Source organism: Streptomyces cylindrosporus (assembly GCF_022698165.1).
In the GTDB taxonomy this organism is placed as follows: domain Bacteria; phylum Actinomycetota; class Actinomycetes; order Streptomycetales; family Streptomycetaceae; genus Streptomyces; species Streptomyces cylindrosporus.
Window position 1 is genome coordinate 678,238 of sequence record NZ_JALDAY010000002.1, and the last position, 113,769, is coordinate 792,006.

General features: G+C 71.3%; 100 protein-coding genes and 1 pseudogene (1 of these 101 only partly in view). 41 read left to right on the forward strand and 60 right to left on the reverse strand.

All coding sequences use genetic code 11. The annotated features are described in order from the left end of the window. The 7 genes from MQP27_RS08170 to MQP27_RS08200 form a co-directional block, all read right to left on the reverse strand. A protein-coding gene (locus tag MQP27_RS08170) for a PQQ-dependent sugar dehydrogenase (protein ID WP_242762971.1) crosses the window boundary here: on the reverse strand, nt 1–241 show its 5' end (the start). The gene continues 2,258 nt to the left of window position 1, outside the view; the window shows 241 of its 2,499 coding nt (coding positions 1–241); the start codon lies at nt 239–241; its stop codon lies off the left edge, out of view. A 123-nt stretch (nt 242–364) separates the two neighbouring features. After that, nucleotides 365–1,363, reverse strand: coding sequence for a sugar phosphate isomerase/epimerase family protein (locus tag MQP27_RS08175; RefSeq protein ID WP_242762974.1), 999 nt, complete (start codon nt 1,361–1,363; stop codon nt 365–367). Nucleotides 1,364–1,377: 14 nt separating this feature from the next. After that, a complete protein-coding gene (locus MQP27_RS08180; protein WP_242762976.1) occupies nt 1,378–2,586 on the reverse strand; it encodes a Gfo/Idh/MocA family protein in 1,209 nt (402 codons plus the stop codon). 82 nt (nt 2,587–2,668) lie between these two features. Further along, nucleotides 2,669–3,709: a substrate-binding domain-containing protein gene (locus MQP27_RS08185; protein ID WP_242762978.1), complete on the reverse strand. Its 1,041-nt coding sequence runs from the start codon at nt 3,707–3,709 to the stop codon at nt 2,669–2,671. 47 nt (nt 3,710–3,756) lie between these two features. Further along, complete coding sequence (locus MQP27_RS08190; protein ID WP_242762980.1) at nt 3,757–4,776, reverse strand: ABC transporter permease; 1,020 nt, start codon at nt 4,774–4,776, stop codon at nt 3,757–3,759. Beyond that, a complete protein-coding gene (locus MQP27_RS08195) occupies nt 4,773–6,290 on the reverse strand; it encodes a sugar ABC transporter ATP-binding protein (protein WP_242762982.1) in 1,518 nt (505 codons plus the stop codon). Before MQP27_RS08195 ends, MQP27_RS08190 begins: the two co-directional genes overlap by 4 nt. A 104-nt stretch (nt 6,291–6,394) precedes the next feature. Beyond that, a complete protein-coding gene (locus MQP27_RS08200) occupies nt 6,395–7,576 on the reverse strand; it encodes an ROK family transcriptional regulator (RefSeq protein WP_242762984.1) in 1,182 nt (393 codons plus the stop codon). Between the two features lie 213 nt (nt 7,577–7,789). On the opposite strand from MQP27_RS08200, the gene MQP27_RS08205 reads away from it, so the two are divergent. After that, a complete protein-coding gene (locus MQP27_RS08205; protein WP_242762987.1) occupies nt 7,790–8,989 on the forward strand; it encodes a low temperature requirement protein A in 1,200 nt (399 codons plus the stop codon). Here the strand turns inward: MQP27_RS08205 and MQP27_RS08210 are convergent. The 4 genes from MQP27_RS08210 to MQP27_RS08220 form a co-directional block, all read right to left on the reverse strand. Next, nucleotides 8,968–9,645 carry a GntR family transcriptional regulator gene (locus MQP27_RS08210; RefSeq protein ID WP_242762990.1) on the reverse strand — a complete coding sequence of 226 codons (678 nt, stop codon included), beginning with the start codon at nt 9,643–9,645 and terminating at the stop codon, nt 8,968–8,970. The two genes, MQP27_RS08205 and MQP27_RS08210, sit on opposite strands and share 22 nt — an antisense overlap. Nucleotides 9,646–9,785: 140 nt before the next feature. Continuing rightward, nucleotides 9,786–10,724, reverse strand: a complete 939-nt coding sequence (locus MQP27_RS08215) for a beta-ketoacyl-ACP synthase III (RefSeq protein ID WP_242762992.1) — start codon at nt 10,722–10,724, stop codon at nt 9,786–9,788. A gap of 152 nt (nt 10,725–10,876) precedes the next feature. Further along, nucleotides 10,877–11,011 (reverse strand): MFS transporter small subunit, encoded by a 135-nt coding sequence (locus MQP27_RS50860; RefSeq protein ID WP_278195756.1) that lies wholly within the window; start codon nt 11,009–11,011, stop codon nt 10,877–10,879. Continuing rightward, on the reverse strand, nt 11,004–12,314 hold the full coding sequence (locus MQP27_RS08220; protein WP_242762995.1) for an OFA family MFS transporter: 1,311 nt from the start codon (nt 12,312–12,314) through the stop codon (nt 11,004–11,006). Before MQP27_RS08220 ends, MQP27_RS50860 begins: the two co-directional genes overlap by 8 nt. Nucleotides 12,315–12,575: 261 nt before the next feature. On the opposite strand from MQP27_RS08220, the gene MQP27_RS08225 reads away from it, so the two are divergent. Genes MQP27_RS08225 through fdhD form a run of 5 tightly spaced genes read left to right on the forward strand, consistent with a single transcriptional unit; the run spans nt 12,576 to nt 18,998 of the window. Further along, nucleotides 12,576–13,547: a 2-dehydropantoate 2-reductase gene (locus tag MQP27_RS08225; protein ID WP_242762998.1), complete on the forward strand. Its 972-nt coding sequence runs from the start codon at nt 12,576–12,578 to the stop codon at nt 13,545–13,547. Further along, a complete protein-coding gene (locus MQP27_RS08230) occupies nt 13,544–15,463 on the forward strand; it encodes a molybdopterin oxidoreductase family protein (RefSeq protein ID WP_242763001.1) in 1,920 nt (639 codons plus the stop codon). Before MQP27_RS08225 ends, MQP27_RS08230 begins: the two co-directional genes overlap by 4 nt. A gap of 4 nt (nt 15,464–15,467) precedes the next feature. Then, complete coding sequence (locus tag MQP27_RS08235) at nt 15,468–17,285, forward strand: NADH-ubiquinone oxidoreductase-F iron-sulfur binding region domain-containing protein (RefSeq protein ID WP_242763004.1); 1,818 nt, start codon at nt 15,468–15,470, stop codon at nt 17,283–17,285. Next, entirely contained in the window at nt 17,282–18,142 is an 861-nt protein-coding gene (locus tag MQP27_RS08240; protein ID WP_242763006.1) for a 2Fe-2S iron-sulfur cluster-binding protein, read from the forward strand. Before MQP27_RS08235 ends, MQP27_RS08240 begins: the two co-directional genes overlap by 4 nt. 7 nt (nt 18,143–18,149) lie before the next feature. Next, nucleotides 18,150–18,998, forward strand: coding sequence for a formate dehydrogenase accessory sulfurtransferase FdhD (gene fdhD / locus MQP27_RS08245; RefSeq protein WP_242763008.1), 849 nt, complete (start codon nt 18,150–18,152; stop codon nt 18,996–18,998). Nucleotides 18,999–19,068: 70 nt separating this feature from the next. On the opposite strand, the gene MQP27_RS08250 is transcribed toward fdhD, so the two are convergent. Next, nucleotides 19,069–19,878 (reverse strand): LysR family transcriptional regulator, encoded by an 810-nt coding sequence (locus tag MQP27_RS08250; protein ID WP_242763017.1) that lies wholly within the window; start codon nt 19,876–19,878, stop codon nt 19,069–19,071. Between the two features lie 128 nt (nt 19,879–20,006). Here MQP27_RS08250 and MQP27_RS08255 point away from each other — a divergent pair, with 128 nt between their 5' ends. Next, nucleotides 20,007–20,726, forward strand: coding sequence for an SDR family oxidoreductase (locus tag MQP27_RS08255; RefSeq protein WP_242763019.1), 720 nt, complete (start codon nt 20,007–20,009; stop codon nt 20,724–20,726). A 3-nt stretch (nt 20,727–20,729) separates the two neighbouring features. Here MQP27_RS08255 and MQP27_RS08260 read toward each other — a convergent pair whose 3' ends face one another. Both MQP27_RS08260 and MQP27_RS08265 read right to left on the reverse strand, forming a co-directional pair. Further along, entirely contained in the window at nt 20,730–21,254 is a 525-nt protein-coding gene (locus MQP27_RS08260; RefSeq protein WP_242763021.1) for an isochorismatase family protein, read from the reverse strand. Between the two features lie 32 nt (nt 21,255–21,286). Continuing rightward, nucleotides 21,287–21,730, reverse strand: coding sequence for a MarR family winged helix-turn-helix transcriptional regulator (locus MQP27_RS08265; protein WP_242763023.1), 444 nt, complete (start codon nt 21,728–21,730; stop codon nt 21,287–21,289). Between the two features lie 82 nt (nt 21,731–21,812). On the opposite strand from MQP27_RS08265, the gene MQP27_RS08270 reads away from it, so the two are divergent. The 5 genes from MQP27_RS08270 (at nt 21,813) to MQP27_RS08290 (ending at nt 27,166) form a co-directional block, all read left to right on the forward strand. Next, nucleotides 21,813–22,730 carry a quinone oxidoreductase family protein gene (locus MQP27_RS08270; RefSeq protein ID WP_242763025.1) on the forward strand — a complete coding sequence of 306 codons (918 nt, stop codon included), beginning with the start codon at nt 21,813–21,815 and terminating at the stop codon, nt 22,728–22,730. 155 nt (nt 22,731–22,885) lie between these two features. Then, nucleotides 22,886–23,158, forward strand: coding sequence for a hypothetical protein (locus tag MQP27_RS08275; RefSeq protein WP_242763027.1), 273 nt, complete (start codon nt 22,886–22,888; stop codon nt 23,156–23,158). Between the two features lie 34 nt (nt 23,159–23,192). Continuing rightward, on the forward strand, nt 23,193–23,951 hold the full coding sequence (locus tag MQP27_RS08280) for a collagen-like domain-containing protein (protein ID WP_242763029.1): 759 nt from the start codon (nt 23,193–23,195) through the stop codon (nt 23,949–23,951). 121 nt (nt 23,952–24,072) lie between these two features. Beyond that, a complete protein-coding gene (locus tag MQP27_RS08285; protein ID WP_242763031.1) occupies nt 24,073–25,947 on the forward strand; it encodes a sialidase family protein in 1,875 nt (624 codons plus the stop codon). A 10-nt stretch (nt 25,948–25,957) separates the two neighbouring features. After that, the gene (locus MQP27_RS08290) at nt 25,958–27,166 is read left to right on the forward strand and encodes a DUF5005 domain-containing protein (protein ID WP_242763033.1); all 1,209 of its coding nucleotides are present in this window, start codon (nt 25,958–25,960) and stop codon (nt 27,164–27,166) included. On the opposite strand, the gene MQP27_RS08295 is transcribed toward MQP27_RS08290, so the two are convergent. Further along, nucleotides 27,105–28,130, reverse strand: coding sequence for a bile acid:sodium symporter family protein (locus tag MQP27_RS08295; protein WP_242763627.1), 1,026 nt, complete (start codon nt 28,128–28,130; stop codon nt 27,105–27,107). The genes MQP27_RS08290 and MQP27_RS08295 overlap by 62 nt on opposite strands. A gap of 181 nt (nt 28,131–28,311) precedes the next feature. Between MQP27_RS08295 and MQP27_RS08300 the strand changes: the two genes are divergently transcribed. Next, nucleotides 28,312–29,184 (forward strand): LysR substrate-binding domain-containing protein, encoded by an 873-nt coding sequence (locus tag MQP27_RS08300; RefSeq protein ID WP_242763042.1) that lies wholly within the window; start codon nt 28,312–28,314, stop codon nt 29,182–29,184. A 172-nt stretch (nt 29,185–29,356) separates the two neighbouring features. Here MQP27_RS08300 and MQP27_RS08305 read toward each other — a convergent pair whose 3' ends face one another. Continuing rightward, nucleotides 29,357–30,364, reverse strand: coding sequence for an Lrp/AsnC family transcriptional regulator (locus MQP27_RS08305; protein ID WP_242763044.1), 1,008 nt, complete (start codon nt 30,362–30,364; stop codon nt 29,357–29,359). A 118-nt stretch (nt 30,365–30,482) separates the two neighbouring features. Here MQP27_RS08305 and MQP27_RS08310 point away from each other — a divergent pair, with 118 nt between their 5' ends. Together MQP27_RS08310 and MQP27_RS08315 are read left to right on the forward strand one after the other, a co-directional pair. After that, nucleotides 30,483–31,982, forward strand: coding sequence for an MFS transporter (locus tag MQP27_RS08310; protein ID WP_242763046.1), 1,500 nt, complete (start codon nt 30,483–30,485; stop codon nt 31,980–31,982). Nucleotides 31,983–32,232: 250 nt separating this feature from the next. Further along, on the forward strand, nt 32,233–34,059 hold the full coding sequence (locus MQP27_RS08315; RefSeq protein WP_242763630.1) for an AMP-dependent synthetase/ligase: 1,827 nt from the start codon (nt 32,233–32,235) through the stop codon (nt 34,057–34,059). A 29-nt stretch (nt 34,060–34,088) separates the two neighbouring features. Here MQP27_RS08315 and MQP27_RS08320 read toward each other — a convergent pair whose 3' ends face one another. The 8 genes and pseudogenes from MQP27_RS08320 to MQP27_RS08355 form a co-directional block, all read right to left on the reverse strand. Beyond that, the gene (locus MQP27_RS08320) at nt 34,089–36,122 is read right to left on the reverse strand and encodes a PQQ-dependent sugar dehydrogenase (RefSeq protein WP_242763060.1); all 2,034 of its coding nucleotides are present in this window, start codon (nt 36,120–36,122) and stop codon (nt 34,089–34,091) included. Then, complete coding sequence (locus MQP27_RS08325) at nt 36,122–40,618, reverse strand: glycosyl hydrolase family 28 protein (RefSeq protein WP_242763063.1); 4,497 nt, start codon at nt 40,616–40,618, stop codon at nt 36,122–36,124. Before MQP27_RS08325 ends, MQP27_RS08320 begins: the two co-directional genes overlap by 1 nt. 12 nt (nt 40,619–40,630) lie before the next feature. Next, nucleotides 40,631–41,410 carry a heparin lyase I family protein gene (locus MQP27_RS08330; RefSeq protein ID WP_242763066.1) on the reverse strand — a complete coding sequence of 260 codons (780 nt, stop codon included), beginning with the start codon at nt 41,408–41,410 and terminating at the stop codon, nt 40,631–40,633. A 4-nt stretch (nt 41,411–41,414) separates the two neighbouring features. Next, nucleotides 41,415–42,605 carry a glycoside hydrolase family 88/105 protein gene (locus tag MQP27_RS08335; RefSeq protein ID WP_242763069.1) on the reverse strand — a complete coding sequence of 397 codons (1,191 nt, stop codon included), beginning with the start codon at nt 42,603–42,605 and terminating at the stop codon, nt 41,415–41,417. Further along, on the reverse strand, nt 42,602–43,678 hold the full coding sequence (gene pqqE / locus MQP27_RS08340; protein WP_242763072.1) for a pyrroloquinoline quinone biosynthesis protein PqqE: 1,077 nt from the start codon (nt 43,676–43,678) through the stop codon (nt 42,602–42,604). The genes MQP27_RS08335 and pqqE overlap by 4 nt, the downstream gene beginning before the upstream one ends. Further along, nucleotides 43,675–43,914 (reverse strand): pyrroloquinoline quinone biosynthesis peptide chaperone PqqD, encoded by a 240-nt coding sequence (gene pqqD, locus MQP27_RS08345; RefSeq protein WP_242763075.1) that lies wholly within the window; start codon nt 43,912–43,914, stop codon nt 43,675–43,677. Before pqqD ends, pqqE begins: the two co-directional genes overlap by 4 nt. Before the next feature lie 398 nt (nt 43,915–44,312). After that, nucleotides 44,313–45,023 (reverse strand): annotated as a pseudogene (pqqC, locus tag MQP27_RS08350) (pyrroloquinoline-quinone synthase PqqC); the annotation flags it as partial. A gap of 22 nt (nt 45,024–45,045) precedes the next feature. Then, nucleotides 45,046–45,165 (reverse strand): pyrroloquinoline quinone precursor peptide PqqA, encoded by a 120-nt coding sequence (locus MQP27_RS08355; protein ID WP_242763632.1) that lies wholly within the window; start codon nt 45,163–45,165, stop codon nt 45,046–45,048. A 342-nt stretch (nt 45,166–45,507) separates the two neighbouring features. Here MQP27_RS08355 and MQP27_RS08360 point away from each other — a divergent pair, with 342 nt between their 5' ends. Then, nucleotides 45,508–46,344: an aldo/keto reductase gene (locus MQP27_RS08360; protein ID WP_308289916.1), complete on the forward strand. Its 837-nt coding sequence runs from the start codon at nt 45,508–45,510 to the stop codon at nt 46,342–46,344. A 79-nt stretch (nt 46,345–46,423) separates the two neighbouring features. On the opposite strand, the gene MQP27_RS08365 is transcribed toward MQP27_RS08360, so the two are convergent. Further along, nucleotides 46,424–47,035 carry a hypothetical protein gene (locus MQP27_RS08365; RefSeq protein WP_242763078.1) on the reverse strand — a complete coding sequence of 204 codons (612 nt, stop codon included), beginning with the start codon at nt 47,033–47,035 and terminating at the stop codon, nt 46,424–46,426. Between the two features lie 193 nt (nt 47,036–47,228). Here MQP27_RS08365 and MQP27_RS08370 point away from each other — a divergent pair, with 193 nt between their 5' ends. Then, nucleotides 47,229–47,924, forward strand: a complete 696-nt coding sequence (locus MQP27_RS08370) for a glycoside hydrolase family 75 protein (RefSeq protein WP_242763080.1) — start codon at nt 47,229–47,231, stop codon at nt 47,922–47,924. Between the two features lie 123 nt (nt 47,925–48,047). On the opposite strand, the gene MQP27_RS08375 is transcribed toward MQP27_RS08370, so the two are convergent. Beyond that, the gene (locus MQP27_RS08375) at nt 48,048–51,515 is read right to left on the reverse strand and encodes an nSTAND1 domain-containing NTPase (protein ID WP_242763090.1); all 3,468 of its coding nucleotides are present in this window, start codon (nt 51,513–51,515) and stop codon (nt 48,048–48,050) included. A 113-nt stretch (nt 51,516–51,628) separates the two neighbouring features. On the opposite strand from MQP27_RS08375, the gene MQP27_RS08380 reads away from it, so the two are divergent. Next, nucleotides 51,629–53,164 (forward strand): glycosyltransferase family 39 protein, encoded by a 1,536-nt coding sequence (locus MQP27_RS08380; protein ID WP_242763092.1) that lies wholly within the window; start codon nt 51,629–51,631, stop codon nt 53,162–53,164. Nucleotides 53,165–53,265: 101 nt separating this feature from the next. Here the strand turns inward: MQP27_RS08380 and MQP27_RS08385 are convergent, their stop codons facing one another. Beyond that, nucleotides 53,266–54,207 carry a class I SAM-dependent methyltransferase gene (locus tag MQP27_RS08385; protein ID WP_242763096.1) on the reverse strand — a complete coding sequence of 314 codons (942 nt, stop codon included), beginning with the start codon at nt 54,205–54,207 and terminating at the stop codon, nt 53,266–53,268. Between the two features lie 183 nt (nt 54,208–54,390). Between MQP27_RS08385 and MQP27_RS08390 the strand changes: the two genes are divergently transcribed. Next, a complete protein-coding gene (locus MQP27_RS08390) occupies nt 54,391–55,155 on the forward strand; it encodes a phytanoyl-CoA dioxygenase family protein (RefSeq protein ID WP_242763098.1) in 765 nt (254 codons plus the stop codon). 108 nt (nt 55,156–55,263) lie between these two features. On the opposite strand, the gene MQP27_RS08395 is transcribed toward MQP27_RS08390, so the two are convergent. Both MQP27_RS08395 and MQP27_RS08400 read right to left on the reverse strand, forming a co-directional pair. Continuing rightward, nucleotides 55,264–56,982, reverse strand: a complete 1,719-nt coding sequence (locus tag MQP27_RS08395) for a glycoside hydrolase family 6 protein (protein WP_242763102.1) — start codon at nt 56,980–56,982, stop codon at nt 55,264–55,266. Between the two features lie 30 nt (nt 56,983–57,012). Beyond that, nucleotides 57,013–58,419 carry a cellulose binding domain-containing protein gene (locus MQP27_RS08400; protein ID WP_372511143.1) on the reverse strand — a complete coding sequence of 469 codons (1,407 nt, stop codon included), beginning with the start codon at nt 58,417–58,419 and terminating at the stop codon, nt 57,013–57,015. A gap of 348 nt (nt 58,420–58,767) precedes the next feature. Between MQP27_RS08400 and MQP27_RS08405 the strand changes: the two genes are divergently transcribed. The 3 genes from MQP27_RS08405 to MQP27_RS08415 all read left to right on the forward strand — a co-directional run bounded on the left by MQP27_RS08405 (nt 58,768) and on the right by MQP27_RS08415 (nt 65,186). Beyond that, complete coding sequence (locus MQP27_RS08405) at nt 58,768–61,686, forward strand: glycoside hydrolase family 48 protein (protein WP_242763108.1); 2,919 nt, start codon at nt 58,768–58,770, stop codon at nt 61,684–61,686. Between the two features lie 269 nt (nt 61,687–61,955). Then, on the forward strand, nt 61,956–64,619 hold the full coding sequence (locus MQP27_RS08410) for a cellulose binding domain-containing protein (RefSeq protein ID WP_242763111.1): 2,664 nt from the start codon (nt 61,956–61,958) through the stop codon (nt 64,617–64,619). Nucleotides 64,620–64,763: 144 nt separating this feature from the next. Next, nucleotides 64,764–65,186, forward strand: a complete 423-nt coding sequence (locus MQP27_RS08415) for a hypothetical protein (RefSeq protein ID WP_242763114.1) — start codon at nt 64,764–64,766, stop codon at nt 65,184–65,186. A gap of 45 nt (nt 65,187–65,231) precedes the next feature. Here MQP27_RS08415 and MQP27_RS08420 read toward each other — a convergent pair whose 3' ends face one another. Together MQP27_RS08420 and MQP27_RS08425 are read right to left on the reverse strand one after the other, a co-directional pair. Then, on the reverse strand, nt 65,232–67,109 hold the full coding sequence (locus tag MQP27_RS08420) for a rhamnogalacturonan lyase (RefSeq protein ID WP_308289917.1): 1,878 nt from the start codon (nt 67,107–67,109) through the stop codon (nt 65,232–65,234). Nucleotides 67,110–67,148: 39 nt separating this feature from the next. After that, on the reverse strand, nt 67,149–68,120 hold the full coding sequence (locus tag MQP27_RS08425; RefSeq protein WP_242763117.1) for a helix-turn-helix transcriptional regulator: 972 nt from the start codon (nt 68,118–68,120) through the stop codon (nt 67,149–67,151). Nucleotides 68,121–68,182: 62 nt separating this feature from the next. On the opposite strand from MQP27_RS08425, the gene MQP27_RS08430 reads away from it, so the two are divergent. Beyond that, nucleotides 68,183–68,662: a hypothetical protein gene (locus MQP27_RS08430; protein ID WP_242763119.1), complete on the forward strand. Its 480-nt coding sequence runs from the start codon at nt 68,183–68,185 to the stop codon at nt 68,660–68,662. Further along, nucleotides 68,659–69,126 (forward strand): hypothetical protein, encoded by a 468-nt coding sequence (locus tag MQP27_RS08435; RefSeq protein WP_242763122.1) that lies wholly within the window; start codon nt 68,659–68,661, stop codon nt 69,124–69,126. The genes MQP27_RS08430 and MQP27_RS08435 overlap by 4 nt, the downstream gene beginning before the upstream one ends. Here the strand turns inward: MQP27_RS08435 and MQP27_RS08440 are convergent. Continuing rightward, nucleotides 69,104–69,853, reverse strand: a complete 750-nt coding sequence (locus MQP27_RS08440) for a class I SAM-dependent methyltransferase (RefSeq protein ID WP_242763124.1) — start codon at nt 69,851–69,853, stop codon at nt 69,104–69,106. The genes MQP27_RS08435 and MQP27_RS08440 overlap by 23 nt on opposite strands. A gap of 5 nt (nt 69,854–69,858) precedes the next feature. Continuing rightward, on the reverse strand, nt 69,859–70,164 hold the full coding sequence (locus MQP27_RS08445) for a 4a-hydroxytetrahydrobiopterin dehydratase (RefSeq protein WP_242763126.1): 306 nt from the start codon (nt 70,162–70,164) through the stop codon (nt 69,859–69,861). A gap of 147 nt (nt 70,165–70,311) precedes the next feature. Between MQP27_RS08445 and MQP27_RS08450 the strand changes: the two genes are divergently transcribed. From MQP27_RS08450 to narI, 7 genes are all read left to right on the forward strand, one after another. Further along, nucleotides 70,312–71,142: a helix-turn-helix domain-containing protein gene (locus tag MQP27_RS08450; RefSeq protein WP_242763128.1), complete on the forward strand. Its 831-nt coding sequence runs from the start codon at nt 70,312–70,314 to the stop codon at nt 71,140–71,142. A 106-nt stretch (nt 71,143–71,248) separates the two neighbouring features. Continuing rightward, nucleotides 71,249–72,112, forward strand: coding sequence for a Sco1979 family transcriptional regulator (locus MQP27_RS08455; RefSeq protein WP_242763139.1), 864 nt, complete (start codon nt 71,249–71,251; stop codon nt 72,110–72,112). Nucleotides 72,113–72,153: 41 nt separating this feature from the next. Continuing rightward, nucleotides 72,154–72,960, forward strand: a complete 807-nt coding sequence (locus MQP27_RS08460) for an SAM-dependent methyltransferase (RefSeq protein ID WP_242763142.1) — start codon at nt 72,154–72,156, stop codon at nt 72,958–72,960. A gap of 85 nt (nt 72,961–73,045) precedes the next feature. After that, complete coding sequence (locus MQP27_RS08465; RefSeq protein ID WP_242763145.1) at nt 73,046–76,729, forward strand: nitrate reductase subunit alpha; 3,684 nt, start codon at nt 73,046–73,048, stop codon at nt 76,727–76,729. A 1-nt stretch (nt 76,730) separates the two neighbouring features. After that, a complete protein-coding gene (gene narH / locus MQP27_RS08470) occupies nt 76,731–78,335 on the forward strand; it encodes a nitrate reductase subunit beta (protein WP_242763148.1) in 1,605 nt (534 codons plus the stop codon). Next, nucleotides 78,335–78,829, forward strand: a complete 495-nt coding sequence (gene narJ / locus MQP27_RS08475) for a nitrate reductase molybdenum cofactor assembly chaperone (RefSeq protein WP_242763151.1) — start codon at nt 78,335–78,337, stop codon at nt 78,827–78,829. The genes narH and narJ overlap by 1 nt, the downstream gene beginning before the upstream one ends. Further along, entirely contained in the window at nt 78,826–79,548 is a 723-nt protein-coding gene (gene narI / locus MQP27_RS08480) for a respiratory nitrate reductase subunit gamma (RefSeq protein ID WP_242763154.1), read from the forward strand. The genes narJ and narI overlap by 4 nt, the downstream gene beginning before the upstream one ends. Here the strand turns inward: narI and dnaK are convergent. From dnaK to MQP27_RS08510, 6 genes are all read right to left on the reverse strand, one after another. Continuing rightward, nucleotides 79,545–81,416 (reverse strand): molecular chaperone DnaK, encoded by a 1,872-nt coding sequence (gene dnaK, locus MQP27_RS08485; RefSeq protein ID WP_242763157.1) that lies wholly within the window; start codon nt 81,414–81,416, stop codon nt 79,545–79,547. The genes narI and dnaK overlap by 4 nt on opposite strands. Nucleotides 81,417–81,564: 148 nt before the next feature. Then, nucleotides 81,565–81,993 carry an OsmC family protein gene (locus MQP27_RS08490; RefSeq protein ID WP_242763160.1) on the reverse strand — a complete coding sequence of 143 codons (429 nt, stop codon included), beginning with the start codon at nt 81,991–81,993 and terminating at the stop codon, nt 81,565–81,567. 57 nt (nt 81,994–82,050) lie between these two features. Continuing rightward, nucleotides 82,051–83,784, reverse strand: coding sequence for a vWA domain-containing protein (locus MQP27_RS08495; RefSeq protein ID WP_242763639.1), 1,734 nt, complete (start codon nt 83,782–83,784; stop codon nt 82,051–82,053). 65 nt (nt 83,785–83,849) lie between these two features. Then, a complete protein-coding gene (locus tag MQP27_RS08500; RefSeq protein WP_242763163.1) occupies nt 83,850–84,911 on the reverse strand; it encodes an ATP-binding protein in 1,062 nt (353 codons plus the stop codon). Between the two features lie 79 nt (nt 84,912–84,990). Further along, entirely contained in the window at nt 84,991–87,033 is a 2,043-nt protein-coding gene (locus MQP27_RS08505) for an alkaline phosphatase family protein (protein ID WP_242763166.1), read from the reverse strand. An 86-nt stretch (nt 87,034–87,119) separates the two neighbouring features. Next, complete coding sequence (locus tag MQP27_RS08510; protein ID WP_242763169.1) at nt 87,120–87,527, reverse strand: hypothetical protein; 408 nt, start codon at nt 87,525–87,527, stop codon at nt 87,120–87,122. A gap of 84 nt (nt 87,528–87,611) precedes the next feature. On the opposite strand from MQP27_RS08510, the gene MQP27_RS08515 reads away from it, so the two are divergent. Further along, nucleotides 87,612–88,385: an MBL fold metallo-hydrolase gene (locus MQP27_RS08515; protein ID WP_242763172.1), complete on the forward strand. Its 774-nt coding sequence runs from the start codon at nt 87,612–87,614 to the stop codon at nt 88,383–88,385. Continuing rightward, nucleotides 88,382–88,999, forward strand: coding sequence for a DedA family protein (locus tag MQP27_RS08520; RefSeq protein WP_242763175.1), 618 nt, complete (start codon nt 88,382–88,384; stop codon nt 88,997–88,999). Before MQP27_RS08515 ends, MQP27_RS08520 begins: the two co-directional genes overlap by 4 nt. Here the strand turns inward: MQP27_RS08520 and MQP27_RS08525 are convergent. The 5 genes from MQP27_RS08525 to MQP27_RS08545 all read right to left on the reverse strand — a co-directional run bounded on the left by MQP27_RS08525 (nt 88,996) and on the right by MQP27_RS08545 (nt 93,483). Then, entirely contained in the window at nt 88,996–90,069 is a 1,074-nt protein-coding gene (locus MQP27_RS08525) for an MBL fold metallo-hydrolase (RefSeq protein WP_242763177.1), read from the reverse strand. The genes MQP27_RS08520 and MQP27_RS08525 overlap by 4 nt on opposite strands. Then, nucleotides 90,066–91,313, reverse strand: coding sequence for an aminotransferase class I/II-fold pyridoxal phosphate-dependent enzyme (locus tag MQP27_RS08530; protein WP_242763179.1), 1,248 nt, complete (start codon nt 91,311–91,313; stop codon nt 90,066–90,068). Before MQP27_RS08530 ends, MQP27_RS08525 begins: the two co-directional genes overlap by 4 nt. Before the next feature lie 167 nt (nt 91,314–91,480). Further along, a complete protein-coding gene (locus MQP27_RS08535; RefSeq protein ID WP_242763182.1) occupies nt 91,481–92,176 on the reverse strand; it encodes a hypothetical protein in 696 nt (231 codons plus the stop codon). A 144-nt stretch (nt 92,177–92,320) separates the two neighbouring features. After that, nucleotides 92,321–93,115 carry an RNA polymerase sigma factor SigF gene (locus MQP27_RS08540; RefSeq protein ID WP_242763184.1) on the reverse strand — a complete coding sequence of 265 codons (795 nt, stop codon included), beginning with the start codon at nt 93,113–93,115 and terminating at the stop codon, nt 92,321–92,323. 212 nt (nt 93,116–93,327) lie between these two features. Then, nucleotides 93,328–93,483, reverse strand: coding sequence for a hypothetical protein (locus tag MQP27_RS08545; protein ID WP_242763186.1), 156 nt, complete (start codon nt 93,481–93,483; stop codon nt 93,328–93,330). 128 nt (nt 93,484–93,611) lie between these two features. Here MQP27_RS08545 and MQP27_RS08550 point away from each other — a divergent pair, with 128 nt between their 5' ends. The 4 genes from MQP27_RS08550 to MQP27_RS08565 are packed head-to-tail and all read left to right on the forward strand — an operon-like array spanning nt 93,612 to nt 97,295. Next, nucleotides 93,612–94,004: a DUF2795 domain-containing protein gene (locus MQP27_RS08550; protein WP_242763188.1), complete on the forward strand. Its 393-nt coding sequence runs from the start codon at nt 93,612–93,614 to the stop codon at nt 94,002–94,004. Next, entirely contained in the window at nt 94,001–94,654 is a 654-nt protein-coding gene (locus MQP27_RS08555; protein WP_242763190.1) for a diguanylate cyclase, read from the forward strand. The genes MQP27_RS08550 and MQP27_RS08555 overlap by 4 nt, the downstream gene beginning before the upstream one ends. A 5-nt stretch (nt 94,655–94,659) precedes the next feature. Continuing rightward, nucleotides 94,660–95,202 (forward strand): type 1 glutamine amidotransferase domain-containing protein, encoded by a 543-nt coding sequence (locus tag MQP27_RS08560; RefSeq protein WP_242763193.1) that lies wholly within the window; start codon nt 94,660–94,662, stop codon nt 95,200–95,202. After that, complete coding sequence (locus MQP27_RS08565; protein ID WP_242763196.1) at nt 95,202–97,295, forward strand: catalase; 2,094 nt, start codon at nt 95,202–95,204, stop codon at nt 97,293–97,295. Before MQP27_RS08560 ends, MQP27_RS08565 begins: the two co-directional genes overlap by 1 nt. 10 nt (nt 97,296–97,305) lie before the next feature. On the opposite strand, the gene MQP27_RS08570 is transcribed toward MQP27_RS08565, so the two are convergent. Further along, the gene (locus MQP27_RS08570; RefSeq protein ID WP_242763199.1) at nt 97,306–97,584 is read right to left on the reverse strand and encodes a DUF6158 family protein; all 279 of its coding nucleotides are present in this window, start codon (nt 97,582–97,584) and stop codon (nt 97,306–97,308) included. 79 nt (nt 97,585–97,663) lie between these two features. Here MQP27_RS08570 and MQP27_RS08575 point away from each other — a divergent pair, with 79 nt between their 5' ends. Further along, nucleotides 97,664–98,779 carry a baeRF2 domain-containing protein gene (locus MQP27_RS08575; protein WP_242763202.1) on the forward strand — a complete coding sequence of 372 codons (1,116 nt, stop codon included), beginning with the start codon at nt 97,664–97,666 and terminating at the stop codon, nt 98,777–98,779. A gap of 7 nt (nt 98,780–98,786) precedes the next feature. Here MQP27_RS08575 and MQP27_RS08580 read toward each other — a convergent pair whose 3' ends face one another. Then, entirely contained in the window at nt 98,787–100,406 is a 1,620-nt protein-coding gene (locus MQP27_RS08580) for an ATP-binding cassette domain-containing protein (protein WP_242763205.1), read from the reverse strand. Between the two features lie 62 nt (nt 100,407–100,468). Further along, on the reverse strand, nt 100,469–101,125 hold the full coding sequence (locus tag MQP27_RS08585; RefSeq protein ID WP_242763208.1) for a histidine phosphatase family protein: 657 nt from the start codon (nt 101,123–101,125) through the stop codon (nt 100,469–100,471). A gap of 70 nt (nt 101,126–101,195) precedes the next feature. Here MQP27_RS08585 and MQP27_RS08590 point away from each other — a divergent pair, with 70 nt between their 5' ends. The 3 genes from MQP27_RS08590 to MQP27_RS08600 all read left to right on the forward strand — a co-directional run bounded on the left by MQP27_RS08590 (nt 101,196) and on the right by MQP27_RS08600 (nt 103,822). Further along, on the forward strand, nt 101,196–102,689 hold the full coding sequence (locus tag MQP27_RS08590; RefSeq protein ID WP_242763211.1) for a bifunctional phosphatase PAP2/diacylglycerol kinase family protein: 1,494 nt from the start codon (nt 101,196–101,198) through the stop codon (nt 102,687–102,689). 99 nt (nt 102,690–102,788) lie between these two features. Continuing rightward, nucleotides 102,789–103,610 carry a class I SAM-dependent methyltransferase gene (locus MQP27_RS08595; protein WP_242763214.1) on the forward strand — a complete coding sequence of 274 codons (822 nt, stop codon included), beginning with the start codon at nt 102,789–102,791 and terminating at the stop codon, nt 103,608–103,610. A 41-nt stretch (nt 103,611–103,651) separates the two neighbouring features. Then, nucleotides 103,652–103,822: a hypothetical protein gene (locus MQP27_RS08600; protein WP_058922132.1), complete on the forward strand. Its 171-nt coding sequence runs from the start codon at nt 103,652–103,654 to the stop codon at nt 103,820–103,822. Between the two features lie 48 nt (nt 103,823–103,870). Here MQP27_RS08600 and MQP27_RS08605 read toward each other — a convergent pair whose 3' ends face one another. Genes MQP27_RS08605 through MQP27_RS08665 form a run of 13 tightly spaced genes read right to left on the reverse strand, consistent with a single transcriptional unit; the run spans nt 103,871 to nt 113,688 of the window. After that, a complete protein-coding gene (locus MQP27_RS08605; protein ID WP_242763217.1) occupies nt 103,871–104,146 on the reverse strand; it encodes a gas vesicle protein K in 276 nt (91 codons plus the stop codon). Continuing rightward, nucleotides 104,143–104,331 carry a gas vesicle protein gene (locus MQP27_RS08610; RefSeq protein WP_030953078.1) on the reverse strand — a complete coding sequence of 63 codons (189 nt, stop codon included), beginning with the start codon at nt 104,329–104,331 and terminating at the stop codon, nt 104,143–104,145. Before MQP27_RS08610 ends, MQP27_RS08605 begins: the two co-directional genes overlap by 4 nt. Beyond that, a complete protein-coding gene (locus MQP27_RS08615; protein WP_242763220.1) occupies nt 104,328–105,107 on the reverse strand; it encodes a GvpL/GvpF family gas vesicle protein in 780 nt (259 codons plus the stop codon). Before MQP27_RS08615 ends, MQP27_RS08610 begins: the two co-directional genes overlap by 4 nt. After that, nucleotides 105,104–105,466: a gas vesicle protein gene (locus MQP27_RS08620; RefSeq protein WP_242763223.1), complete on the reverse strand. Its 363-nt coding sequence runs from the start codon at nt 105,464–105,466 to the stop codon at nt 105,104–105,106. The genes MQP27_RS08615 and MQP27_RS08620 overlap by 4 nt, the downstream gene beginning before the upstream one ends. Next, nucleotides 105,463–106,590, reverse strand: a complete 1,128-nt coding sequence (locus MQP27_RS08625; protein ID WP_242763227.1) for an SRPBCC family protein — start codon at nt 106,588–106,590, stop codon at nt 105,463–105,465. Before MQP27_RS08625 ends, MQP27_RS08620 begins: the two co-directional genes overlap by 4 nt. Further along, nucleotides 106,587–107,276 (reverse strand): DNA primase, encoded by a 690-nt coding sequence (locus MQP27_RS08630; protein ID WP_242763230.1) that lies wholly within the window; start codon nt 107,274–107,276, stop codon nt 106,587–106,589. The genes MQP27_RS08625 and MQP27_RS08630 overlap by 4 nt, the downstream gene beginning before the upstream one ends. Next, nucleotides 107,273–107,536 carry a gas vesicle protein GvpG gene (locus MQP27_RS08635; RefSeq protein ID WP_242763233.1) on the reverse strand — a complete coding sequence of 88 codons (264 nt, stop codon included), beginning with the start codon at nt 107,534–107,536 and terminating at the stop codon, nt 107,273–107,275. Before MQP27_RS08635 ends, MQP27_RS08630 begins: the two co-directional genes overlap by 4 nt. A gap of 4 nt (nt 107,537–107,540) precedes the next feature. After that, complete coding sequence (locus MQP27_RS08640) at nt 107,541–108,311, reverse strand: GvpL/GvpF family gas vesicle protein (RefSeq protein WP_242763236.1); 771 nt, start codon at nt 108,309–108,311, stop codon at nt 107,541–107,543. Continuing rightward, a complete protein-coding gene (locus MQP27_RS08645) occupies nt 108,308–108,748 on the reverse strand; it encodes a gas vesicle structural protein GvpA (RefSeq protein WP_242763239.1) in 441 nt (146 codons plus the stop codon). The genes MQP27_RS08640 and MQP27_RS08645 overlap by 4 nt, the downstream gene beginning before the upstream one ends. A gap of 58 nt (nt 108,749–108,806) precedes the next feature. After that, a complete protein-coding gene (locus tag MQP27_RS08650; protein ID WP_242763242.1) occupies nt 108,807–109,157 on the reverse strand; it encodes a gas vesicle protein GvpO in 351 nt (116 codons plus the stop codon). A 45-nt stretch (nt 109,158–109,202) separates the two neighbouring features. Beyond that, nucleotides 109,203–110,132 carry a non-homologous end-joining DNA ligase gene (ligD, locus tag MQP27_RS08655; protein ID WP_242763245.1) on the reverse strand — a complete coding sequence of 310 codons (930 nt, stop codon included), beginning with the start codon at nt 110,130–110,132 and terminating at the stop codon, nt 109,203–109,205. Then, nucleotides 110,129–111,976, reverse strand: a complete 1,848-nt coding sequence (locus MQP27_RS08660) for a transketolase (protein ID WP_242763248.1) — start codon at nt 111,974–111,976, stop codon at nt 110,129–110,131. Before MQP27_RS08660 ends, ligD begins: the two co-directional genes overlap by 4 nt. Further along, nucleotides 111,973–113,688 (reverse strand): NAD(P)/FAD-dependent oxidoreductase, encoded by a 1,716-nt coding sequence (locus MQP27_RS08665; RefSeq protein ID WP_242763251.1) that lies wholly within the window; start codon nt 113,686–113,688, stop codon nt 111,973–111,975. Before MQP27_RS08665 ends, MQP27_RS08660 begins: the two co-directional genes overlap by 4 nt. Between the last annotated feature and the right edge of the window lie 81 nt (nt 113,689–113,769).

Genomic DNA, 113,769 nt, shown 5'->3' on the forward strand with positions numbered 1-113,769 from the left:
CGGCGAGCGACATGGGCTCGCCGACCTCCGCCTCGCCCTTGGCGAGGGTGACCTGCTGGAAGTCCTCCGCCGCCGCGGGGGCGGTTCCCGGGTCGGCGACGGCTGCGCCGGCCTGGGGTGCGGTGAGGGTGAGCGACGCACCTGCGAGGAGCGCGGCGCCGAGGACGGCGACGGCTCTGCGGAAGCGTCGTCTGTGGGTCTCGATTCTGTCGGTGCTGGTGGTGCGGTCGTTCCCGTGCACGAATGCCTCCAGTGAGGGGCCGGTTGTACGGGCGGGTGCGTACGCCGGGACGCGCCGTCGTCCCGGAGTTCAGACGTACCGTCAGTTGGCGGTTCGGAAAGGTCAGTTGACGGTTGGGAAAGGTCAGTTGCCGAAGGCCGCGTCGAAGGAGGCCGACGGCGGCTCGAAGTCGTAGGCCTTGAGGCGGGTAAGGGCCTCGGGTGCGCCCTGGAGCCGGTCCATGCCGGCGTCCTCCCACTCGACCGAGACGGGGCCTCGGTAGTCGATGGAGCGGAGCATCCGGAAGACGTCCTCCCAGGGGACGTCGCCGTGACCTGCGGAGACGAAGTCCCAGCCGCGGCGCGGGTCGCCCCAGGGCAGATGGGAGCCGAGGCGGCCGTTGCGGCCGTCGAGGCGCTTGCGGGCCTCCTTGCAGTCGACGTGGTAGATCCGGTCGCGGAAGTCCCACAGGAAGCCGACCGGGTCGAGGTCCTGCCACACGAAGTGGGAGGGGTCGAAGTTCAGGCCGAAGGCGGGACGGTTGCCAACTGCCTCCAGGGCACGCCAGGTTGTCCAGTAGTCGTAGGCGATCTCGCTGGGGTGGACCTCGTGGGCGAACCGCACGCCCTCGGCGTCGAAGACGTCCAGGACCGGGTTCCAGCGCTCGGCGAAGTCCTCGTAACCGCGCTCGATCATGGACTCGGATGCGGGCGGGAACATCGCGACGAGGTGCCAGATCGAGGAGCCGGTGAAGCCGATGACGGTGTCCACGCCGAAGGCCGCGGCGGCACGCGCGGTGTCCTTGATGCGGTCGGCGGCGCGCTGCCGCACCCCCTCCGGGTCGCCGTCGCCCCACACCTCGGCGGGCAGGATCGCCTGGTGGCGTTCGTCGATGATGGCGTCGCAGACGGCCTGGCCGACCAGGTGGTTGGAGACGGCCCAGCACTTGAGGCCGTACTTGTCGAGCAGTGCGTGCCGGGAGTCCAGGTACGCCTGATCCGTCAGTGCCTTGTCGACCTCGAAGTGGTCGCCCCAGCAGGCGAGTTCGAGGCCGTCGTAGCCGAAGTCGCGGGCGAGGCGGCACACTTCTTCGAGCGGCAGGTCGGCCCACTGGCCGGTGAAGAGCGTGAACTGGCGTGGCATGTGTCCGGTCCTCCTCAGACGGCGATCGGCGTGTAGACGGAGTTCTTCTCGGCGCTCTCCTCCACCGCCGCGAGCACGCGCTGCACCTGCAGCCCGTCGGCGAAGGAGGGCTCGGGCCGGCGGCCCTCGGCGATGGCGTGGACGAGGTCGCGGGCCTGGTGGACGAAGGTGTGCTCGTAGCCGAGGCCGTGGCCCGGCGGCCACCAGGCGTCCAGGTAGGGGTGGTCGGGTTCGGTGACGAGGATGCGGCGGAAGCCCGCGTGCGTCCCGGGTTCCGTACCGTCGTGGTACGACAGCTCGTTCAGCCGCTCCAGGTCGAAGGCCAACGAGCCGCGCTCGCCGTTGAGTTCGATGCACAGGGCGTTCTTGCGGCCGGTCGCGTAGCGGGTCGCCTCGAAGGAGGCGAGGGCGCCGGAGGTGAAGCGGCCGGTGAACAGGGCGGCGTCGTCGACGGTGACCTCACCGGTGCCGGCCGACGCGGTGGCGGACAGTCCACTGGTGGCGCCGACGGGCAACGGCCGTTCCCGTACGAAGGTTTCGGTCAGGGCGGACACCCCGGCCAGCCGCTCCCCCGCCAGGTACTGCGCGAGGTCGACGATGTGCGCGCCCAGGTCGCCGAGCGAACCGGAGCCGGCCTGTTCCTTCCGCAGCCGCCAGGTGAGCGGGAACTCCGGGTCCACGAGCCAGTCCTGAAGGTACGTCACCCGCACGTGCCGCAGAGCGCCGAGCCTGCCCTCGGCCACCATCCGGCGGGCCAGCGCGGTCGCCGGGACCCGGCGGTAGTTGAAGCCGACCATCGCCAACTGGCCTCGCTCGTAAGCGGCTTCGGCCGCCGCCGTCATCGCGGAGGCTTCCTCGACCGTGTTGGCGAGCGGCTTCTCGCACAGCACGTGCTTTCCGGCGGCGAGGGCGGCCAGGGCGATCTCGGCGTGGCTGTCGCCGGGTGTGCAGATGTCGACGAGGTCGATGTCGTCCCGTTCGACCAGGACCCGCCAGTCGGTCTCGGCCGCCGCCCAGCCGTGCCGGTCGGCAGCCTGGCGCACCGCCGCCGCGTCGCGCCCGCAGATGGCGGCGAGGACCGGGCGGCACGGCAGGTCGAAGACGCGGCCCACGGTGCGCCAGCCCTGGGAGTGGGCGGCGCCCATGAACGCGTAGCCGACCATGCCGACCCGAAGCGGCGGCTTCGCGCCCTCCGGTCCGTCCGGCTGCTCGGGCTGTCCCATACGGATGTCCTCCTCGTCCTCGTCGTGATGGCGCCGCGGGTCCGCGTGCGGCGGCGCCGTGGGGGGTGCGGGGCGGAGCGCCTCAGCGGAAGCCGGTGGGCATGTACTGGTCGACGTTGTCCTTGTCGACGACGGCCGAGTAGAGCGTCAGCGAGGCCGGGATCTCGAACTCGGCGAGACCGCTTATGCCCTTGCCCTGACCGAGCGCCCGGGCCAGGTCGATCGCCGAGGCGGCCATCGTCGGCGGGTAGAGGACGGTCGCCTTGAGGACGCCGTTGTCCTGCTTGATGGCCTGGAAGGCGGAGAGCGCGCCCGCGCCGCCGACCATCAGGAAGTCCTCGCGGCCGGCCTGCTCGATGGCGCGCAGCGCGCCCACGCCCTGGTCGTCGTCGTGGTTCCACAGCGCGTCGAACTTGGGCTGCGCCTGGAGGAGTTGGGCCATCTTGGCCTGCCCGGACTCGACCGTGAACTCGGCGGCCTGGCGAGCCACCTTCTTGATGTTCGGGTAGTTCTTCAGGGCGTCGTCGAAGCCCTGGGTGCGCTGCTTGGTCAGCTCCAGGTTGTCCAGGCCGGCCAGCTCGATGACCTTGGCGCCCGACTTCCCCTTGAGTTTCTCGCCGATGTAGGTGCCGGCGTTGAGACCCATGCCGTAGTTGTCGCCGCCTATCCAACAGCGGTACGCCTGGGGGGAGTTGAAGATCCGGTCCAGGTTGACGACCGGGATGCCCGCGCGCATCGCCTTCAGCCCGACCTGGGTGAGCGCCTTGCCGTCGGCGGGCAGCACCACCAGGACGTCGACCTTCTTGTTGATGAGGGTCTCTATCTGGCCGATCTGGGCGGCCGTGTCGTTGGAGCCCTCGGTGATCTCCAGGGTGACGTCCGAGTACTTCTTGGCGCGGCTCTTGGCGTTGTCGTTGATCGCGTTGAGCCAGCCGTGGTCGGCCTGCGGCCCGGCGAAGCCGATGGTGACGTGCTTGCCGGGCTTGTCGTCGGCGGAGGGCTGCTCGTTGGCTGCGGGGCTCTCGTCCTTGGACTCGTTACTCGTGCAACCTGCCAGGAGGGCGGTGGTGGAGAGGGCTGCGGTGCCGAAGAGGAAGCCTCTGCGGCCAGTGGTATGTGACATAGCACTGGACCCACGGGTGGTATGTGACATAGTACTGAAACCTTTCCTCAGGACACGCTGGCGGTCCGACGCTGAACCAGCACAGCCGCGACGATGATCGCGCCCTTGGCGATCTGCTGGACGTCGCTCTGCAGGTTGTTCAGGGCGAAGATGTTGGTGATCGTCGTGAAGATCAGGACACCCAGCACGGACCCGGTGATCGTCCCGCGCCCCCCGCTGAGCAGCGTGCCGCCGATGATCGCGGCGGCGATCGCGTCGAGCTCGTACAGGTTGCCGTTGGTGTTCTGGCCCGATCCCGACAGGATGATCAGCAGGAAGGCGGCGATGCCGCAGCACAGCCCGGACAGCAGGTACAGGTAGAGGCGTTGGCGCCGGACGTCGATGCCGGCGAGCCGGGCGGCCTCCGCGTTGCCGCCGACGGCGACCGTGCGCCGCCCGAACGTCGTGCGGTTCAGGATCAGCCAGCCGATGATCGTGACCACGGCGAACACCATCACCAGCGGCGGGATGCCGAGCACGTAGGCGTCCCGCTCGCCCAGGTCGAGGATGCCGGGGATGGTGACGATCTGCGTCTTGCCGTCGGTGATCTGCAGGGCGAGGCCGCGCGCCGAGGCCAGCATCGCCAGGGTCGCGATGAACGGGACCATTCCGCCGTACGCGATGAGCAGCCCGTTCACGAGTCCGCAGCCCACGCCGACGATCACCGCCGTGAAGAGGACTCCCGCGAAGCCGTAGTCCTGGGTGGCCACCGTCGTCGCCCAGACCGAGGCCAGGGCGACGATCGCGCCGACCGAGAGGTCGATGCCGCCGGAGGTGATGACGAAGGTCATGCCGACGGTGACGACGCCGATCACGGAGGCCTGGGTGAGGACGAGTTGGAGGTTGCGGGTGTCGAGGAACTCGTCGGGTTTGGTGATGCCGCCGGTCAGGACCAGCGCGGCGAGCACGCCGAGGAGGGAGAGGGTGCGGACGTCGGCCCGTGCCAACAGGCCGCGCCAGGAGGGGGGTTGACCCACCGACGGCACCTTGTCGGTGTTGTCCCGTGGCGGGGAGGCGTGCTGCGTCATGACGTCGGGCTTCCTTCCATGACCAGGTCGAGTACGCGGTGTTCGTCGAGCTCCCGGGCGGGCGCCGTGTGGACGACGCGGCCCTCGCGGAGCACCAGTACGCGGTCGGCGAGGCCGAGCACCTCGGGGACCTCACTGGAGACCAGCAGCACGGCGAGGCCCTCGTCGGCGAGGCGGCGGATGACCGCGTAGAGCTCGGCGCGGGCGCCGACGTCGACGCCCCGGGTGGGTTCGTCGAGCAGCAGGACGCGGCAGCCGCGCAGCAGCCAGCGGGCCAGGACGGCCTTCTGCTGGTTGCCGCCGGACAGGGTGCGGATCGGCACGGCGGGATTGTCGGGGCGCAGCGACAGTTCGCGTGTCGCGGCGCGTGCCGCGCCCAGTTCGGCGCCCCTGTCGATCCAACCGCCGCGTGAGAAGCGGGACATGGAGGAGACCGAGACGTTGCGGGTGACGGATTCCAGCATCAGCAGGGCCTGCGCCTTGCGTTCCTCGGGTGCGAGCCCGAGCCCGGCCCGCACCGCCGCACGTACGCTCCCAGGACGCAACGCCCGCCCGTCGACCCGGACTTGGCCCGCACTCGGCTTACGGGCGCCGTAGATCGTCTCCAGGATCTCGGACCGCCCGGAGCCGACGAGCCCGGCCAGTCCGACGATTTCGCCGGGCCGCAGCACCAGGTCGAGCGGCTCGAACTCGCCGTCTCTCGCGAGCCCTTGGACCTCCAGCACGGGTGCGGCCTCCGGCGCGGACACGGGCCGCTCGGGGAAGACGTACTCCACGTTCCGGCCGGTCATCAGCGCGACCACGTCGCGCGTCGGCGTCGACTTCGCGGGCAGTCCGCCCGCCACCGCGCGGCCGTCCTTGAGCACGGTCACGCGGTCGCCGATGCGGCGGATCTCCTCCAGGCGGTGGGAGATGTAGACGACGGCGACTCCGTCGGCGGTCAGGTCGCCGACGATGCGGAAGAGGTTGTCGACCTCGTCCGGGTCGAGGGCGGCGGAGGGCTCGTCCATCACGATGAGCCGTACGTCGTGGGAGAGCGCCCGGGCCATGGACACGATCTGCTGCTGGGCCGCGGACAGTTCACCGACCAGTCGCCCCGGGTCGATCTCCGGATGCCCGAGTCGCTTGAGCAGGGCGGCCGTTGACGCTTTGGCGGCCTTTCCCCGTACGACGAAGCCGGCGGCGGTGGGCTCATGCCCGAGGTGGACGTTCTCGGCGACCGACAGGTGCTCGACCAGGTCGAGTTCCTGGTAGATGGTGGCGATGCCGAGACGCATGGCGGCGATCGGCGAGCGGAGGGTGACCGCGTCGCCGCGCCAGCGGATGGTGCCGGTGTCGGGTTGGTGGGCGCCGGCCAGGACCTTGATCAGGGTGGACTTGCCGGCTCCGTTCTGGCCGAGCAGACAGTGCACTTCACCGGCCTGGACGTCGAGGTCGACGCCGTCGAGGGCGCGGACTCCGGGGAACGACTTGGTGATGCCGGACATGCTGAGGAGCGGTGGTTCTGGTGCCATGAGGTCCCCTTGGCGGGCGTGCGGGCCGGTTTCAGGGCAGGGCGAGGCGTTTCAGGGCAGGGCGAGGCCGGGCGCGGTGCTGGTGAACCGTGTCGGAGACGGGCTTACGCGGGCGAGAAGAGATGGTCGCTGATGAGGCGGGCGGCGCCGATGACTCCGGCGTTCTGCCCCAACTCCCCCAGCACGATGGGCAGGTTGCCCGTCGCGAGGGGCAGTGACTGGCGGTAGACCTGGGTGCGGATGGCGGCGAGGAGGGTGTGGCCGAGGCCGGTCACCCCGCCGCCGATCACCACCAGGCCGGGGTTGAAGAAGGAGACGAGGCCGGCGATGACCTGGCCGGTGCGGGTGCCGCCCTCGCGGATCAGGTCGAGGGCGGTGGCGTCGCCCGCGGCGGCAGCGGCGGCGACGTCGACGGCGGTCAGGGTGCCGTTCGCGTCCAGCCGGGCCGCGAGTTCCTCGGACCGCCCCTGCTCGACCGCCTCCACGGCGTCCCGGGCGAGGGCCGCCCCGCTGAAGTGGGCTTCCAGGCAGCCCCGGTTGCCGCAGGCGCACGGACGCCCGTCGGGTACGGCCTGGATGTGCCCGATGTCGCCCGCGCTGCCGGTCACCCCGCGGTGCACGTCTCCGCCGACGACGATCCCGCAGCCGATGCCGGTGCCGATCTTGACGCAGAGGAAGTCGCCCACGGAGCGTGCGACGCCCGCGTGCATCTCCCCCATCGCCATGAGGTTCACGTCGTTGTCGACCATGACGGGGCAGCCGAGTTCCTGGCTGAGCGCCTCCCGTACGGGGAAGCCGTCCCAGCCGGGCATGATCGGGGGTGCCACCGGCACGCCCTCGGGGAAGCGGACGGGTCCGGGGACGCCGATGCCGGCGCCGTCGAAACCCTCCGCGAGCCCCGAGGCCCTCAACTTCGCGGCCATGGACAGCACTTGTTCGAAGACCGCGACCGGTCCCTCGCGTACGTCCATGGGCTGGTTGAGGTGTCCGAGGACCTCCAGCTCGGCGTTGGTGACGGCGACGTCCACCGAGGTCGCGCCGATGTCGACGCCGAGGAAGCGCAGACCGGGGGCGAGCCGAACGTTGTGGGAGCGGCGGCCGCCACGGGATGCGGCGAGTCCGTCGGCCACGACCAGGCCCGTCTCCAGCAGCCGGTCCACCTCCACGGCCAGCTTGGACCGCGAGAGGTCGATCTGATCGCCCAGCTGGGCGCGGGAGTTGGGGCCGCCGTCGCGCAACAGCTTGAGCAGCCTGGCCTGGTGGGCGTTCGCGGGTCGTGCTGTCATGCGTCTCACGAGCCCCTCCCCGCCTCAATCGGCCACCAGTGTTCGGGCTTTCGAGGGGAACGTAGCAGCGGGCGCCGAACCTGGGAAGAAGCTCTGCACGAATTGCCCTCGACTTTTTCCACTGACAGGACAAAGACCGGTGCCCCGGATATCCGTGCGCCCTGCTCCGCGCCGCCGCATACGATCTGGTCAGCGTCGGTTCAGGGGGGACACATGGACATGGCAGTGCGGGAAAGGGACCGGGAAGAGGGTCAGGAAGAGGGCCGGAGGGTCACCACCCTGGAGCTCTTCTTCGACCTGGTCTTCGTCTTCACCCTCACCCAGCTCACCGTGCTGCTCGCCGGGGACCTGACCTTCGCCACCGCGGGCCGCGTCGCGCTGATCTTCGTGGTGCTGTTCTGGATGTACGGCGCCTACGCGTACCTCACCAACCAGGTCCCGCCGGACCGCCCTTCGCGCCGCCTGCTGCTGATGCTGGGCATGGGCGCGTTCCTGGTCTGCGCGCTGGCGATCCCGCGCGTCTTCGACGACACCGGGGTGGTCTTCGGCCTCGGCTTCCTGGGCGTCGTGATCGTGCACACGGCCCTCTACACGCGCAGCCACGGCCTGGACTCGATCTGGTACGGCGTCCCGAACGGCTTGGCCGCGCTCTCGGTGACGGCGGCCGGCTTCTTCGACGGGCTCGCCGCGGACGGGTTCTGGCTCCTCGCCCTGGTCCTGCAGTTCGTCACGCCGTTCATCGCCGAGCACGGGCCCCGCCGCGCGGACGGGCGGTCCAGCGCCGCCATGCGGATCCAGCTGGGCAGCCTGGACCCGGCGCACTTCGTGGAGCGGCACGGGCTGCTGCTGATCGTCGCGTTCGGCGAGTCGGTCATCGCGATCGGCACCGGGATCGGTGATCTGCCGCTGACGCCGGGCCTGTTCGGCGGCGCGTTCCTGTCACTCGCACTCGCGATCGCCCTGTGGTGGACGTACTTCGTGCGCGACGAGGAGGTCGCCGAGGCCGCGTTCCGGGCGACTGAGGCGCCGAGCCGCTGGCGTCTGGCGATGAACGCGTACTACTACGCCTTCCTGCCGATGCTGCTCGGCATCGCCTACCTGGCCACCGGCGTGAAGAAGACCCTCGGCCATCTCACCGAACACCTGCACACGGGCCCCGCGTTGGCGCTGGCCGGCGGTGTGGCGCTGTTCCTCGTCGGGGACGTGGCGTTCCGCGCGGTCCTGCGCCTGTATCCCGTGCGCTTCCGGGCGGCCGCCGCTCCGGTGGCCCTGGCGACGGCGCTGCTCGGCGTGCGCGTCTCGGCGATGGCCGAACTGCTCGCCCTGGTGGGCGTGTTGACGGTGATGCTGGCGGTGGAGAGCCGCTGGTGCGGCAGCACGACCACGAGGGCTCAGGACTTCGCCCTGTCGTGATAGGAGCGCCGGGTGTGCTCGGTGTGCTCCCGCATCAGCTGGGTGGCGCGCTGTTCGTCCCGGTCGGAGATCGCGGCGATCAGCGCGCGGTGTTCGATCCAGGACTGGTGGCCGCGCTGGCGGGCGATCGGCGTGTAGTACCAGCGCACCCGGCGGTCGACCTGGGCGGCCAGTTCCGCGAGGACCGCGTTGCCCGCGAGCTCCATGATCTTCGTGTGGAAGCGGGCGTTCATGGCGACCGCCCCGTCCACGTCGTCCGCGGCGACGGCCTTCTCGCCCTCCGCGCAGAGCTCTTCGAGGACGGTGATGCCGGCGCGGCCCGCGTTGGCGGCGGCGAGCCGGGCGGCCTCGGCCTCCAGGAGCGTACGGACCGTGAGAAGCTGGTCGGCCTCCTCCTCCGTCGGCTCGTGCACGAACGCGCCCTGGGCGGGCCGCAGATCGACCCAGCCCTCGGTGTTCAGCCGCTGCAGCGCCTCCCGCACGGGCTGGCGCGACACGCCGAGGTGGCCGGCGAGTTCGCTCTCGACCAGGTGTTGGCCGGGCTGGAGGGCGCGGGTGGTGATGAGTTCGAGCAGCGCCTCGTAGACGCGGTCGCGCAGCGGGCCGGGCCGTTCGAGCTTGGGCACCGCACCCTGCGGCAGTCCTGTCGACAACATCGGTCGGTCCCCCTCCTGGGGCAGCGCGGGGCAACTGCAGCCGGAAAGCCAGTATGGATTGTCTTTCGTCTACAGTCTACGGCGCACAGCGGCCAGTGAAACGGGGAGTCGGCTGCGTCACATCCCTCGGTCCCCGCAGGTCACGGGCAGCGGACGACCTGGCCTGCGTAGGAGAGGTTGCCGCCGAAGCCGAAGAACAGGACCGGGTCGCCGGTGGAGACCGCGCCCTGTTCGACGAGTTTCGAGAAGGCGAGCGGGATGCTGGCCGCGGAGGTGTTGCCGGACTCGGTGACGTCCCGGGCGACGACGGCGTTCACGGCGCCGATCTTCTCGGCGAGGGGCTCGATGATCCGCAGGTTGGCCTGGTGGAGGACGACTCCGGCGAGGTCGGCGGGGGTGAGCCCGGCCCGCTCGACGGCCTTGCGGGCGATGCCCGGCAGCTGGGTGGTGGCCCAGCGGTAGACGCTCTGGCCCTCCTGCGCGAACCGCGGGGGCGTGCCCTCGATGCGCACGGCGTGCCCCATCTCGGGCACCGAGCCCCACAGCACCGGTCCGATGCCGGACTCGTCGGCGGCCTCGACCACGGCGGCCCCCGCCCCGTCGCCGACGAGGACACAGGTCGTACGGTCGCTCCAGTCGGTGACCTCGGACATCTTGTCGGCGCCGATGACCAGGGCCCGGACCGAGCCGCCGGCCCGTACCGCGTGGTCGGCCGTGGCGAGGGCGTGGGTGAACCCGGCGCACACGACGTTGACGTCCATCGCGGCGGGCGAGGGGATGCCGAGGCGGGAGGCGACCCGGGCGGCCATGTTGGGCGAGCGGTCGATCGCGGTGGAGGTGGCGACCAGGACCAGGTCGATGTCGCCGGGCGCGAGACCGGCCGCCGCGAGCGCCTTGGCGGCGGCGTGCGCGGCGAGCTCGTCGACCGGCTCGTCGGGGCCGGCGATGTGGCGCGTGCGGATCCCCACCCGGGACGTGATCCACTCGTCGCTCGTGTCCACCATCCCCGCCAGGTCCTCGTTGGTGAGCACCTTGGCGGGCTGGTAGTGACCGACGGCGGCGATACGCGAGCCGTTCATTGGGTGGTCCCCCTCGTAAGTACCTCGGGTAGCGGGATCCACCAGTCTGATCAGTGACTCACCAGTACGGCGGCAGGTGATGCCACAGGATTCGGGCGTCCGGGTTGTCGGCTTCTGTCAGCTCCTCGGACGCCCGAACACCTGCCGAACACTCACCCGCTGAAGAGCTTCGTCGCCTTCTGCACGAGCTCGTACAGGCCGTAGACGAGTGGTGCCCCCACCCACAGCCAGGCGAAGGCGATGAGCGGGCGCCGGTCGGGCGCGCTCTGGCTGCTGTCGTCAGGCATCGACGGCCTCCTCCTTCGGCTCGGGGACATGGTGACGGGCGTCGACCGGCCGGACGAACTCGTTGGCGACGAAGCCGACGACGAGCAGGCCGATCATGATGATGAAGGAGAGCGTGTAGAGGGACGGGCCGGACTTGCCGGCGTCCTTCTGGTGGTCGGCGATCCAGTTCACGATCAGCGGTCCGAGGACGCCGGCCGTGGACCAGGCGGTGAGCAGCCGCCCGTGGATCGCGCCGACCTGGTAGGCGCCGAAGAGGTCCTTGAGGTAGGCGGGGACGGTCGCGAAGCCGCCGCCGTAGAAGGAGAGGATCACCAGCGCGCACAGGATGAACAGCGGCTTGGAGGAGTCGCCGAACAGGGCGATCAGCGCGTACATCAGGGCGCCGACACCGAGGTAGACGCGGTAGATGTTCTTGCGGCCGATCAGGTCGGAGGTGGACGACCAGCCGATGCGGCCCGCCATGTTGGCGGCAGAGAGCAGCGCCACGAACCCGGCCGCGGCCGAGGCGGACACCGCCGCCGAGGAGTCGGCGAAGAAGTCCGTGATCATCGGCGCGGCCTTCTCCAGGATGCCGATGCCCGCGGTCACGTTCATGCACAGCACGAGCCACAGGCACCAGAACTGGGGCGTGCGCACAGCGCTGTTGGCGGAGACCTGCACGCCCTCGAAGGCGCTCGGCGCGTTCTCGACGGGCTTCTCCGTACGCGGCACGCGCACCAGCAGCACGCCGAGGGTCATGAAGACGGCGTACGACAGTCCGAGCACGAGGAAGGTCTGGGCGATCCCGGAGTGGTCGGTGCCGAAGGACTCCAGCATCTGCGCCGACCAGGGCGAGGCGATCAGCGCGCCGCCGCCGAAGCCCATGATGGCGATGCCGGTGGCCATGCCGGGCCGGTCCGGGAACCACTTGATCAGGGTGGAGACGGGCGAGATGTAGCCGATGCCGAGGCCGATGCCGCCGACCACGCCGTAGCCGAGCACGATCAGCCAGAACTGCTTGGTCTCGGCGCCCAGCGCGGACAGCAGCAGGCCGGACGAGAAGCAGACCAGGGCCACGGTCATCGCCCAGCGCGGCCCGTTGCGCTCGACGAGGGTGCCGCCGAACGCGGCGGACAGGCCGAGCATCACGATGGCGAACTGGAAGGGCAGCGCGCTCTCGGTGCCGTCGAGGTTCAGCGCGGACTCGAGCGGCGGCTTGAAGACACTCCAGGCGTAGGCCTGGCCGATGGAGAGATGCACGGACAGCGCGGCCGGGGGAACGAGCCAACGGCTCCAGCCGGGCGGTGCTACAGGGGGGCTCATGATCCCGAACCCTAGGAATCCGTAAAGGAGTTGGGAAGAACCGGGGAGGCAAAGCGTCGACCGTATGCGGTGAGCGGTATGCATCGCGCGACGAACGGTCGCTCCGGGTCGATGAACGGTCAACCATCGCCGTCCGTGCGCGGAGTCTTGTCGCCTCCACTCCCATACTGTAGACAATATTCAGTCGACAGAGTCGGGCCGGCCGGCTCGATGGTCGGCCATCTCCGCGGTATCCCTCGAACCGAACGGAGCTCCCTCGTCATGAAAGTCGCAGTTCTCGGCGCCGGTGCGATCGGCGCCTACGTCGGTGCCGCGCTCCATCGCGCCGGCGCCGATGTGCATCTCGTCGCCCGTGGACCGCATCTCGCGGCCATGAGGCAGCACGGAGTACGGGTGCTGAGCCCGCGCGGCGACTTCACCGCGCGCGCCCACGCCACCGACGACCCGGCCGAGATCGGCCCGGTCGACTATGTCTTCCTCGGTCTGAAGGCCAACTCGTACGCGGCGTGCGGGCCGCTGATCGAGCCCCTGCTGCACGACACCACGGCGGTGGTCGCCGCCCAGAACGGCATCCCGTGGTGGTACTTCCACCGGCACGGCGGCCCCCACGACGGCCACCGCGTCGAGAGCGTGGACCCGGACGGCGCGGTCAGTGCGGTGCTCGCGCCCGAACGGGCCGTCGGCTGTGTCGTCTACGCGGCAACCGAGCTTGCGGGCCCGGGAGTTGTACGACACCTCGAAGGCACCCGGTTCTCGATCGGCGAGCCCGACCGCAGCGTCTCGAAGCGCTGTCTGAGCTTCAGCGAGGCCATGGTCGCCGGTGGCCTGAAGTGCCCCGTCGAGCCGGATCTGCGCAACGACATCTGGCTCAAGCTGCTCGGCAACATCTCGTTCAACCCGATCAGCGCGCTGGCCCGCGCCACCATGCGGCAGATGTGCCTGCACGGCGGCACCCGCAAGGTCATCGAGACCATGATGGCCGAGACGCTCGCGGTCGCCGAGGCCCTGGGCTGCGAGGTCGGCGTCTCCATCGAACGCCGACTGGCCGGCGCCGAGAAGGTCGGCGACCACCGCACCTCCACGCTCCAGGACCTGGAGCGCGGCAAGCCGCTCGAACTCGACGTACTCCTCGCGGCCGTCGTCGAGTTGGCGGAGATCACCGGCGTGGAGGTGCCCACCCTGCGCACCGTGCACGCCATCTCGGACCTGCTCGCGCTGAGGAGCGCCGCATGAGGAAACGCGAACCGAAGACCTACACCCGCCTCACCCACCCGCTGGTCCGCGACTCCCGCGACGAGCCCTTCCGGCAGGCGAGTTGGGAGGAGGCCCTGGACCGGGCGGCCCGCGGCCTGGAGCGCAACCGGGGCGCCTTCGGCATGTTCTCCTGCGCCCGCGCCACGAACGAGATGAACTACGTGGCGCAGAAGTTCGCGCGGGTCGTCATGGGCACCAACAACGTCGACTCCTGCAACCGGACCTGCCACGCCCCGAGCGTCGCCGGGCTCTCCGCCGCCTTCGGCTCCGGCGGCGGGACCTCCTCGTACGAGGAGATCGAGCACACCGACGTCATCGTGATGTGGGGCTCCAACGCCCGCTTCGCGCACCCGATCTTCTTCCAGCACGTACTGAAGGGCATCCGGAACGGCGCGCGGATGTACGCCGTCGACCCACGGCGGACGAGCACCGCCGAGTGGGCGGAGAGCTGGCTAGGCCTGAACGTCGGCACGGACATCCCGATGGCGCACGCGATCGGGCGCGAGATCATCCACGCGGGCCTGGCCAACGAGGCGTTCATCGAGCGGGCGACGAGCGGCTTCGAGGAGTACCGGAAGCTCGTCGAGCCCTGGACGCTGTCCCTCGCGGAGAAGGTGACGGGCGTACCAGCCCGCGCCATAAGGGAGTTGGCGCACGCCTACGCCCGCGCCGAGCGCGCCCAGCTGTGCTGGACCCTCGGCATCACCGAGCACCACAACGGCACCGACAACGTCCGCGCGCTCATCAACCTCTCCCTGCTGACCGGACACGTCGGCCGGTACGGCTCCGGACTCCAGCCCCTGCGCGGCCAGAACAACGTGCAGGGCGGCGGTGACATGGGCGCCATCCCCAACCGCCTCCCGGGCTTCCAGGACATCCTCGACCCGGACACCCGGCTGAAGTTCGAGTCGGCCTGGGACACCGTGATCCAGCCGCACTACGGCCTGAACCTCACCGAGATGTTCGAGGCGATGGAGGAGGGCACGCTCAAGGCCGTCTACTGCATCGGCGAGAACCCGGCACAGTCGGAGGCCGACAGCGAGCAGGCGGTACGGCGGATGCGCGAGCTGGACTTCCTGGTCGTGCAGGACATCTTCCTCACGAAGACGGCCGAGCTGGCGGACGTGATCCTGCCCGCGACCGCCGGCTGGGCGGAGACGGAGGGCACGACCACCAACAGCGAGCGGCGAGTTCAGCGCGTCCGGCGCGCGGTCACCCCGCCCGGCGAGGCACGCGAGGACATCGACATCATCTGCGAGCTCGCCGCGCGCCTGGGCCACGACTGGAAGTACGCCGACTCGGAGGCGGTCTGGAACGAGCTGCGCTCGGTCTCGCCGGACCACTACGGGATGACGTACCGGCGCCTGGAGGAGCATCAGGGCATCCAGTGGCCGTGCCCGAGCACCGAGGAGCTCGAACCGACGTATCTGCACGGCCGGTTGTGGGAGAAGGACCCGGCGAGGCGGGGCAGGCCTGCTCCCTTCGGGATCGTGCAGCACGATCCGCCGGTCGACCTCACCGACGACCGGTACCCGATCCGGCTGACCACCGGTCGGCGGCTCGACTCCTACAACACCGGTGTGCAGAGCGGCGGTTACGCCTCCCCGCTGCGGCGCGGCGAGTACGTCGAGCTGTGTCCGGAGGACGCAGAGCGGTACGGGGTGGTGGTCGGCGAGGAGGTGCTGGTGTCCTCGCGGCGGGGCTCGGTGGTGGCGCCGGTGTGGATCGACACCGCGCTGCGGCCCGGGCTCGCCTTCATGACCATGCACTTTCCCGACGAGGTGGACACCAACCAGCTGACGATCGAGGCGAATTGCCCGATCGCGGGGACGGCGGAGTTCAAGGCGTCGGCGATCCGGATCGAGAAGCTCCCGGTTGCGACCATCGTGAGGTGATGTGGTGGACCTGCACTTCGGCGACAGCAAGCCGACGGACGACGAACGGGCGGCCGTGGACGCCCTGTTGGGCCCTCCCGAGTCCTCCTGGGAGGGCGCGGACCGGTCCGACGCCGACCTGCGGTGGGCCCGCGGCGGGCGCGAGGCCCGGGACCGCCGCGACCTGCTGCTGCCGGGGCTGCACGCGATCAACGACCGGATCGGCTGGATCAGCGAGGGCGCCCTCGACTACCTGTGCCGACGGCTCACGGTGCCGCCGGCGGAGGCGTACGGCGTCGCCACCTTCTACGCGATGTTCTCGGTGAAGCCGCGCCCGGCGACCGTGCTGCACGTCTGCACGGACCTGGCGTGCACGGCCGCGGGCGCGCCCGAACTGTGCGCCGGGATCGAGGCGCGGCTCGGTCCCGGTGTCTCGGTGGAGCGCAGCCCGTGCCTGGGCCTGTGCGAGAGGGCGCCCGCCGCGCTCGCGATCAGGGCGGGCGATCCGGTGCGTACGGCGGTGTCGGCGCCGGCGACGGTCCACGAGGCCGTGCTGGCGGCGAGCTCGCCGGACTCGGCGCCGCAGGAACCGCCGGCGGCGATGGCGGTGCCCCAGGCCGGGCAGGACGGGCTGGTCCTGCTTCGGCGGGTCGGCGCGGTGGACCCGGAAAGCCTCGACGACTACCGCTCCCACGGCGGCTACACCGCCCTGCGCCGGGCCTTCGAGCTCGGCCCCGCCGGAGTGATCCGCGAGGTCACGGACTCCGGCCTGGTCGGGCGTGGCGGCGCCGCCTTCCCCACCGGCCGCAAGTGGCAGGCCACGGCGTCCCAGCCCGACCACCCCCACTACCTGGTGTGCAACGCCGACGAGTCCGAGCCGGGCACCTTCAAGGACCGCGTGATCCTGGAGGGCGACCCGTACGCGCTGGTCGAGGCGATGACGATCGCCGCGTACGCGACCGGCGCGCACAAGGGGTACGTGTATCTGCGCGGCGAGTATCCGCGGGCGCTGCGGAGGCTGGAGCACGCGATCGCGCAGGCACGCGCGCGTGGCTTCCTCGGCGAGGACGTCCTCGGTCAGGGCTACGCCTTCGACATGGAGATCCGGCGCGGTGCGGGCGCGTACATCTGCGGTGAGGAGACGGCCCTCTTCAACTCCATCGAGGGCTATCGCGGCGAGCCGCGCTCCAAGCCGCCGTTCCCGGTGGAGAAGGGCCTGTTCGGCAGGCCGACGGTCGAGAACAACGTCGAGACGCTGGTCAACGTACTGCCGATCCTGACCATGGGTGCCCCGGCGTACGCGGCGATCGGGACCGGGAAGTCGACCGGGCCGAAGCTGTTCTGCGTGTCGGGCAGCGTGGAGCGGCCCGGGATCTACGAGCTGCCGTTCGGGGCGACGCTGGGCGAGGTCCTCGCGCTCGCGGGGGTCCGGGACAAGCTCCGCGCGGTGCTGCTCGGGGGCGCGGCCGGCGGCTTCGTACGGCCGGACGAGACGGACATCCCGCTGACCTTCGAAGGCACCCGGGAGGCGGGCACCACGCTCGGTTCGGGGGTGGTCATGGCCTTCGACGACACCGTCCCGCTGCCCCGGCTGCTGCTGCGGATCGCCGAGTTCTTCCGGGACGAGTCGTGCGGGCAGTGCGTGCCGTGCCGGGTCGGGACCGTGCGACAGGAGGAGGCGCTGCACCGGATCGTGGAGCGGTCGGGCGCGGCGGCCGCCGGTGACATCGCGCTGCTCAGGGAGGTCGGCCGCGCGATGCGGGACGCCTCGATCTGCGGTCTGGGGCAGACCGCGTGGAACGCCGTGGAATCCGCCATCGACCGTCTGGGGGCGTACGCATGACCGTGACACCGCTGGGGATCCCGCGCCGGCTGCTCGAGTTCACCATCGACGGCCAGGAAGCCAGGGTCCCGGAGGGCTCGACGATCCTCGACGCGTGCCGGGCGGCCGGGAAGGAGGTGCCGACCCTCTGCGAGGGCGACACGCTCCGGCCGAAGAACGCCTGCCGGGTGTGCGTGGTCGAGGTGGAGGGGTCCCGGACCCTCGTGCCGGCCTGCTCGCGGAAGGCCGAGCCCGGCATGGTCGTGCACACCGGCACCGAGCGCGCCCGGCACAGCCGCAAGATCGTACTGGAACTGCTCGCCTCCTCGGTCGACTTGTCGACGACTCCACAAGTCGCCGAATGGATCAAGGAGTACGAGGCGAAGCCGGACCGCTTCGGCCCGGACGCGGCCCGCCTGAACGAGGAACCCAAGGTCGACAACGATCTGTATGTGCGCGACTACGACAAGTGCATCCTCTGCTACAAATGCGTGGACGCGTGCGGCGACCAGTGGCAGAACACCTTCGCGATCTCCGTCTCGGGGCGCGGTTTCGACGCCCGGATCGCCGTCGAGCACGACGCCCCGCTGACCGACTCGGCCTGCGTGTACTGCGGGAACTGCATCGAGGTGTGCCCCACGGGCGCGCTGTCGTTCAAGTCGGAGTTCGACATGCGCGCGGCGGGTACGTGGAACGAGTCCGAGCAGACCGAGACGACGACCGTGTGCGCGTACTGCGGAGTGGGCTGCAACCTCACCCTGCACGTGCAGGACAATGAGATCGTGAAGGTCACCTCCCCGCACGACAACCCGGTGACCCACGGCAATCTCTGCATCAAGGGCCGTTTCGGCTACCAGCACGTACAGAACCGGGACTGAGGCACACATGGGACGAGTCACGGAACGACGCAAGGTGATCCGGATCCGCGACGGGGCGGTCTCGTCCCGCCCGGACACCCTCGTCGCCGAGGAACCGCTGGAGATCCGGCTCAACGGCAAGCCCCTCGCGATCACCATGCGCACCCCGGGCGACGACTTCGCGCTGGCCGCGGGCTTCCTGGTCAGCGAGGGCGTGCTGGCCGAGCAGTCGGACCTGCAGAACATCGTGTACTGCGCGGGCGCCACCGTCGACGGTTCGAACACGTACAACGTCGTCGACGTGAAGACCGCGCCGGGTGTCAGGATCCCCGACATCACCCTGGAGCGGAACGTCTACACCACCTCGTCCTGCGGCCTGTGCGGCAAAGCGAGCCTCGACGCGGTGCGTACGACGGCCCGCTGGCCGATAGCCGACACTCCCCCGGTCCGGGTCGAGCCCGAACTGCTCGCGAGCCTCCCCGACCGGCTGCGCGCGGCCCAGCGGGTGTTCGACCGGACCGGGGGTCTGCACGCGGCGGCCCTGTTCACCGAGGACGGCGAGCTCCTCGACATCCGGGAGGACGTGGGCCGCCACAACGCCGTCGACAAGCTGGTGGGCCGCGCCCTGCAGAGCGGCGGCCTGCCGCTGTCCCGCACGATCCTCCTCGTCTCGGGCCGGGCCTCCTTCGAGCTGGCACAGAAGGCGGTCATGGCGGGCATCCCGGTCCTGGCGGCGGTCTCGGCCCCCTCCTCCCTGGCGGTGGACCTGGCCGCGGAGACGGGCCTGACGCTGGTGGGCTTCCTGCGGGGCAGCTCCATGAACGTGTACGCGGGCGAGGACCGCGTCGCCCTGCGGACCGCGGCCGCCCAGGGCTGACCGGCTCCCCGCGGCACGGCGGCGGGACCCCGACCGGCGGGGAGCGCCCCCTGCGCCGCGGGGTCCCGCCTCAGCCGCCCGCAGCCGCCACGAACGCCTCGACCAGTCGCGAGTGCCGGCCCGCGTCCCAGGCGAGCAGTACCGCACCGGGCTCGGCGTCCACGACGGGCACGTAGGTGATGTCCGGGCGGGAGTACTGCTCGGCGACCGACACCGGTACCAGCGTGATGCCGGTGCCGGCGGCCACGCGCTCGAACTTCTCCTCGACCGTGCGGATCGGCACGTCGTCCGGCCGGGGATCGACGTAGCGCAGCCAGGTCTCACCGTCCAGGTCCGCACGGCGCAGCTCCTGCTTGCCCGCGAGCCGGTGCTCGGCGGGGAGCATGGCCACCATGTCCTCGGTGTACTGGGGCAGCAGCCGCAGACCCTGCTCGCGGATCGGGCGCCGTACGTACGCCAGGTCGACGGTGCCGTCGAGGATCAGCTGCTCCTGGTCGTCCCACTCGACCCGGCGTGCCCGCACGTCGACGTCGGGATGCGCGGCGCCGAAGGCGCGCAGGGCGTGCGTGACGACGACCCCGGCCCGGAAGCCGACGACGAAGCGGCGCCGACCACGGGCGGCGGCCCGCACCCGGCGCCGGGCGGCGTCCGCCGAGGCGAGCAACTGACGGGAGTCGTCGAGGAGTTGCCCGCCCGCGGTCGTCAACGTCACGCCGTGGCTGTCGCGTACGAACAGCTCCGCGCCCAAGTCCTTCTCCAGCGCCCGGATCTGACGGCTCAGCACCGGCTGCGCGATGTGCAGCCGCTCGGCCGCCCGCCCGAAGTGCAGTTGCTCGGCGACCGCGACGAAGTAGCGCACTTTCCGCAGGTCCAGGTCCATGGCCGCCCCTTCCGTCGGCGATGCCTTCAGGGTATCGCCGACGCCCGAAGAGGTCTTGGACGGCAGCGCGGGGGCGGCCGCAGGCTGGACGGCGTCGAACAGTGCAAAGTGGAGGAAGGGAGCACGGCATGAGCCTGCGAGGACAGCGGATCGTCGTCATCGGCGGTACGGCGGGGCTCGGACTGGCGGTGGCGGAGGCGGCGGCCGGTGAGGGCGCCGAGGTGGTGGTCGCCTCGCGCCGGCAGGAGAGCGTGGCCGCGGCGCTGAAGCGGCTGCCGGACGGCGCCGAGGGGCACGTCCTGGACGCGACCGACGAGGAGGCGGTACGGGCCTTCTTCGAGCGGGTCGGCGCCTTCGACCACCTCGTGTACACCGCCGGCGACTCCATCCTGCTGGGCGGCCTCGCCGAGTCGGACCTCGTCCGCGCCCGGGGCTTCCTGGACACGCGGCTGTGGGGCGCGTACACGGCCGTCAAGCACGGCGCCCCGGCGATCCGGCCGGGCGGCTCGGTCGTGCTGACCACCGGCACCGCGGGCCGCCGCCCGATGCCGGGCACGACCGTCGCGGCGAGCCTGTGCGGGGCGATGGAGTCGCTCACCCGTGCGCTCGCCCTGGAGCTGGCGCCCGTCCGCGTGAACGTCGTGTCGCCCGGCGTGGTCCGCACCGACCTGTGGCGGGACCTGCCCGAGGCCGAGCGCGAGGGCCTGTACGCCTCGACCGCCGGCTCGCTTCCCGTGGGCAGGGTGGGCGAGCCGGCGGACGTCGCCGAGGCGTACCTCTATCTGATGCGCGGCGGCTACAGCACGGGCTCGGTCGTGGTGGTGGACGGCGGGGGCACGCTGGTGTGAGGTTCAGGCCACGAACCTCACCTCGGCCGCCGTCACCACGGTCCCCAGCCGCGGGAAGTCCAGCCGTACCGACGCGTCGTGCTCGGCGGCCGTGAACGCGGCCATGGCGTCCTCGACGAAGACCAGGTCGTAGCCGAGGTCGCCGGCGGCGCGGGCGGTGGACTCGACGCCGAGGTTGGTGGCGATGCCGCCGAACACGAGGGTGCGCACGCCCCGTTCGCGCAGCCGCTCGTCCAGGTCCGTGCCCTGGAAGGCGCCGATCGTCCGCTTCACGACCTCCAGGTCGCCGTCCCGGGCCAGGCCGGCCACCAGTCCGCTGCCGGGCGGCTGTTCCGGGACGCCGGGCCGCTCCACCCGGACGAGCGCGACGGGCGCGCCGGCCGCCCGGAAGGCGGTCGCCAACTCCTCGGCGGTGGACAGTACTTCGGTGCCTTTGCGGGGTTCCAGGGGCAGCGCGACGATCCGGTCCATCAGATCGACGAGGACGAGGGCGCTGCGCGCGGGATCGAGGGCGAGGGGTGCGGTCATGACGGAACGTTATCCGTCGTCAGCCCTCCGTATCAGCCTTCCGTGCCGGAAATCCGGATCAACAGGCCCATGAACCGGTCGCGTTCGGCCGCCGAGAGCGGGGCGAGCAGCTCGTCGTTGGCCGCGCGGGCCGCCTTCTCGCAGCGCCTCAGCAGCCGCGCGCCCTCCTCGGTGAGGGACACGGCGTTCTTGCGGCGGTCCCTGGGGTCCGGCTCGCGCACGACGAGGCCCGCGGGCTGCAGGTCGTTGAGGACGCCGACGAGGTCCTTCGGGTCGAGCCGCACGCTCCGGCCGAGGTCGGCCTGGGCGACGGGCGCGAGGTCGCGTACGGCGGACAGGACCACGTGGTGCCACATCTTCAGCCCCTCCGCGGCCAGCGCCTCGGCGACCAGGGCGCGGCCACGGGCGGCGGCGCGGCCGAGCAGCCAGCTGGGGAGCGAGCGGATGGCGGCGAGGGGGGCTCCGGCTTCGGACATGGGGACACCCTACCGAGAATTCATTGGACTTCCCAACGACTTCACCATACCGTTGGGACTCCCAACGATTTCTGGAGGTGCGATGCGCCGCGTCCGCTACGAGTCCACCGGTGGCCCGCTGTTCCTGGAGGAGGCCCCGGTTCCGGAGCCCGGCCCCGGCGAGCTGCTCGTCCGCTGCGAGGCCGTCGGCGTCACGCTCCCCGTCGTCCGCAAGGTCACCGAGGCGGCCGAGCCGATCCCGCTGGGCGGGGAGGTCGCGGGGGAGGTGGTCGCGGTCGGCGAGGGCGTCCGCCGCTTCCGCACGGGCGAGCGGGTGACCGGGCTGTGCTTCGGGCACGGTTACGCCGACTTCGCGCTCCTGCACGAGGCGATGGCCTCCCCGGTCCCGGACGCCGCCTCGGCCGTCGACGCGGTCGCCCTCGTGCGCAGTGGACTGGTCGCCCTCGGCGCTCTGGAGGCCGCGCGCCCAGAGCCGGGCGAGGCTGCGCTGGTCACGGCCGCGGCGAGCGGGGTCGGCCACCTGGCGGTGCAGTTGGCGCGACTGCGGGGCGCGAGCCGGGTCGTGGGGGCCGTGTCCGACCCGGGCAAGGCCGACTTCGTGCGCTCGCTCGGCGCCGACGAGGTGATCGCCTACCCCGACGAGAGCTGGGGCGAGCCCGTCGACTACGCCCTCGACGCGGTGGGCGGCGAGCTGCTCACCCCGGCGATCGGCGCGCTCGCGCCCGGCGGGCGGCTGGTGGCGTACAGCTCCGGCGGCGGGACGATACGGGCGTACGACCTGCTCGTGGGCGGCAGGTCGGTGATCGGCTTCCAGATGGCGCGGATCGCGCGGGGCAGGCCCGAGTTGTACGAGCGGTGGCGGCGGGAGCTGTGGCGGCTGTTCGGGGAGGGTGCGCTGAGGCCGGCCGTGCACGGGGAGTTCGCGCTGGCGGACGCGGCGCGGGCGCATGCGGTGATCGAGTCGCGGAGCAATCGGGGCAAGGTGGTGCTCCGGCCCTGAAAACTGCATTTATGCGTCAGTCCTGACGCACCGTCACCACCCGTCCGGCGTAGTGGTTCACCCTGGCACACCCCGTTGGCAAGTGGCTCGTTACTTGTGGTGAGTTCCACGGGCCGCGTGCCGTGCGGCCCGTCGTCCAAGTAGGAGGCAGTCACTTGGATGCCGGCACCACCCTGCTCGGCTCGTTACTGGCGGCCGCGGGCGTGCTGGGCGCAGCCGCCGTGGCCTATCTCGGCAAGCGCGGGGAGAACGCGCTCAGCGGCTACTCCAGCCTGACCGAGAAGCTCCAGTCGGAGCGCGACCGGCTCGAACGGCAAGTGGCCGAACGGGACTCGCGCATCAGCGAACTGTCCACGCTGCATGCCGCCGACCAGTCGGAGATCGCGCGGCTCAGGCTCGACATCCACCGGCTCGGCGGTGCGCCGTGAACCGGCCCGACATCCAGCGGCCCGGAGGTGCGCCGTGACGTCCCGATTCGAGCGGCTGCTCGCCCCGCGCTGGCGCAGCGTCTTCCTGGTGTGCGTGCTGATCGCCCTGTGCGGGGTCGCCGTGATCCTGTGGGCGCGCATCGACTCCGGCGACCGGCGCGCCGACCAGATGCAGGCCGAGGCCGACCGACGCGGCCAGGCCCTGTCCACGCTCGCACAGGACGTGCGGGCCCTGCGCGAGCAGGTACGGGCGAGCGGCGGGACCCCGGCGGCGCCGGATCCGTCGGAGGCGGTCGACGACCTGCTGGACCGGATCCGGGTGCCCGCCGCACTCCCCGGCGCACGCGGCGCGAAGGGCGACAAGGGCGACCGGGGGGCGGGTGGCGCGGCCGGGGCCGAGGGCGCCCAGGGTCCGCGCGGTGTGCCCGGACCGTCCGGACCCGCCGGGCCGACGGGACCCGCGGGTCCGGAGGGTCCCGAGGGATCGCCCGGACCGTCCGGCGGGCCCGGCCCAGCGGGAGCCGACGGAGCCTCCGGGCCGACGGGCCCCTCGGGCGTGAACGGCACTCCCGGGGTCCAGGGCGTCCAGGGCCCGAAGGGCGACAAGGGGGATCCCGGGCCCAAGGGCGACCCGGGCCCCGCCTGTCCCGGCGGCTACACCCTCCAGACCCCCGCGAGCGACCCCGACGCCCTGGTCTGCCGCAGGGCGGGCGCCGCTCCCACGCCAAGTCCCGGACCCGCGGCCGTACTTCCCGTCCTGCCGGTCCTGCGCCGACGCGATCCGACCGAGTAGCCGCACGCTCCTTGTGAGGCGCCTGAGCCCCCAACTAGCCTCTGTGGCCCGGACATCGGACGTGGGATGTCCAGATGTCCAGACCTCTGAAGGCCAGACCTCTGAAGGGCAGGTTCGCACCATGCCGTCACGTCTTCGCGCACGTCTGAGAGCCACCGTCACCGCACTCGCCGCGGCCGCGGCGCTGGCCGCCCTGCCGAGCCCGGCACAGGCCCAACAGGCCGCGTCCGCCCCCGACTTCGAGCAGCAGGTCCTCTTCAAGGCCGCCCAGGACCCCGGCTACGCCTGCTTCCGCATCCCGGCGATCGTGCGGACCACCGAGGGCACGCTGCTCGCGTTCGCCGAGGGGCGGAGGCTCAACTGCGGGGACGCCGCCGACATCGACATCGTCGTCAAACGGTCGGAGGACGGCGGCCGCACCTGGAGCCCGCTCCGGGTCGTCAACCCCGGCGGCGGCGACACGCACGGCAACCCGGCGCCGGTCGTGGACCGCGAGACGGGCCGCGTCCTGCTGGCGGAGACGTACAACACGGGCCGTACGGACGCGGCCAGTTGCTCGGTGCCCTGCGACCGCACCCCGCACCTGCAGTACAGCGACGACGACGGACTGACCTGGTCGCGGCCGCGCGATCTGAGCCCCGAGATCCTGCCCCCGGACTGGAACTCCTGGTACGCCACCGGTCCCGTGCACGGCATCCAGCTCACCCGTGGCAGGCAGGCCGGCCGGCTGGTCCTCGGCGTCAACACCGAGACCTGGGACGGGAGCCGTGTCAGCGCCAACCACGCCGCGCTGGTCGTCAGCGACGACGGCGGCGACCACTGGCGGATCGGCGCCACCGACTCCTGGCCGATCGCGGCCGACGGCACCTTCCGGCAGAAGCCCTCCGAGGTCACCCTCGCCGAGCGCACCGACGGCTCGATCCTCGTCAGCGGCCGCGAACAGGACGGCACCGACCTCGGCCACCGCACCCAGGCGGTCAGCCGCGACGGCGGCGACAGCTTCACCGCCCCGTTCCGCGACCTCCCGGACCTCTACACCCCGCAGGTCCAGGGCTCGATGCTGCGCCTCGGCGACCGGCTCCTGCTGGCCTGCCCCGGCGACCCCGACCGCCGTCGGACCATGATGATCCGCTCCTCCTACGACGGCGGGCGCACCTGGGACAGCGTGGACCGGGGCACGGTCGTGACGACGGACTGGTCCGGCTACTCCGACATGGCCCGCGTCGGCCCCGACACGGTGGGGCTGGTGTACGAGGGCGGGGCCGTCGACGCACGCGACGAGATCCGTTTCGCCCGCTTCACCGAGGACTGGCTGCGACCGCGCCGCGGCCCCAACCCGACCACCTCCGACCTCGCCCCGCACGCTCGCCCCGCGGCCGTCCTCGGCGGCGCCCGGGAGACGGCGGGCGTCTCCGGCGGCGCGCTGGAGTTCGACGGCGCGGACGACGCCGTAAGGCTGCCCTACAGCGACCGACTGCCGCTCGGGACAAGGGACTTCACGGCGTCGCTGTGGTTCCGGTACACGGCCACGACCGGTGAGCAGCCGCTGCTGTGGATGGGCGGTGTCGGTACCGGTCAGCCGCAGGTGTGGCTGCGCGGGGAGCCCGCGAGCGACCGCGTCCAGGGCCTGATCACCGTGCGCGACGCAGCGGCGGCCCCGCAGTCGGTGTCCGTCCGCACGACGGGCGCCTACAACGACGGCCACTGGCACCACCTGGCCCTGCGGAGAGGCGGTGGCCGACTGACGCTCTTCATCGACGGTACGGCGCTCAGCGCGGCCGACGTGCCGGGCTCGGTCAGCCGCAACTCGCCCTTCGGCGTGCACATCGGGCAGCGCATGGACAGCCGGGCCTTCTTCACCGGCGCGATCGACGACGTACACGTGTGGGACCGGGCGCTGAGCGACGAGGAGTTGGCCGCGCCGGACGCTTCCGCGACGTCGTCGAAGGACACCGTGCTGTGGCTGCCCATGGACCATGTGAGCGGCAGCCACTAACGTCCCGTGGGTGCCCGAGGACCGACGAGCACGACAGCGGACGGGGACCGGGCTTGGCCTGTTGCTGGCCCTGGTTCTCGGGGCCGTGCTGCTCACCGCCCTCCCCCGTGGAGGTGAGCGGGAGAGCGGCGGCTGCACCCCGCGCGGGCTCGGCACGGTGTCGGCCGACGCCGGTCTGACCGACGAGTTCGCCCGGTACGGCGACGACGCGACCCGCACCGACGACTGGACCGGCGGCGACGGCACCCACTCGGTGCGGCTGCCGGACGGCCGGGTGCTGTGGCTGTTCTCGGACACCTATCTGGGCCAGGTGCACCGCCCGCCCAACCCGGTCGGCGAGTCCTACGCCTGGCGGGACACCGCGGCCCCGCTGGTCCGCAACTCGGCCGTGGTGATGGACAGCAAGGGGCGGCTGGAGAGCACCCTGCCGGCCCCGCTCTTCCCCGATCCGGCCCCGGACCAGTGGCGGTGGCCGGTCGCGGCCCGGGTCGAGCCGCGCTCCCCCGGCTCGCCGGAGTCGGTCGTACGGGTGCTGCTGTGGGTGCGGACGGCCGGGCAGTCACCGTGGATCTACGGGGTGCCGACCGCCACGGAGGTCGCCACGCTGTCGCTGCCTGACCTGAGGGTCGAGTCGGTGGTGAAGGTGCTCGACCAGAGCCTGGTGCCGGACCCGTCCCGGCGGCTGCTGTTCGGGACGACGCTGGTCGACAAGGGCGGCTGGACCTACGTCTTCGGCGGCGACGACGGGCAGGCGGTCTCCCGCCCGGCCTCGTCGGCGTACGTGGCGCGCGTGCCGGAGGGCCGGCTCGCGGACCCGTCGGCATGGCGGTACTGGGACGGCTCGGGGTGGGGGGTGAAGCCGCGGGCGCTGCGGGGCGCGAAGGTGGGCAGCGCGTTCTCCGTCGTCCAGGTCCAGGGCACGTACGTGCTGTTCACCATGGCGACGGGTGCGGCGGGGCTGACCACCGTGACCTCGTACTGGTCCTGCTCCCCCACCGGGCCCTGGCACGGGCCGACGAAGAGCTTCAGCCCCTCACTGCCGAGGGCCGGGGTGGCCGCGTACAACCCGCAGGCGCACCCCGAACTGGACGGCGACGGACGGCTGGTGCTGAGCTACGACGTCAACTGGCTGGAGACGACCGGTGCTTCGGCGAGCATCAACGCGAACGTGGGCCTGTACCGACCGCGGTTCGTGACGGTGCGGCTGGAGCGGGCTTGACGGTCTCGGTCTCGGTCTCGGTCTGCGGGTCGCGGGAGCGGCGCTTGGCGATCACCGCACACACCATCAGCTGCATCTGGTGGAAGAGCATCAGCGGCAGCACGGCGAGGGAGGCGTGGGCGCCGAACAGGACGCTCGCCATGGGGAGTCCGGAGGCGAGGGACTTCTTGGAGCCGGCGAACTGGATGGCGATGCGGTCCTCGCGGTCGAAGCGCAGCGCCTTGCCGCCGTACCAGGTCAGCGCGAGCATCACGGCCAGGACGACCGCCTCGACGACCAGCAGGCCGCCGAGCCGGAGCGGGCTCACCTGGTGCCAGATGCCCTGGACCATGCCCTCGCTGAACGCGGTGTACACGACGAGCAGGATCGAACCGCGGTCGACCAGGCCGAGCACCTTCTTGTGCCGGGCGACGAAGCCTCCGATCCAACGGCGCAGCAACTGCCCGGCGACGAACGGCACCAGCAGCTGCAGCACGATCTGGACGAGCGAGTCGGCCGAGAAGCCGCCCGCGCTGCTGCCGAGCAGCGCCGCGGCGAGCAGCGGGGTGACGACGATGCCGACCAGGGAGGAGAAGGAACCGGCGCAGATCGCCGCCGGAACGTTCCCTCGCGCGATCGACGTGAAGGCGATCGACGACTGGATGGTCGAGGGCACCAGGGTGAGGAAGAGCAGGCCCTGGTAGAGCGGGTGGGTGAGGAGGACCGGGACGAGTCCGCGGGCCGCGAGGCCGAGCAGCGGGAAGATCACGAACGTACAGGCGAGGACCGTGCCGTGCAGCCGCCAGTGCTTGAGTCCGTCCAGCGCCTCACGGGTGGAGAGGCGGGCTCCGTACAGGAAGAAGAGGAAGGCGATCGCGGCCGTGGAGGCGCCCGAGGCGACATCGGCCCCGGTCCCGCGTGCCGGGAAGAGGGCCGCGAGGCCCACCGTCCCGAGCAGCAGCAGGATGTACGGGTCGATCGGCATCCAACTCGGCCATCGCAGGCGTTTCACGGTGCTCCACTTGCTCGTTGCTGTCGGCGTTTGCGGTGACGGTCCGAGGCCCGGAGGGCCCCCGTTCATCGTCCTCCTCCGCAAGCCGATCGGGAATCCGTCATACCGCTCTGACTGTCATCACCTTTCGCGATAACCGGCTAGGGTTGTCGGCATGTACGAGCCCTCCCACCTGCGCACCTTCCTCGCGGTGGCGCAGACGCTGAGCTTCACGCAGGCCGCGCGGCGGCTCGGGCTGCGGCAGTCGACGGTGAGCCAGCATGTGCGACGACTGGAGGACGCGACCGGCCGGCAGCTGTTCTCGCGGGACACCCACTCCGTGGAGCTGACGGAGGACGGCGAGGCGATGCTCGGTTTCGCGCGCCGCATCCTGGAGGTGCACGAGCAGGCGACGGCGTTCTTCACGGGCACGCGGCTGCGCGGCCGGCTGCGGTTCGGCGCCTCGGAGGACTTCGTGCTGACCCGGCTGCCGGAGATCCTGGAGGGCTTCCGGCACGACCATCCCGAGGTCGACCTGGAGCTGACGGTCGAGCTGTCCGGCACGCTGCACGAGCAGCTGGAGGCCGGGAGGCTGGACCTGGTGCTGGCCAAACGGCGGCCCGAGGACCCGCGCGGCGAGCTGGTCTGGCACGACGAGCTGGTCTGGATCGGCGCGGAGCGGCTGCGCCTGGACCCGGACCGGCCCGTGCCGCTGATCGTGTTCCCGCCGCCCGGCATCACGCGCGCGCTGGCCCTGGAGTCCCTGGAGCGGCAGGGCCGGGAGTGGCACATCGCGTGCACCAGCGGCAGCCTGAACGGCCTGATCGCGGCGGCCCGGGCAGGCCTCGGCGTCATGGCCCACTCCCGGGGCCTGATCCCGCCGGGCCTGGTCCGCGTCCCCGACCGCTTCGGCCTCCCGGAACTGGGCCGCGTCGACTTCGTCCTGGTCCACGGCCGCCGCCCCACCACCGCCCAGAGCGCGGCGGACGCCCTGGCGTCGGCAATCCTGACGGGCGGCGACCGCCTCCAGCGCCGGCGCGGCGGCTGAGCGCTCCGCCGGCTGTGCCGATCAGCGGCTCCGCCGCGGGGCGGCGATGGGCCGTGGGCGACTGCCGCGCCGTCGCGGCTGGTCGCGCCCGCGCGGCGGTAGCCGCACATGCAACACAGCCTCGCGCCCCTTGGCGGCGCCGCCCGACCGCAGCCGACTTCCCCTGGACCGCTCAGCGGACCGGCGGCGGGTACGTCAGTTGCTTGATGCGGCGCAGGTACGGCACCGACTCGACGTGCTGGATCCCGTCGAGCCGTCCGAGGGGGCCGCTGAGGTACTCGTACAGTCCGGCGGTGTTCTTGAAGACCGCGCTGACCATCAGGTTGGAGACGCCGGAGGTGGCGGTGACGTAGGCGGACTCCGCGTGTCCGGCGATGGCCTCGCCCACCGATTGCAGTCGGGCGGGCGCGGCGGTGATCCACAGGGACGCGGACAGCGGGTAGCCGAGGATCTCGGGGTCGTACTCGACGTCGAGGTAGATCGCCCCGGAGGCGACGAGTGCGGCGAGCCGGCGTTTGACGGCGGACTCGGAGCGGCCGGTCGCACGCTGGAGTTCGGGGTAGGTGACCCGGGCGTCGCGTTCGAGGAGGTCGACGAGCGGCTCGTCCTCGGGGTCGATGCGGACGGGTCCGATGACGGGCGCGGGCGGCTCGGGGCGCAGGGCGGCCTTCTGGTCGTCGGTGAGCGCGCGGAACTTCTGCAGCCAGCCGTCCGGTCCGCCGAAGAAGCGGTGCAGCAGCTGGTGGGCGCGGATCTCGACCACGCTGGGCGTCCGCGGCAGCTTGCCGAGCAGCAGGTCGTCGCGGTCGCCGGGGCTGTGCGGCCGGGTCCCGGCCAGCACCTCCGTGCCGCCGGCGGCGAGCGCGATCCAGTTGGTGTCGGGCCGCTTCGCGAGCGCCTCCGCGATCTTCAGCGCGGTGTCGGGGACGCAGCGCAGCCGCAGGTTCCACTGGTCGTGGCCGAGCAGCTCGGGGTCGCGCACCGCGACCACCCGCAGCCCGCCCTCGGCACTCAGCCTGCGGAAGCGCCGGGCGACGGTCTGGTCGGAGACGCCGAGGACCGCGCCGATCCGGCTGAAGGAGGCCCGGGCGTTCGTCTCCAGGGCGGAAAGGATCTGCAGATCGAGCCGGTCGAAGGTGTCCGACTCCATGACCGGCCCGTGGAATTCCGTCGTCGACATGCCCTCTCCTGTCGGGTTTCCGCGCCCGAGGCCCCGGTTCCACCGTGATCGGCCGCGCGGAGCCCATCGTACGGAGAGAAACGCATCCGACCGAGAAGAAGCACAGGGAGTTGGGGACATGCGTACATGGGGGACGCTCACGGCGGTGTGCCTGGGCACGTTCATGTTGTTGCTGGACGTGACGATCGCGGTGGTCGCGCTGCCGGACATGGCGCGCTCGCTGCACGCCTCGCTGAGCGATCTGCAGTGGGTGATGGACGGGTACGCGCTGGCACTGGCCGCGCTGCTGCTCGGCATAGGAGCCGCGGCCGACATCCTGGGACGGCGGCGGGTGCACCTGGTCGGTGTCGTCGTGTTCGCGACGGCCTCGCTGCTGTGCGGGCTGGCGAGCGGGCCGGGGATGCTGGTCGCGGCGCGCGGTCTGCAGGGGCTGGGCGCGGCGGCGATGTTCGCGACCACGCTGCCGCTGCTGGGCTCCGTCTACCAGGGCAAACAGCGCTCGGTGGCGCTGGGCGTGTGGGGCGCGGTGAGCGGTGCGGCGGCCGCGGTGGGACCGGTGGTCGGCGGGCTGCTGACGGACGGACCCGGCTGGCGGTGGATCTTCTACGTCAATCTGCCGGTGAGCGTGGCCGCGGTGTGGCTGACCCTGAAGGTCGTACCGGAGTCGCACGGCTCGCGCGACCGGCGCGTCGACTGGGCGGGCACGGTGAGCTTCGCGGCCTTCGCGGGAGCACTGACGTACGGCGCCGTACGGGCCGGACAGGACGGCTGGGGCGACGCGGGCACCCTCGCCACCTTCGGGGCGGCCGTGGTGGCGTTGTGCTGCTTCCTCGCCGTCGAACTGCGCTCGGCCGACCCCCTGTTGGATCCCCGGCTGTTCCTGAAGCCGGCGTTCTCGGGGGTGATGGTGGGCGCGCTGGCCTTCAACGCGGCGGCGTTCAGCCTCATGGCGTACGACTCGATCTGGCTGCAGACCATGCTCGGGATGAGCCCGGTGCGCGGCGGGCTGGTGTTCCTGTGGCTGTCGCTGGCGTCGTTCGTGGTGGCGGCGGCCGGCGGGCGGCTGCTGCACGGGGTGCCGGCCAGGATCACCGTCGGCGGCGGGCTGCTGCTGATCGGCACCGGCCAGTTCTGCATGACGGGCCTTGACGCGGGTTCCACGGCGTCGGCGCTGGTGCCGGGGCTGATTCTGGTCGGCGTCGGTACGGGTCTGGTGGCGCCCGGCATCGCGGGGGCCGCGCTGGCCGCCGTACCGGCGGAGCGGTCCGGGATGGCGGGCGGTGCGGTGAACACCTTCCGGCAGCTCGGGTACGCGCTGGGGATCGCCGTGTACGGGACAGTGGTGACCTCGCGGATGGGCGACTCCCTGCCGAACGGCGCGGCCCACGCGCTCGCGGGCGGCGCCGCCGGCGCGCTGCGCGGGACCTTCTCCGAGCACGCGCTGCGCACGGCGTTCGCCTCCGGGCTCTCCTCGGCGGCGGTACTGGCCGGGCTGACCGCGACGGTGGCCGGGGCCCTGGTGGTCGCCCTGGTCAGGAGGCCGAAACCGACCCCGGCCGGAGTGACGAATTCCGCCCCTGCGACGCTGAAGGAAGAGACACCGGTGCGCCACCGATGAGGGCGTTGACCAGCGGTCAAGGGCCGTAGCCAGGTCGTACAGATTCGGTGGAGATTACGGGACCGAAACTTACTCAACCGTCAGTTTTCTGTCCGACCCTTCCTGATGTGAGGGCATTTTCCGGCCTGTGAGCAGGCTGTAAGTGAGGGTTGCTCCGATTCGACCCCTCTCCCGCCGCGTCTCAGGGTGGGGTAGCTTTCACGGCGCTTGCGGAGTCTCGAATACGGCGCTGAGGGAGCGGGGAGTGGGTTTGCGCGAGTTCACCAGCCCTCCGTTGGCGTTGGCACCGCCGGTGGGTGGTCTGGCCGACGTCGTGTTCCAGCGTGCCCAGGAAGACCCGCTGCACATCGCGCTCGGCCGCAAGGACGACAGCGGCCAGTGGCGGGACGTCACTTCGGCCGAGTTCCGGGACGAGGTGCTGGCCCTCGCCAAGGGGCTGCTGGCCCGGGGCATCCGGTTCGGCGACCGGGTCGCGATCATGTCCCGCACCCGCTACGAGTGGACCCTGTTCGACTTCGCGCTGTGGACGATCGGCGCCCAGGTGGTGCCGATCTACCCCACGTCCTCGGCCGAGCAGTGCTTCTGGATGCTGTACGACGCCGAGTGTTCGGCGGCGATCGTGGAGCACGAGGACCACGCGATGACCATCGCGACCGTCATCGACCGGCTGCCGCAGCTGCACCAGCTGTGGCAGCTGGACAACAACGCCGTGCAGGAGCTGTACGACGCCGGCGCTCATCTCGACGACGACCTGGTGCACCGGCACCGGGAGGCGGTCACCCCGGACTCGACCGCGACGATCATCTACACCTCGGGCACGACGGGCCGCCCGAAGGGCTGTGTCATCACGCACGGCAGTTTCATGTTCGAGGCGGACACGGTCGTCGAGAAGTACGAGCCGGTGTTCCACTCGAAGAAGGGCGACGAGGCCGCGACGCTGCTGTTCCTGCCGCTCGCGCACGTCTTCGGGCGGATGGTGGAGGTGGCGGCGATCCGCAACGGGGTCCGCTTCGGCCATCAGCCGCAGCTCAACGCGGCGGCCCTGTTGCCGGACCTCCAGGCGTTCAAGCCGACGTTCATCCTCGCGGTGCCGTACATCTTCGAGAAGGTCTTCAACTCCGCCCGGCGCAAGGCCGAGAAGGAGGGCAAGGCCGGGCCGTTCGAGAAGGCCGTCGAGATCGCCGTGAAGTACGCCGACGCGGTCGAGGCGAAGGCCTGGGGCATCGGGCCGGGCCCGTCGGCGGGTCTGCGCATGCAGCACCAGCTCTTCGACAAGCTCGTCTACTCCAAGGTGCGGGCCGCGATGGGCGGCCGGATCCGCAACGCCATGTCCGGCGGCTCCGCGATGGACCGCCGGCTCGGCTTGTTCTTCGCGGGCGCGGGCGTGCAGATCTACGAGGGGTACGGCCTCACCGAGTCGACGGCGGCCGCGACGGCCAACCCGCCCGAGCGGACCCGCTACGGCACGGTGGGCGTGCCCATTCCGGGCGTCACCGTGCACATCGCGGACGACGGCGAGATCTGGCTGCACGGCCCGAACGTCTTCCAGGGCTATCTCAACAACCAGAAGGCCACCGACGAGACCCTGCACGACGGCTGGCTCGCCACCGGCGACCTGGGCTCGCTGGACGAGGACGGCTATCTCACCATCACCGGCCGCAAGAAGGAGATCCTGGTGACCTCCGGCGGCAAGAGCGTCTCCCCCGGCATCCTGGAGGAGCGTGTGCGCGACCATCCGCTGGTCAACCAGTGCATCGTCGTGGGCAACGACCGCCCGTACATCGCCGCCCTGGTCACCCTCGACCAGGAGGCCGTGGAGCACTGGCTGACGATGCGCGGCAAGCCGCAGATGTCGCCGGCCCAGCTGGTGCGGGACGCGGACCTGGAGACGGAGGTGCGGCGTGCGGTGGTCGCCGCCAACACCCTGGTGTCGCAGGCCGAGTCGATCCGTACGTTCCGGATACTGGCCCAGCCGTTCACCGAGGAACACGGTCTGCTGACCCCGTCGCTGAAGCTGAAGCGCAAGGCCATCGAGAACGCCTACGCCAACGAGGTCGAGGCGCTGTACCGGGCCTGACCGGCACAGCGCCCCAACTGGTAACACTCCTAACTGATGTTGACCCGGAAGATCTTGTCGGAGCCGTCGGGTTCGTTGCCGTTGTTGTCGGCGTTGGTGGTCGACAGCCACAGCTGGTCGGAGCCGGGCACCTTGGTGACCGTGCGCAGCCGGCCATAGGTGCCGACGTAGTACGCGGTCGGTGTGCCGACGCTCTCGTTGTCGCCGTTGATCGGGATCCGCCACAGGCGTTCGCCGCGCAGGGAGGCCATGTAGACGACGTTGCGGACGATGGCGATACCGCTGGGGGAGGCCTCGGAGACGTTCCAGGTGGCCTTGGGGTTGGTCATCCCCGAGGTGCTGCAACTGCCCTCGCAGATCGGCCAGCCGTAGTCGGCACCCGGCTTGATGAGGTTCAGCTCGTCCTTGGAGCTGTTGCCGAACTCCGCCTCCCACAATCGGCCGTTGCGGTCGAACGCGAGGCCCTGCGGGTTGCGGTGGCCGTAACTGTAAACATAGTTGCCGAACGGGTTGCCGGGGGCCGGCTTGCCGTCGGTGGTCATGCGCAGGATCTTTCCGTTCAGGGAGTCCTTGTCCTGCGCGAGGTCGGGCGTCTGGGCCTCGCCGGTGGAGGCGTACAGGTAGCCGTCGGGGCCGAAGGCGAGGCGGCCGCCGTTGTGGTAGCGGTTCTTCTTGATGCCCTGGAGCAGGATCTTGTAGTCGCTGAGCTTCGTGCCGTCGTACGTCATGCGGACCACGCGGTTGCCCTCGGACGCGGTGTGCATGAAGTAGACGTAGTGGTTGCTCGCCCACTTGGGGTCGACGGCGACGCCGAGCAGCCCGCCCTCGCCGTTGGTCGTGACGGCGTTCGGGACCGTGCCGACCTGGGTCCTGGTCCCGTCCTTGGTGACCTTCCAGACGCGGAAGTCGTCCCGCTCGGTGACCAGGGCGGTCTGCCCGTCGGGCATCCAGTAGGTGCCCCAGGGGATCGTCCAGCCGCTGGAGAGCGTGGAGATCGACGAGGGGACGCCGCCGTCGGTCGCGCACGCCTTGGTCGTGAAGTTGACGGTGTTGCTCGGCTCGGAGACGTTGCCCGCCGCGTCGCGGGCGACCACGTTGAGCGCGTACGGGCTGTCGCAGGCGAGGCCGGTGAGAGTGGTCGACGTGCCGCTGGTGACGGACTTGTAGACGGTGGTGCCGCTGCGCACGTCGTAGGCGACGACCGCTCGGTCGTCCGTCGAGGCGCCCCAGCTCAGAGCGGCACTGTTGGCGGTGACGTCGGTGGCGGAGAGCGTGCCGGGCCTGGTCGGCGGGGTGGTGTCGGAGCTGGGCCTGGTGGTGCAGTCGACGACCGGGCTGGCCGGGGAGGTGTTGCCGGCCGCGTCGCGGGCGATCACGGTCAGGTTGTAGGTGGTGTTCGGGGTCAGACCGGTCAGCGCCTTCGACGTCGAACTCCCGGGCGCCTCACCGATCTTGTTGCCGTGCTCGTAGATGTCGTACGCCGTCACGCCCGTGTCGTCCGTCGAGGCACCCCAGCTCAGCGTGAGGCCGTTCTCGCCGATGTCGGAGCAGCTCGGTTGGCCGGGGCGGGTCGGCGCCTGGGTGTCGGTGGGTGCGTCGATACGGATGCGGTCGAGATTGGGGCCGCCGTTGGCTGTCGTGGCGGTCGCCCGGATCTTGTTGGAACCGGCCTTCAGCGTGACGTTCACCGCCTTATCGGCCCAGGTGTTCCAGTCGGTGGTGGCCGGGAAGGACAGGGCGGGCGAGACGACCGTGCCGCCCACGGAGATGTCCATGGGGCGGTCGGTGGCGGTGCCGTTGGCGTAGCGCAGGGTGAGGGCGGCGGGGCCGGCGGAGGCGGCGCTCACCGTGAACTCCACGTAGGAGCCCTTGACGTTGGTGTAGTCGACGAAGCCGGTGCCCGTGTAGCCGGTGTGGTTGGTGGCCACCGTGCCCTGGGTGATGGCCGCGTCCTCCGCCTGGTAGTCGGTGGCCGCCCGGGCCGTGCTCGCGCCGGTGAGTCCGGCGAGCGGGATCGCGAGGGCCAGGGAGAGGCCCCGGGCCAGAGCTCTGTTGCGTTTCATCACTGTCCCCTCAGCGCACTGTTGACGGGGTTCACCCGGATCAGGCGTGTCTCGCCCGGCCGCAGCGTCGCGCTGTACGAGTCGGCGATCTCGCCCTTATGGGAGCCGGACCAGAGGTCGGTGACGTCGCCGGAGCCGGTGAATCCCACCTGCGACCAGTTCACGGAGACCGTGGTGCTGCCGGAGGTGCCGGTGTTGAACAGGGCGACCACATAGGCACCGTTGCTCTCGCGTTTGCTCCAGACCTGCTTGACACCGCTGTTCACGACCCGCTTGGCGGCAACCCCGTCCTGGTCGACGCTGATCAGCCGGTCGTTGGTCAGCATCGCCTTGTCCACCGTGTCGAGGTGGGTGAGGTCGGTGCCGAGCAGCAGCGGGGAGGCCGCCATGGCCCACAGGGTGAAGTGGGAGCGGCGCTGGTCGGCGGTGAGGCCGACCTGGTCGCCGTTGCCGATCTCCAGCGAGTCCAGGTCGTTCCAGCCGCCCGGTCCGGCGTACTGCTGCCAGTTGGCGGCGGAGGTGAAGCGGGCGGAGACGTGGGACCAGTCGGTGAGCGGGTAGCCGCTGCCGTTGTCGCCGGGTCCGCAGTAGCACTCGACGTCGCCCTGGGTGCGCCAGCTGTTCGCGAGCTGCCGCCAGGTGGCGGCATTGGCGATCGGAAGGTTGTTGGACAGTGCGAAGTTGATGGGCCGTCCGGAATTCCGCAGCGCCTTGTCCCAGGCCTGGACATCGGGGATGTCCTGGCTGCCCACCCCGTCGATCTTCAGGTAGTCGACTCCCCAGGAGGCGAACTGCTTCGCCCACGAGTTCACGAACTCCTGCGCGCCGGGCTTCCCGTAGTCGATGTAGTACATGTTCTTGCAGTTGTAGTTCTTCTCGGTCTTCGAGGTGTCCGCGATGTCCTTCGCGTGGTACGAGGTCCCCTCGATGGGCGTGTTCCTGGTGACGGCGCTCTTGGCGATGCCGGGTGTCACGTAGAAGCCGAACTTCAGCCCCTTGGAGTGGACGTAGTCCGCCAACGCCTTGATGCCGGACGGGAACTTGGCGCTGTCGACCGCCCAGCGGCCGAAGGAGTCGACGACGAATCCGTTGGAGTCGCACTTCTGCCAGAAGTCGTCGAGGTTGACGTACACGAACCCGTGGTCCTTCAGCCCGCTAGCCGCGAGTGCGTCGGCCTGCGCCTTGATCTTCGCCTCGGTCGGCCACCGGCGCACGAAGCTCCAGCTGCTCCAGCCCATGGCCGGGCGCAGGGACTGGCCGTTGTCCGACATGGGCGCGTAGGCCGCCGCCGGGGTGGCGTACGAGGTGCCGATCCAGGCCTCGTCGATCCGCAGCCGCTTGTAGCGGGTGGAGTCGGTCGACGCGGCCCAGGTGGTGTCGACCTGGAGGCGGACGTAACGGGCGCCGGCCGCCGTGAGGTCGATCCCCTGGATGCCACGCCGACTTGGCAACTGCCCGGTCTTGACCGGGCTCCCCCAGTTGGTCCCGTCGTCGCTCAGATAGACCTTGTAGTCCTTGATCCGCGCCGACTGCTCGGTGTCGGAGCGGGCGTAGGCGACGGAGTCCTCGCGCTGGTTGAGCCCGATGTACTGGACCTTCTTCGCCGAGCCGAGGTCGAAGGTGAGGCTGACCGGCAGGGTCTTGTTGCTGTCCCAGTAGGTGAGGTAGTCGCCGTCGCCGGCGGCCGTCGCGGGGTGCCCGCTCGCCGAGGCGCTCGCGGTCACCTTGACGCCGGTGAGGATGCCTTGGCGGCCGGCGGTGGTGACCTTGAAGACGGTGTCGTACGGGTCCCAGGCGCCGAGCCCGGTCAGGGTGAGCACCCCGCCCGACTGGGTCCACGAGACCGCCGCTCCCGTACGGAGGTTGGTGACGGAGGCGATGCGGTAGCCGTTGTCGCGGATGCGCAGGGTGCTCGTGCTGGGCGGGGTCAGGACATGGACGTACTGGAGGTTCGGGTCCGCCCTGCTGATCGTGGTGACGCCGTGGGCGCCGTCGTTCCAGAAGCCGGGCTTGAGGCCGCCGCACATGTAGCCGCCGCCCTCGGTGCCGCGCAGGGACTCCCAGATGGGGTCGAGGTAGGAGTCGGCGAAGGTGTTGAAGGCGGCCTGATTGGAAGGAAACCTCCCGTTCACCTGGGCGGTCTCGGCCATCAGGGCCTTCACCGAGGAGCCGGCGTTGGTGATCAGGCGGCCCAGGGCGAGCTTCTTGTCGACGGACGGGTTGGAGCCGTCGTACCACCAGGCGCCGGCGGACGGCAGCTTGAAGTCGGCCTCGGTCAGCCGGGGTTGGGCCGTGTAGACGGCCTGGGGGTAGTCGTAGGCGGGCGTCATGCCCGTCTTCTGCTCGTTGCTGATCATGTCCATGATCGGCGTGTCTTCGTTGTTGTTGCTGAGCGTGTAGTTCGGGCGCTTCTGGTAGATCTGCCGGTAGAGGTCGTGGCTCTCCCAGTAGGCGTTGTCGTTGTCGATCCAGAAGCCGCCGAGGTCGGGATAGCGGTCCATGACCTCGAAGAAGTTGTCGTAACTGAACTGCCCGAAGCCGTCGTTGGTGGTCAGGTCGACGTTCTTGCCCTTGTAGGCGGAGTAGGCGGCCGAGTCGAGCCACTCGTGGCCGCCCTCGTCGTGCCACTGGGGGTCGTTGGTCATGTAGAGGATGACCTTCATGCCCTTGGCCTTGGCGGCGCTGATCAGCTCGCCCAGGAAGTCGCGCCTGGTGGCGCAGGAGCCGGGGATCTTCGAGGGCCAGGGGCGGGCGTAGCCGAGGCGGCTGTGGAAGGTGGCGAGGACGAGGTACTGGGTGTGCAGCTTCTGGGCCTCGTTCACCCAGTAGTCGGGACTCCAGCCGCCGCTGGTGACGTCGTTCTCCCAGGCGGTGCAACTGGTGTGGGCGGGGGCGGTGCGCAGGCCCCAGTGCAGGAAGAGGCCGCCGACGGAGCCGCGGAGGAAGTCCTGGCGGGGGTTGTCCAGGTCGAGCGGCCTGGCCGCCGTACCGCAGTCCTGGGTGCCCGAGACCCGTAGCGCGCCCCCGGAGGTGTTGTGACTGTCCGTCAGGCAGCCGCCGGTGACGTCCTGGAAGCCGACGTCGAACGGTGAGTGGGCGCCCTTCTGCGCGCTGAAGCGGGTGAAGCGGATGCCGCTCGCCGCGTTGGCGATGACCGCCGGGCGGCCGTCGTCCGCCGCGAACTCGACCGAGCTGTCGGTGAACTGGACGTCGTCGGCGTTGTGCAGGTACCAGCCGTAGGCCGGCCGGGTGCCGATCGCCTTGGGGTTGTAGTCGTTGGGGTCGTTGCTCGGCACGGCGGTGGACATGGTGCCGTTGCCGCCGGGGACCGTGATGTCGACGTTGTTGAACGTCACCCCGTGGATGCGGTGGCCGGTCTCGCCCCACAGGGTCGGGCTGAAGGAAGGGGTGTTGCCGGTCGCCGTGACGTTGTCGTACGTGATGTCGCTGATCGATCCGATGCCGGGGCTGTTGCCGCAGCGCTTGCGGGTGCCGATCTTCTGCATGATCGGTGAGTGGACGCCCGTCATCGTGATGTCGCGGTAGTGGACGTCGGAGATCTTCGCGCCGTCCATCGAGACCATGCCGAGGCCGGACTTGTCCGCGCCCTCGATCCGGATCTTCTCGAACTGGTAGTCCGAGAAGTCCCCGCAGGTCTCCGAGCCGAACATCAGGGCGTTGCAGCAGCGGGCCGAGAGGTACGAATCGCTCACGCGGACATGGCCGTTGGGGAGTTTGGCGCCGAGCGCGTAGTCGCTCTTGAAGACGAGCGCGTCGTCGTTGGCCTTGATGTTCGCGTTGGTCACCGTGACGTCGGTGGTGGAGATGATGTTCCAGCCGTCGCGGTCGCTCGCGGTGTCGATGGTCAGGTGGTCGGAGGTGACGTTCTTGCAGCCGTTGATCAGGGCCGCGAAGTGGCCGCCCCGGCGCAGGGTGAGGCCGTCGCCGATGCGCAGTCCGTCGCACCGGGTCAGCGAGATGATCTTGTCGGCCTCGCCGGACTTGGGGTTGCCGGTGATGAGGTTGCCGGCGCCGTCGATGACACCGCCGCCGACGAAGCCGATGTTCGTCAGCCGGTCGCCGTAGATCATCGCGTTGTGGAAGTGGCTGTGCCCGTAGTCCTGGTACTTGTCGTTGGGGTTGGACTCGGGCGCGTCGTAGGTGTCCGCGCTGGAGCCCTGGACCGTGGCGCCCGTGTCGACCTGGAGCGTCACATTGCTCTTCATGTGGATGGTGTTCTTGGACTTGTACTTGCCGGCGGGGAAGCGGACGGTGCCGCCACCCGCCGAATTGGCCGCCGTGATGGCCTTGTTGATCGCCGGGGTGTCGTTGGCGGAGCCGTCGCCCTTGGCGCCGTAGTCGCGTACGTCGTAGACGGCGGCCTGCGGGGCGGTGTGCGGGGCCGCGAGGGCCGCAGGGTGGGCGAGGCCGAGGACGACGGCGAGGACGAACAGGACCGTGGCCGCGGCTCTGCGCCGCGGGGTGGGGGGTTTCATGCTGACGGCTCCTCAGACCAGTTGGTAGCCGCGGAGGTTGGTGAGCAGGAGGTAGGTGTCCTGCAGGGAACCGGAGGTGTCGCCGAGGGAGCGGTAGATGCCCCACTTCGGGCGCACCCGGTCGGCCAGGAAGGTGTCGACCCCGGTCTTGGACGCGTCGATCACGGTCGAGCCGCCGGACTTGAGGATCCAGCGCACCGAGCCCGCCGAGCCGTTGCCGACCTTGATCTGGAAGTCGACGTCGGTCCACTTGTCGTGCAGCGGGTCGAGGTCGGTGCGGCCGACGAGGATGTCGTCGATGGCGAGCTTGAGCTCGATGGTCTGCTTTCCGTTCACCCGGCGCAGCGACTGCACGACGATCGGCGAGGTGCCGGTGCCGGGCTGCTTCATCTGCATGATGTGGGTGAAGGTGGTGGTCGCCTTCAGCGAGCTCGGGATGTACATCGAGTAGGTGACCCGCCAGGTCTGCCCCTCGTTCCACTTGAGGTAGCCGCTGCTGCCGGTGCGCAGGCCGGTGACCTCCTGGCGCTGCCGGTCGGTCGAGGTGTCCCGGTCGACCGTGTGCATGTTGAAGCGCCAGTTGTCGCCGGTGGCGAAGATGTGCGGATGCCCGGCCGGGTGCGAGTCGGCGCGGTCGTCCTCGACGGTCTCGAAGGCGCCGAGGCCGTCGCCGCTCGCGGAGGGGGCCCACTTCTGCTGCCAGGAGGCGGCGTGGGCCGGGGTGACGCCGGCGAGTCCGACCGCGGCCCCGGCGACAGCGGCACCGAGGACCGCCCTTCTCGACGTGCTCATGACACTAATCACCTCGCAGTTGTTCGTTCATGATCAGGAAGGCGCCCAGGCCGTGGAAGTCGTTGGTGGCCCGGGTGCGGCCGATGTAGTACGCGTAGTCGCCGACGTTCGTGCCGATGGAGATGTCGGCGAGGTCGGTCCGCCCGTCGGAGCCGACGGACAGCTTGGCGAGCACACCCTCGTAGCCGCGGCGGGCGACGGCGGCGAAGTGCTTGTCGATGTAGCCCTGTTGGGCTCCGCGCGAGAGGGCGTAGGTGAACATGCTGGAGCAGGAGGTCTCGGTCCAGTTGTCGGAGCGGTCGCCCTTGTCGATCACCTGGAACCAGCGGCCGGTCGCCGGGTCCTGGTACTTCTCCAGCCCGGCCGCCAACTTCCGGAAGACGGAGAGGAGTTGGGGCCGCCGGGACTGATCGGCGGGAATGGCGTCGAGGACGTTCACGATCGCCATCGAGTACCAGCCGACCGCCCGGCACCAGTGCTCCGGGGCGAGCCCGGTCCGCGGGTCCGCCCAACTCGCCGTCCTCGACTCGTCGTAGGCGTGCTTGAGCAGCCCGTTCGCGACCTGCAGATGGCTGCCGTAGACGTAGAGCTGCTTGGCCGCCTCGTCGTTCGTGTACGCGCTGTCCCCGAACTCCTTGCCGTACTCGACGAGGAACGGGTTCACCATGTAGACGCCGTCCGCCCAGAGTTGGTGGGCGCGGCTGCTAGTGTCGGCGTGCCAGAATCCGCCGTCGCTCGTGCGCGGGTACGTGTTCAGGCGGTCGCGGATCTTCTTCGCCGCCTTGCGGTAGCGGTCCTGGCCGGTCTCGTGGTGCAGGATCACCAGCAGGCGGCCGGCCTGCATGCTGTCGAGGCTGTTGAAGGACTGGTCGATGGAGCCGTCGCTCTTCACGAACCGGTCGACGTAGCTCTTGATGTAGGTGAGGTATCGGGCGTCGTGGGTGCGGCGGTAGGTGAGGTACTGGCCGTAGAGGTAGAGGCCGACCGGGTAGGACCAGCCGCCGATGGTGCTCGGGGTGTAGCGGGCCGTCGTGGAGTCGATCACCGCCGTGGACCAGTCGGGTGCGGCGGCCGGGCGGCTCGCGACGGTGGGGGCCGCGGCGGCCGGTGGCGGGGCGGCCGCGGGCAGGGTGGCCAGGGTCGCGGTGGCGAGCGCCAGGGTGGTCAGCGCCGTCGGCAGACGTCGTCGTCTCATGGGGCTCCCTCTCGGTGGGCGTACGCGAGGCCGGTACGCGGACCGTGCACCGGATCGCGTACGAGGTGGTGGTCGGGGGCGTGCCGGCAGGCCGGGTCGGTGCGGGCGGCGTCGCCGGTCAGGGCGTGGGCCTGGCAGCGGCAGCCGCCGTGGTCGACGCTGCGCAGGGCACAGCCGCGGCAGGGCTCGGGCATCCAGGACTCGCCGCGGTAGGCGTTGAACGCCTTCGACTCCCGCCAGATCCAGGCGAGTTCGCGCACACGCACGTTCGGCGGGTCGAGGCCGGGCAGGGCGGCCGCGGCGGGACACGGCAGGACCGTGCCGTCGGGGGCGACCGTGAGCGAGACGGCGCCCCAGCCGCCCATGCAGGGTTTCGCGGTGGCCTCCACCCAGTCGGGCGCGACCCACACCAACTCGACGACGCCGTCGAGGAGTTCGCGTCGGCGGACCACCACGCCACGGGCCCGCTCGACCTGTTCGCGAGTCGGCAGCAGGGCCGCGCGGTTGCGCAGCGCCCAGCCGTGGAACTGGGTGTGGGCGAGCTCGATGCGGTCGGCGCCCCAGGCCAGGCCGAGGTCGATCAGCTCGTCGAGGGCGTCGAGGTTGGCGCGGTGCAGGACGATGTTGAGGCCGAAGGGGAGGCCGGAGGCGCTGATCAGCCGGGCGGCGCGTTCCTTGGCGGCGAAGGAGCGGGCGCCGGCGATGCGTTCGGAGGCGGTGGGGTCGGCGTGCTGCACGGAGAGCTGGACGCTGCGCAGGCCGGCCTCGACGAGCTCCGCCATGCGCCGGTCGCCCAGGCCGACGCCGCTGGTGACCAGCTGGGTGTAGAGGCCGGCGGTGTCGGCCGCGGCGACGATACGGGGCAGGTCGCGGCGCAACAGGGGCTCGCCGCCGGATAGATGGGTCTGCACGACGCCCAGCGCGGCGGCCTGGCGGAACACGTCGGACCACTGGTCGGCGCCCAACTCCCTTGACCGACCGGTCAGTTCAACGGGGTTGGAGCAGTACCCACAGCGCAGCGGGCAGCCGTGGGTGAGTTCCGCGAGCAGCGCCCAGGGAGGATCGACGGTCACCGGAGCCAGCCCTCCTTTCGCAACGCGGTGAGGAATTCCGGGACTTCACCGGCGACGGGCGCACCGGGATACCGCGCGCCGAGCTCGGCGACGATGTCGTCCACGGCCCGACTCCCGTCGCACAGCCCGAGGACACGACCGGCACTGCCGTGCAGCACGACCACGCGCTCGGGAAGCAGCAGCAGATCGATGCCGCGCACCCGGTCGTGCCGCAGGACGACGGAACGGTGAAGCACCGGACGCCAAGTCACGGCAGACCACCGCCCCGGATGTCCCGTGCCTCGGCCGTGCCGACGGCGTCCGACGCGACCGGGCCGTCGGCTGCGGCCCGCGCGCCCTCCACCATCGGCGCCGTTCGCGCGCCCGCCCCCGCCGGTACCGTCCGCGGGCCCACCCTGGTCGGCACCGTCCCTGTGTCCGTCCCGGTCGGCTTCGGCCGTGCGCCCTCCACAGTCGGCGCCGTCAGCGCATCCGCCCCCGGCGGCGCCGTGCGTGCGCCTGCCCCCGCCGACACCGTCCGCGCGTCCACCCCGGCCGGCACCGTGCACGCCTCCGCCCCGGCCGGAACCGTCCGCGCGCCCACCTCAGCCTCCCCCGCATCCACGCCGTCCGTCCCGTCCACCGCGTCCACCACATCCACCGCGTCCACCGCGTCCAGCAACGCCCACAGCACATCGCACTTGAACTCCAGTGCCGCGACCGCCCGTTCCTGCCCGTCGCGGGTGCGGGCGCGGGTGAGGACCAGGGCGAGGGCCTCGGCTCCGTCGCGGGCGCCCTGGCCGATGCGGGTGCGGAAGTACGCGAGGCCGGCGGGGTCGATCCAGCGGTAGTGGCGTTCGAAGGCGGCGATGCGGGTGCGCATCAGGTCGGGCGCGGACAGCTCCGTCAGGGACGCCGCGATCGCCTCCAGCGCCGGGCTGAGGCGGCAGAAGTTGACGTAACCGTCGACCGCGAGGCGTACTCCGGGCGGCACCCGGGTGCCGTGCCACAGCTCCTCCCGGTGCAGTCCGGCCGCCTCGCCGAGCCGCAGCCAGCGCTCGATGCCGCCCTCGCCGTCGGCCGTGCCGTCGTGGTCCTGGATGCGGCGCAGCCAGGCCCGGCGCAGCTCGGGACGGTCCAGCTTGGCGAGGATCAGGGCGTCCTTGACGGGGATGTGCCGCTGGTAGTGGAAGCGGGCGGCGATCCAGCGGCGCAGCTCGGCGGGGGTCAGGTCGCCGCTGTGCATCCGCAGGTTGAAGGGATGGCGGTCGTGGTAGCGCGCCGCGGTGACGGCGCGCAGCCGCTCGGTGAACTCGTCGGTCGACCAGGCGGCGGCGCGCTCGCCCCGCGCGTGTGTCGCGGTCATGGTGCGGTGTCCGCGGAGCCGGTCAGCGGTCGCCGAGGGCGTACGCGGTGACCTCCAGCGCGGTCTCCACGACCGCATAGCCGGGGCTTTGCCAACCCTTTTCATCCGATGTCTGCTCGGCCTCCGGGTGGGGCTGTTCCATCCGGAGGGCGCGCGGAGACGTCTCGTTCATGCGGCTGTACCTGCTTTCCTGAGGGGTGGGGGGTCTCAGATGCCCAGACAGGTGCGAGGTGTTCACGATGTTCACGTACTTGCACCGAGTTCACGAACTCGTTCGGTGGCGCGATCCAGAGTTGCGGCAGGACAGGCCCGCGGTCAATGGTCCGGACCGAAGACGTCGGATGCATTTCCGGCCAATGTCGGGTACCCGTCACTGACTCACCGGTCAGTTCCGGTGGATTCTCCCGTCAGGAATGCATCACGGCCCGTGATCGTTGACGATGGGGAGTACCACTTGACGGACAACCGTAAGGATCAAGAGCTCGTGAGCAGCAAGGTCCCCCCGATCATCCTCAACAACGGCGTCGAGATGCCCCAGCTGGGCTTCGGCGTCTGGCAGGTGCCGGACGACGAGGCGGAGCGGGCTGTCGCCACCGCGCTGGAGGCCGGGTACCGCAGCATCGACACAGCGGCGATCTACGGCAATGAAGAGGGCACCGGCAAGGCGATCGCCGCCTCCGGCGTCCCCCGCGAGGACATCTTCGTCACCACCAAGCTCTGGAACTCCGACCACGGGTACGACGCCACGCTGCGCGCCTTCGACACCTCGCTGGCGAGGCTCGGCCTGGACTACCTCGACCTGTACCTGATCCACTGGCCGACGCCGGAGCGCGACAAGTACGTCGACACGTACAAGGCGTTCGAGAAGCTGCAGGCCGACGGCCGCGTCCGCGCGATCGGCGTCTCCAACTTCGAGCCTGACCACCTGGAGCGGCTGATCGCCGAGACGTCCGTCATCCCGGCGGTCGACCAGATCGAGCTGCACCCGCATCTGCAGCAGCGCGCGGCGCGGGAGTTCCACGCGGAGCAGGGCATCGCCACCGAGGCCTGGTCCCCGCTCGGCTCCGGCAAGGGCCTCCTGGAGGTCCCGGCGATCGTCGCGATCGCCCAGAAGCACGGCCGCACCCCGGCCCAGGTCGTGCTGCGCTGGCACCTCCAGCTTGGCAACATCGTGATCCCCAAGTCCGTGACCCCGTCCCGGATCAAGGAGAACATCGAGGTCTTCGACTTCAGCCTGGACACCGAGGACCTGGCCGCGATCAGCGCCCTCAACGAGGACCGACGCCTGGGGCCGGACCCGAGCACCTTCAACGCGGCCTGAGCGCCGCCCGGTCGCGACGACACCGGCCCCCGCCGTGCGGCGGGGGCCGGTGTCTCGCTCGGAGCTGCTGAGGGTCGCGTCAGTCGCCGCGCACGTCCGTGAAGACGACCTCGAACTCCTCCAGGCCGGTCACGGTCACATGCGCCTTGGCCGCGCCCTCGTGCCGGGCCGCGGCCTGCGCGCCGCGCGAGGCCGCCAGTGACTGGTGGTCGGTGAAGAGGGCCCCGACCAGGCCACGGCCGCGCTCCCGGTCGACGAGCAGCGAGGTCCTGGCCAGACCCGCCAGGGTCTCGATGCGGGGTACGACCGTGGCGCGGAAGGTGTCGGCGAGCAGATCCGCGTCCATGGGGTCGAACTCCAGCCGGGTGAGCCGGAGTCCGCCGCCCGCCGCCGGCTGCCGGACCGGGTGGAAGACCAGCACCTCGTAGTTGTCGACGGCGGTCGTCGCCGCGAACGGCTCCAGCAGCGAGCCACGCCTCTCCCGCATGACCTCGTCGCTGTTGCGCCTCGCCTCCTCCGTCTCCCACCAGCTCACGGCCAGCAGTTTGCCCAGCTCCCGGTCGACGAAGATGCCGGCCCCGCGGTAGCCCGGACGCTCTTCGAGCAGGTCCCGCCCCTGCGCGTTCAAGGCCCTCACGGCGGAGTCGATCTTCGCGGGATCGCCGGTCGCGTACACGGTGCGGACGAACATGACGCCTCGCCTCCCAGAAGCCGGGCGGATTTCCGGAATGTTCGCTATCTCCAGTCTTCTCCTGGGCGGGAGCGGCCGCAATCAGAGCCGGGCCCGGAAAGTCCGTACCAGAGGGGTTGACGGGGCCATGTAAAGGGGACCACCTTGTACGGCACCCGGTAAGGAAACTTTCCTAACAGAAGGGTCCCCCACAGTGCGTATACGAACACTGACCCTCGCGGCGGCCTCCGGGGCCGCGCTGCTCGCCGCCGGAGTGCTCCCCGCCAGCGCTTCCGGCTCCGCCGGACCGGCGTCCGCCCAGGAGGGCTCGGTCAGCGCGGCCGACCTGCTCGCCAAGGTGACGTCCTGTTCCCAGATCTCCAACGGCAAGTACAAGACCGACGACGAGACCTCGGCCACCATCCCCGTGTGCGGCAAGAACGGCGCGGTGTTCTGGAAGGCCGACATGGACATCGACTGCGACGGACAGCGCACGTCGAAGTGCAACGAGGACACCGACCCCTGGTACCAGGACGACACGGCGTTCCACCAGTCCAACGGCAAGCCGCTCAAGGCGGACTCGCTGCCGTACGTGGTCGTGCCCAGCTCCAGCAGCATCTGGAACTACTCCAGTGCCGGCATCAAGGGCGGCGGCGTGGTCGCGGTGATCTACAACAACAAGGTCGAGTACGCCGTGGTCGGCGACACCGGCCCCACGAAGATCATCGGCGAGGCCTCGTACGCCACCGCGGCGGCCCTCGGCATCGACAGCAACCCGGAGACCGGCGGCACCGACTCCGGCGTGACCTACATCCTGTTCAAGAACTCGCAGGTGTCCCCCATCGAGAGCCACAGCGCGGCGGTCACGCTGGGAGACAAACTGGCGAAGCAGTTCCTTCAGAACAACTGAGCCCGACCGGGCAGCCCAACAGGCCTCGTGCGGGATCGGTCGGGCTGCCCGACGGGTCGTACGACCACGGTGCCGACGTCGGCTCCCGAGCAAGGGAGTCAATCAGCTGAAGCGCTCTCGCGGTCAAGTGCCGCAGGTGGCACGGTAGGGCACGGACGGCAGGTACTGATGCCACTCGGCCGCCGTGGCTCCGCCCCCGGCCCGCTCGCACACCTCGGCCGCGGCCCGGTCCGGAAGCAATGGGCTTGTGCGGTCGGCCAGGTGGGGTGTGGCGATGTGCAACTCCCCTGTACCGGCGCCGAATCCCACGGCGAGGACCGGTCCGTCGCCGGCCTGTACGGTCGCCGCCGGCAGCCTGGTGCGGGCCGTCTCCCACACCTGCACCGATCCTTCGGCGTCGCTCGCCGCGAACAGCGCGCCGTCGGCGGAGAACGCCAGCGCGGAGTCCGCCACGGTGGACCCGGCCGCTCTGAGGACCGCGATCCTGCGCCAGGTGTGCGCGTCCCACAGGGTGAGGCGGCCCCCGATGTCCTCGGCGGCGAGGTACCGCCCGTCGGGGCTGAAGACGGCTCCCCGCAGCCAGTCCTCTCCCGTGACCCCTCCGGTGCGCCGTCGGCCGGTGGCGACGTCGACGAGCATGCCCTCGTCGGTGACGGCGGTGCGGCCCGTGGCGTCGACCGCGGTGGTGGCCGTCCTGTTGACGACCGGGGGTTCGTGGTACGTCACGGGGCGCCCGCGCTTGTCGAACGCCGCGTGCGCCGCCGCCTTCGCCCGCCATGCCGGGCCCGCCAGCCCGTGCAGCGACAGCGTGTGGACGACATCGGTCCGCCCGCTCTCGCGGTAGCGCAGCACGCCCGCCGCCGGGTCGAACCGGAAGTCGCCGACCGTCCGGGTCGCCGCAGGGTAGGTGAGCAACGGTTCGCGCGCGCCGTCGTCCGCGGGGGCCGGGAGGTCCGTACGCCACAGGGAGAAGGAGCCGGGGGTCCAGGCGAGGGCGTAGGCGCCGTGGAAGACGACCGCGTTCGCGCCGCCCGCGAGGGGCAGCCGGGGGCGTTCCCGGCCGGTGCGGAAGTCCCAGGTCACGATGCCCACCGAGGTGGCGCCCGCGACGGCCCCGCCGTCGGGGGTGAAGACGACCTCCTCCGCCTGGCACAGCAGCCGTTCGGTCTCCCGGGGCGGATGGGTGGCGGCGAGCCTGCCCGTCGCGAAGTCGAGGACGCGGAGCTGGGTGTCGTCGTCGCCGCACCAGGCGAGGTGGCGCTGGTCCGGGGCGAGCATGGGCAGCGGGCCGTCGTCCTCGCCGTGCTCGTAGCGGTACCGCACGCGCTGCCGGTCGACGTCCCACACCTCCAGGACCATGCGGTCGCTGCCCGAGTCGTGAGCGAGCCGGCTCGCGAGGAACGCGTGTCCGCCGGGCCCGAACCGGCCGCCCGCATCCGCCCGTTCGCCGGTTCTCAGGCGCCGGGTGCTGCCGTCGGCGAGCCCGCGGACGATCGTGTCCTTGCCGCCGGGCGCGGTCATGGCGATCAGCCGGCCGTCCCCGCTGACGTCGATCACGTTCTCGGACAGGCCCGGGATGTGCACGGAACGGATCCGCCGATGCGTGCGCACGTCCCACTGCGCGGCCCGGTCGTGCGCCACCCAGGTCAGCACCCGGCCGTCGTCGCTCAGCCAGGAAGGCGCGTTGAGGGCACGCCCGCCCTCCTCGGGCCGGCTGAACACGTCCTGCTCACTCTGCGCCGCGGCCGTGCGCAGGGCCGCCCGCGTCTCGGGAAGGTCGGCGATGCGCCAGGCGGCCAGCGCGAGGCGCATCGCGGTGCGCGGCTCGGACTCGCGCAGGGTGTCGGTCAGGGCGGCGATCCGGCGCGCCTCGGCCTCGTCGCGCTGGCGGGCGTTGACCCCGCTCTGCCGCCAGGCGACCAGGCCGGCCACGACGGCGACACACAGCAGCACGGCGAGCGACCCGGTGAGCGCCCGCATCCGGCGCGCGGCCCGGACCGCCGTACGCCGCCCCTGTTCATGGGCGGCGACGCTCGCGGCGAGGAAGTCGCGTTCGAGCCGGTTCAGCTCCCCGCCGCTGCCAGGTAGCCGGTTCAACTCCCCGCTGCTGTCAAGTAGCCGGTTCAACCCCCCTTCAGCACCGGGCACTTGGTCTCCGAAGGTCTCCCGCGCCTCCGTCAGCCGTATCCCCCGGTACAGCGCGCCCGCGTCCCGCCCCAACTCGGCCCAGGCACTGGCCGCTTCGGTGAGCCGGCGGTGCACCCGCAGCCGTTCGCGGTTCTCGTCGATCCAGGTGCGCAGCCGGGGCCAGGCGGCTATGAGGGCCTCGTGAGCGAGGTCGACCGTGTCGTCGTCGACCGTCAACAGACGTGCCCTGACCAGGCGTTCGAGGACCCGGGCGGTCGTCCCGTCGGCGTCCAGCTCGGCACGTGCGGCCGGGCGGCGGGTGTCCTCGGTGCCGTCGCCGGGCTTCACGAGGCGCAGCAGCAGGGACCGTACGGCCGTGGCCTCCGCGGGCGTGCACTCGCCGTAGACCGCCTCCGCGGTGTGCGCGACGGCGCCCCGGACTCCGCCGACGGCCTCGTACGCGGCGAGGGTGAGCGTCTTGGCGGTGCGGTGGCGCCAGACCTCGCGCAGGGCGTGGGCCATCAGCGGCAGTCCGCCCGGTTCGTCGGTGACGTCCGCGACGACACGGGCGGTGAGGGCGCGCTCGACGACATGCCGGCGTGCGGCGGCCGGTCGTACCACTGCTTCCCTCAGCCCCTGCGCCGACATCGGCCCGACGAGGAGGGTGGCGTCCCGCAACGCCTCGGCGAGCGGGCCGAGTTCGGCGCAGCGGCCGTAGAAGTCGGCGCGTACGGCGATCAGGACCCGCAGCCGGGAGGCCGGGTCGACGGCGTTGAGCAACTGCCGTAGGAACAGGGCGCGTTCGGCGGGGTCGGTGCAGAGGGTGAAGACCTCCTCGAACTGGTCGACGACGAGGAGGGTTTCGCCGGGGGCGTCGTGCGGGGTGAAGAGGGCGGCGTGGGTGCGGGCGGGGTGCGGGCCCGGAGTGAGGAGGCGGATGGCCGCGGGGCGCAGGGTGGTGTGGGGGCTGTCCGGGGATTCGCGCAGGGCCGGTATCAACCCGGCCCGCAGCAAGGACGACTTGCCGCTTCCGGACGCCCCGACGACGGCCGTGAACCTCCTGCGCGCGGTGAGTCGGAGCAGTTCGGCGGTGAGGTCGTCGCGGCCGTGGAAGTGCTCACCGTCACCGGTCCCGAAGCGGGCGAGGCCGGGATACGGGCTGTCGGTGTCGTCCGTGTCCCGCGCCGCCCGGGCGTCCGAGGCCTCGGCAACCGCCTCCCGCAGGCGCCGCGTCCACTCCTCGGGGTCGCCGTCGCACGCGGTGACGTATGCCGTGAGCACCGCCGGACTGGGCAACCGCTCGCCGCCGGCCGCGGCGGCCAGCGTGGGTGCCGAGTAGCCGGCCCGCAACGCCATCGCACGGTAGGTCGGACTGCCCGCCTCGTCGCGCAACTTCCGCAGCTCATAGGCGAACCGCGGTACGGCTCCGTCCCCCGGATCCAGCGGTCTCTCCCGGCGTCCCATGCGCGTCTCCCCCTTCGCTCACGGCCGATCCACACGCTAACAACCGCCCCGCCGTTTTGTTGTGCGCGCCGGATCGGGGCTGCCCAACAATCCCCTGACCTCTGGACTCGTCGGTGCACGCCCGAACTCGCGCCCACCGCAACGCACCGGAGCCGACCATCACCACCACCCACGCACCCGGACAAGTCCGCCCACCCGTCCGCCCACCTCGCACCCGAGTCACCGTCACCGCCCCGTCGTCACGCGCTCCCGCGTACGTCGTCCTCGTCCCCGTGGCGCTGTCCCTCGCCCTGGGCCTGTGGGGTGTCCGACGCGGCGGCACGATGTGGCGCGACGAGGCAGTGACATGTGACATAGCACTGCGCCCCCTCCCCGACCTCTGGGCAACGCTCGGCCACGCGGACGCCGTCCACGGCCTCTACTACCTCCTCATGCACGCCCTGTTCGAGCTGTCCCCCGGAGTCGACCCCCTCCTGCTCCTCCGGCTCCCCTCCGTCCTGGCGACCGCCGCCGCGACCGGCACGCTCGCCCTCCTGGCCCACCGACTCACCGGCCCCCGCGCGGGCCTTCTCTCCGGGGTCGTCTTCACGCTCCTGCCGCCGGTGCAGCGCTATGCGCAGGAGGGCCGTTCGTACGCGCTCGTGTGCGCGCTGGTCGTCTGGGCGTCGTATCTGCTGGTACGTGCGCTCCGCGTCCGCACCGGAAGGGCCTGGCTCGCCTACGGAGCCGTGGCCCTGGCCGCCTGTCTGCTGCACGAGTTCGCCGTGCTCGCCCTGGCCGCGCACTTCGCGGCGCTTCCCGGACCCGCCCGCCGGGCCGGGGCGCGGACGATGGCCGGCGTCTGCGTCTGCCTCTCCCCGCTCGCCGTACTGAGCACGCGCCAGACCGACCAGGTGGCTTGGATCGGCGGGGTCGGAGCCGGTGCGCTGCTGGGGTTCGGCGGGGTGACGGTGCTCGGGGTGGGGTGCGCGGTCGCCCTCCGGCGCACCGGCATCACCGGCATCACCGGCATCACCGGCCTGGCCCTCCCCCTCCTCGTCCTCCCACCGCTGCTGCTCCTCCTGCTCTCCCTCGCGAAACCGCTCTACGTGGACCGTTACGTCCTCTACGCCCAGGCCGGACTGGCCCTGCTGGTCGGCGCCGCTCTCGACAGGCTGGTCCGCGCGGGCGGGCGGGTCGGAGTCGTCGCCGGGCTGACCGCCGTGGCCGCCGTGCTCGCGCTGCTGCCCGTGACGCTGCAGCTGCGTACAGCGCAGAGCCGTACCGACGACGTCACCGCGGTGGCCGAGGCGGTGCGGGCCGTGGGACGCGACGCGGACGGGGTCCTCTACCTGCCCTCCCGCCGCCGGATCTGGTCCCTGCCCGACCCGGGCCCCTTCCGCGGCCTGCGCGACCTAGCCCTGGACGGCACCCCTACCGCGTCCCACACGCTGTACGGCACGGAGGCCCCCGCCCCGGTGATCCGCGCCCTCATGCTCGCGACGCCCAGGATCGTCGCCCTGCGCGACCCGGCCGGGCAGCCGGTGGACCGGACCCCGGAGGAGGAGGTCAAACGACAGGTACTGGCACGGTACTTCGTGGAGTGCGGGACCCGGCGGGTGCAGGGGGCGCGGGTGACGGTGTACGCGCACCCCGGACACTGTCAGTAAAGCTGCCTGTCAGCAAGGCTGCCCGTCAGTAAGGCCTGCCTGTCAGTAAGACTTCCTGTCCATAAGGTCCCAAGCCCCGCTACCAGCCCCTCCCCCGGCGTTCAGACGCTTCGCACCGCCGTGTGCACCGTGTGGGCCGCCAGCACGAACACGTCCGGCCGGTGGTGGACGCTCGCCTTGTCGTCGGGGTCGACCAGGCGGTCGAGGGTGGCCCGGTCCTCGGGGTCGAGGTGGTCGCCGAAGCCGTCGCGGAGGCGGGTGAGGGTGGCCGCGACGTAGGCGCGGGCGCGGTCCTTGGCCGGGGCGGGCAGGTCGAGCAGGAAGGTGCGGGTGCCGGTCGGCCTGAGTCCCGCGGCGGTCATCAGCGCGGGCCAGTCCTCGGTCTCGGCCACGCTGCCGGGCAGGCTCGCCCGCATCTCGGCGAACCACTCCTCCTCCAGCGCGTCGAGCCGGGACTGCAGGCCGGGCCGGCCGATGCCGATGTCGCGCGGCAGGAAACGGGAGGGCAGTCCGCCCTCCATGATCGCGAGGGTGCCGCCGGGGGCGAGCCGCTCGGCGAAGGCGGCGAGGGCGGCCCGCTGGTCGCCGAGGTGGTGCAGACTGCGGCTGGCCCACAGCAGATCGGCCGGGTAGTCCAACTGGCCCAGCGCGTCGGGCAGTTCACCGGCGATGGTGCCAAAGCGGTCGCCGAGGCCGAGCCGGTCGGCGCGGGCGCGGGCCCGTTCCAGGAGCGGCTCGGAGCCGTCGACCGCGACGACCCGCGCGCCCGGGAACGCCTCGGCGAGCAGACAGGCGACGACGCCGGGTCCGCTGCCCGCGTCGACGATCAGACCCGGTTCGGTCTGCTTGTCGGTGAGCCAGGCCATCGCCCGCTCGTACAGGGAGGTGAACAGCTCCGCCTGCGACTCCAGCAGCGGGGCCATCTCGGCCCAGTCGATGTCGGTGTGGTCGTGGGTGCCGTGACCGTGCGTGCCGTGGCCGTGGCCGCCGTGGTCGTGATTGCCGTGGTCGTAATTGCCGTGGTCGTGATGTCCGTGCGCCATGCTGGTCAGCCTCTCGTCCGGGTGGACCCAGCGTGCTCCGACGCACCGGGGATGGGCCAGCACTGTTGCCGGTACGGCAAAAATAGACAGCAAAAAGTGGCGGCGGGAAGCGCGACGACGGGCCGAGAGACGCGGCGACAAATTCGGATGCGCCGAACACCGCGGGTCCCCGACGATGGCCCGATGGACGACGGGATGGTGGAGACGTTCCTCGAAGACGGGTTCGTCAAGCTGGAGGGGGCGTTCCCGCGGCGGGTCGCCGAGGACTGCGCGCGACTCCTGTGGAAGGAGACGGGGTACGACCCCGAGGACCCCGCCACCTGGAAGGACCCGGTCGTCCGGGTGGCCGGCATGGCGCAGGGCCCGTTCGCGGCGGCCGCCAACTCCCCCGTCCTGCATGAGGCGTTCGACCTGCTGGTGGGCGAGGGACGCTGGCTGCCGCGCTACTCACTGGGCAGCTTCCCGCTCCGGTTCCCGCACCCGGAGGAGCCCGAGGACGCGGGCTGGCACATCGAGGGAAGCTATCTCCCCGAGGGCGAGAGCTGGTACTTCACCAACCTCCGCTCCAGGGACCGCGCCCTGCTGATGCTGTTCCTGTTCAGCGAGGTCACCGAGGAGAACGCCCCGACCCGCATCCGGGTGGGCTCCCACCTCGACGTCCCCCCGCTCCTGGAGCCGTACGGCGAGACGGGCGTCTCAGGCCTCGAGATCGCCCCGCAACTGGTCGAAGCCTCCGCCCACCGCCCCCTGGCGTACGCCACCGGCAGCCCCGGCGACGTCTACCTCTGCCACCCCTTCCTGATCCACGCGGCCCAGCCCAACCACGGCACGAGCCCCCGCTTCATGGCCCAGCCGCCCTTGATGCCCGCGGTCCCTTACGACCTCAACCGGGCCGACGGCAACTACTCGGCGGTGGAATGGGCAATTCGCCGGGGCCTCAAGACCTGACCCCGGCGAATCCGCGCCCCAAAGGGGCGCGGGGCTGTGTCGATATGCGGCTCCGCCGCGTGGGCGCGACCAGCCACACACAGCCCGCAGTCCGAATCGCGGCGCAACCTACAACGGCGGGTACGCGTTCTGCATCAGCTGCTGGAACTGCGCCGAGAACCAGTGCCCCGACAGCGGAGCGTCCGGCAGCGCACCGGACATGTTGTTCCCGTTCCGCGCGTTACCCGTATACGTCGGGTCGCACATCCGGTCGAACCCCTTGCCCTCGTCGTTCGGGATCGCGGAGCTGGACCCGTCCGACTCCCCCGGCGGCTTCATCCACACGTACGCGTCGATCCCGGTGGCCGGATTGGCCTGCGGCCGCTCACCGAGACCGGCTCCCGACTGGTTGCACCAGTTCCCGACATGGATCCGACGGTCGTAGCGCCCACCGTCGACATACGCGTCCACACTGGTCGTCGGACCGGGTCCCGCAGGCCGCGCGGTACCGCCCCACCCGTTCCGGGACGTGTCGATCAGCATGCCGATCCCGGAGTTGAAGCCCACCGACACCAGCTGGTTGCGGAAGGCCTGTGCGTACGACAGCTCGTCCACGTACCGGTTCCAGTCCACCCACTTCGACTGCCGTACGGACGTGCCGTTCACCGAGTCGTTGATGGTGAAGTTGTTCTCCTTCAGAGCGCTGTAGTTCGCTGTGTTGGTGATGAACCCCTGCACGTCGTCGACGGTCGCGCCCTCACTCGTCGCCGCCTGCTTGAACAGGGTGGCGGAGGGCGCGAAGTTGTCGTCCCAGCCGAGCCAGCCGTGGTGGCCGGCGTCGATGTAGTTGTAGACGTTGGGGATCGCGCCGAGCTTGGCGAGCGCGTAGCCGACGCCCTTCACGTAGTTGCCGTTGGCGAGCATGGTGTCGCACGCGGCCGTGGCGGTGGCGCGGCTGCCGGTGTTGGTGACCAGGTTGGGCAGCGAGTCGATCTCGATCGTCGTGACGATCCGCAGCGAGCTGTACTTGCTGTCGGCGAGGATCGCCGCGATCGGGTCGATGAACTGCGTCTTGTACTTGTCGATCTCCGTCGGCCCGAGCTCGCCGTTGGAGGCGAGCGCCGCGCAGTCGCGTCCGGGCAGGTCGTAGATCACCAGTTGGACGACCTCCTCGCCGCTGCCCTTCTGCGCGAGCGCCGCGTCGAGGTGGTCGCGCAGGCCCATGCCGCCGCTCACGCCGTTGATCGCGGCGATGCGGTCGAGCCAGACACCGGTGGGCTGGTTGGAGACACGGGAGCCGCCCGGTTCCGCGGCGGCCTTCGCGGACCACTCGGGGTTCACGTACACCTTGGCGCCGGAGTACGGGTTGTCGACACGGCTGCCCGTGCCGCCACCGCCCCCGCCTCCCCCGCCGCCACCGCTGCCTCCGTCGTCGACGTTGCAGGTCACCCCGTCGAGCGTGAAGGAGGTCGGAACCGCGTTCGTCCCGCTGTAGGACCCGTTGAACCCGAAGCTGACGGAACCGCCGGTCGCCAGCGTCCCGTTGTAGGTCTCGTTGCTCGCGGTGACGTCGGCGCCGCTCTGGCTGATCTTGGAGTTCCAGTAGCTGGTGACCTTCTGATTACCGGCGTACGACCACTTCACCGCCCAACTGCTTTTGGCGGCACTGTTGTTGGTGACCGTGACGGCCGCGGTGAAGCCGGAGCCCCAGTCGTTCTGCACCTTGTAGTCGACGGTGCAGGGGACGGCCTGGATCCCGACGTCGCCGGGGACGACGGCCGTCGCCGTCCCCGCGGTCCCGGCGACGAGCGCCAGGGCGGCGAGTATCGCTGTTCTGGTACGACTCATGAGTGCGGGTTTCCTTCTCCGTTGCGGTGATTACGGGTTGATGGCGCGCAGATGGTCACGCAGCCCGATGCCGTACGAGGTGGGAGTTCCGTCGTAGTCGGCGATCAGGGACGGACCGGAGGAGCAGTCCCAGGTGTTCCAGGTCCAGCCGAGGTAGGAGAGGCCTCGGTCGTCGAACCACTTCATGACCTGGTCGACGAACCCGTGCGAGCAGGTGTTCTCGCCGATCTCCCCGGCCACCAGCGGCACTTGGGCCGCGACCGGGGCGAGCGTGGAGTTCCAGCAGCTCTCGCTCGCACAGGAGTTGAAGTTGTACACGTGGTACGCGGCGACGAGATTGCCCGTCGGGTCACTGGGCTTGTACGTGAGCCACTGGCTCAGGTCGTTCGAGTACGCCAGTCCGCCGGCCATGACGACGTTCCTGGCGCCCGTGCCGCGTACCGCGTCGACGAGGTCCTGCATGCCGGCGACCTCGTAGCCGATGCCCGGGCAGGTGCCGCCGTCCTTCCAGCACTGCCACGCCTGGGTGGTCGTGGCGGTGGCCCGGTCCGGGTAGGGCTCGTTGAACAGGTCGAACACCACGGCCGGGTCGGCCTTGAAGGTGCTCGCCACCGAGGACCAGAACGACGGCGTGTACTGCGCGTCCGGCATCGGCTTCTGGCAGCTGGCGTGGACGTCGGAGCAGCCGGCCGAGTTGCCCGTGTACTGCCCGTAGGTCCAGTGCAGTTCGACGATCGGGGTGAGTCCGTGTGCCTCGACCCGGGCGACCAGGTCCTTGACGGCGTTGACGTAGTTGGCGCCGCCGTACTCGGGCTTGATGTCGGAAAGGCCCAGCCAGCACTCCTCGTTGAGCGGGATGCGGACCGTGTTGGCCTTCCAGTCGGCGATCGCCTTGATCGCGGCGTCGTCGACCGGCCCGTCCCAGATGCCGTACCCCTGCACGCACATGAACTCGCCGCCGGACCGGTTCACGCCGAGCAGTCGGCGTGTCGCGCCCCCGGCGTCCACGAGCTTGTTGCCGGAGACGTGCAGTGCGGGTGCCGTGCCCGTCGACGGCGGGTCCGTCGGGGTGGGCGACGGCTCCGAATCGACGTTGCACGTCGTCCCGTTGAGCTTGAACGACGTCGGTACGGCATTGCTCCCCGACCGGGCGGCGAGGAATCCGGCGCTGACGCTCGCGCCGGTGGCGAGCGTGCCGTTGTAGCTCTCGTTGGCCGCGGTCACCGTCGTGCCGGACTGGGACCACTTGGCGTTCCAGCCCTGGGTGAGCTTCTGGCCGTCCGTGAAGTCGAAGCTCAGGCTCCAACTGCTCATGGCCGCCGTGTTGTTGGTGATCTTCACGGCACCCTGGAAGCCGCTGTCCCACTGGCTCGTGACGGAGTACTCGACCGAGCAGGCGGGCGCGGCTCCCTGCGCCGTCACGACCGGAATGGTCATGGACCCGACAAGACCGATCGCGCCGGCGACGACTAAAAGCATTGAACGCGGGGGGTGTCGCATGAGCGACTCCTTGCAGCTCAGGCGCGTCGTGACGGACGCGTCGACTGATGGAATCGCTCCCACTGGTGTCAACGAAGCTAGCGCCAAGTGACAGCAAAGGACAGGGGGGTCACAGACTTTCGCTGACTTTCCCTCAGCTAAAACCCGTCGAATCTTTTCGACTCTTCAAGCACCTTGACCGCCCCCACCCCCGTCCCCACTATGGGAGCGCTCCCACTGGTTCAAGGCTTGTTGCTCCTCCCCTCCCCCCACTTCTTGTCCCGAGCCGCAAGGAGGAACCAGCACATGCATCCCAGAAGGAGACACAGAGCCGTACGGCGGTTCTGGACCGCCGTCGTGGCGGCCCTGGCACTCCCGCTCACCATGCTCGGCACCGGCACAACTCCCGCGCGGGCGGCGGCACTTCAGTGCAGCGTCGACTACAAGACGAACGACTGGGGCTCCGGCTTCACCGCGGACCTGACCATCACCAACCGCGGCACCGACGCGATCGACGGCTGGACGCTGACGTACAGCTACTCCGGCAACCAGAAGCTGACCAACGGCTGGAACGGCACCTGGTCCCAGTCCGGTACGGCGATCAGCGTGAAGGACGCCGGGTACAACGCGAAGATCGCCGCCGGGGCGGCCGTGTCCACCGGTGCGCAGTTCACGTACAGCGGCACGAACACCGCGCCGGCCGCCTTCGCGGTCAACGGCACCACCTGCGCGGGCGCCCATCAGCCGCCGGTGACGGTGCTGACCAGCCCGACCGCGGGCGCCGTCTACACGCAGGGCGACGCGGTCCCGCTCGCGGCCACCGCGGCGGCGGCCGACAACGCGACGATCAGCAAGGTCGAGTTCTACGACGACACGACCCTGCTGGGCACGGACACCAGCGCGCCGTACACCCTGTCCGCCTCCGCGCTGGCCGTGGGCAGCCACTCCCTGGTGGCGAAGGCGTACGACAGCCTGGGGGCCTCCGCCGAGTCGACGCCGGTCGGCATCACCGTCGCCTCCGGCCCGGCCGTGGTCGCCTCCCCCACCCAACTGGGCGTGCAGCAGGGCAAGTCGGGCACGTACGCGGTGAAGCTGTCGACGCAGCCCTCGTCGAACGTGACGGTGACGACGGCCCGCGCGAGCGGCAACTCCGGTCTGTCGGTGTCCGGCGGGGCGAGCCTCACCTTCACCCCTTCCAACTGGAACACCGCGCAGAACGTGACCGTCACCGCCGACTCCTCCGGCACCGGCGCCGCGTCCTTCGAGTCGACGGCCACGGGGTTCACCAAGGCGACGGTCACCGTGACGGAGCTGGCGGCCTCGAAGGCGTACGACGCCCGCTTCCTGGACCTCTACGGGAAGATCACCAACCCGGCGAACGGCTACTTCTCGCCCGACGGCATCCCCTACCACTCGGTGGAGACGCTGATCGTCGAGGCGCCGGACCAGGGGCACGAGACCACGTCGGAGGCGTACAGCTACCTGCTGTGGCTGCAGGCCATGTACGGCAAGGTCACCGGTGACTGGTCCAAGTTCAACGGCGCGTGGGCGCTCATGGAGAAGTACATGATCCCCACCCACGCCGACCAGCCCACCAACTCCTTCTACAACGCCTCCAAGCCGGCCACCTACGCACCCGAGCTGGACACGCCCGACGAGTACCCGGCGAAGCTGGACACCTCCGTGTCCGTGGGGTCGGACCCGATCGCGGGCGAGCTGAAGAGCACGTACGGCACCGACGACGTCTACGGCATGCACTGGCTCCAGGACGTCGACAACGTCTACGGCTACGGCGACACTCCGGGTGGCACCTGCGAGGGCGGCCCGACGGCGAAGGGGCCGTCGTACATCAACACCTTCCAGCGCGGCGCGCAGGAGTCGGTGTGGGAGACGGTGCCGCAGCCGACCTGCGACGCCTTCAAGTACGGCGGCAGCAACGGCTACCTGGACCTGTTCACCGGCGACTCGTCCTACGCCAAGCAGTGGAAGTACACGGACGCCCCGGACGCCGACGCGCGTGCGGTGCAGGCCGCGTACTGGGCGGACGTGTGGGCCAAGCAGCAGGGCAAGGGCGGTGACGTCTCCGCGACCGTGGGAAAGGCCGCGAAGATGGGCGACTACCTGCGGTACGCGATGTACGACAAGTACTTCAAGAAGATCGGCAACTGTGTCGGGCCGTCGACCTGCGCGGCCGGCACCGGCAAGGACGCCTCGCACTACCTGCTGTCCTGGTACTACGCATGGGGCGGCGCGACCGACACCAGCGCGGGCTGGGCCTGGCGGATCGGGTCGAGCCATGTACACGGCGGCTACCAGAACCCGCTGGCCGCCTACGCGCTGAGCTCCTACGCCGACCTCGAGCCCAAGTCGGCCACCGGCACCTCGGACTGGGCCAAGTCCCTGCAACGGCAGCTGGAGTTCTACCAGTGGCTGCAGTCGTCCGAGGGCGCCATCGCGGGCGGCGCGACGAACAGCTGGGCCGGCCGGTACGCGACTCCGCCGTCCGGTACGTCGACCTTCTACGGCATGTACTACGACCAGCAGCCCGTCTACCACGACCCGCCGTCCAACCAGTGGTTCGGCTTCCAGGCGTGGTCCATGGAACGCGTCGCCGAGTACTACCAGCAGACGGGGAACGCGCAGGCCAAGACGGTCCTCGACAAGTGGGTGAAGTGGGCGCTGTCCAAGACCACGATCAACCCGGACGGCACCTATCTGATCCCCTCGACGCTCCAGTGGTCGGGCCAGCCCGACACCTGGAACGCGTCAAGTCCCGGTGCCAACAGCGGACTTCACGTGACCGTCGCCGACTACACGAACGACGTCGGGGTGGCGGCCGCGTTCGCGAAGACCCTGACGTACTACGGCGCCAAGTCCGGTGACGCGAACGCCAAGTCGACGGCGAAGGCGCTGCTGGACGGCATGTGGAACAACTACCAGGACGGGCTGGGTATCGCCGTCCCGGAGACCCGCGCCGACTACAACCGCTTCGACGACAGCGTGTACGTCCCGAGCGGCTTCAGCGGCAAGATGCCGAACGGCGACGCGGTCAACTCGTCGTCCACCTTCACCTCGCTGCGGTCCTTCTACAAGAACGACCCGGCCTGGTCGAAGATCGAGGCGTACCTCGCGGGCAGGGCGGCGCCGTCGTTCACGTACCACCGGTTCTGGGCCCAGGCGGACATCGCCCTGGCCATGGGCTCGTACGCGGAGCTTCTCGAATAGCCCCCGCCGGGCGCTCCGCGGGTAGCGGTACTTCGACTGCCGGCCGTGTGTGGCTGGTCGCGCAGTTCCCGCGCCCCTGAAGGGGCGCAGTCGGCACCGCTCGTCTCCACGGAACCGCCTGAACGTTCCGCGTGCGTGGCTCCGTCACCTGACGGCGGGGCCGACCAGCCGGGCGACCTCACCCGCACGGGGGTCGCCCGGCAACCTTCGCGATACACGGAAAGCGCTTTCCCCCGCTCTCGCATCCCCTTCCTGGAAAGGACTCCCCCGTGCGAAGAACCCGCGTCCTGACGGCAGTCCTCGCCCTCGCCGCCGGCTTACTGGCGGGCACCCCACCCGCACTCGCCGCCGCCGGCACCGCCGGAACCACGCTCGCCGCCGACACGTACACCTGGAAGAACGCCCGGATCGACGGCGGCGGCTTCGTCCCCGGGATCGTCTTCAACCGCACCGAGAAGAACCTCGCCTACGCCCGCACCGACATCGGCGGCGCGTACCGCTGGCAGGAGTCGACGAAGACCTGGACGCCGCTGCTGGACTCGGTCGGCTGGGCCGACTGGGGGCACACGGGGGTCGTCAGTCTCGCCTCCGACTCCGTCGATCCGAACAAGGTGTACGCGGCTGTCGGCACATACACCAACAGCTGGGACCCGACGAACGGGGCCGTACTCAGGTCCGCCGACCGGGGCGCGAGCTGGCAGAAGACGGACCTGCCCTTCAAGCTGGGCGGCAACATGCCCGGGCGGGGCATGGGCGAGCGGCTGGCGATCGACCCGAACAAGGACAGCGTGCTGTATCTGGGCGCGCCGAGCGGGAAGGGACTGTGGCGGTCGACGGACTCCGGGGTCACCTGGTCGCAGGTGGCGAACTTCCCCGACGTCGGCAACTACGTGCAGGATCCGACCGACACGAGCGGATACGCGAGTGACAACCAGGGGATCGTCTGGGTCACCTTCGACGAGGCCGGCGGGACCTCGGGCGGTGCCACGAAGACCATCTACGTCGGGGTCGCCGACAAGGACAACGCGGTGTACCGGTCGACGGACGCGGGCGCGACCTGGACGCGGCTGGCCGGTCAGCCGACCGGATACCTCGCCCACAAAGGGGTGTTGGACGCCAAGAACGGTTACCTCTACCTCGCTTACAGCGACAAGGGCGGCCCGTACGACGGCGGCAAGGGGCAGCTGTGGCGGTACGCGACGGCGACCGGCACCTGGACGAACATCAGCCCGGTGGCGGAGGCCGACACCTACTACGGCTTCAGCGGTCTGACCGTCGACCGGCAGCACCCGGGCACGGTCATGGCGACGGCGTACAGCTCCTGGTGGCCGGACACCCAGATCTTCCGCTCCACGGACAGCGGCGGAACCTGGACGAAGGCCTGGGACTACACGTCGTACCCCAACCGCTCGAACCGCTACACGATCGACGTCTCGGCCACGCCCTGGCTGACCTTCGGCGCGAACCCGTCACCGCCCGAACAGACCCCGAAACTGGGGTGGATGACGGAGTCGCTGGAGATCGACCCGTTCAACTCCGACCGGATGATGTACGGGACGGGGGCGACGCTGTACGGCACCGAGGACCTCACCAAGTGGGACAGCGGGGGCCAGTTCACCGTGAAGCCCATGGTGCAGGGCCTGGAGGAGACGGCGGTCAACGATTTGGCGTCCCCGCCGAGCGGCGCCCCGCTGCTCAGCGCCCTCGGTGACATCGGCGGCTTCCGGCACACGGACCTCACCAAGGTCCCGTCGATGTTGTTCACTTCGCCGACCTTCACGACGACCACGAGCCTGGACTTCGCCGAGTCGAACCCCAACACGGTGGTACGGGTGGGCGATCTGGACTCCGGCCCGCACATCGCGTTCTCGACGGACAACGGCGCGAACTGGTTCGCGGGGACGGATCCTTCGGGTGTCAGCGGCGGCGGGACGGTGGCGGCGGCGTCGGACGGCAGCCGCTTCGTGTGGAGCCCGGCCGGTACCGGGGTGCAGTACGCGACGGGCTTCGGTTCGTCGTGGTCGGCGTCGAGCGGTATCCCGTCCGGCGCGATCGTGGAGTCGGACAGGGTCGACCCCAAGACCTTCTACGGCTTCAAGTCGGGGAAGTTCTACGTCAGTTCGGACGGCGGCGCGACCTTCGCGGCGTCCTCGGCGACCGGGCTCCCGTCCGGTGACAGCGTGCGCTTCAAGGCGCTGCCCGGCACGAAGGGGGATGTGTGGCTCGCGGGCGGGGCCACGGACGGTGCGTACGGCCTGTGGCACTCCACCGACTCCGGCTCGACCTTCACCAAGCTCTCGAACGTCGAGCAGGCCGACACGATCGGCTTCGGCAAGGCGGCGACGGGGGCCTCGTACCAGACGCTCTACACCAGCGCGAAGATCGGCGGCGTACGCGGGATCTTCCGCTCGACCGACAAGGGCGCGACCTGGACCCGCGTCAACGACGATGCCCACCAGTGGGGTTGGACGGGCGCGGCGATCACGGGTGACCCGCGGGTCTACGGCCGGGTGTACGTCTCGACCAACGGCCGGGGTGTCATCTACGGCGACACCTCCGACACCAGCGGAGGCGGCGACGGCGGTGGCGGCGGCACGGACCCGACGCCCACGGGCGCCTGCACGGTGACGTACAAGATCACCAACCAGTGGTCGGGCGGCTTCCAGGCGGACGTGCAGCTCAGCAACACCGGCTCAACCGCGTGGAATGGCTGGTCACTTGGCTGGTCCTTCGCGGACGGCCAGAAGATCACCCAACTCTGGAACGCCGACTACACCCAATCGGGCACGGCGGTGACCGCGAAGAACGTGACCTGGAACGCCACCGTGGCGGCAGGCTCCTCCGTGGGCTTCGGCTTCACGGGGAGCTGGTCGGGGGCGAACACGAAACCGACCGCGTTCAAGCTGGGCGATCAATCCTGCACGACGGCCTGACCGAAGGGTGTGCGCCCGACCAGCGCACACCCTTCTCACGCCGGATACGGTCCACCATCTCCGCCCAGATTCGGGCCGCCGCCCGTCCCGCCGGTTTCCAGACCGGCGTGGGCGCGCAAACGGGTGCTCCTTCCCGTTGCCGCGGTGGTCCTCCTCGTCGGGATCGGCATCGGGTCGGCCGGGAACGGCGGCGACAGCCAGGAGTCCGCCGCCGAGCCGGGACCCACCGTCACGGTCACGGCCAAGTCGGAGGCCGAGAAGGACACCGCCGACACCGCCCCCGAGGGCAAGGCGGTGTTCAAGGTGTGGGGCTCGGCCCCCTCCGGGGTGGAGATCACCTACGGCAACGACGGCACCAACCTGCAGGGCAGCCGCCTGCCGATGACGAAGACCCTGACCGTCAAGGACGACGCCCTCTACTACCAGGTGACGGCCCAGCTCATGGGCGGCGGCGACGTCCACTGCTCCGTCACCATCGACGGGAAGACCAAGACCGGCCGGGCCCAGGGCGGCTACAACATCTGCTCCGCCCAGCTCAACAGCGACTTCACCGGAGGGTTCAGCTAGTCGGACGGGGACGCGCTCTTCGCGCGAGCGCGTCCCCGCTCTCCTTCACGGCGTGTATATCGTCGGCCGCGGTGCCGTCGGCATCCCGTCGCCGATGAAAAAGCTCGGGTGCGGGGGCTGGTTGTAGGCGGTGTTCTGCCAGGCCAGGGCCGTGCGGTACTGGGTGTCGTGGAGGAGCGTCGTGATCCTCGTCGTCGTTTCGTACGGCGTGGAGTAGATGCGCAGGGCCGTGTTGTCGGCCGTCGGCCAGACCACCTCCTCGCGCCAGTCGCCCAGGATGTCCCCGGAGAGGGACGGCGTGGCCTTGGTGCTGTTGTTGGAGTGGACGCCCGAGCCGGTCAGCAGGCGGGTGTCGGCGGACGTGCCGTACTTGTCGATGTGGGTGTCGTCGAGGAGTTCTCGGACCGGGTCGGCGTCCCACCAGGACAGGAAGTTGATGCTGGACGGCTTGCGGGAGGCGACGACCGTGCCCTGCGGGTTGCGGACGCCGTCCGCGTGCGAGGACCAGGACTCGGCGCCCGCGCTGCCCGCCCAGATGTCGCCCGCGACGCCCCGGCCGTTGTCGCCGTTGGCCGGGGTGGACCAGAGGATCTGGCCCGTCCTCGCGTCCGCCATCCAGGAGGAGGGCTTGGAGCCGTCCTCGTCGACCTTGAACTCCTCCAGGCCCGCCCGGGAGGGGTCCAGATCGCCGACGTGCATCGCGTCGCCGTGGCCGTTCTTCGTGGTCCACAGCCCGTTGCCGTTGTCGTCCACGGCCATCGAGCCGTACACGATCTCGTCCTTGCCGTCCCCGTCCACGTCGGCCACCGACAGCTGGTGGTTGCCCTGGCCGTCGTATCCCTTCCCGGAGTTGGTCGAGGAGTTGGTGTCGAAGGTCCAGCGGCGGGTGAAGGCGCCGCCCCGCCAGTCCCAGGCCGCGATCACCGTACGGGTGTAGTAGCCGCGGGCCATGACGAGGGAGGGGCGGGAGCCGTCGAGGTACGCCGTCCCGGCGAGGAAGCGGTCGACCCGGTTGCCGTACGAGTCGCCCCAGGACGAGACCGTGCCGCGCGCCGGGACGTAGTCGACGGTCCCCATCGCCTTGCCGGTCTGGCCGTTGAACATCGTCAGGTACTCCGGGCCGGACAGGACGTACCCCGACGAGTTGCGGTAGTCGGCGGAGGAGCTGCCGATCACCGTGCCGGTGCCGTCGACCGTGCCGTCGGCCGTCTTCATCGCGACCTCGGCCTTGCCGTCGCCGTCGTAGTCGTACACCTGGAACTGCGTGTAGTGCGCGCCGGAGCGGATGTTGCGGCCCAGGTCGATGCGCCACAGGCGGGTGCCGTCGAGCTTGATGCCGTCGATGACGGTGTTTCCGGTGTAGCCGGACTGGGAGTTGTCCTTGGCGTTCGTCGGCTGCCACTTGAGGACGAAGTCCAGTTGGCCGTCGCCGTCGAGGTCGCCGACGGAGGCGTCGTTCGCCTCGTAGGTGTAGGCGACTCCGTCGGGGGTCGTGCCGCCGGCGGGCGGGGTGATGGGCACGTCCTTGTAGCCGGTGCGGAACTGGATCGCGTGTTCCGAGTCGGCCTGTTCGACTCCGCCCACGATCGCGCGGACCGTGTAGTCGGCCTGGGCGGGGGCGCCGGAGTGGAAGAAGTTCGTGGAGCCGGTGATCGGGGTGGAGTTGACCTTCGTACCGGCCCGGTAGACGTTGAAGGAGACGTCGTTCGGGTCGGTGCCGAGCCAGCGCCAGCTGACCAGGTTGCCGCTGTCGGTGTGGACGCTGACCAGGCCCCGGTCGAGCTTCTCGACCTGGCGGGCGGTGGCGGCCTGAGCGGTGCCGGTGGTGGCCAGTGCGGTGAGCCCGGCGGCGACCAGGGCCGCGGCCGAGGTCACTGCTGAGAGGAGGGCTCGGCGTCTGCGGTGCCTGTGCGGGTGCTGCACGTGACGAACCTCCAGTGAGGACGGACGGGTTCCGCCCCCTCAGTCGCCGCCGTCCGCCCCCTCGTTGCCCCGCCTTTGCGCCAACTTGGCGTATCTTCCGGCCAGTTCGGAGACGGTCGCGGCGATGTGGGAGCGCAGCTCGGGCGGCTCCAGCACCTCGATGTCGGCGCCCAGGCGCAGGAATTCGCCGTGTGCGCGCTCGACGGACTCGATGGGGACGGTGGCCACGGTCCAGCCGTCCTCGTCCGTACGGCCCTCGACTGCCCTCGGCAGCCGCACGCCCGGCGCCAGGCGGACGACCGCCTCGCCCTGGTAGAGCCGGTCGTGGAAGTCCCGCTGATACGCCGCCCAGTACGCGGCCAGGTCGAAGTCGTCGGGGCGGGCGAACTCCTCGTCACAGACGGCGAGTTCGAGGATCTGGTCGACGCGGAAGGTGCGCGGTCCTGGACCGGCGACGACATACCAGCGGCCCGCCTTCAACACCAGTCCGTACGGCTCCAACCGGCGCTCCACATCGGTGGGTTCGGCCCAGCGGCGGTACAGGACGTGCAGCACCCGGCCGTTCCACACCGCGTCGGCCACCGCCGGGAGGTACGGCGCCTCCTCGGCGTCCGCGTACCAGCCGGGCGCGTCCAGGTGGAAGCGGCCGCTGATCCGGTCCGCGTGGGCGCGCAGCTCCGGCGGCAGGGCGGCGCGGACCTTGAGCTGGGCGGCGGCCAGCACGGAGCCGAGGCCGAGCTCGGCGGCGGGGCCGGGGGCGCCGGCGAGGAAGAGTGCCTCGGCCTCGTCGGCGGTGAGGCCGGTCAGCCGGGTGCGGTAGCCGTCCAGCAGCCGGTAGCCGCCGGCGTGGCCCGCGTCGCCGTACAGCGGGACGCCCGCCGCGCTCAGGGCCTCGACGTCCCGGTACACCGTGCGCACCGAGACCTCCAGCTCCTCGGCGAGCTGGGCGGCGGTCATCCGGCCCCGGGTCTGGAGCAGGAGCAGGATCGAGACGAGACGGCTGGACCTCACCCCTCCAGAATTCCAGACTCCACTGACAGAAGGTGTCAGTGAAGCGGTCCTAGCTTCGGCTCATGGCCTTCACGGAGAAACTGCTGACCGTACTGCCGCCGATCGAGGTGGCCGGCCGGCGGATCAAGCGCTACCACGTAACCGCCGACCCCTCCGGCATCGCACCGGACGTCGAGAAGGCGGCGTACGCGATCCTCCCGGAGCTGCTGCCGGAGCCCGACGGCACTCCGCCCGCGACGTTCGTCGTCGTTCACCGGGGAAACGACGACGGCGCGTACATCAACGCCTACAGCTGGGTCTGGGACAACGTCCTGCACTACGGCAACGCGGCGGCGGGCCAGCCGGTGCTCGGCTGCCCGGACGCGGACCCGACCCACTTCGTCAGGCCGCAGGCCCCCTGGATCGGCTGTGTCTTCGAGCTGCCGCCGGTCCTGCACGAGCGGGACGCCTGGGTGCGGCACATGCTCGCGCCCGACGTCCCGGACATCGAGGCCTACCTGTCCGACTCCCTGCCCGCAGGAACCACTGGAGACCGCTCATGAGCAGCCCGCACGACTTCGACTTCTTCCACGGCGAGTGGGAGGTCACGAACCACCGCCGGACCGACTTCCTGGACCCGGACAGCGACTGGGTGGAGTTCCCGGCGACGAGCCGCTGCTGGCCCTTGTTCGACGGGGCGGCGAACGTCGACGAGATCGACATGCCGTATCTGGGTGCGAAGGGCGCGACCCTGCGGCTGTTCGACCAGCAGACCCGGCAGTGGTCGCTGAACTGGGCCGCGAGCCGGACCGGCACGCTCTTCCCGCCGGTGACCGGCCGTTTCGACGGCGACCGCGGGGAGTTCCACGGCGACGACACACACGACGGGAAGGACGTACGGGTGCGGTTCGTCTGGTCGGGCATGTCGCCGACCTCGGCCCACTGGGAGCAGGCGTTCTCGGTCGACGGCGGGCGGAGCTGGGTCACCAACTGGACGATGGACTTCAGCCGGCCGACGACTTCCTGAAGGCCCGCAGTGTGAACTCCGGGTCGGGGCGCGGCCGTTCCTGGTCGGGCAGGGCCGCGAGGCGCTCGGCGAAGCGTTCGGTCCGCGGGTCGCCGGGCGGCAGCCGGGTGAACCAGCCGCGGCGCAGGTCGGCCAGGGTGCGCCGGGGGCTGCGGCCCTGGCCCCGGCCCGGGAAGCGGGCCTGCCCGGCGGGGTGCAGCCGGTGCGCGGCCGCGTACGCCTCCACCAGTGGCGCGGCGTCGGGGGCCGGGCGGCGCGGGCGTGCGGCGAGGACGGCGTCGATGTCGCTGCCCACGTCGTGCGCGGCGGCCTTGTCGACGGTGGTGACATACGTGCCGCCGGGCTTCAGGACGCGGGCGCACTCGGCGACCGCGGCCCGTACGTCCTCGGGGTCGTCGAGGAGGTGCAGCAGCCAGATGCTGGTCACGGCGTCGAAGGCCGCGTCCGGGAAGGGCAGGGCGCGGCTGTCGGCGAGGACGATCGCGCCGGGCAGCCGGGCGCCGGCCATCCGGGCCATGCCGTACGTCAGGTCGGCGCCCGTCACCCGGGCGGCGGGGAGCCCGGCCGCGAGCCGCCGGGTGACGATGCCGGTGCCGCAGCCCACGTCGAGGAGGCGGGCGGTGCCGGCCGGGAGGAGGCCGAGCACGGCGTCGGTGGCCGCCTCGGCCCTGGGTTCGCCGCCGCGTGTGGCGTCGTACCCGGCGGCTTCCTTGTCGTAGTCGAGCACGCGCGTCAGTGTGCCCCGTGCCCCTGTGCGAGCTCCGTCACCCGCTGGGCGAGCTCGAAGTCCTTCGTGGTCAGGGCGCCGCCCGCGCTGTGGGTGTGCACGGACAGGGCGATCGTGTTGTAGCCGAGGGTGAGGTCGGAGTGGTGGTCGAGCTCCTCCTGGACCTGGGCGATGTGCACGACCATCGCGGTCGCGGCGAAGTGCGAGCCGAGGCGGTAGGTGCGGGTGAGGCGGCCGTCGTCGACGGACCAGCCCGGCAGCTCCGCGAGCCGGTCCTCGATCTCCTTCTGCGACAGGGGTTCGACGGGCATGGCCTCGCTCCTTCCTGGATGTCGGGTACATCTCCAGGCTGCCACAGCCGCGCCGCGTCGGCCCAGGTCAGTACGGGCGGGGCGGACGCCCGGGCCGCCCTCCCGCGTACTCCACGGCACGTGCGCTCCTCGACTACCGTCGTACGTATGACCACCGCCGCGACCCCCGAAACCGCCCCCGCCACCACTCCCGCCGGCCAGGGCGTCGGCCCGCTGCTGCGGGCGTGGCGGGAGCAACGGCGGGTCAGCCAGCTGGAGTTGGCGCTGCGGGCGGACTCCTCGGCCCGGCACATCAGCTTCATCGAGACGGGCCGGTCCCGGCCGAGCGAGGAGATGGTGCTGAGGCTGGCCGAGCACCTGGACGTCCCGGTGCGCGAGCGCAACTCCCTGCTGCTGGCGGCCGGTTACGCCCCGCACTACCCGGAGACCCCGCTCGACGACCCGGCGCTGGACGCCCTGCGCGAGGGCATCGAGCGTCTGATCCAGGGTTACGAGCCCTACCCGGCCCTGGTGGTCGACGCGACGTACGACGTGGTGGCCGCGAACCGGGGCATCGCGATGCTGCTGGACGGCATCCCGGAGCACCTGCTGCAACCGCCCCTGAACGCCATGCGGTTGACCCTGCACCCGGAGGGCCTGGCCCCCCGCATCCGCAACCTGCGCGCATGGCGCGGCCACCTCCTGCACCAGATGGAACGCCAGATCGCCCTCCAACGCTCCGCGCCACTGCGGAAGTTGTACGAGGAGGTCGCCGCGTACCCCGTACCGGATTCGGCCGTGGACGACGAACCGGCCGAGCCGGCGCCGCACTTCGCCCTCCCGATGCGCATCGACCACGAGGGCCGCACGCTCTCCTTCATCTCCTCCATCTCCACCTTCAACACCCCGATGGATGTGACGGTCGCCGAGCTGGCGATCGAGACCTTCCTCCCGGCCGACCCTGCGACGGTCAAGTACCTGCGGTCACTGCTTCCCTGAGCCGTTCGGAACACGTGGCGAGCGCCTCACCCTCGACCCCGTGAGACTGACAGCGGAACATGACACACTGCTTCGCGCAGACTTGGAACCCAGGGGAGGCGGGCACGTGAGTGAGCGGCGGCCCGCGCCCACCGTGGGCCAGGTGGTGCTGGGCAAGCGGTTGCAGGAGCTGCGGGAGGCCGCCGGCCTCAAGCGCGAGGAGGCCGCCCGCGTACTGCGGGTCGCCCCGGCGACCGTGCGGCGCATGGAGATGGCCGAGGTCTCGCTGAAGATCCCGTACGTCCAGGTGCTCCTGGAGACCTACGGCGTCCAGGAGGACGAGGCGGCCGCGTTCGTCACGCTGGCCGAGGAGGCGAACCAGCCGGGCTGGTGGCAGCGCTTCCACGACGTGCTGCCGGACTGGTTCAGCCTGTACGTCAGCCTGGAGGGCGCCGCCCGGCTGGTCCGCTCGTACGAGCCGCACTTCGTGCCCGGGCTGCTCCAGACCGAGGAGTACGCGCGTGCGGTGCTGGAAGCGGGCACGATCGGGCAGGCCGGCCCGGACCTCATCGAGCGCCATGTCTCGCTGCGGATGGCCCGGCAGTCGCTGCTGGAGCGCCCGGACCCGCCCCACCTCTGGGTGATCATGGACGAGACGGTGCTGAAGCGGCCGGTGAGCATCCGCGGCGAGGTGATGCGGGAGCAGCTGGACAAGCTGCTGGACTTCGCCGAGCGGGACCGGGTCACACTTCAGGTCGCCGAGTTCAAGGACGGCCCGCACCCGGGGACGTACGCGCCCTTCACGCTGTTCCGCTTCGCCGAGCCGGAACTGCCCGACATGGTCTTCACCGAGTACCTGACCGGGGCGCTGTACCTCGACTCGCGCACGGAGGTCTCCGCGCATCTGGAGGTCCTCGACCACATGACGGCGCGGGCCGCGTCGGCCCAGCGCACGAAGAAGATCCTGCGGGAGTACCGCGAGGACTTCTGAGCCAGGCACCGCACCTTGTCCATCTGGAGGGGAAGACACGCATGACCGGATCCGACGCCGCACCGCAGATCGACACCAGCCGGCCCCACCCGGCGCGCGTCTACGACTGGTGGCTGGGCGGCAAGGACAACTACCCGGTGGACGAGGAGCTGGCCCGGAAGATCCTCTCCCTGGACGACACCGCGGTGCGCGGGGCGCGGGGCAACCGGCGGTTCATGCAGCGGGCCGTGCGCACGGTCGCCGAGGCGGGGATCCGTCAGTTCCTGGACATCGGCACGGGCATACCCACCGAGCCCAATCTGCACCAGGTGGCGCAGGGGGTGGCTCCGGAGGCCAGGGTGGTCTACGCCGACAACGACCCGATCGTGCTGCGGCACGCCCAGGCGCTGCTGCGCGGGTCCGCCGACGGCAGCACGGACTACGTGCACGCGGATGTGCGGGACGTCGACACCATCCTGCGGCTGGCCGGCGAGTCCCTGGACTTCGAGCAGCCGGTCTCGCTCTCCCTCGTCGCGCTCACGCACTACCTGGGCGACGTGGAGGACGATGTGTACGGCCTGGTCAGGCGGTACGTCGACGTGCTCGCCCCGGGCAGTTACCTGATCCTGTCGCAGGTCACGCCCGACCTCAATCCGGAGGCCATCGCCAAGGCGGCGGGCGCCTTCCGGGCCGGCGGCACGCCCTTCTTCCCCCGCACGATCGCCGAGTTCCAGCGCTTCTTCACGGGCCTGGAGCTGCTCGGCCCCGGTGTGATCCCGGTGACGGGCTGGCGTCCGGAGCCGGAGGACGTGGCGGTGCAGGCGGAGGGTGTCGTGCCGGTGTACGCGGGGGTCGCCCGCAAGGCCTGACACCACCCGTACGGCCGCCTGAACAGGTGCCTTCCCCTGCTCACCCCTAGCGTCGGGGCAAAGGGTGAGCAAGGGAGCGAGGCACGTGACCGACACGCGGATACCGCCGACCGAACCCGGAGCGGCGCTGCTGCGCGCCGGCAGGTTCTTCCGTTCCGGCACGGTGGCCCCCGACCTGCACAGCATCGGGAAGGTCGGCGGGCGCGAGGCGGATGCCTTCTACCGGGACCGCTGGAGCCACGACAAGGTCGTGAACTCCACGCACGGCGTGAACTGCACGGGTTCCTGCCGCTGGAAGGTGTACGTCAAGGACGGCATCATCACCTGGGAGACCCAGCAGACCGACTATCCCAGCGTCGGCCCGGACCGCCCCGAGTACGAGCCGCGCGGCTGCCCCCGGGGCGCCGCCTTCTCCTGGTACACGTACTCCCCCACCCGGGTGCGCTACCCCTACGTCCGCGGCGTCCTGCTGGAGCTGTACCGCGAGGCCAGACAGCGGCTGTCGGACCCGGTGCTCGCCTGGGCCGACATCCAGAACGACCCCGAGCGCCGCCGCCGTTACCAGCAGGCCCGCGGCAAGGGCGGCCTGGTGCGGGCGAGTTGGGACGAGGCGGTCGAGATCGTCGCCGCCGCCCACGTCCACACCATCAAGGCGTACGGCCCCGACCGCATCGCCGGCTTCTCCCCGATCCCGGCGATGTCGATGGTGTCGCACGCGGCCGGAGCGCGTTTCCACTCGCTGATCGGCGCGCCCATGCTCTCCTTCTACGACTGGTACGCCGACCTTCCCGTGGCCTCCCCGCAGGTGTTCGGCGACCAGACCGACGTTCCGGAGTCGGGCGACTGGTGGGACGCGGCCTATCTGATGATGTGGGGCTCGAACGTCCCGGTGACCCGCACGCCGGACGCCCACTGGATGGCGGAGGCCCGCTACCGCGGCCAGAAGGTGGTGGTGGTCGCCCCCGACTACGCGGACAACGCCAAGTTCGCCGACGAGTGGCTGCACCCGCACCCCGGCACGGACGGCGCGCTGGCCCTGGCGATGGGGCATGTGATCCTCAAGGAGTTCTTCGTCGACCGCGAGACACCGTTCTTCGCGGACTACGTACGGAAGTTCACCGACCTGCCCTTCCTGGTCACCCTCACCGAGAAGGACGGCGCCCACGTCCCGTCGAAGTTCCTGCGCGCCACCGACCTGGGCCAGAGCGGCGAGGGCGCCGAGTGGAAGACGGTCGTGCTGGACGGCGCGAGCGGTCGCGCGGTCGTCCCGAACGGCTCCCTGGGCTTTCGCTGGACCGACTCCGGCAAGGGCCGCTGGAACCTCGAACTCGGCCCGATCGACCCGCAGTTGACCCTGTACGGCCATGAGGCGTCCGGCCCGGTCGAGGTGCTGCTCCCCCGCTTCGACACCGAGGGCGGCGAGCACGGACAGGGTCGCGGGGACGTGGTCCGGCGCGGTGTTCCGGCGACCCGGCTGGGCGGCAGAGGCGGCCCGCTGGTGACGACCGTCTTCGACCTGCTCCTCGCCCAGTACGGGGTCACCCGCCCCGGCCTCCCGGGCAGCTGGCCCGCCTCCTACGAGGACGCGTCGGCGCCCGGCACACCGGCCTGGCAGGAGACTCACACCAGCGTCCCGGCGGCCAAGTGCGTCAAGATCGCCCGGGAGTTCGCGCGGACGGCCGAGCGGTCCAAGGGCCGTTGCATGATCCTGATGGGCGCGGGCACCAACCACTGGTTCCACTCCGAGACGATCTACCGTTCCTTCCTGGCCCTGCTCCAGCTCACCGGCTGCCAGGGGCGCAACGGCGGCGGCTGGGCGCACTACGTCGGCCAGGAGAAGTGCCGGCCGGTGACGGGGTGGGCGACGCTGGCGGCCGGGTCGGACTGGTCGCGTCCGCCGCGGCAGATGATCGGCGCCGCGTACTGGTTCCTCAACACCGACCAGTGGCGCTACGACCGGTTCACGGCCGAGGTACTGGCCTCGCCGCTCGGGGACGGCCGGTTCAAGGGGATGACGGGCGCCGACTGCCTTGCGCTGTCGGCCCGTTCGGGCTGGATGCCGTCGTATCCGACCTTCGACCGCAATCCGCTGGAGCTGGGCGAGGCCTTCGGCGATCCGGTGGCGAAGGCGGTGGCCGAACTGCGCGCCGGGACGCTGAAGTTCGCGTGCGAGGACCCGGACGCGCCGGAGAACTGGCCGCGTGTGCTGACGCTGTGGCGGGCCAACCTGCTCGGCTCGTCGGCGAAGGGCGCCGAGTACTTCACGAAGCATCTGCTGGGCACGCACTCGTCGTTGAGCGCGGAGGAGGCCTCCCCCGACGAGCGGCCCCGTGACGTGACCTGGCGGGACGAGGCGCCCCAGGGCAAGCTCGACCTGCTGCTGTCGCTGGACTTCCGGCAGACCTCGTCCACGCTGCTGTCGGACGTCGTCCTGCCGGCCGCCACCTGGTACGAGAAGCACGACCTGTCGTCCACCGACATGCACCCCTACGTGCACTCCTTCACACCGGCCGTGGATCCGCCGTGGCAGGCGCGCACCGACTTCGACGCCTTCAAGGCACTGGCGGAACGGCTGAGCGAGCTGGCCGTCGACCATCTCGGCGTGCGTAGGGACCTGGTGGCGGCCCCGCTCCAGCACGACACCCCGGGCGAGATCGCCCAGCCGGGCGGAGTGGTCCTGGACTGGAAGCGCGGCGAGTGCGAGGCGGTGCCGGGGAAGACGATGCCGAACCTGGTGGTCGTGGAGCGGGACTACACAGCGATCGGCGCCAAGTTCACGGCCCTGGGTCCGCTGGTCGAGCAACTCGGCCTGCCAGCCAAGGGAATCGCCCTCAAGCCGGACCAAGAGGTCGCGCATCTAAGGCAGTTGAACGGCACCGGATATCAGGGCCGCCCCTCCCTGGACACGGCCGTGAAGGCGGCGAACACCATCCTCGCCCTGTCCGGCACCACCAACGGCCGGCTCGCCACCCAGGGCTTCCACACCCTGGAGGAGCGCACCGGGCAGGCGATGGCGCACCTGGCGGCCGAGCACGAGGGCAAGCGGATCACGTACGCCGACACCCAGGCGGCGCCCGTCCCGGTGATCACCTCGCCGGAGTGGTCGGGCAGCGAGTCCGGTGGCCGCCGCTACACCGCCTTCACGCTCAACACCGAGCATCTGAAGCCCTGGCACACCCTCACCGGCCGCCAGCACTTCTTCCTCGACCACGACTGGATCCACGAGCTGGGCGAGGCGCTGCCCGTCTACCGGCCGCCGCTCGACATGCACCGGCTGTTCGGCGAACCGCGGCTCGGACCGGACGGGCAGCGGGAGGTGACGGTCCGTTACCTCACCCCGCACAACAAGTGGTCCATCCACTCCGAGTACCAGGACAACCTGTTCATGCTCGCCCTCTCCCGCGGCGGCCAGAACATCTGGATGTCCCCGCAGGACGCCGAGGCGATCGGCGTGGCCGACAACGACTGGGTCGAGGCGGTCAACCGCAACGGCGTGGTCGTGGCCCGCGCGGTCGTCTCGCACCGGATGCCGTCCGGCACGGTCTACATGCACCACGCCCAGGAGCGCACGGTCAACGTCCCCAAGGCCGAGACCACCGGAAAACGCGGCGGCATCCACAACTCGCTCACCCGCCTGATCCTCAAACCGTCCCATCTCGTCGGCGGCTACGCCCAGTTGAGCTGGGCCTTCAACTACCTGGGCCCGACGGGCAACCAGCGCGACGAGGTGACGGTCATCCGCCGCCGCAGCCAGGAGGTCGAGTACTGAGATGCGAGTGATGGCTCAGATCGCGATGGTCATGAACCTCGACAAGTGCATCGGCTGCCACACCTGCTCGGTGACCTGCAAGCAGGCGTGGACCAACCGGCAGGGCATGGAGTACGTCTGGTTCAACAACGTCGAGACCCGCCCCGGCCAGGGCTATCCGCGCCGCTACGAGGACCAGGAGAAATGGCGCGGAGGCTGGGAGCTCAACAAGCGGGGCGCCCTGAAGCTCAAGGCGGGCGGCCGCCTGCACAAGCTCGCCGGGATCTTCTCCAATCCCAAACTGCCGGAGATCAAGGACTACTACGAGCCCTGGACCTACGACTACAAGAACCTCACCGACGCCCCGCTCGGCGACGACTACCCGGTCGCCCGCCCGATCTCCCAGCTCGACGGCAAGCCGATGAAGATCGAGTGGTCCTCGAACTGGGACGACAACCTCGCGGGCGCCCCCGCCTACGGCGACCTCGACCCCATCGTCGAGCGCACCCGCCAACAGGCCTCGGACAAGGTGAGGTTCGAGTTCGAGCAGACCTTCATGTTCTATCTGCCGCGCATCTGCGAGCACTGCCTCAACCCGGCCTGCGTGGCGTCGTGTCCGTCCGGCGCGATGTACAAGCGGGCCGAGGACGGCATCGTGCTGGTCGACCAGGACCACTGCCGGGGCTGGCGGATGTGCGTGACGGGATGCCCGTACAAGAAGGTGTACTTCAACCACAGCACCGGCAAGGCGGAGAAGTGCACCATGTGCTATCCGCGGGTCGAGGTGGGGCTGCCGACGGTCTGCTCGGAGACCTGTGTCGGGCGGCTGCGCTATCTCGGGGTCGTGCTGTACGACGCCGACAAGGTGGCCGCGGCGGCCTCCGTCCAGGACGAGAAGGCGCTGTACGAAGCCCAGTTGGGGGTGTTCCTCGACCCGGAGGACCGTGAGGTGCAGCGGGCGGCCGAGGCGGCGGGGATCCCGCACGACTGGGTGGAGGCGGCCCGCCGCTCGCCCGTGCACGCGCTGATCAGCAAGTACAGGGTGGCGCTTCCGCTGCATCCCGAGTACCGCACCATGCCGATGGTCTGGTACATCCCGCCGCTGTCGCCGGTGGTGGACGCGCTGACGGAGACGGGCCACGACGGCGAGGACGCCGGCAACCTCTTCGGGGCGATCGACACCCTCCGCATCCCCCTCGAATACCTGGCGGAGGTCTTCACCGCCGGTGACGCGGAGCCCGTGCGGGCCTCGCTGGAGAAGCTGGCCGCGATGCGGGCCCACATGCGCGCGATCAACCTCGGCGAGGAACCCGACGCCTCGGTCACCGACGCCGTCGGCATGAAGCCCGAGGAGATCGAGTCGATGTACCGGCTGCTGGCGATCGCCAAGTACGAGGACCGGTACGTGATTCCGACCGCGGCCGTCGGCGACGCACGACGCCTGGAGGAGTCCGCGCTGCCCGAGGGGTGCAGCCTCGACCACGAGGGCGGGCCCGGCATGGGCGGCGACGGACCCTTCGGCCAGGACTCGGGACGCAAGCACCTGCCGCTGGTGTCGGTGGAGAACTTCCACGGGCTGCGCAGACGGCAGACCTCCGACGACCCCGCCGACGCCGAGGAGGCCTGATGCCATCGGACGCCGTGCTGTACCAGGCTGCCGCGCTCTGTCTGACCTACCCCGACGAGGACTTCCGCGCCCGGCTGCCGCTGCTGCGCGAAGCCGCCCCGCAGCTGCGGGAGTTCGTCGACCATGCGGCCCTCACCCCGCCCCAGGAACTGGCCGCGCACTACGTCCAGGTCTTCGACTTCAAGAACCGGCACAGCCTCTACCTCAGCTGGTGGCAGGACGGCGACACCCGACGGCGCGGCATGTCGCTGCTCCGCTTCAAGGACGTGTACCGGGCCGCCGGGCTGGAGTTCAGCGGCGAGGAGCTCCCCGACTTCCTGCCCGCGGTACTGGAGTTCACGGCCCGCACGGGAGACACGGACCTGCTCACCGAACACCGCGCCGGCCTCGACCAACTCCGGTCCCGGCTCACCGACTTCGGCACGCCGTACGCGTCCGTGCTGGACGCCGTGTGCGCGGCGCTGCCGACCGCCCGTACGGGAGCACGCCCATGACCACACTCCTCTGGGGCGTCCTGCCGTACGTCGCCCTCGCGTTGCTGATCGCCGGCCTGGTCTGGCGCTACCGCTACGACAAGTACGGCTGGACGACCCGCTCGTCCCAGGTCTACGAGTCGAGGCTCCTCAACATCGCCTCCCCCGCCTTCCACTACGGCATCCTCTTCGTGCTGGCGGGCCACCTCGTGGGCCTGTTCGTCCCGATGTCCTGGACGGACAAGATCGGGATCAGCGAGCACACCTACCACCTGTTCTCGCTGTACGGCGGCACGGCGGCGGGTGTCCTCGCGGTCGCGGGCATCCTGCTGCTGGTGTACCGGCGCCGCACCAAGGCCCCGGTCTTCCGCGCGACCACGCTCAACGACAAGCTGATGTACGTCGTCCTGCTGGCCGCGATCGCGATGGGCATGATCGCCAAGCTGACCCATGCCTCCGGCGACGGCTACAACTACCGCGAGTCCATCGCCCCTTGGGCCCGCAGCCTGTTCACCCTCCAGCCGAAGACGGACCTGCTGGAGGGCGTGCCGGTCCTGTACCAGATCCACGCGGTGATCGGCATGGCCCTGATCGCCCTGGTCCCGTACACCCGCCTGGTCCACATGTTCAGCGCGCCGGTGCAGTACCTGTTCCGCCCGTACGTGGTGTACCGCAGCCGCGACCCCAGGCAACTGGGGCCGCGGCCGGAGCGGCGGGGCTGGGAGAAGACCGGGGCCTAGGCGGCGCCGCCCTTCGCGTCCCGGTCCTCGTCGACGATCTCCGCGTCGACCACGCCCTCCTCGTCCTGCGGTGAGGTGTGCTGCTCGGTGCCGGTGCCGGTGTCGGCCGTGGGCTGGTCGGCCTGCGCGTACATGGCCTGGCCCATCTTCTGGCTGACGGTGGCGAGTTTCTCGACGCCGGTGCGGAGTTCGTTCGTGTCCGCGTTCTGCTCCAGGAGGGTCTTCAGCTCCGAGGCCGCCGCCTCCACCTCCGTCCTGGTGTCCGCCGGCACGCGGTCCTCGTTGTCGCGGATGAACTTCTCGGTCTGGTAGACGAGTTGCTCGGCCTGGTTGCGGGTCTCGGCGGCCTCCCGGCGCTGCCGGTCCTCCTCGGCGTACTGCTCGGCCTCCCGCATCATGCGGTCGATGTCGTCCTTGGGCAGCGCGGAACCGCCGGTCACGGTCATCTTCTGCTCGCGCCCTGTCGCGAGGTCCTTCGCCGACACGTGCATGATGCCGTTCGCGTCGATGTCGAAGGCCACCTCGATCTGCGGCACCCCGCGCGGCGCGGGCGGCAGACCGGTCAGGTCGAAGACGCCCAACTTCTTGTTGTAGGCGGCGATCTCACGCTCACCCTGATACACCTGGATGCCGACGGAAGGCTGGTTGTCCGTCGCCGTCGTGAAGATCTCCGAACGCCGGGTCGGGATCGTCGTGTTGCGTTCGATGAGCTTCGTCATGATGCCGCCCTTGGTCTCGATGCCCAGGGACAGCGGGGTGACGTCGAGCAGCAGCACGTCCTTCACGTCACCGCGGATCACGCCCGCCTGGAGGGCCGCGCCGACGGCCACGACCTCGTCCGGGTTGACGCCCTTGTGCGGGTCCTTGCCGGTGAGCTCCTTGACCAGGTCGGTGACGGCCGGCATCCGCGTGGAGCCGCCGACGAGGATCACGTGGTCGACCGCCGAGAGCTTGATGCCGGCGTCCTTGACCGCCTGGTGGAAGGGGGTCTTGCAGCGGTCGAGGAGATCGGCGGTGAGCTCCTGGAACTGGGCCCGGGTCATCTTCTCGTCGAGGTGCAGCGGCCCCTCGGCGGAGGCGGTGATGTAGGGCAGGTTGATCGTCGTCTCCGAGGACGACGACAGCTCGATCTTGGCCTTCTCGGCACCCTCGCGCAGCCGCTGCAGGGCCATCTTGTCCTTGCCGAGGTCGATGCCGTACTGCCCCTGGAACTTCTTCACCAGGAACTCGACGATCCGCTGGTCCCAGTCGTCGCCGCCGAGATGTGTGTCGCCGTTGGTGGCCTTGACCTCGATGACACCGTCGCCGATCTCCAGCAGGGACACGTCGAAGGTGCCGCCGCCGAGGTCGAAGACCAGCACGGTCTGCTCCTCGCCGCGGTCGAGGCCGTAGGCGAGCGCGGCGGCCGTGGGCTCGTTGATGATCCTGAGCACCTTCAGGCCGGCGATCTCCCCGGCCTCCTTGGTCGCCTGCCGCTGCGAGTCGTCGAAGTACGCCGGTACGGTGATCACCGCGTCCGTGACGTCCTCGCCGAGGTAGGACTCGGCGTCCCGCTTCAGCTTCTGCAGCACCCGCGCGGACAGCTCCTGCGCCCGGTACCGGGTGCCGTCGATGTCCCCCTGGTCCGGGAAACGCCAGCCCGCGTCGCCCATGTGCCGCTTCACCGAGCGGGCCGTCCGCTCCACGTTCGTCACGGCCTGCCGCTTGGCGACCTCGCCGACCAGCACCTCCCCGTTCTTGGCGAAGGCCACGACCGACGGTGTGGTCCTGGCCCCCTCCGCATTGGCGACGACGGTGGGTTCGCCGCCCTCCAGCACGGCGACCACCGAGTTCGTGGTCCCGAGATCGATCCCGACCGCACGTGCCATCTCCGTCCCCTTCCGCCAGGGCACTTCCCAGACTCCAGCACAAAACTTGAGTGCGCTGTTGTCAATGCCGTGTACCCGGAAACGCGGATGCCGCGCACCCGAACGCGCGGTGCGCGGCATCAGGGGGTGTGCGCCCCCCCCCCGGGATTCAGGCCAGCTTGGCCGAGAGGGTGATCGTCGTGCCGGTCAGGGCCTGGCTGACCGGGCAGTTCTTCTTGGCGTCCTCGGCCGCGGCGACGAAGGTCTCCTCGTCGATGCCGGGGACCGTGCCCTCGACGGTGAGGTGGATGCCGGTGATGCCCTCACCCGGCTGGAAGTTCACGTCGGCCGAGGTGACGAGCTTGGTGGGCGGGGTGCCGGCGCCGTTCAGGGCGTGCGACAGGGCCATGGAGAAGCAGCTGGAGTGCGCGGCGGCGATCAGCTCCTCGGGGCTGGTCTTGCCGTTCGCCTCCTGGGAGCGCGAGGCCCAGGTGACCGGCTGCGCCGCGATGGCACCGGAGGAGTCGAAGTTGACGACACCGCTGCCCTCGATCAGGTTGCCTTCCCAGACGGTGTGTGCGGAGCGCGTGGTTGCCACGGTGTTTCCTTCCGAATGCTGGAGGTTCCTTGGGGTCCCATCCGATCACATTCCGGCTCAGCGCACCCGGAAGACCGGCCCACGCGCGGTGAACGGCAGCCTGGCCCCCTCCGGGATCAGATACGCGTGCTCGCGGCGGACCCGGAGCACGTCGCACCACCCGTCGGTGATCACGAGGACGGGCGCGCCCGGCGGGAAGTCGTCCGCGCGGTGCAGGAGGTCGACGCCGGGCTGCAGGACAGTCCCGCCGCGCCCGTGGACCCGTACCCGCCCGGCGATCTCGGTGACCGGCAGGTACCCGGCGTCGCGCGGTGCCGCGTCGCAGAAGACCACGCGCGCGGCCGGTACGTCGCGTGCCTCGGCGTAGGAGGCGATGGCGCCCAGCGCCTTGCCGAGCAGGGTGTGGCCCATGGAGCCGGAGGTGTCCAGGACGACGCCGAAGGTGCAGCGGGCGATCTCCTCGGGCGGGGACCAGCGGCCCGCGCGCGGGATGTCCGGCGTGGCGGACTGGCGGCGCGAGGGACGCGCGTACGTCCGTACCGGCTGCGGGCTGGGCACGAACTCGTCGAACCAGCGGGCGAGTTGGGCGTCCCAGGGCAGCGGCGGGTGGCTGAGCGCGCGGATCTCCTCGACCAGGCCGCCCGGCAGGAAGCCGCGCTCCTGCCCCTGGTGCAGTTCCAGGCCCTGGCACAGGCCCCGCCGGTAGAACTCGTCGAGGTCGACGTAGTCCCCGGGCGGCCCCAGCGGGAAGCCGAGCACGTCGCCGACGCCCTTGCCGCGCAGGGTGGCCAGCCGGCGCATCCGGCGCAGGTCGCCGGCGATGCGGTCGTAGACCTCCTCGGAGGAGAGGCCGGCGAGCCCGGGGTCGTACAGAAGACCCTCCGGCATGGTGCCGACCCGCATCTCGTTCAGCCAGCCGTTGATGACGTAGTCGCAGGCGATGTTGAAGAGGTAGGGGTCGCGGGTGCCGCAGCGGTCGCCGTGGCGCAGGGCGGCGTGCAGCATCTCGTGGGCGAGGATGAACCGCCACTCCTCGTCGTCGAAGGTCCGCAGCGGGTTGATGTAGATCTCGCCGGCCTCGGCGTTCACCGCGGCCACGGAGATGCCGTGCGCGCGGGCCAGTTCGGCGTCGGCGACGAGCGTGATGCCGGCCGCGATGCCGCCGAGCAGCGGGTAGGAGGAGATGAACCAGCTCAGCGCCTTCTGCCAGGGCCGCTGCGGGGCGAGTTGGCCGCTGAGCGAGTCCCGTCGCCCGCCCGCCATGTCCATCGCCGCGGACACGGTCCGGGTCAGCGCGGCGGCGAACGCGAGCTGGTGGTCCGGGGGTCCGCCGTACCAGCCGTTCCAGCGCAGGAGCCGCTGGTCGGGTTCCGCGCCCGCCGTGCCGCAGTGCTCGTAGACGGGCGGGAGGCCGTCGCGCCGCCAGCGCGCGGCGAGTTGCTCCTCGTCGCCGTCGGGGTAGGAGGCGGGGAGGTGCTCGGGGGTCTCGCCGATGGTGAAATTGAGCAGGAAGCGGTTGACGACGACGCAGCGGGCGGCGAGGTCGTAGCGGTCCGGCTGGGTGCGCTCGCCCTTCGCCGCCGGGACGTGCCCGAAGCCCAGGTGCAGGACGGCATGCGCCAACGCCCAGGCCCAGGCGGCCGGTTCGGCGAGCCGGCTGGGGTGGACGTGCAGGTCGGCGTCGGAGTCGACGACCACGAGTCCGTCGCGCGGCGCGTACTCGCACTCCTCGTGCCGGCAGACGGAGAACTCCACCGCCGCCAGGGCCGGGTTGGCCTTCACCAGCCGCATGCCCTCGGCGAACGCCTCCGCCGCCAGGTCCCGTTTCTTCTCCCCCTTGCCCTTGCTTCGGCCGCTCACCGCCGCGCCTCCACCAGCCGGGGCATGTCCCGGGCGGCCTCGATCAGGAACCACGACGGCAGTACGGGATTGCCCTCGGCGTCGGAGGCGATCACGGTCTGGGCCACCTCGACGGAGATCTCGGCGAGTTGGACCAGCAGCGACTTCGCGCGGTAGGCGGTCTGCCGGCCGCCCGCCGACATGTGCTCCTTGCTGACCGGGAGTTCCTTGACCAGGCGGCCGCGGAAGGACTCGGCGAGGTAGTAGAGCAGGTCGCGGTCCTCCGGGCGGTTGGGCCAGCGGGCGTCGCCCTTGATGATCGCCTCGATGCCGAACCGGCTGCGCACGATCTTGACGTAGCCGCAGAACGCGGTGGCGTGCCGGGGCGTCAGCGTGCCGTGCGCGAGGACCTTCAGCGTCTCCTCGTCGAGGTCGCGGCCGAAGGAGTGCAGCGCGTCGGAGAGCATGTGCCAGGAGCGGGGCGTGGAGAAGGGCTCCTCGGTCTTGGGCGGCTTGGACCACAGGTGGTCGGGGCGGTCGGTGAGGTGGTCGAGGATCCAGGGGTGGATGTCGTTGTTCGCGGCCCAGGTCAGCCAGTCCTTGGCGGAGGCCTCCAGGTGGACGTGGGCGAGGCGGTTGACGAGGGCGGAGGCGATGGGGCGGGCGAGCGCGTTGTCGGTGGCGCGGTTGCCGGCGCCGATGACGATGGAGCCCTTGGGCAGCTCGTAGTTGCCGATACGGCGGTCGAGGATCAGCGAGTAGAAGGCCTTCTGCACATCCGGCGTGGCCGCGTTCAGCTCGTCCAGGAACAGGCAGTACGGCTCGTCCCGGGCGATCGCCTCCGGCGGGCAGAACACCGACCGCCCGTCACGGATCTGCGGGACGCCGATGAGGTCCTCGGGGGCGAGCTGAGTACCGAGCAGACTCACGCACTCCAGCCCCAGGGACTCCGCGAACTCCCTCACCAGGGAGGACTTTCCGATGCCGGGGGCGCCCCAGATGAAGACCGGCCGCACGGTGGCGAGGCCGAGAAGCAGTTCGGGGACGCGGGCGGGAGTGACGCTGACGGCAGCCTGCAAGAAGCGGCTCCTTCGGGGTGTTCGAGAGGTTTGCGACTCGAACAGTGTGTGCGTACGTCCCCGTCGGCGCAGCCGATTTTCAGGCGGCCCGGTTCCGCGCGAGCGGCACCTGTGGCCCGTCCGTCTCGCGCAGCCACCGCCGCAGCACACGGTGGACCTGCTCCGCCCCGACCAGTTCCCGCCCCTCCTCGACCGGCTCGGAGAACACCACCGGCGACAGCAGGAACGGCCTGCCCTGCGCCCCGCCGAGCCCCCCGTGCGAGCCGATCTGCTCCTCGAAGGCCAGCACCTCGCCGTCGGCGGGATCGTGGAAGGAGTTGACCATGATGTCGGCCGTGTGCGGGAACGAGTGCGTGCGCCGCACCGCGTCCGCGGCACCCGGCCCGAACGCCTCCAACGGCCCCGTCTTGTCGTCGAGTTCGGCGACCGGGGTCTCCGCGCCGTACGCGCCGAGCACCACCCCGCCGTGCTCCTCGCTGCGGACGAGCAGGAAGCCGATCCCGGGATGGTTGGCCAGCGTCGTCAGCAGCGCCGGATGGCGGGCGTCGATCTCCTCCTTGCTCATCCGGTGCGGCACGTCCGGGAAGGACACCAGGCCGAGGTTGCCCGAGGCCAGCACCATCGGCTCGGACCGGCGCCCGGCGGGGCGCTTCTCCTCGACCGGCCGCCGCAGCGCCGCCCGCACCGCGGCCCGCGCCTCGGCACCGCTGTGCGTGCGCTGCGCCTTGCGCGGCACGGGCAGCCCGCAGCCGGCCCGCACCAGCTCGCCGAGGCCGAGCCCGTAGCGGGCGCGGAAGGTCTCGCCGGGGCTCTGCCCGTGGTCGGAGAGGACGACGATCCGGTACGGCCGCGGCGCGTGCTCGGCGACGTTCACGATCAGCGCGAGCGAGCGGTCGAGGCGCTCCAGGACCTTCTCGGCGTCCCGGCTCGTCGGCCCGGAGTGGTGTGCCACCTCGTCGTACGCGACCAGGTCGGCGTAGACGGCGGTGCGCCCGGCGAGCATGTCGCCCATCACGGCGGCGACCACGACGTCCCGTTCGACGACGGTCGCGAAGGCGCGGACGAAGGGGTAGAGGCCGCCGCGGGAGACGCGCGGGCGCTGCTTCCTGATCAGGGCGCGGGTTGACTGGCCCATCTCCCGGCCGACCTCCGCGAAGAAGGACATGGCGGTCCGGACGGCGTTGGCGGGGTCGGAGAAGTAGGCGAAGTAACCGGCTCGGGAGCGGTTCTCGCGGCCGCGGCGGCGCGTGGCGATGGACAGCACGAGGGCCTGTTCGTCGGCGCCGCCGCTGAAGAGGTTGCCGCGGCTGGCGCCGTCGACGGTGAGCAGCCCGCCGTCCCCGGTGAACTCGACGGCCCGGCGCTGGAGTTCGGCCGCGCTGGTGGGCCGGTTGCAGACCATCACCTCGCGGCTGTCCTTGTCGTACCAGCGGAAGGCGGGCACGTCGTGGTTGGTGCCGTGCAGGATGCCGAGCTGGCTGGCGCCGGTCTGGCTGGACCAGTCGGTGCGCCAGGGGGTGAGCCGGTGGGTGCCGTTCTCCAGGAACCGGGCGACGGTGGGCATCAGGCCCTTGCCGACGGCGGCCAGCAGGACGTCGTGGCCGACGCCGTCGAGCTGGAGGAAGACGGTGCCGGGGGTGGAGGGGCCGGCCGGCAGGCGTCTGCGGCGGCGGTCGGCGAGACGGTAGAGACGGCGGCGGTAGGCGTCGTCGTCACGCACGGCCAGCGCGCCGCCCGTGGCGGAGGCGACGGCGGACATCACGGCGGCGACGACCACGGCGGTCTCGGGGGCGGCCTCGGCGCTGCTGGCCGGGTTGAGGCGCAGGGCCACCAGCAGCAGGGAGCCGTTGAGGACGAAGACGAGCAGGCCCAGCACGAGCGCGGGCACGAGCAGCAGCAGCCGTACGAGCAGCGGCCAGACGAGGGCCGACAGCACACCGAAGGCGCCGGCTCCGAAGGCGGCCGTGACGGCGATGTGGGTGGCGCTCTCGCCGTCGGGCGACTGCAGCCTGAAGTCGGGGAGGATCCCCGCGAGCACGAGCATGGTGACCGTGGAGACGGCCCACACGGTAACGCTCCGCCCCACCTGACTGACGACCCGCCGCCAACGCCCGCCACGCACGCCCGCACACCTCACGTCCCGGCCCGTCGTCGCTGCGGGCCCGGACCAAGCCTGTCATACGAGGTTCCGCGGGGGTCCTCGGTGCGCTACCGCCCGTCGTAGCCGGCCGTCGGCATCGACAGCCTCCGGTGCACCCGGGCCTTCATCTGGGCGTCGTAGCACGGCTCCTCGAAGCCCACGGTCTCCACCCGCACCCCGCGCCGCGCGCACTCCGCGGTGAACTCCTCCACGGACGACAGCGCGCTCTCCAGGACCCGTCGGCTGGGGGCGACGAAGAGGTCGAGGCCCGGCCGGACGCCGTCCCACAGGACGCTGTGGTCGGCCCGCAGCCCTCGTACCAGAAGCTCCCGGGCCACGATGTACCCGCGCTCCGCGGCCCATCGCGCGCACATCGCGTGCTGGCTGCGGGAATCGACCAGGAAGGGATCGGCGTCCAGCTCCTCGAGCGGCGTCAGACTGGCGATCGCCGTGACGCGCACGCGCATCGGTCCCATGGCGTCCCCCTCACCTCCGGGTTTCGCCGCCGACCCTACTCCAGCCCGTAGGCTTCGGGGAGTCGCGCGAAGGAGGCAAAGAAGGTGCCGGTGGAGATCACCTGGTGGGGTCACGCGACCTGCGCGGTCACGGATTCGGACGTACGTGTGATCACGGATCCGCTGTTCGCCCGCCGCCTCGCCCACCTGCGCCGCCGCCGGGGCGCGCTCCCGCCGCCCGGCGCGGTGCGCGCGGACCTCGCGCTGGTCTCGCATCTGCACGCCGACCACCTGCACGTTCCCTCGCTGGAGCGGCTCGCGGAGGGCACGCGCCTGCTGGTGCCCCGCGGCGCACTCCGCGCGGTACCGGCGCTGCGCCGGCTCGGCCATCTCACCGTGACCGAGGTGAGTGCCGGGGACGAGGTGGCGGTCGGCGATCTCGTCGTACGGGCGGTGCCCGCGCGGCACGACGGGCGGCGGCTGCCGGTCGGCCCGCACCGCGCACCCGCTCTCGGTTACGTGGTCGAGGGCGAGGCCAGGACGTACTTCGCCGGGGACACCGGGCTGTTCGACGAGATGGCCGAGGAGGTCGGGCCGGTCGACGTGGCGTTGCTGCCGGTCGGCGGCTGGGGGCCGCATCTCGGGGAGGGGCATCTGGACGCGGGGCGGGCGGCACAGGCGCTGGCCCGGCTGGCACCGCGCAGCGCGGTGCCGGTGCACTACGGCACGTACTGGCCGATCGGGATGGACGCCGTGCGCCCCCATGAATTCCACGCGCCCGGCGACGAGTTCGTGCGCCTGGCGGCGGAGCGCGCGCCGGCGGTCGCGGTGCACCGGCTCGGGCACGGGGAGAGCGTGCGGCTGGAGGTCGCGAGGTGAGCTGGCTCGCGGCCACCGCGTCGCCGGAGTCCACACAGCAGGCGATCGGGTATCCGTCGCTCTTCCTGCTGGTCTTCTTCGGGGCGCTGGTGCCGGTGATCCCGACGGGGGCGCTGGTGAGTACGGCGGCGGTGGTGGCCTTTCACCAGACCTCGCCGTTCTCGCTGCTGCTGGTGTTCGTGACGGGGTCGCTGGCCGCGTTCCTCGGGGACGGGGTGCTGTACTGGCTGGGGCGTCGGGGCATGGGCTCCAAGAACGGCTCGCGCTGGCTGGAGGCGATCCGCTCGCGGGCCCCCGAGGACAAGCTGGCGCAGGCGCAGGAGAAGCTGGCCGAGCACGGGGTGACGGTGCTGGTGCTGTCGCGGCTGGTGCCGGCCGGGCGGATCCCGGTGATGCTGGCCTGCCTGATGGCACGCTGGCCGTTGCGGCGCTTCGCCCGGGGAAACCTTCCGGCGTGCCTGGCCTGGGCGGCGACGTACCAGGTGATCGGGATCCTGGGCGGTTCGCTGTTCAAGGAGCCCTGGGAGGGTGTGGTCGCGGCGATCGCGCTGACCGTGGCGATCAGCGCGATGCCGAGCCTGTGGCGGCGGATCCGCCGTACGACCACCGCCTAGTCCAGTACCCGTGAACCTCCCACCGGCAGGTCCCACAGGTCGGCACGGTCCAGGCCCGCCTTCTCCCAGGCGGCACGCGCGCGGGTGAGCGGTTCCAGGACCGGCTCCGCCGACAGGACGAACGTGCCCCAGTGCATCGGCGCCATCCTGCGCGCCCCCAGGTCCTGCGCGGCCCGCACCGCCTCCTCGGGGTCGCAGTGGACGTCGCTGAGCCACCAGCGGGGGTCGTACGCGCCGATGGGGAGGATCGCCAGGTCGATGCCCGGGTAGCGGTCGCCGATACGGGAGAACCAGTGGCCGTAGCCCGTGTCGCCCGCGAAGTACACGCGTCGGCCGTCGGGCGCCGTCAGCACCCAGCCGCCCCAGAGGCTGTGGCAGGTGTCGGTGAGGGTGCGCTTGGACCAGTGGTGGGCGGGGACGAAGTCGAAGCGCACTCCGTTCAGTTCGGCCGCCTCCCACCAGTCCAGCTCCGTGACGACGGTGAAGCGCCGGCGGCGGAACCAGGCGCCGAGTCCGGCCGGCACGAACACCGGGGTGTCGCGCGGGAGTCGGCGCAGGGTGGGGGCGTCGAGGTGGTCGTAGTGGTTGTGGCTGATGACGACCGCGTCGACCTGGTGCAGGGACTCCCAGGGCACGCCCACCGGGGTGATGCGGGCCGGGGTGCCGAGGATGCGGCGGGACCAGACCGGGTCGGTGAGGACGGTCAGGCCGCCGACGCTGACGATCCAACTGGCGTGTCCCGCCCAGGAGACGGCGACCGTGCGGGCGTCGACGCGGGGCAGCGGGGCGGGGGCGAAGGGGATCCGGGGGACGTCGGCGAGGCCCTCGCGGCCGGGACGGATCGAGCCCTCCCGGGCGAACCTGGCCATGGCCTTCAGATTGGGCAGCGGGGCGGTCAGCCGGTCGTGGAACGTCCGCGGCCACACCCGGCGCTCGCCCAGCGGCCGGGGTTCGGCGAGCGGCGAAAACGGCGGCGCGAACGGGCCTGAGGACGCCGGGACGTCGGCTTCCTCCGTGGTCGTACTCGTACTCGTGCTCGTGGTGGTGGTCGACTCGGACTGCTGCGTCATCGAGGAGGCTCCCATCGCTGAGCGTCGTCGCGTAGATCGTCGAAGACCGACTTCACATGGTTCAACGCGCGTTGCACGTGTGGCAGTTCCAACGTCACGGGTGACCTGAGGCATTCCGCGCGCTCCTCGTCGGTCCGGCCCAGCAGCGGGCCGGTGGACAGGCGGACGCGCAGCGCGCCGAGTTCGTCGCCGAAGCGGTGGCCGCCGGGCGCGGGCATGCCGAGCCGGGCGGCGAGGAAGTCCTCCAGTTCCTGGGCGTCGCCGACGCCGTGGGCGGTGAGGGCGGCCCGCAGCGGCCCGAGGTCGGCGTAGAGGTGGCGGCCGGCCTGCGGGGGCCGGGAGAGGGTCCCCGCGCCGACGACCGCGGCGTGCAGGGCGGCCGCCACGCGCGCGTGCAGGCGTACGGCGGCGGCCACGCGCGCGGTGACCGGCTCGGGCTCCTCCAGCGCGTACGCGGCGGGCGCGGCGACGGGCCCGGCGATACGGGCGCCGAACGCGGTGAGCACGTCGAGCACACGCGCGTGCAGGCCGCGGCCGTCCTCGTCCGCGGGGAAGCGGGCCACGGCCGCGGGCCAGCCGGGCGGCAGCAGCGCGCCGGCCAGGTCGGTGACGACGGTGACCCGGTCGGGCAGCATCTCGGCGGGGCTGACCAGCACGGTGTCGTGCGGGGCGTGCAGGGTGTCGCGCCAGGTCTCGTCGCTGACCAGGTGCAGCCCCTCCCCCGCGGCGGCCTCCACGCACGCGTGCAGCACCTCGGGCGGGGCGACGGTGGCGGTGGGGTCGTCGGCGACGGACAGCACCAGCAGCCGCGGGTCACCGCCCTCGGCACGCACCCGGCGCACGGTCTCCAGGAGCGCGTACGGATCCGGCACGCCCCCGCTCTCGGCGGACGTGGCGACATGGAAGACGGGTCTGCCCAACAGGCGTGCGTACGGCGCCCACCAGGCCGCGCAGGGCCGGGGCACCAGGACGTCGCCGCCGAGGGCCGCGGTCAGCGCGAGCAGCAGCGCGGGGGCGCCGGGGCCGGCGGCCACCCGGTCGGGCTCGGCGGCGAGGCCGCGCCGGTCCCAGTAGCCGCAGGCGGCCTCGATGAGCGCGGGTCCGCCGCCGATCGGCTCCCCTTCGGCGCGGGCGGCGGCAGCGGCGAGCACGGCGGTCAGCTCGGGCAGTACGGGCAGGCCGTCCTCGGGCGGCGAGGGCCCGTAGCGGACGGAGCCGTGGCCTTCCGCGTCCGTCCGCGGCATCGCTACCTCCGTCGTGGACTGCCTGCCGCGCCTTGCCGTCGGCGATCGCGCCGGTTTTCGCACGGTGGGGTGGGGGTCGTACTCCTGCGCACTGAGTACCCCGTGAGGCGCCGCCCCATGGGGGGCCGCCCGGGTTGCGCCCGTCACACGTGCGGCCGTTCACGGGGTCAGCCGTCGGTGGTGAAGCCGCGTCGGCGCAGCCGGTGGGCGGCGGCGCCGAGCGCGCCCGCGATGAGTACGCCGCCGCCGACCAGGGCGGGCACGGAGTCGGTGAAGGTGCCGCCCTCACCGGCCCGCACACCGCGCTGGATCACGGCGGCGTCGCAGGGTTCGGTGCGGGGTTCGGTGCGCGCTTCGGCGCACTGACGTCCGTCACCACCGCAGGGGTCGGTGCGGGGTTCGGCGCACGGCCGGCCGTCACCCCCGCCGGCTCGGTCCACCTGGAACGTGGCGCTCCATGCCTTGCCGGCCTTGTCCTGTCCGCCGGGTGCGGCCGGGCAGGTGCCGTCGACGGTCCACGCGGAGTCCCGGGTGACGGCGTTCGGGCCGTCGGCCTCGAAGTCGGCGGCGGGGGCGATGCGGGCGGTGCCGCGGTAGGCGGCGCCGGAGGTCTCGTCGTCGTTGCCGGGGACCCGCTGGAGCTGGACGGTGCCCTCGTCGAAGGCCTGCGAGGAGGCGTCGAGAGTGGCGGGCGCCTGGCCGCCGGCGGTGTCGCAGGTGACCGAGACGGTGACGCTGCCGCCGGGCCGGACGGTGCTCGGGCTGACCTCCGCGGCCGGGTCCGCGAGGGCGGCGCCGGCGGTGATGCCGACCGTGGCACCGGCCAGGGCCGCGGCGGACAGGACACGGGCGGTGCGGCGCATGGTGCGGGCTCCTTCGAGCGACGACTGCGGTCGGGACACGGACGCCGCGTCCCGAACCCATCACAGCCCGCCCGCGGGCGCCCCGCGCGCGGCCGGACCCCATTCGCGGGACGCGAGGGGCCGACCGGGTGACTGTCGGCGGCCCTACGCCGCGTCCCTCATCACCTGCTCGCGCACCCGTCCGCAGCAGCGGCTGATCAGGCGGGACACGTGCATCTGCGAGATGCCCAACTGCTCGGCGATCCGGCTCTGTGTCATGTCGCCGAAGAACCGCATGTACAGGATCGCCCGCTCGCGTTCCGGCAGGGCGGCCAGCCGGGGTGCGACGGCCTCGCGGTCGACGACGGTGTCCAGCGCGGGGTCGGCCGAGCCGAGGGCGTCGCTGAGCGAGTAGCCGTCCTCGCTGCCGGGCAGCTCCGCGTCGAGCGAGAGCGCGGTGAAGCTCTCCAGCGCCTCCAGGCCGACCTGTACGTCCTCCTCGCTCATGCCCGCGTGCTCGGCGATCTCGGCGACGGTGGGCCTGCGCCCGGAGATGGTCTGGGAGAGGTCCTGGGTGGCGAACCGGACACGGTTGCGCAGGTCCTGGACCCGGCGCGGGACGTGCAGGGTCCACATGTGGTCGCGGAAGTGGCGCTTGATCTCGCCGGTGATGGTGGGCACGGCGTAGCTCTCGAAGGCGTTGCCGCGCTCGGGGTCGTACCGGTCGACGGCCTTGACGAGGCCGAGGGCCGCGACCTGGCGCAGGTCCTCGTAGTTCTCGCCGCGGCTGCGGAACCGTCCCGCGAGCCGTTCGGACATCGGCAGCCAGGCCTCCACGACCTGCTCGCGCAGCGTGTCGCGCTGCTGCCCCGGGGGGAGCGTGGCGAGCCTGCGGAAGGCCTCGGCGGTGTCGGGGGCGTCGTCGTGCGGGTGGTGCTTCGCGCTCACTCGTGTGGGCATGTGCGTCGCAACTCCCTTGATGGTGCTCTGGGTTGGACGGTCACCGTGGGAGTGGGACGCGCTTTTGGGACAGGCGCGGCCGGGGCGGCTCGAAGCCGTTCCCACGGACGTGCCTCCTGTCCGAAGCACTGCCCTTGCGCCTGCCCCGGCAGGTCCCCTGCAAACACCGGTGCCTCGCCGCCCGACCGCCGTGCGCGGCTGCGAAGACCTGTTCAGTGCGGGGCTGGGCTGCCGCGCGCATGCCTGCCGGAGGGGGTCACCGGGCTCGGCTCGGCCTCCTTCGGCGGCAGCAGAAGCTCCTCGTAACGGCCCAGTGCCAGCACCACGCCGAGCATGAGGAGCGGGATGAGCACAGTGAGGAGCACCATGGCCGTTCCCTCTCCGGGATGGGCGTGGGGGGCGACGTCCGGGTCTCCCGGCGTTCCGGGCGCAAACCCGTGTCGGCCTCCGGTCTTCGGGTACGCGGTGGTCCACCCCCGAGGTTCTGGAGGGAGCCATGCAGCGAGGAAGCGACCGGCTGAGCGTCCATCGCGACGAGGAGATGAAGCACGAACTGCAGGGTCTGCTGCGGTCCGGGCATCCGACCCGGACCGAGGAGTGGCACGACCCCGAGCCCACCGCCGACGACGACCCGGAGGTCGCGGGCGGCCCCGTCGCCCCCGGCCGTTCGCCGGCGTCCCTGTCGGCGGTCCGTACGGAACTGGCCCGCCATCTGAGCCGCCACACCTTCCCCGCGGGTCCCCGTGAGCTCGCCGGCGCCCTGCGCCACGCGTACGCCCCCGACGCCCTGGTGCAACCCGTGGAGCGGCTGCCGCGCGCGGCCCGCTACACCACGGTCCAGGAACTGGCCGAGGCCCTGGTACGCGCCGCCGGCGGGGGCACCGGGTGAGCCGGGACCAGGCCGCCGAGATCAGCGCCACCGGCGTCGGTGTCGACGTCGGTGACGTGACCACCCGCTATCTCCTGTACGGGCTGCTGCCCAGCTGGTTCGTGCCCGGTCTCGCCGACTGGGTGATGCACCGGCGCACCCGCATCGAGGAGACGGCGGGCACCAAGGAGTCATTGATCCACTCGCTCATGATGGCCGAGGTCGGCATCCCCATCGCGCTCACCCTGCGCTACGAGGTCAACCCGCTGCTGCTGAGCGTGCAGCTGGGCGGCGCCGCGGTGCACGAGGCGACCGCGCTGTGGGACGTACGGACGGCGGTGGAGAGCGACCGCGAGGTCAAGCCGCTGGAGCAGCACATCCACAGCTTCCTGGAGTCGCTGCCGTTCGGCGCGCTGGCCGCGCTGATGTGCCTGCACGCCGACCAGGTGAAGGCGCTGCTGCGCGGGGGCCGGGGACAGCCGGACGCGTGGCGGCTGGTGCCCCGGCGCCGCCCGCTGTCGCCCGGCTATGTGGCGGGCATCGCGGCCGCCGTCGGCGGCTGTGTGCTGCTTCCGTACGGGGAGGAGCTGCTGCGCTGTGTGCGCACGGCCCGCCGCGACCGCAAACGTGCCGATGACCGAGCGAAGTGGCTTGCCAGGAAAGGACGTTGAACATCATGCGTATCGCATTTCTGACCGCACTCGAGGGCGTCGAGCAGATCGAGCTCACCGAGCCGTGGCAGGCGGCGAAGGACGCCGGGCACGAGCCCGTGCTGGTGTCCACCAAGGCCGGTGAGATCCAGGCCTTCGACCACCTCGACAAGGCCGACACCTTCCCCGTGGACGAGGTGGTCGGCGAGACGTCGGCCGGTTCGTTCGGCGCACTGGTGCTGCCCGGCGGGGTGGCCAACCCGGACTTCCTGCGGACGGACGAGAAGGCCGTGGGCTTCGTACGGGACTTCTTCGACCAGGGCCGTCCGGTGGCCGCGATCTGTCACGCGCCGTGGACGCTGGTCGAGGCGGACGTCGTACGCGGCCGGGTACTGACCTCCTGGCCGAGCCTGCGGACCGACATCCGCAACGCGGGCGGCACCTGGGTCGACGAGCAGGTGAAGATCTGCGACCACGGCAGCAACAAGCTGGTGACCAGCCGCAAGCCGGACGATCTGAAGGCGTTCTGCGATGCCTTCCTGCACGTCTTCTCCGAGGGGGCGGGCTGATGGGATCCCCGGCCGACCGCAAGCAGGAGCAGCGCGAGTCCTTCCACGCCGACGACCCGGCCGCCGGGCCGCTCACCACCGACCAGGGCGTGGAGGTCGACCACACCGACGACTCGCTGGCCGCCGGAGAGCGCGGGCCGACCCTGATGGAGGACTTCCACTTCCGGGAGAAGCTCACCCACTTCGACCACGAGCGGATCCCGGAGCGGGTGGTGCACGCGCGGGGCGCGGGCGCGTACGGGTACTTCGAACCGTACGAGTCCTGCGCGGAGTTCACCCGTGCGGCCTTCCTCCAGGACCCGTCCGTGCGGACGCCGGTCTTCGTGCGGTTCTCGACCGTGCAGGGCCCGAAGGGCTCGGCCGACACCGTGCGGGACGTGCGCGGCTTCGCGACCAAGTTCTATACGTCGGAGGGCAATTACGACCTGGTCGGGAACAACTTCCCCGTCTTCTTCATCCAGGACGGGATCAAGTTCCCGGACTTCGTGCACGCGGTGAAGCCCGAGCCGCACAACGACATCCCGACCGGCGCCTCCGCGCACGACACCCTGTGGGACTTCGTGTCGCTGCAGCCGGAGACGCTGCACGCGATCATGTGGCTGATGTCGGACCGGGCGATCCCACGCAGCTACCGGATGATGCAGGGCTTCGGCGTGCACACCTTCCGGTTCGTGAACGCCGAGGGCCGGGGCACGTTCGTGAAGTTCCACTGGAAGCCGAAGCTGGGCGTGCACTCGCTGGTGTGGGACGAGGCGCAGGAGTGCCAGGGCCGCAACCCGGACTTCAACCGGGGCGACCTGTGGAACGCGATCGAGGCCGGCGAGTACCCGGAGTGGGAGCTGGGTGTGCAACTGGTGCCGGAGGAGGACGAGTTCGCGTTCGACTTCGACCTGCTGGACGCCACGAAGATCATCCCGGAGGAGCAGGTGCCGGTGCGGCCGATCGGCCGGATGGTGCTCGACCGCAATCCGGAGAACTTCTTCGCCGAGACCGAGCAGGTCGCCTTCCACACCGGCAACGTGGTCCCCGGCATCGACTTCACCAACGACCCGCTGCTCCAGGCCCGCAACTTCTCCTACCTGGACACCCAGTTGATCCGGCTGGGCGGCCCCAACTTCACGCAGATCCCGGTCAACCGGCCGATCGCGCCGGTCCGCACCAACCAGCGCGACGGCTACCACCAGAGCGCGATCCACCGGGGCACGAACTACTTCCCGAACTCACTGGGCGGCGGCTGTCCCGCGCACGCGGGGGCCGACGGCAACGCGTACACCCACTACGCGGAACGGGTCGACGGCGCGAAGATCCGTAAGCGCAGCGAGAGTTTCAAGGACCACTACAGCCAGGCAGCGCTGTTCTTCCACAGCATGGCGGACTGGGAGCGCGAACACATCGTCGCCGCCTTCCGGTTCGAGCTCGGCAAGGTCGACGCGATGACGGTACGGGCCCGTACCGTCGAGCAACTCGCCAAGGTCGACGGCGAGTTGGCGGCCGAGGTGGCGCGCGGGATCGGCGTGCCGGAACCGGCGGAACAGGGGACGTCGTACAAACAGGAGTCCCCCGCCCTGAGTCTGGAGTCGCTGCGCGGCGACGGCTCGATCCGCACGCGGCAGATCGCGGTCCTGGTCACCGACGGCGTGGACGCCGAGCAGGTGACCGCCGTGCGGGAGGCGCTCGCCGCCGAGGGCGCCGTCGTGGAGGCGCTGGCGCCGGCCGACGGCACGGTGTCGGGCGCCGACGGCGAGCTGTACACGGTCGACCGCGCGCTGCCGACCGTGGCTTCCGTCCTCTACGACGCCGTGCTGGTGCCCGGCGGGCCCACCGGGACCCCGCCGGTGGCCGAGGACCCGGACGCGCTGCGGTTCGTGCGGAGCGCCTATCTGCACGGCAAGCCGGTGGGCGCGCTCGGCTCCGGCGTGGACGTCCTCGCCGCCCTCGATCCGGAGGGCGTCACGCTGTCGGCGGGGTCGGTGGTGGCCGACCGGGGTGTGGTGACGGACCGCTCCGAGCGGGCCGCCTCCGAATTCGTACGGGAGTTCGTCGCCGCGATCGCGGCGCACCGGCACTGGGACCGGCCGCCGGTGCGCCACTGAGCGGCGGGCGTCAGGAGCGGGGAGTCACCGACTCCCCGCTCCGGCGTTCCCGGGCGCCTTCCCTGGTGCGGCCCGCGGCCACCGTGCGCCGCGGGTTGCGGCGCAGGTACTCGCCCTCCAGCTGGGCCATGCGATCGTTGTGGGCCCGCAGCGCGCCGCTGGAGCCGTAGAGCAGTGTGTCGTGGCGCGTGCGGTGGATCGTCTCCAGCTCCTTCATGAGCTGCTGGTCGTCCAGCCTGGTGGGGTCGACTCCGGCCATGGTGGTACCCCGCTCGTCGTGTTCGTCCATGCGGTCCGGGTACCCGCCCGGTGAGCACTCAGGGGTGTGTGAGACACCCCCTCACCCGAGCGGCACCCGGGAGGGAACCATGGATCTCGCTTTCCTGCATCCACTCTACGAACATCCGGGGCCCTGGGCCTCCGTGTACGTCGACACTTCCCGGCACACGGAGGACACGCCCCACGAGCGCCATCTCACGGCGGTGGCGCTCGCGCGGGACCTGGACCGGCAGGGCGCGGACGAGGAGACGTGCCGGGCGGTGCGCGAGGCGCTGGAGGAGCTCCGGCACTCCTCCGAGCCCAACGGGCGGGCCCTGTTCGCCCGGGCCGGCGAGGTGGTCCTCGACCCGCCGCTGGCCCGGCCCCCGCAGCGGGACAGCGCCCACTGGGCGCCGCTGCCGCACACCGCGCCGCTGCTGGAGCTGGCCGGCGAGGACCCGGTCTGCGTGGTGGCGTACATCGATCGCAAGGGCGCGGACTTCGAGCTGCGCAGCTCGCTGGGCCGGCAGGACGCGGGCTCGGTGACCGGGCGGCAGTGGCCGGTGCACCGTACGCGTTCGGTGGACTGGTCGGAGCGGCACTTCCAGCTCGCGGTCGAGAACACCTGGGAGCACAACGCGGCCGAGGTCGCCGAGGCGCTCGCCGCCTGCCAGGAGGAGACCCGCGCCGACCTGCTGGTCCTCGTGGGCGACGACCGGGAGAAGCGGTCCGTGCACGAGCGGCTGCCCAAGCACCTGCGGGACATGGTCGTGGAGACCCCGCACGGCGCAGGCAGCCGACTGCTGGACGAGGACGTGGAGCGCATCCGCGAGCAGCGGGTACGGCAGCGGGCCGAGCGGGAGCTGGAGCGGTTCCTGGCGGCCCGCGCCCCGGACGAGGAGGGCCACTCGGGCGCGGTCGAGGGCGTGCCGGCGCTGGTCGAGGCGGCGCGCGAGCACCGTATCGAGGAGCTGCTGGTCCGCCCGGACGCCCCGGACGCGCACCGCGAGGTGTGGATCGGCGAGGACCCGGACCAGCTGGCGGTGCGCCGTACGGACCTGAAGGTCCTGGGCGAGCAGAACTCCTGGTCGGCCCGGGCCGACGACGCGCTGATCCGCTCGGCGGTCGCCACCGGCGCGCCCGCGCTGTCGGTGGAGCCCGCGGCGGAGGCGACCGGCGGCCAGATCCCGGCGGGCGGCCTGGGCGCGCTGCTCAGGTGGAGCTGAGCGGGGGCTACCGCGCCCGCTCCACCCGCCGTTCGTCCCACACGGGTTCGGGGGTCTCCCGGACCCGGCCGTCGCTCCCGAAGACCAGATAGCGGTCGAAGGAGCGCGCGAACCAGCGGTCGTGCGTCACCGCCAGTACGGTCCCGTCGAACGCCTCCAGCCCTTCCTGGAGCGCCTCCGCGGACTCCAGGTCGAGGTTGTCGGTCGGCTCGTCGAGGAGCAGGGCGGTGACGCCCTCCAGTTCCAGGAGCAGGATCTGGAAGCGGGCCTGCTGGCCGCCGGAGAGGCGGTCGAAGGCCTGCTCGGCCTGGTTCGTGAGCTCGTAGCGGCGCAGCCGGGACATGGCCGCGCCCCGGTCCTGGGAGTGCTCCGTCCACAGGATGTCCAGCAGCTTGCGGCCCTGCAGCTCGGGGTGGGCGTGGGTCTGCGCGAAGTGGCCGGGCACGACCCGCGCCCCGAGCTTCCACTCCCCCGTGTGCGCCACGTCCTCGCCGGCCAGCAGCCGCAGGAAGTGCGACTTGCCGGAGCCGTTGGAGCCGAGGACGGCGACCCGTTCGCCGTAGAAGACCTCCAGGTCGAAGGGTTTCATCAGGCCGGTGAGCTCAAGTCCCTTGCAGGTGACGGCCCTTACGCCGGTGCGTCCGCCCTTGAGGCGCATCCTGATGTCCTGCTCGCGCGGCGGCTCCGGCGGCGGGCCGGCCTCCTCGAACTTGCGCAGCCGGGTCTGCGCGGCCTGGTAGCGGGAGGCCAACTCGTGGCTGATGCTGGCGGCCTGACGGAGGTTCAGCACCAGCTTCTTCAGCTGGGCGTGCTTCTCGTCCCACCGCCTGCGCAACTCCTCGAAGCGGGCGAAGCGTTCGCGCCGGGCGTCGTGGTAGGTGGCGAAGCCGCCGCCGTGCACCCAGGCGTCGGCACCGGCGGGCGAGGGCTCCACGGACACGATCTTCTCGGCGGCGCGCGCGAGGAGTTCACGGTCGTGGGAGACGAAGAGGACCGTCTTGCGGGTCTCCTTCAGCCGCTCCTCCAGCCAGCGCTTGCCGGGCACGTCGAGGTAGTTGTCGGGCTCGTCGAGCAGCAGCACCTCGTCGGTGCCGCGCAGCAGCGCCTCAAGGACGAGCCGCTTCTGCTCACCCCCGGACAGCGTGCGCACCTGCCGGAACTGCGCCTTGTCGTACGGCACTCCGAGCGCGGCCGTGGTGCACATGTCCCACAGCGTCTCCGCCTCGTACCCGCGCACCTCGGCCCAGTCGGCGAGCGCCTGCGCGTACTTCAGCTGGGCGGCCTCGTCGTCGACGGTCATGATCAGGTGCTCGGCCCTGTCGACGGCCTGCGCGGCCTCCCGGACCCGCGGCGGCGCCACGGACACGAGCAGGTCCCGTACGGTCGTCTCGTCCCGTACGGATCCCACGAACTGCCGCATCACCCCGAGGCCGCCACCGACGGTGACGGTCCCGCCGTGCGGCTTGAGCTCCCCCGAGATCAGCCGCAGCAGGGTCGTCTTCCCCGCGCCGTTGGGCCCGACGAGCGCGACGACGGCCCCTTCCCCGACCCGGAACGACACATCGCCGAGCAGCGCCCTCCCGTCGGGAAGGTAGTACTCGAGGTGTGCGGCTTCCAGATGTCCCATGAGGAGGCATTCTGCGGGCCGCCCGCAGGCCGGTGCAAACGCTTAAGCGAGCCGGTGGTCGCTCACTCGGTCCCGTCCAGCGGGCGTCCGGCCGGTCCGCTGTCGCGGCTGGGGGTGACTACCGCTCCCGCCCAGCTCAACGCCTTCCAGCCGTCCTCCGGCGAGCCCTCCAGGACGACCACGCCCGTGTTGTCGAGCGGGCGGGCCGCGGCGAAGGGCACGTCCACGTTGTCGGCGCGGGCGGCGGTCCACATGCGGATCGCCGCGCCGTGGCTGATCATGGCGACCGTCCCGGCCCCGCTGCCGGCCGCCTCCGCCACCACCGCGTCGTAACGGGCCAGCGCCTCCGCCCCGCTCTCCCCGCCCGGCATCCGCAGCGCGGTGTCGCCGGCCGCCCACGCGAACACCGTCTTCATGTAGAGCGCGCCCTGCTCCGAGTCGCCCGGCAGCATCTCCAGGTCGCCCGCCGACAGCTCCCGGATGCCGTCGCGCACGAGCACCTCCAGGCCCCGGGCGGCGGCCAGCGGGGCCGCCGTCAGCTGGGTGCGCACGAGGGTGGAGGCGTACAGGGCCTCGATGTCCTCGTCGGCGAGGGCCTCGGGAAGCGCCGCGGCCTGCTGTTCGCCCAGCGCGGTCAGGCGCGCACCCGGTACGGCGGTGTCGAGCAGGAAGTCGACGTTGGCGGTGGTCTGGCCGTGGCGTACGAGGAGCAGACGCATACGGGGACCCTCCGGGTGTCGGTCGCCGCCTCCGGGCAGCAGACGGGCTCTTCAGGGTACCCGGCACGCCATGAGCCCAGACGTCGACCTGACAGCCCCCGTGCCCGGCTTCCATCCCCTGCGTGACCGGCTGCTCACGCTGGACAACCGTCTCTTCGAGTTCGCCGCCGAACGGCACTGGCCGTACGGGCAACGCGTGCTGCCGCGGCTGAGCCGCAGCGCCAACCACGGTGTGCTCTGGTTCGCCACGGCGGCCGCGATGGCGGCGAGCCGCACCCCGAGGGGCCGCCGCGCCGCCGCCCGCGGTGTCGCCTCCCTCGCGCTCGCCTCGCTGACGATCAACACGCTGGGCAAGCGGTCGGTGCGCAGGCCGCGTCCGGCCCTCGACCCGGTTCCGCTCGCACGGCAGCTGCGGCGGCAGCCGATCACCACGTCGTTCCCGTCCGGCCACTCCGCGTCGGCCGCCGCCTTCGCGACCGGGGTCGCCCTGGAGTCCCCGGCCTGGGGCGCCGCGGTCGCCCCCCTCGCGTGGTCGGTGGCGCTCTCCCGTGTCTACACCGGCGTCCACTTCCCGAGCGACGTGCTCGCGGGCGCGGCGCTGGGCGCGGGAGCCGCCTTGGCCGTACGGGGGCTGGTGCCGACCCGAGCCGGGCTGGCACCGCCGGCCCGGCCCCGCGCCGAGGTCCCGGCGCTGCCCGACGGCGCGGGACTGGTCGTCGTGGCCAACACCGCCTCCGGCACCTCCGACCGCCTGGGCGCACTGCGCGACGAGCTGCCCCGGGCCGAGGTCGTGGAGTGCCAACCGGCCGATCTGGCCGACGAGTTGGAGAAGGCGGCGGCCCGCGCCGAGGTGCTGGGCGTGTGCGGCGGCGACGGCACGGTGAACACCGCCGCCGCGGTCGCCCTGCGCCACGGGCTGCCGCTCGCGGTGCTGCCCGGCGGCACCCTCAACCACTTCGCCCTCGACCTCGGCGTGGAGGGTGCGCGGGACTTCGCGCGGGCCGTGCGGCAGGGCGAGGCGGTGCGGGTGGACGTCGGCCGGTTCAGCAGCGGCAAACGGGACGGCGTCTTCCTCAACACGTGCAGCCTGGGCGTCTATCCGGAACTGGTGCGGGTGCGGGAGCGCTGGTCGCACCGGATCGACAACTGGCCGGCCGGCGTGCTCGGGGCGCTGCGCGTGCTGCGCGCCGACCGGCATCCACTGGAGGCCGAACTCCGGGGCGAGACACGCCCGTTGTGGCTGCTGTTCATTGGCAACGGCGTCTACCACCGGATGGGCCTGGCACCGGGCCGACGGCTCGACCTGGCGGACGGACTTCTCGACGTCCGGGCGGTGCACGGCGGCCGGAGGCCCGCGCTGCGGCTGCTCGCCGCCGCGGTCGCCGGGCCGCTCACCCGGTCCCCGGCGCACGCCGCGGTCCAGGTGAGCCGGCTGCGGATCTCGGGCCTCGCGCCGGGCACACCGCTCGCCCACGACGGCGAAGTCACCGAAGTGGCGGGCGAGGTGCGCCTGGAGAAGCTCCCCGAAGCACTCACCGTCTACCGCCCGATCCCCGCATTCTGACACACCGTCAGTCCATATAGCAAAACACGGGTCTCATCATTCGACATGCGGGCGTACGGTGTGGCGTACCGACAGGACGTCGAACAGGGGAGTTCAGCCATGTCGAAGCCGCAGGAGACCGCCGTCTACACGCACGGGCACCACGAGTCGGTGCTGCGCTCGCACACCTGGCGGACCGCCGCCAACTCCGCGGCCTATCTGCTCGGCTCGCTGAAGCCCCACATGAAGATCCTGGACATCGGCTGCGGACCGGGCACCATCACCGCCGACCTGGCGGCACTGGTCCCCGACGGACACGTCACCGGCGTCGACCACGCGCCGGGCATCCTGGACCAGGCCCGCGCCACGGCCGCCGAACGCGGCCTGGCCAACGTCGACTTCGCGGTCGCCGACGTGCACGCCCTGGACTACCCGGACGACACCTTCTGCGCCGTCCACGCCCACCAGGTGCTGCAGCACGTCGGCGATCCGGTGCAGGCGCTGCGCGAGATGCGGCGGGTGACGAAACCGGGCGGGCTCATCGCCGTCCGGGACTCCGACTACGCCGCGATGACGTGGTACCCGGCGTCCCGGGGGATGGACGACTGGGCGGACCTCTACCACCGGGTGGCCCGCGCCAACGGGGGCGAGCCGGACGCCGGGCGACGGCTGAAGTCCTGGGCGCTGCGGGCCGGGCTGACCGACATCACGGCCACCTCCGGTACCTGGACCTTCTCCACAGCCGAGGAGCGGGCCTGGTGGAGCGGGCTGTGGGCGGACCGGACGGTCGCCTCGGCCTACGCGGAGCGGGCCACGCAGGGCGGACACGCCACCGCCGAGCAGCTGACGGCCGTGTCGGAGGCCTGGCGGGAATGGGGGCGGCGGGAGGACGGCTGGTTCAGTGTGCTGCACGGGGAGATTCTGTGCCGTAAGGACGCCTGAATCTCCTTTTCCGGGATACCCGGAGAGCAGGAGGTTGGAAAATGGTTGCTGTTCTGCTCGTATTGCTGCTGGCGCTCATTCTGTTCGGCGCCGGATTCGCACTCAAGGCGCTTTGGTGGATTGCACTGGCCGTTCTCGTGGTGTGGCTGCTGGGATTCCTGGTACGCGGCACGACGGCGGCCGGCGGCAGGGGCCGCTGGTATCGGTGGTGAGACGACCGATACCCGTGGTGAACCGGGTCAGAACTGACCAGAACTGAATCAGAGCAGCCGTCCCAGCGGCCCGAGGTCCAGATTGAGGTCCTCGGGCCGCAGTCCGTAGCGCTCGCGCAGTTCGGTCATGCGGTCGTCGAGGAGCATCAGCGTGAGCCCGATCCGCTCCTCCTGGTCCTCGGTGAGGTCCCCCGTGTCGAAGCGGCGCAGCGCCTGGCGCTCCATGAGCTGGCGCAGCAGTTCCACGACGGTCAGCACGAGTTTGACCAGGTCCCGCTCGACGGTGTCGGGTTCCAGGTCCAGCCGGTTGCGGCGGGTGGTCACGTCAACTCTCCCCAGGGTGACGGTACTTGTTCGTTGACCGAGCTGATGAGCGCGTTCAGGTCGATGCGGACGAGGTCGACGTCCGCGATGCGCAGCGTGATGTCCCCCGTGACCACGACCCCGCCGGCCAGCAGCCGGTCGAGCAGGTCCACGAGGGCGACCTCACGGCGTTCGACGACCGTCACGGTTCCTCCCCGGCGAAGGAGTAGGCGGCCCAGGGGCCGGTGAGCTCGACGCGCAGCCGCGGCGCGGTCCCGGACACGTCGTCCTTGGTCCGGTCGACGAGCTCCACGAATTCCTCGCAGTCCGTCCGGGGGACCAGATAGGCCGCGTTCAGCACATTGCGTCCGGCCGCGCCGGAGAGCGCGGAATTCTGCGGGGCGTGCAGCCGGGAATCCTCGGCGCGCGCGGAGAGGGCCGCGTGCAGCCGGTTCGCGAATTCCTCGGCCTTCTCCCAGAGGTCCTCGTGCGCTTTCGCGCGCATACGCCGTTGCCGCAGATAATCCCGGCCGGAAGCCGCTTTCTCGGCCGGCCGCTGTGTTTCGGAGGGCTCGGGGCCGTTTTCGGTTTCGGTGTACACCTTGACGCCCCATTCCACCCGCCCCGCGAGCCGGTCGAGGGTGCGCCGGAAATCGGCCTCGCGGGCCTCCAGCATGACCCGGACACCGCTGTCGTCGCGGAAGACCGTGCCGAGCCGCAGCGGGAGCGGGGTGGTGACGGCGGTGAGCGCGTCGATCACGCCCTGGTGGGCGCGCGCGGTCCGGGTCAGCCAGTCCAGGTCCTCGAGATGGGCGCGGAGCGGCTTCTCGGCGAAGTCCCGCTCCGGCACATGGCTCACCACGGCGACCAGGCCGTGGTGGGTCAGCAGTCTGGGCGGATCGCCCGCCACCCCGGTCAGCTGGGCCTGGAGGGCCGCGCCGAAGGGGTGGCAGACGGCGTAGACGTACCGCAGTCCGGTCATGGTGCCTCCTTCCGGGCGCGGCCGGGCTCCAGCTGGGCGTCGGGCTCCCGTTGGCCGTCGGGCTCCAGCTGGGCCAGGCGCTCGCGCAACTCGGCGTTCTCGCGGGCGAGTTCCGAACGGCGCGCCTTGGAGGAGAGCGCGGGGTCGGTCTCCCACCAGTCGATGCCCATCTCCCGCGCCTTGTCCACGGAGGCGACGATGAGCCGCAGTTTGACGGTGAGGAGTTCGATGTCGAGCAGGTTGATCCGGATGTCGCCGGCGATCACGACACCCTTGTCGAGCACCCGCTCAAGGATGTCGGCCAGGTTGGCGCCGCCGTTCGAGGGGTAGGGGTCCGGGAACCTGCTCGCGGTGGTCATCGACGGCTCCCGCCCTCGGCGTACTCGTACTCGGGCTCTTCCTCTTCCTCGTACTCGTACTCCTCCTCGTCACCCTCCTCGCCCTCGGGCTCCTCCTCGTCCTCCTCGAACTCCTCGTCCTCGCCCTTGGGTTCCTCGTCCTCGGGCTCCTCCTCGGGCTCCTCCTCGGAGCTCGCCGCGGCTTCCTCACCCTCGTCGCCCTCCTCGCCCTCCTGGCCTTCCTCGCCGGCGAGTTCTTCCTCCTCCTCGGCGACCGCGTCCTCGTGGCTGCGGACGACCTCGCCGTCGCGGATCTCGCCGCGCCAGCCGTCCTCCGCCTCGCCCTTGAAGGTGATGAAGCGGACGTAGTTCTTGAGGTCGAGCCGGGCCCGGCGGCCCTGGGCGCGCCAGATGTTGCCGGTCTTCTCGAACAGGCCCTTGGGGTAGTACTCGATCACCAGCAGCACGCGGGTGAGGTTGTCGTCGATCCGGTGGAAGGAGACGACGCCCTTCGTGGTGCCCTTGGCGCCCTCCGAGGTCCAGGAGATCCGGTCGTCGGGCAGCTGCTCGGTGGTCTTCGCCTTCCAGCTGCGGTTGGACCAGAAGATCTTCAACTGCCAGTCGGACTGGGTGTCGTCGGCGCGGTTCGCGCTCTTGACGCCCTTGGCGAAGGTGCTGAAGTCCTGGTACTGGGTCCACTGGTCGTAGGCCGTGCGCCGGTCGACGCCCACGTCGACGGACTCGATGATCACCGTCGGCTTCTTGCCCGCCCCGCCCTTGCGCTTGCCCTTGCCCCCACCGAGGTTCTTGAAGGCTTCCACCACGTTCTCCTTGGCCCGCGAGGCGCCGAGTTCCAGTGCGGAACGCACGGGACCCTTGCCCTCGGCGAGTTTGCGGCCGCCGTCGAGGGCCAGCTTCGCGAAGCCCGGGCTGTTGCCCTCGGCGATGTCGTTCAACTTGACGGTGGTCTCGCCGAGCTTGCGGCCGAAGCCCATCAGCAGGCGCTGGGCCTGCGCCGCGAGGTACTCCTGCAGTTCGGCCTTGAGCCGGTCGGCGGCCTCGCTGTGCGCCAGGTCGGTCACCTTGCCGGTCGATTCCTTGGCGCCGCGCGCCGCGGAGGTCGCGGATCCGAGAGTGTCGGTCATCGCTCGTCGCCTCCCTTCGGCAGCCGGGACCGGGCGGCACGGGCACCGCCGCCGGCGCCCCGGGCGGCCGTGCGCTTGGCCGCCGACTTCTTCGCCGCGGTCTTCTTGGCCGCCGTCTTCTTCGCGGGCGCCCGGCCCGGCGCGGTCTTCTTCGCCGCCGCCTTCTTGGCCGGGGGCTTACCGCCCGCCGTCTTCTTGGCCGGAGCCTTCTTCGCGGCCCCCTTGGAGCCGCGCCCGGCCTCGTCGTCCGGGGACTCCTCCTCGGCCTCCGGCTCCTCGGCCTCCTCGCGCGGCTCCTCCTCCTCAGTGTCCTCCGGCTCCTCGCTCTCGTCCTGCTCGTCGGCGCCGAGGCCGGTCGCCTTGCCCGCGACGCCCGTGAGCTGGTCGCGGACCTCGGCGGTACGGCCGTGCAGACGGTCGGCGAGCGACTCGATCTGCCGCTCCACCATCGCGCCCGAGGCCGCCTTGCCGACGCCCCGCAGGTCCTCGCGCAGCTGGTCCCCGATCTCCTTGAACTGCGGGTTGTCCCGCAGCTGCCCGGACACCAGGTCCGCGAGGGCCCGCGGGCTCAGATGCATCCGCTTGCCGGCCACCATGGTGCCGACGGCGAACGCCAGTTTCATCTTCTTGGTACGTCCCAGGACGTACCCGGCCCCTATCGCGAGGCCGAGTCCCACTCGGTTCATCGTGCCGTCCCGTTGCCTGTGGCCGCGCTGTTGCGCAGTCCTGTCTCCAGCCGGTCGAGGAGTTCGTCCTCCCTGCGGTCGAACTCCTCCTCGTCGATCTCTCCCGCCTCCAACTGCTCTTCGAGCCGGGCGAGTTCGGCTCGGACCGCGGCCGGGTCGTAGTAGATCCGTTCCGCCTCGGTCAGCAGCTGCCCGATCACCCATGCGCTGCCGCGCACCGGGGCGAAGGGCAGCAGAACCACTTCCTTGAGCAGTCCCACGACCTCACTCCTGAGCCGCGTCGGGACCGGCCGTGCTGCCCGCGGGCTCGGCGGGGCCGGGCTCCACGAAGCTGTACGGCGGCAGCGGTCCGTTGACGCGCAGTTCGATGTGCGGATGGCTCTTGCGGACGTTCTCCACCTCGGTGAGGAAGGGTTCGGCCGCGTCGCGGTCCACCAGGAACGAGACGTTGACCAGCCAGCCGGTGGACTCGGGGCCCACGCTCACGGCGGCGGCGACGGGTTCGAGGGCGCGCTGCACCTCGACCGCGTCCTCCGCCTCGCGCGCCTTCACGGCGGCGACCACCATCTCGCCCAGTTGCAGGCGCTGCTCGTAACTGCCGCCGCCCGCCTGCCGGTTGGCCTCGGTCAGGGCACGGATCTCCGGGTTCTCGGACATCACGCGGTGCAGCACGGCCTCTTCCTGGTGCACGGCCTTGACGTTGTACTCGACCTTGCCCTCCAGGGCCCGCAGGCGCTCCTTGTAGTGGTCGGCCCGCTCGGCGAGGACCCCGGTGACGGTGTCGTCGTCGGGGGCGACGCTGCCGAACCGCATGGGCAGCACCGGGCCGGCCGCGCCCGCCTCGGCGAGCACGGTCTGGTGGGCGAGCAGGTCCCGGCGCTTGGGCCGCAGCCCCTCGGGGGCGTCGCTCACGACGGCCGCCAGCTCGCCCTGTTCGAGGATGCGCACCGGCCGGGGCGGGTCGCCCACGCCGCCGAGGTCCTCGGAGAACGCGGGGTGCGACTTGGCGGTGATGCCGTAGACATACGTGCTCACTCCTGCTCCTCCTCCCTCCTGCGGGCGGCGGCGGTCTTCTTGCGGGGCCGCGGCCGGGACTCGGTCTCCTGCTCGCCGCCCTCGTCACGCGCCTGCCGGAAGGCGTCGGAGATGGTCTCCGCGGCGCCGGACAGCGCGCCCTTGGACTTGCCGCGCGCACCGGACTCGGTGACCTGGCCGACCACGTCGGGCAGGCCGGGGCTCTTGTTCGGCCCGGACTCCAGGTCCAGCCGGTTGCACGCCTCGGCGAAGCGCAGATAGGTGTCGACGCTCGCCACGACGACACGGATGTCGATCTTCAGGATCTCGATGCCGACGAGGGAGACCCGTACGAACGCGTCTATGACCAGACCCCTGTCGAGGACGAGCTCCAGGACGTCGTAGAGGCCACTGGAGCCTCCCCCTCCGCCGGTCTGCTGTGCCGGGACAACGGTCATGCCGACCCAGCCTCCTTGTCTGTGCTCTCGGGTACGGATGTCGGTTCGGTTCGGCGGCCTACCGGCCGCCGGGCCTGTGTGAGTCGGCGCGTCCGCGTTCGTAGCGGCGGATTCGCCGGTAACCGGTCAGCTGGCCCTCCGGGTCCAGGTCCACCTGGTAACTGGCCATCAGGCTCATCGTGTCCGGAACCCGGGCCATCTCCAGGACCTCGACCTCCAGGGACCAGCCGTCTTCGGTCCGTTCGAAGGACGAGACGGACTCGGCGTTCATGCCGATGAGCTCACCGAGCTGCGTGCGCGCCTGGCGCAGCACCTCCATGGGCTTCGGCGCCCGGTCCGCCGAACCATCCTGTTCCTTATGGTCCTTTTGTGAATTCTGTGACTGTTGAGTGTCTCTTGTGTTCGCCATGGCCACCTCTGTGTTCGGGTGGCCGCAATGCCTATGGCCAAACCTTCAGCCTCGGCGCAAGGCGTTGAGGCGGCGCCGGGCCGGTCCCAGGGCGCGGGCCTTGCTCATGAGGTCGGCCCAGGGGTTGGCGCGGGCCTGTTCCAGGGCGTCGGCGATGGTCCAGCGGCGGGCGGTCAGGCCCGGGTCGTCGAGCTGGGTCCAGTCGATGGGGGTGGCCACGGGCGCGCCGGGCAGGGCGCGGACGGTGAGCGGGGCGACCGCGGTCTGGGCGTAGGCGTTGCGGCCGACGTCGAGGTAGAGGCGGTCGCCGCGGTCCTTCTTGCGGGCGGCGGTGGTGAGCCGGTCGGGGTGGGCGGCGGCGAGGGTCTCGGCGACGTCGTGGGCGAAGGCGCGGGTCTCGTCGAAGTCGTGGTGGCCGTTGAGCGGCACGATCACGTGGACGCCGCGCGAGCCGGTGGTCATCAGGGCGGAGGGCAGCCGCAACTCGTCGAGGAGTTCGCCCAGTTGCCAGGCCGCCTCACGGACGGCGGCGAAGTCGTCCCCGGCCGGGTCGAGGTCGAAGACCATCCGGTCCGGCCGGTCGATCCGGCCGACCCGCGACAGCCAGCGGTGCAGGGTGAGCGCTGCCTGGTCGGCGAGGTAGACCAGGGTGGCGGAGTCGTCGCACACGGTGTGGCAGACGGTGCCGCCCTCCTTGGGGAGCTCGACGCGGCCGATCCAGTCCGGGTAGTTGTCCGGGGTGTTCTTCTGCATGAAGCGGGGGCCGTCGAGGCCGTCCGGGTGCCGTTCCAGCATCAGTGGACGGCCGCGCAGGTGCGGCAGCATGAACGCGGCGGCGGACCGGTAGTACTCGACCAGGTCGCCCTTGGTGTACTCCTTGCCGTCGCCGTCGCCCGGGAAGAGCACCTTGCCGGACCGGTGCACCTCCACCGTGCGCCGCCCGGCGCGCACCCTGCGTACGCCGTCGTCGCTCACCGTACGACCGCCTCCTCCACCAGCAGCTTCCCGGCGGCCGCGATCGACGCGGCGTCGATGCCGGCGGCGTGCAGCTGCTCGTCGGGCGAGGCCGAGCCCGGCATGGACCGCACGGCGAGGCGCACGAGCCGCGGCACGGGCCGCCCGTCGAGGAAGGCGTCCAGGACGGCGTCGCCGAGGCCGCCCTCCTCGTGGTGGTCCTCGACGGTCATCAGGCAGCCGGTCTCCTCGGCGGCCCGGCGCAGGGTCTCCCGGTCGACGGGCTTGACCGAGTAGAGGTCGACGACCCGGACCGGGATGCCGTCCCGCTCCAGGGTGTCGGCGGCGGCGAGGGCCTGGTGCACGGTGACGCCCGCGGCGACGACCGTGAGCCGGTCCTGTCCGGAGGAGCGCAGCACCTTGCTGCCGCCGACCGGGAAGTCCTCGTCGGGCCCGTAGATCACCGGGCTGTCGCCGCGCGAGGTCCGCAGATACCGGATGCCCTCCAGGCCGGCCATCGCGCCGACGAGCGCGGCCGTCTGGTTGGCGTCGCACGGGTACAGCACGGTCGAGCCGTGCACCGCCCGCATCATCGCCAGGTCCTCCAGGCCCATCTGCGAGGGCCCGTCCTGCCCGATGGCGACGCCCGCGTGCGAGCCGACGAGGTTGATCCCGGCCCCGCTGACGGACGCCATGCGCACGAAGTCGTAGGCGCGAGTGAGGAAGGCCGCGAAGGTGGAGGCGTACGGCACCCAGCCGCGCGAGGCCAGCCCGACCGCCGCGGCGACCATCTGCTGCTCGGCGATGTAGCACTCGAAGTACCGCTCGGGGTGCTCCTTGGCGAAGAACTCGGACCGCGTGGAGTCGCCGACCTCGCCGTCGAGGGCGACGACGTCGCCGCGCCCGCTGCCGAGGGCGGCGAGCGCCTGGCCGTAGGCGTTCCGCGTGGCGACCTCGTCTCCCCTGTCCCAGCGGGGCAGTTCGAGATGTCCGGCGCGCACGGCGTGCAACGCCCGTGCGGCCGGCGGCTCGTGGACCTGGACGCGGATGTGCCGCTCGCCGCCGAGCTCGGCGATCGCCTCCTCGGCGTCCGGCAGCGGCTTGCCGTGCAGCCCTTCGCGGTCCTGTACCGACTCGACGCCCTTGCCCTTGAGGGTGCGGGCGAGGACGACGGTCGGCTGTCCGGTGGTCGAGATGGCTTCGCCGTACGCGCGGTCGATCGCGTCCACGTCATGGCCGTCGACCTCGATGGTGTGCCAGCCGAAGGCCTGGAAGCGGCGGGCGTAGGCGTCGAGGTCGTGCTCGTGCCGGGTCGGGCCGCGCTGCCCGAGCCGGTTGACGTCGACGATCGCGGTGAGGTTGTCGAGATTCTCGTACGAGGCGTGCTCGGCGGCCTCCCACACCGACCCCTCGGCCAGCTCGCTGTCCCCGCACAGCACCCAGACCCGGTAGCCGGTGCGGTCCAGCCGCTTGCCGGCCAGGGCGATGCCGACGCCGACGGGCAGGCCCTGACCGAGCGAGCCGGTGGCCGTCTCGACCCACGGCAGCCGGCGCGGCGTGGGGTGCCCTTCGAGCCGGCTGCCCAGCTCGCGGAAGGTCAGCAGCTCGTCGTCGTCGATGGCGCCGGCGGCCTTGTAGGCGGAGTACAGCAGGGGCGAGGCGTGTCCCTTGGACAGCACGAAGCGGTCGTTGCCGGGGTGGGCGGGACGGTCGAAGTCGTAGCGGAAGTGATTGGCCAGCAGTACGGCCATCAGGTCCGCGGCGGACATCGAGGAGGTCGGATGCCCGGACCCCGCGGCATCCGACGCGCGCACGCTGTCAACACGCAACTGCTGGGCGAGCTCGACGAGTTCGGCGGTGTTCATGAGTCTCCCTCCGCGGGGTTGTCGGTTCGCCGGACGGGGCCGGGGGGTTCGGTGGGGGTGGTAGGGCTGGTGGGTCCGGTGGGTTCGCCGCCGGGCTGGTGCTTGGCGGGCTCGCCACCGGGCTGATTCCCGGCGGGCGCCGGCCCGGGCTGGTTCTTGGCGGGCTCACCGCCCGGCTGGTTCTTCGCGGGCTCGGGACCGGTGCTCCCCGGCTCGCGGCCGGGCCGGCTCGTCCCCAGGCCAGGGGCCAACTCCTCGGCCACCTGGGCTTGTTCGACGTCCCGGACAGTGCCCGAAGCGGATCCCTGGCCGGTCCGCTCAGGTTGGCCAGGTCGGTCAGGTTCCGTGTCCTCCGTCGTCGTCGCTCCCGGGCCCGACCGGGCGTCGGCGTCCGCTCGTGGTTGTGGGCGGCCGGCGACCCGGGCCAGTTCCGGGGACGCCGTGTCCAGCGGTACCGACCAGGAACGCACGAGGCCCAACTGGACCGCCTGGCGCGGCAGTACGGCGTCCAGGAGCCAGTCCGCGGCGACGCGGACGCGGTTGCCGGGCATCGCCGCGAGGTGGTAGCCGCGGGTGACCGCACCGGCGAGCGGGCCCGGCAGCGGTACGCCCAGCGGATTCGCCGCGGCCTTCGTGCCGCCGAGGTCGACGACGAAGCCGAGGCCGCGGTGGCGGTAGGCGCGCGGTTCGCCGATGCCGAGGGAGGCGGCGACGTTGCGGGCGACGACCTTGCCGTGCCGCCACGCGTGCTGCGCCGTCATCGGCGTGTACGTGCCGGGTTCGTCGAGATCGGGCACGGCCGCCGCGTCCCCGCACGCGAACACCCCGTCCCGGCCCGGCACTCGGAGGTACGGATCGACCACGAGCCGTCCCCGTTCCAGCGGTTGCCCGGTGCTCTCGACCAGCGGATCGGGCCGTACCCCCACACACCACACCAGCGTGCGCGTCTCCACGAACTCCCCGTCGGACAGCAGCACCCCGTCGTGCGTGGCCTCCTTCACGGAGGTCCCCATGCGCACGTCGACACCCCGCTGCCGCAGCACCCCGTCGGCGGTGCGGGAGAGCCGCTCGTCCATCTCGGGCAGCACCCGCGGCGCGATGTCCAGCAGCATCCAGCGCGGCCGCATGCCCTCCCGCAGAGGGTGCCCACGGACCTGCGCGTCGGTGTACATCTGCCCGTGCGCGGCGACCTCCGTCCCGGTGTATCCGGCGCCGACGACCACGAAGGTGCACCGCGCGGCGCAGCTCTTCGGATCGGGTGCGGCGGCCGCGAGCTCCACCTGCCGGGTGACGTGGTCGCGCAGGTACAGCGCCTCGGGCAGCCCGCGGAAGCCGTGCGCGTGCTCGGCGACACCGGGGATCGGCAGCAGCTTGTTGACGCTGCCGACGGCGAGCACGAGCCGGTCGTACTCCAGCCGTCCGGAACCGCCCTCCGGGTCGGTGTAGTGCACGGTCCGCCCGTCGAGGTCGACGGAGTCCGCCTCGCCGAGCACCAGCCGTACGTGCGGCAGGGTGCCGGAGAGGGAGACGGTCACCCGGCGGGGTTCCAGGAGGCCGGCGGCGACCTGGGGCAGCAGGGGCAGGTACAGGAAGTAGTCGGTCGGGTTCAGCAGGGTGACGTCGGCCTCGTGCCGCACCAGCCGGGACAGGCCACGGGCGGCCTGGTACCCGGCGAATCCGGCACCGACGATCACGATGCGGGGTCGACTCACGGTTCGCCTCCGGCGCTGTCGCGTACGTCGTGCGGAGCCTTCCGCGTCCCCCTGGCCAGGGCCCCCAAACCCGTGCCGGTT

Excerpts from the sequence above, each read along its gene's own strand:
- MQP27_RS08625 (WP_242763227.1), bottom strand. The coding sequence starts at position 106,590 with ATGACCGACACTCTCGGATCCGCGACCTCCGCGGCGCGCGGCGCCAAG.
- MQP27_RS08305 (WP_242763044.1), bottom strand. The coding sequence starts at position 30,364 with ATGTCGACGACGGAATTCCACGGGCCGGTCATGGAGTCGGACACCTTC.
- MQP27_RS08450 (WP_242763128.1), top strand. The coding sequence starts at position 70,312 with ATGACCACCGCCGCGACCCCCGAAACCGCCCCCGCCACCACTCCCGCC.
- MQP27_RS08495 (WP_242763639.1), bottom strand. The coding sequence starts at position 83,784 with ATGCGGCTGGTGAAGGCCAACCCGGCCCTGGCGGCGGTGGAGTTCTCC.
- MQP27_RS08335 (WP_242763069.1), bottom strand. The coding sequence starts at position 42,605 with ATGAGACGACGACGTCTGCCGACGGCGCTGACCACCCTGGCGCTCGCC.
- MQP27_RS08270 (WP_242763025.1), top strand. The coding sequence starts at position 21,813 with ATGCGCCGCGTCCGCTACGAGTCCACCGGTGGCCCGCTGTTCCTGGAG.
- MQP27_RS08250 (WP_242763017.1), bottom strand. The coding sequence starts at position 19,878 with ATGGACCTGGACCTGCGGAAAGTGCGCTACTTCGTCGCGGTCGCCGAG.
- MQP27_RS08580 (WP_242763205.1), bottom strand. The coding sequence starts at position 100,406 with ATGGGACATCTGGAAGCCGCACACCTCGAGTACTACCTTCCCGACGGG.
- MQP27_RS08190 (WP_242762980.1), bottom strand. The coding sequence starts at position 4,776 with ATGACGCAGCACGCCTCCCCGCCACGGGACAACACCGACAAGGTGCCG.
- MQP27_RS08255 (WP_242763019.1), top strand. The coding sequence starts at position 20,007 with ATGAGCCTGCGAGGACAGCGGATCGTCGTCATCGGCGGTACGGCGGGG.
- MQP27_RS08510 (WP_242763169.1), bottom strand. The coding sequence starts at position 87,527 with ATGGGACCGATGCGCGTGCGCGTCACGGCGATCGCCAGTCTGACGCCG.
- MQP27_RS08320 (WP_242763060.1), bottom strand. The coding sequence starts at position 36,122 with ATGAAACGCAACAGAGCTCTGGCCCGGGGCCTCTCCCTGGCCCTCGCG.
- MQP27_RS08430 (WP_242763119.1), top strand. The coding sequence starts at position 68,183 with ATGGCCTTCACGGAGAAACTGCTGACCGTACTGCCGCCGATCGAGGTG.
- MQP27_RS08435 (WP_242763122.1), top strand. The coding sequence starts at position 68,659 with ATGAGCAGCCCGCACGACTTCGACTTCTTCCACGGCGAGTGGGAGGTC.
- MQP27_RS08540 (WP_242763184.1), bottom strand. The coding sequence starts at position 93,115 with ATGCCCACACGAGTGAGCGCGAAGCACCACCCGCACGACGACGCCCCC.
- MQP27_RS08300 (WP_242763042.1), top strand. The coding sequence starts at position 28,312 with ATGTACGAGCCCTCCCACCTGCGCACCTTCCTCGCGGTGGCGCAGACG.
- dnaK (WP_242763157.1), bottom strand. The coding sequence starts at position 81,416 with ATGGCACGTGCGGTCGGGATCGATCTCGGGACCACGAACTCGGTGGTC.
- MQP27_RS08600 (WP_058922132.1), top strand. The coding sequence starts at position 103,652 with ATGGTTGCTGTTCTGCTCGTATTGCTGCTGGCGCTCATTCTGTTCGGC.
- MQP27_RS08630 (WP_242763230.1), bottom strand. The coding sequence starts at position 107,276 with ATGAACCGAGTGGGACTCGGCCTCGCGATAGGGGCCGGGTACGTCCTG.
- MQP27_RS08595 (WP_242763214.1), top strand. The coding sequence starts at position 102,789 with ATGTCGAAGCCGCAGGAGACCGCCGTCTACACGCACGGGCACCACGAG.
- MQP27_RS08230 (WP_242763001.1), top strand. The coding sequence starts at position 13,544 with ATGAGGAAACGCGAACCGAAGACCTACACCCGCCTCACCCACCCGCTG.
- MQP27_RS08615 (WP_242763220.1), bottom strand. The coding sequence starts at position 105,107 with ATGACCGGACTGCGGTACGTCTACGCCGTCTGCCACCCCTTCGGCGCG.
- MQP27_RS08260 (WP_242763021.1), bottom strand. The coding sequence starts at position 21,254 with ATGACCGCACCCCTCGCCCTCGATCCCGCGCGCAGCGCCCTCGTCCTC.
- MQP27_RS08375 (WP_242763090.1), bottom strand. The coding sequence starts at position 51,515 with ATGGGACGCCGGGAGAGACCGCTGGATCCGGGGGACGGAGCCGTACCG.
- MQP27_RS08525 (WP_242763177.1), bottom strand. The coding sequence starts at position 90,069 with ATGACGCAGCAGTCCGAGTCGACCACCACCACGAGCACGAGTACGAGT.
- MQP27_RS08365 (WP_242763078.1), bottom strand. The coding sequence starts at position 47,035 with ATGTTCGTCCGCACCGTGTACGCGACCGGCGATCCCGCGAAGATCGAC.
- MQP27_RS08445 (WP_242763126.1), bottom strand. The coding sequence starts at position 70,164 with ATGCCCGTCGAACCCCTGTCGCAGAAGGAGATCGAGGACCGGCTCGCG.
- MQP27_RS08330 (WP_242763066.1), bottom strand. The coding sequence starts at position 41,410 with ATGAGCACGTCGAGAAGGGCGGTCCTCGGTGCCGCTGTCGCCGGGGCC.
- MQP27_RS08220 (WP_242762995.1), bottom strand. The coding sequence starts at position 12,314 with ATGAGCCCCCCTGTAGCACCGCCCGGCTGGAGCCGTTGGCTCGTTCCC.
- MQP27_RS08175 (WP_242762974.1), bottom strand. The coding sequence starts at position 1,363 with ATGCCACGCCAGTTCACGCTCTTCACCGGCCAGTGGGCCGACCTGCCG.
- MQP27_RS08535 (WP_242763182.1), bottom strand. The coding sequence starts at position 92,176 with ATGCGCCGCACCGCCCGTGTCCTGTCCGCCGCGGCCCTGGCCGGTGCC.
- MQP27_RS08585 (WP_242763208.1), bottom strand. The coding sequence starts at position 101,125 with ATGCGTCTGCTCCTCGTACGCCACGGCCAGACCACCGCCAACGTCGAC.
- fdhD (WP_242763008.1), top strand. The coding sequence starts at position 18,150 with ATGGGACGAGTCACGGAACGACGCAAGGTGATCCGGATCCGCGACGGG.
- MQP27_RS08355 (WP_242763632.1), bottom strand. The coding sequence starts at position 45,165 with ATGGAACAGCCCCACCCGGAGGCCGAGCAGACATCGGATGAAAAGGGT.
- MQP27_RS08560 (WP_242763193.1), top strand. The coding sequence starts at position 94,660 with ATGCGTATCGCATTTCTGACCGCACTCGAGGGCGTCGAGCAGATCGAG.
- MQP27_RS08295 (WP_242763627.1), bottom strand. The coding sequence starts at position 28,130 with ATGCCGATCGACCCGTACATCCTGCTGCTGCTCGGGACGGTGGGCCTC.
- MQP27_RS08530 (WP_242763179.1), bottom strand. The coding sequence starts at position 91,313 with ATGCCGCGGACGGACGCGGAAGGCCACGGCTCCGTCCGCTACGGGCCC.
- MQP27_RS08285 (WP_242763031.1), top strand. The coding sequence starts at position 24,073 with ATGCCGTCACGTCTTCGCGCACGTCTGAGAGCCACCGTCACCGCACTC.
- MQP27_RS08310 (WP_242763046.1), top strand. The coding sequence starts at position 30,483 with ATGCGTACATGGGGGACGCTCACGGCGGTGTGCCTGGGCACGTTCATG.
- MQP27_RS08645 (WP_242763239.1), bottom strand. The coding sequence starts at position 108,748 with ATGACCGTTGTCCCGGCACAGCAGACCGGCGGAGGGGGAGGCTCCAGT.
- MQP27_RS50860 (WP_278195756.1), bottom strand. The coding sequence starts at position 11,011 with ATGCCTGACGACAGCAGCCAGAGCGCGCCCGACCGGCGCCCGCTCATC.
- MQP27_RS08240 (WP_242763006.1), top strand. The coding sequence starts at position 17,282 with ATGACCGTGACACCGCTGGGGATCCCGCGCCGGCTGCTCGAGTTCACC.
- MQP27_RS08180 (WP_242762976.1), bottom strand. The coding sequence starts at position 2,586 with ATGGGACAGCCCGAGCAGCCGGACGGACCGGAGGGCGCGAAGCCGCCG.
- MQP27_RS08210 (WP_242762990.1), bottom strand. The coding sequence starts at position 9,645 with ATGTTGTCGACAGGACTGCCGCAGGGTGCGGTGCCCAAGCTCGAACGG.
- MQP27_RS08660 (WP_242763248.1), bottom strand. The coding sequence starts at position 111,976 with ATGAACACCGCCGAACTCGTCGAGCTCGCCCAGCAGTTGCGTGTTGAC.
- MQP27_RS08620 (WP_242763223.1), bottom strand. The coding sequence starts at position 105,466 with ATGACCACCGCGAGCAGGTTCCCGGACCCCTACCCCTCGAACGGCGGC.
- MQP27_RS08400 (WP_372511143.1), bottom strand. The coding sequence starts at position 58,419 with ATGACCATTCCGGTCGTGACGGCGCAGGGAGCCGCGCCCGCCTGCTCG.
- MQP27_RS08570 (WP_242763199.1), bottom strand. The coding sequence starts at position 97,584 with ATGGACGAACACGACGAGCGGGGTACCACCATGGCCGGAGTCGACCCC.
- MQP27_RS08565 (WP_242763196.1), top strand. The coding sequence starts at position 95,202 with ATGGGATCCCCGGCCGACCGCAAGCAGGAGCAGCGCGAGTCCTTCCAC.
- MQP27_RS08545 (WP_242763186.1), bottom strand. The coding sequence starts at position 93,483 with ATGGTGCTCCTCACTGTGCTCATCCCGCTCCTCATGCTCGGCGTGGTG.
- MQP27_RS08590 (WP_242763211.1), top strand. The coding sequence starts at position 101,196 with ATGAGCCCAGACGTCGACCTGACAGCCCCCGTGCCCGGCTTCCATCCC.
- MQP27_RS08550 (WP_242763188.1), top strand. The coding sequence starts at position 93,612 with ATGCAGCGAGGAAGCGACCGGCTGAGCGTCCATCGCGACGAGGAGATG.
- narH (WP_242763148.1), top strand. The coding sequence starts at position 76,731 with ATGCGAGTGATGGCTCAGATCGCGATGGTCATGAACCTCGACAAGTGC.
- MQP27_RS08225 (WP_242762998.1), top strand. The coding sequence starts at position 12,576 with ATGAAAGTCGCAGTTCTCGGCGCCGGTGCGATCGGCGCCTACGTCGGT.
- MQP27_RS08390 (WP_242763098.1), top strand. The coding sequence starts at position 54,391 with ATGGACGACGGGATGGTGGAGACGTTCCTCGAAGACGGGTTCGTCAAG.
- narJ (WP_242763151.1), top strand. The coding sequence starts at position 78,335 with ATGCCATCGGACGCCGTGCTGTACCAGGCTGCCGCGCTCTGTCTGACC.
- MQP27_RS08650 (WP_242763242.1), bottom strand. The coding sequence starts at position 109,157 with ATGGCGAACACAAGAGACACTCAACAGTCACAGAATTCACAAAAGGAC.
- MQP27_RS08265 (WP_242763023.1), bottom strand. The coding sequence starts at position 21,730 with ATGTCCGAAGCCGGAGCCCCCCTCGCCGCCATCCGCTCGCTCCCCAGC.
- MQP27_RS08405 (WP_242763108.1), top strand. The coding sequence starts at position 58,768 with ATGCATCCCAGAAGGAGACACAGAGCCGTACGGCGGTTCTGGACCGCC.
- MQP27_RS08575 (WP_242763202.1), top strand. The coding sequence starts at position 97,664 with ATGGATCTCGCTTTCCTGCATCCACTCTACGAACATCCGGGGCCCTGG.
- MQP27_RS08395 (WP_242763102.1), bottom strand. The coding sequence starts at position 56,982 with ATGAGTCGTACCAGAACAGCGATACTCGCCGCCCTGGCGCTCGTCGCC.
- MQP27_RS08385 (WP_242763096.1), bottom strand. The coding sequence starts at position 54,207 with ATGGCGCACGGACATCACGACCACGGCAATTACGACCACGGCAATCAC.
- MQP27_RS08185 (WP_242762978.1), bottom strand. The coding sequence starts at position 3,709 with ATGTCACATACCACTGGCCGCAGAGGCTTCCTCTTCGGCACCGCAGCC.
- MQP27_RS08205 (WP_242762987.1), top strand. The coding sequence starts at position 7,790 with ATGGACATGGCAGTGCGGGAAAGGGACCGGGAAGAGGGTCAGGAAGAG.
- MQP27_RS08215 (WP_242762992.1), bottom strand. The coding sequence starts at position 10,724 with ATGAACGGCTCGCGTATCGCCGCCGTCGGTCACTACCAGCCCGCCAAG.
- narI (WP_242763154.1), top strand. The coding sequence starts at position 78,826 with ATGACCACACTCCTCTGGGGCGTCCTGCCGTACGTCGCCCTCGCGTTG.
- MQP27_RS08200 (WP_242762984.1), bottom strand. The coding sequence starts at position 7,576 with ATGACAGCACGACCCGCGAACGCCCACCAGGCCAGGCTGCTCAAGCTG.
- MQP27_RS08195 (WP_242762982.1), bottom strand. The coding sequence starts at position 6,290 with ATGGCACCAGAACCACCGCTCCTCAGCATGTCCGGCATCACCAAGTCG.
- MQP27_RS08325 (WP_242763063.1), bottom strand. The coding sequence starts at position 40,618 with ATGAAACCCCCCACCCCGCGGCGCAGAGCCGCGGCCACGGTCCTGTTC.
- MQP27_RS08460 (WP_242763142.1), top strand. The coding sequence starts at position 72,154 with ATGACCGGATCCGACGCCGCACCGCAGATCGACACCAGCCGGCCCCAC.